The following is a 111,255-nucleotide window of genomic DNA, read 5'->3' on the forward strand; positions in this document are numbered from 1 at the left end:
GGCCCGCGAACGGCGCAGCGGCGCAGCGACGAAGACCAGCAGCAGCAGATAACCGGCCGTCCATCCGACCGGATACCAGAGCGCATCGACGCCATGGGCCAGGATGAGCCCGGCCACCCCGAGAAACGATGCAGCAGAGAGGTATTCCCCACTCACCGCCGAGGCGTTCAGTCCGGGGCCAACGGTGCGTGAAGCGACGTAGAAGTCACTCGTCGTGCGCGAGAGTCGAAATCCGAAAATGCCCACTGCGAGGGTCGACCCCACCACCAGCAGCACCGCCGTGATGGCGAGCACGACGAAGGTGCTCACGGATCACCCGCGCCCGCGCGTTCGCCGACCAGCTCGCTGAAGAGCGCCTCGTGCCGGTCCGCGCGCCAGGCGTAGGACATACCCAGGACCCACAGGAAGGGGTAGACCAACCCCCCGAGCAGGATCCACGGCAGCGGGACGCCGATGACCTCGGTCCGTCGAGCCACTGGGAACAGCGCGAAGATCAGCGGAAGCGAGCCGAGCGTCAGCACCAGGATCGCGACGGTGCGCACCGCCAGACGCAGCTGCGCGCGCATCAGCGACTGCACGTAGACCTCGCCGACCGAGGATCCGGCATCGATCTCGGACGCGACTGTGGTGCTGCGCGGACGACCGGTCAGCGGCCTGGTCACCCGCACCCGACGCGGCGGATCGGACGGGGTCGGCACACTCATCTGAGGCTGCTCACAGCGGCTCCGGCAACTGCATCCGCAGCGCCTCGCGCACCTGCGCCGTGTGTCGCCGGCTGACCGGCAGCAGCACTCCCCCGACCACGACGCTGGCCCGTCCGTCCTCGACCCGCACCTGCTCGATGTAGCGACGCGCGACCAGCACCGAGCGGTGGATGCGCAGGAATCCGTGGGCGGCCCACCGCTGCTCCAGTGAGGTCAGTGGCAGTCGCACCAGGTGGCTGTCGGACGCCGTGTGCAACCGGGCGTAGTCGCCGTGCGCCTCGACGTACCGCACCTGGGAGCGCTGCACAAAACGGGTGACCCCGCCGAGCTCGACCGGGATGGTCTCGTCGGTATCACCGCCGCCAAGTTGACCGGACACCGCGCCGCCACTCACATCACTGCCTGTATCGCCACCTGTATCGCGAGCTTCGAGGGCCCGGCGTACGGCCTCGCGCAGGCGCTCCTCACGCACCGGTTTGAGCAGGTAGTCCACGGCAGCCAGCTCGAATGCCTCCACGGCGTGCTCGGTGTGTGCGGTCACGAACACCACCCGCGGTGGCTCGCGGAACTGCTGCAGCACCGCCGCAAGCTCCAGTCCGTCCAGCCCCGGCATCGCGATATCGAGGAAGACCGTGTCGACCGGATCTTCGCGCAGGCCCCGCAGAGCCTGCGCGGCAGATCCTGCGACCGTGATCTCACCGACCCGCTCGTCCCGCCGCAACAGGTAGGCCAGTTCTGCACGAGCCGGCTGCTCGTCGTCGACGACCAGCGCCCGCAAGGTAGCGCTCACGGACGCACCCCCACCGCGAACTTCGGCACCCGCAAGGTGACTTTCGTGCCCGCACCCGGTGCCGTCTCGACGACCAGGCCGTAGTCGTCGCCGTACGCCGTACGTAGCCGCGCATCGACGTTACCGAGCCCGATGGAGTCCATCGAGGCATCACCGGCGAGCGCTCGGCGGACCCGTTCGGGATCTTCACCCACTCCGTCGTCCTCGATGTAGATGACGGCTTCGCGCGACTGGTCCTCGGCGTGGATGGTGATATGGCCACCGTCAACCTTGTCAGCGATGCCGTGGCGCACTGCATTCTCAACGAGCGGTTGTAGCGATAGGACTGGAACTGTCACGGTGAGCACCTCGGGGGCGATGAGCAGAGTGACCTTCAGACGGTCGCCGAAACGGGCCTGCTCCAGGATGAGATAGCGCTCGACGTGGCGCAACTCCTCCTGCAGCGTCGTGTACTCCCCCAGACGCTGCAGCGAATACCGGGAGAAGTCGGCGAAGTCCAGCAGCAGCTCGCGGGCACGGTCGGGATCGGTCCGCACGAACGAGGCAATTGCGTTGAGTGCGTTGTAGACGAAGTGCGGGGAGATCTGTGCGCGCATCGCCCGCACCTCGGCCTCCATCAGCCGGGTCCGTGAGGTGTCGCGCTCGGCGAGCTCCAGTTGGCTGGAGATCCATGCAGCGACCTCGGTGGCCGCGCGTACCAGGCTCGCCGAGGTGCTCTCGGCGAAAACCTGCAGCGTGCCGACCACGGTGTCCTGGACCACCAGCGGGCATACGACCGCCTTGCGTAACGGGCACCCGGCCGCCTCGCAGTTGAAGGACCGGTGATCGTGGACGCTCGTCCCACCATCGAGGATGACGCGACTCGCGAGTTCGGCGGCCCCCGCAGCATGAGCAGCCTCACCAGCGCCGTCCCAGGCCAGCAGGCCCTGCGTATCGGTCAGTGCAGCAGCTGTCGCGGGCAACAAGCTCCGCACGTGCCGGACCGACTCACCTGCCGACTCGGCACTGAGCCCACCCCGTAAGGCACCCGTCATCAACGTGGCGGTGTGCAGGGTCTGGAACGCCGCGCGATCGGCGGTGTTACCGAGCGGCGCGAGCCTACGACGCAAGCGCATGATGACCACCGATTCACTCTAGGGCGCGATCCCCGTGCTGCCGGGCTGACTACGCAACCCGGCAGCTGAAAGTGTCGGGCCTTTCGTCCCTGCCGGGACCAGTGCTCCTCCGACAAGCTGGAAGTCAACCCTCCGCCGGACCGGGTGGCAGGGAACCCACCGGAGGTACTGACCATGACGACAGAGTCGACCGACCGGATCGTGGTCGGCGTCGACGGCTCGCAGCCGAGTAAACACGCGCTGCAGTGGGCCGCATTCATCGCTGCTGCGACCGGCGCGAGCATCGAGGCCATCGCCGTGTGGCGGATGCCCGCGACTGCAGCGGGGCCGGGCTGGGCCGATGTGCCGGTCGAATGGGACAAGACCAAGGACACGGGCACCCAGCTGCACGCAGCTCTCGTCGAGGCCTTCGGGCAACACTTCCCGCCCACATTGACTGCGGTGGTGCGCGAGGGGAATGCGGCAAAGGTGTTGATCGACGCGAGTGCAGGCGCCCGGATGCTCGTCGTCGGCAGTCGCGGTCACGGCGGTTTCGTCGGTCTGCTGCTCGGATCAGTCAGCCACACGTGCACGGCACACGCATCCTGCCCGGTTCTGGTCGTACGCGGGGAGAGTCCGCCCACGCTTCCGGCTCCCTGAATTCTCAGCCACACCGAATCTCAACCGCACTGAATCTCAACCGCACTGAATCTCAACCGCACTGAATCTCAACCGCACCGAAGGAAGTGGGTCAGCATGTCAACGCGAACAGAACAGCCTCGTATCGGGTGGACTGTGGATCCCCGCACCAGCCACCGACTCGGCATGGCTCATGCGACCGACAGTCGCACACACGTGGCGTTGTGCGGCGCGAGCGCGCCATACCTGGGGCAGCCGTGGCCGGTGTCGGGCGATGCGTGGCCGTCGTCCTACTGCCGGTGCCCAGCGTGCGCCCGGCGGCTCTATGCTGGCCGTTTCTGATAGTTGTCTGAATATCTCCGGTATTCTGGCTGGCTGTCGCAACGACCTTCAGCAAAGGAATAGACATGGTCTCCCCAGAAGCTCCCACCAACACGCCCACCACCCCTTCCACCGGCCGCATTGTTGTGGGCGTCGATGGTTCAGAGCCGTCCAAGCAGGCCCTTCGATGGGCTGCGTTTGTGGCATCCACCACCGGTTCGAGCATTGACGCCGTTGCCACCTGGCGGCTGAACGGCTTCACCGCCGGGCCCCGGTTGATGGACAACCCGGCGTCCTTCGATCGCTCGGGCGAGGTCGCCAAGATGCTCGACGAAACGATCGCCGAGGTCTTCGCTGACACCCCACCGGCGGCATTGAACCGCGTCGTGCAAGAGGGCAACGCCGCAACGGTCCTCGTCGAGGCCAGTAGGGACGCCGGAATGCTGATCGTGGGCAGCCGTGGACGCGGTGGCTTCGTCGGTCTGATGCTGGGCTCGGTCAGCACCGCGTGCTCCGCACACTCCAAGTGCCCCGTCATGGTCATCCACGGTGACACCCCCGCGCCACCGGCCCACTGAGGCTCGACAACGCCGGGGTGCGCACCCGTCAGGGGGTTGATCCCGAGGCGGGCTACCTCGTCGACTGGTCCGAGTTGTGCGGACTGCCGGTGTGCTCGGAGGACACAGCCGCCGGCAGATCTGCCTTCAGCGAACTGGCGAGGATCAACAACGCCAGGATGGCCACCAGACCTGTGGTGACCATGCCGGTGTGCTGCAGCCCCCATGCTCGGTCGGCAAGTCCGACACCAACGATGGGCAGCGAGATGCCGACGTAGAGCACCGTGAACAGTGCCGAGGTGACTTCACCGCGTTGATCGGCGGGTGTCGGTCCCGTGATCAGCATCAGACCGGCCCGGAAACTGAGACCCTGGCCGATACCGGCGACCATTGCCGCCGCGACGATCAGGCTCATCGAGCGCAGTCCCAGCGCCGTGGCTAGGACCCCCATGCCTGCCGCGAGCAGGAGGCACCCGAGCGCCATCGCGCGGTTCAACGACAACCGCTCGACGCCGGCCTGACCGAGGACGGAGCCGAAGAAGATCAGGAAAACCGTCGCGCCGATGGCCGCGCGGTCGTGGATACCGATCAACTGTCCAAGGGCTGAGGGTATGACGGCTCCGAAGAGTCCGAGAACGACGAAGCCGGCAAATCCGATCACCGAGGCACGCACGAACTGGGCACGCACCTGGGTGGGCACGGCGACGCGAGTGACGTGCAGCCGGAAGCCTTTACGTTCTTTAACGGTTTCGGGTGCGGCCCACAGCAGGACGGCTGCAGGCACCAGTAGGACAAGGTCGACGACGAAGACCGTACGTAGCGGGTACCCGACGTACTGCGCCACCAGCCCGGCGAGCAGCGGTCCGAGACCGAGGCCGCCCATGTTGACGACGGTGGCCGCAAAAGTGGCCCGCGACCGGTCCGCGAAGTCGACCAGCTCGACCATTGCTGCGGTAGCGGTGCCGGTGAACAGACCTGCCGACAGGCCCGACAGCACCCGACCGATCAACAGCAGCGTCAGTCCGTCCTGCACCAGGAAGATCACCGCTGAAAGCGCTGACAACGCGACCCCGGCAAGTAGTACGGGTCGCCGTCCGATGCGGTCGGACAGCTCGCCGAGCAGGAGCAGGGCCACCAGCACTCCCGCGGCGTACACCGCGTAGATCACGGTGATCGTCAGATTGGAGATACTCAGCTGCTGGCGGTACAGCGGGTACAACGGGGTGGGCAACGTCGTTCCGACCATGGTCACCGCGAACGCGAAACCGATGCCTATGAGGCCCTTTCGAGATGCCGACATCGCTGCATTGTTCACCTATCCAGTCTGTCATGGCGACCACGGTCACCCGTGCGACGATCCCGTGATGACGATGTCTCTGCCGATCGGCGTTTTCCTCGATGATGAACCGCTGGATGCGCCATGGATCCGAGGGTGCCGGCGGGGTGCGGCTCCCGGCCCGGTGCTGCAGGTGCGCCGCGTCGATGACGCGACATTCATCCTTCGCGAATCGATGCGGGCGACCTGGGAGGCGCCATTCGTCTATCTGCTCCTCGGCGCGCGGCGCGCCTTGCTGCTGGACACCGGCGATGTCGCCGAGGCAGAGCGGATGCCGCTCGGAGCAACCGTCGGGTCGATCGTGGGCGACTGGGTCGCCGCGCATCGACTGAGCGACTATGAACTGGTGGTCGCGCACACCCACGGGCACAACGATCACACCCGCGGCGACGCGCAGTTCATCGGCGATTCGCCTGCCTACCCCTACCGCGCCACTGTCGTCGGCACAGCGGTCGAAAAGGTGCGGGAATTCTTCGGGTTCGACGCACCCGATTCCGCCACGCTCGATTCAGTGGTGCCGTTCGACCTGGGCGACCGTGAATTGTCGGTCACCCGCGTCCCGGGGCACGATGTTCGATCGATTGCAGTGATCGACCCGTCACGCGGCCTGATGTTCTCCGGTGACACCGCATACCCCGGGCGGCTCTACGTGCAGGACCTGACCGCGTTGCGGGACAGTCTGGACCGGATGCTGGCACTCGCCCACCGGCACCACCTGCGGTCGGTCCTGGGCGGGCACATCGAATACAGCGCCGATGGTGGTGAGCACCCGGTGGGCGTGCGGTTCCACGCTGACGAGCAGCCGTTGCCGCTCACCGTCGCGCAGCTGCAGCAGCTGCGCGATCTTGCACATCGGGGCTCCACCGTGACCGGTGTCGTGGCGGGCAGCCCGATGAGCCTGTGGATCGGCTCGTGCAACGGCGCGAAGGTGAAACTGGCGGGCGCAGCTGCGGTACGTCGATTACGCGGCATCGGCTGACCGAGCCACCGCCTGTACCTGGTCAGCTGGCTTGACCGACAAGTTATAGGACTACCGTGCGGGCATGTCGATTCCTTCCGCCGCACCGCGTGGTATGCCCAGCCTGCTGCGCGCCGCACGCAGCACCTACGCACGATCGGTGCGCCGGTCACTCACCAGCGACGGCTACGACGATGTCCCCCGCAACGGTGCCTTTGTGCTCGCGACCGGCCTCGATCGATCGTCGGCCACCGCCGTGCAGGACGCCCTCGGCATCACCAAACAGGCCGCCAGTCAGCTCATCGACACGCTCGTGGTCCGCGGGTACCTGGAGCGCCACCCCCACCCGAGCGATCGACGTCGCACCGAATTGGAGTTGACCGATCGCGGCCATGGCGCGGCAGCAGCCGTGCGCAGAGGTGTCGGCTCGGTCGAGCACGAACTGGCGCACCATCTCTCGGCCCAGGCCCGCGGTGAACTACGCGCGGCCCTCGGCCTACTGGCCGATCTCGGCGGCCCGGGTAGTGCGGCGCAAAGCGCGCCGCAGGAGCAGCCTGTGCGGCTGATGCGCGTTGCTCCGGTCTTTCCGGTGACCGATGTCGAACGCTCGCTGGAGCACTACGCAACACTGGGATTCCGTGTCGAGCCCTACCCCGACGGTGGATACGGATTCGGGCAGCGTGATGGTGTCGGCATCCATTTCAACGCGGTGCCCGACCTGGACCCGGCCACCAACAACAACGCCGTCTACCTCTATGTGTCCGACGCCGACGCCCTCGCCGCGCAATGGAGCTCCCCAGGGATCGGCGGTGAGACCATCCCACCCGTCGACACCGACTACGACATGCGCGAGGGCGCCCACCTCGACCCCGACCGCAACCTCATTCGGTTCGGCGCGCCACTGGTCCGCAGCTAGCGGTCCTCAGGCAGCGCCGCTCAGGCGCGTACGAGATGCGTTGTGCTCGTGCCGCTGTCACTGTTGCTGTCACTGTTGTTGTCGCCGAGATCTATCACCAGCGCACCGGTCGGCGCACCGTGCGGCGTCCAGCCTTCCCCGTCGTGCGCGATGCCGTAGAAAGTGGCCGGCCCGCCGTACAACCGCACGTCGCCGATCGAGTCCTCGAACGCTTCGTGCAGGTGACCGCTCAGCAGGATCAGCGGCTGCCCGTGCTCGCAGAGGCGTTGCTCCAGCTCATCGGCACCGGCAAGGGTGAACCACGGATGGGTGCTGCGTGAGCGGAGCGGGTGGTGCATGAGCATGACCGTCGGGCCGTCGCAAGCCTGCAGGACCCGCAGAATGTCGTCGGCACGCCCGGCGATCTCACCGGGCACGTTGGTCACGGCGCCGCGAATGCTCCACTTCCCCAGCGTTGCCGGAGCCGACCCGAATACGGTACGAACGATGTCGGTGTCGTCGTGGTTGCCCGGCACGGCGAGGAGAACCGGGGCGACCGGCTCGACCAGCTGCCGGACCCGGCGGACGGCCTCCAGCGATGCATCGTCCGCGATGTCACCGGTGAGGACGACGGCGTCATACGGCCCGTAGGATCTCGCGGCTTCCAACACCGCGACCAGCCTCGCCTCCGGGTCGATGCCCGGGTGCGGCGACACCGACCCAGGGCCTAGCAGGTGAGTGTCGGACAGCTGCAGCAGACGAGTCATATGCCGGCAGCCCGCTCAGACCGCGAAGAGCTGGGTGATGTCGCGGAACGCCTTGAACTCCATCGCGTTACCCGAGGGGTCCAGGAAGAACATCGTCCACTGCTCACCGGGTTCGCCTTCGAAACGCAGGTAGGGCTCGATGACGAACTCGGTGCCCGCCGCACGCAGCCGTGTCGCCATGGCGTGGAAGTCGTCGACATCGAGTACGAGGCCGAAATGCGGGACTGGCACCTCGTGCCCATCGACCGCGTTGGTCCCCGCCACGGCATTGCGCAGCCCGTCGACCTGATGGGTGACGAACTGGTGACCGGACATGTTCCAGTCCGTCCAACGCTCGGCCGAGCGACCACGCGCGAAGCCCAGTACCTCACCGTAGAAACGTCGGGCCGACTCGATGTCGTGCACGGGGATGGCGAGGTGGAAGGGCGGCAGGGTCGCAGACGTCATACGAGCACTATTGCCTCGCAAGCTGTGCCATGCCAGCCAATGCCGACGAGACCGGCTGCGTGCCGATCAGGAATCACTGATGGGCCCTCGTCCTGCGGTTTACAGTTCTCGGGTGCAGACTGCAACGCGCGGCGGGTTCGCGACGACCTACGCAAGAGGTTGGCATGCCCTCGTCGCAGCCGTGACGGGATCGGCTCTGGTCTTCCAACTCATCCTGGTGATCAACGGCGCAGCAGTGTTGGTCGCGACCGAGCCGCCGAGCACCGGCGAGCGACTGATCCGTTTCTTCAGCTACTTCACGATCCTGAGCAACCTGCTGGTCTTCTACACCAGCGCCACCTTGGCGACGGAGCCTTCTAAGAGCGGCCGTGTCTGGAATGTGTTGCGACTGAACGCAATGGCGGGAATCGTCGTCACCGGGATCGTGCACTGGTTCTTCCTTCGCCCGATCTTGCACCTGAGTGGCGGGCCGTACGTCGCGGATAAACTCGTGCACGTTGTCGTACCGCTGTTGGCAGTCATCGGCTGGGTCGCCTTCGGGCCGCGGCATCGGATCAGCTGGCGGATCTTCCTCCCATCGCTGATCTATCCCATTGCCTGGGTTGCCTTCACCCTGGTTCGGGGGGCGGCCTCGGGGTGGTACCCCTATCCGTTCGTAGATGTCGGGCTGCACGGCTACGGCGTCGTCACTTTGAACTGCCTGGGCATTGCAGTGCTGCTTCTGGGCGTTTCGGCTCTGCTGCTGTATGCCGACCGCTTGCTCGGTCGACGCACCACTACCCCTGAGCCCAGCCGGTAGGCGGATTACCCAGCTGCTGATGCGATACCAGTGCTGTAGTCATGCGACGGCTCTTGTCATGCGACGGCTCTGACAGACGGCATCAGGCCAGGAGTGAGATCCCAGGTGACACCGGTGGCCTCGACCCGCGCAGTGAGCAGGTCACGGTGCACGATCGTGTGATGTCGAGCGCAGAGCAGTGCTGCATTGGCGAGATTCGTGTCGCCGCCACACCACCACGGATTCACATGATGTGCATCGCACCAGTCCGGTGGCCGATCACAGTCGGGGAACGTGCATCCGCCGTCCCGGTGGATGATCGCCGCGCGTAGCCCGCCGGTGAAGAGGCGTCTGGCCCGCCCGACGTCCAGTGGTTCGGACCGCCCGCCAAGGACCATCGGGATGATGTCGGCGTCGCAGGCCAACCTGCGAAGCGTGCCGGGGTCGAGATGGTCGCCGTCGCTGGTGCGCCCGACACCCGGTAGGTAGGTGGGCGGTCTGCCCGCTTCCTGCAGGCCGGACAGCAACGTTTTGTAGTCGAGGGTGACGACCACTTTCGCCGTTCCGTTGACCTCACCGACAGCCCGCCCGGCGGCGCTGTCCAGGACATCGGCAGCAGTTTCCACCAGACGCACCAGAGCACCCGCACGGCGGTTGGCAGGGGTACGCAGATCGCGGTCGGGGGCGCTGCCCGCACCCTTGAGAGTCGCTTGACCTTCGGGGCAGGGCTGTGGCGCTGGCGCCGACAGGAACTGCAACGCGTGTTTGACCGTCGCGGCATGCCCGGCGGACAGATCTGCTTCGAACCGGGTCAACCCGCACTGCAGCTCGAACCAGCGCACCGACTCGCGCCGCTGCTGGACCTCTTCGTCACGCACCAGTTGCTCCGGAGCGAATTGACCGATGATCCGAGTGCTGAGTTCGGTCAATGCCCGTGACCCGAAACCGGTCAATGAGAGATACCGCAAGAGCATCTGGTCGCGGTCCGCACCCGGCAACTGCGCGCAGACCCGCGGCACCTCCCGTAACGCGACCAACGCAGCGGACACCGACGCAGACCCTGCGGCAAGGCTTTGCGCTACGACCAGATTGCGCGGTTGAGCACATTGCGTCGCAACCGCACCGACCCGGCGGATGACGACCGGGTCAACCCCACGAGCACGCTGCGCCACCCAGCCGGGTGCGCCTGTCGCCGTCGACCGGTCGACTGTCCCGCGCGTCAGGGCATCTGCGGCCACCAAGGCCGCCACATTCTCTGCGCGCCCCGCGACCCCCAACAGCGACCCCACTGCGCCCGCCAACTCGACTTCGTTCAGCTGATGAAGCGCACCGGGCCACTCCCTCAGCGACGCAACGAACGCTTCCAACACCGCGAGCAGTCGCGCACCCGTTCCAGGTCCAGCAGGAGCAATTTCCGGGGGTGGCGCCAGCGCGGTATCGATACTTGATGTACTCACTTTGTGCCCCTTTCCACGCCGCCGGAATGATTCGGACTGATGTACTTATCGTAACCATGTTCGATCATTTCAGCAAGGCATATCTAGACCGAATTCGTCTGCCGGACATTAGATTTCGCGGAAAAGTTATCCACATCCCCCACCAGAAATTGCCTGGTCAGGAAAGTTATCCACACATCAAGTTCTAATTATTGACAGTTTTTGTCGGCTCTTCGGATTTCAGCGTGGTTGGGGGTTTTTCGGTAGGGGTGGTTTCCTGATGCTGCGAGGAGGATCCTGAGGCGGTAGTGCTCGAAGGTGTGGAAGCCGTGGGCCAGGCGGCGGGTCTTTTCGATGATCAGGTTCACGGCTTCGGTTCCGCCGTTGCTGATGCGGTGGGTGTCGAATCGGGCCAGGACGTGCTCGCGCCACATTCTCAGCGTCCGGCCCAGGCGGGCGACTTCGGGGATCGGACAGGTCGGGAACGATTCGATGACCTTGACCGCAATCGCTCTGCCATCGGTGGGTTTCTCAGCTTGGTACATCGAGCGGACCTGCTGGTAGCAGTGCCACGCCAACGTCACTTCCCAGGTCGGGTCCCCGGCGAGCAGGCAGGCGTCGAGTGTGGCGAACTGCTTGACCGACAGGTGCTCGGACCCGCGGCGTAGCAGCCCGCGGATTTTGTACAGCGGATCGTCTTTGTGACCGCGCCGCCCCAGGGTGTCGTGTTGGACCCGGCGGCGGACCTCGTCCAGGACTTGGGTACCGAGTTTGACGACGTGGAACGCGTCCAGGACCGCGACGGCGTCGGGGAGTTCGTCGCGGATCGCGTAGGCGTACCCGCGGAATGGGTCCAGGGATGCTTGTTTCACCCCGGCAATAAACGCCGGGTCCTGTTGTTTGAGCCAGCTGGCGTAGGCGGTGCCGGTACGGCCGGGTACGACATCTAATAACCGGGAGTGCAGGCGGCCGTGTTCATCGCGGGTGAGGTCGACCATCCCGGTCACGGCCCGGTTCGCGTCCCCAATCTTGGAAGGGCGCCAAATGTGTTCATCGACGCCCAGGACACTGACCCCGTCCAGGCGGGACGGGTCGGCGAGCCTGCTGGTGGCTTCGATCTCGATGCGGTCCCACAGGGTGTGCCAGTCCACACCAAGGTGACGAGCCAACGCTGACACCGTCGTGTCGTCGTGTTCCAGCGCATCAGTGGCCCAACGGATAGCCCGGGTCGTCAGCTTCGCCCGCGGCGCGATGACCTCATGGTGTTCGCGGAACGTGCCCACCGGGCAGGACGGTTCGGCGCACCGCCAGATCCGTTTACGCCACGCCAGATCCGTTTACGCCACGCCAGGAGGGTGCTCGCCCCGAAAAACGGCGCGTCCGCAACGGTATGGACCCGCCGCCCGTGACCGACCGCGACCACCCCGCAGGACGGGCACCCGCCGATATCAGTATCGGTTTCGATGCTCACCACAACCCGGCCAGGATCCTCATGAACCACGGCAAGGACAGGGAAACCGGGCAGATTGAGCAGGGCATCGGCCCGAGCACACCAGCCCAGGCTCGAGCAACACGTACCGTCATTCGTGTCGAGGTCTTCAGTTCGTCGGGCAGCTTGGTCGCTCCCGATCCTGAAGGCCTCGACCCTCACCCCCGAACAGGCACGCCGAACACCTCAACCACGCTCAGATCCGAAGAGCTTATTTGTCTTTCATAGCTCTGGCCGGTTGTCCCGTCGAATTCACGCGCCCGAAACGACGGTGTGCCCGGACCTTGTCAGGTCCGGGCACACCGTCAAACACAAGCGATTTGCTCAGCGACCGGCGCGAGCTGCCTTCTTCGCGTTCGGCTCAGCGTCGTACCAGCCGGCCTTGGCCCCGGTGGTGACCCCTCGCAACCGGCGTTTGACGGCGCGACCGTATCGAGGCACCAACGCCTGACTCGGAGCTGGGCGCACCACAGCAGCAGGCGCCGGGGGTGCAGGTGGTGCAGCTGGAGCAGGTGCGGCCGCAGCAGGCGCGGCTACCGGCTCCGGCGCGACAATGCCCGGGTACCAGAACGGTGCCCACAGCTTTGACAGACCGGCCCGTTTGTCGTCCTTGACCTCGGCGGGCATGTCCCGCACGACGATTCCTGCCGACTCCAGATCGGCGACGATCTCTGGTGTGAACGGGCGCTTGCGCCAGGCATTGACCATGTACGTGCGGGTCTTGAGGTAGTCCAGGTAACGACGACCGTGCTTGTCATCGGCGCCGAGGTGGGCGAAGACCGCCATCCGCTCGGCGTGGGCGGGAGCGATCTCATCTGCGGGGAATTGATTCCACTCACGTGGTTCCGGGAAACGCGCGTCCGGGTCCTTCAGCAGGGTGCCCGCACCCGAGTGGGTCATTCTCATGCTCCACACCAACAGGTCGTTGGGGTTGTTCTTGCAGTAGATCGTCGGACCGGTCTCCAGGTCGCAGATGTCCTGGGAGCCGACCTTGAGGTTGAGACCCCCGGTGTGCTCGGTGTGGTCTTGCAGATAGATGCCGAAGCGAAGCTGCGTGTAGCGGTCGTCCCAGTCAGGTGCGGCCGGATCTTCACGATCGGTGTTGTCCTTGTGCCACGCACGGATCACGCCGTTGATGGTGGCCGAGCTGTCACCGCCGTACAGCACGCGATCGACGTTCAGCAGTTTCTTGGCAACAGATGCCATCCGCCCGTCGGCCAGCACGTGCCGCATCGGTGAGGTCGACAACTCTCCGCCCCCGCCGCCGCAGTGCTCCCGCACCTGCGACCGCATCCGCTCGACCTCTTCGTCGGTATAGGCGTCAGGGAGAATTGCGTACCCCTTGCGCCAAAACTCGTCAACGTCCAGTTCTGCCAGTGCCTGATCGAACAAGGCAGCCTCCCTCGTCATTGTCGGCCCGACCGAACCGTCGAGCACTCACGTTCAACCCGCCACCCCACCGACGCGTTCAGTGCTTGGACACTCACGTCACAGGATGAATGCAGGCATGTGATCTAGGAGGCTACCAATCATTTCTCGTGAGGACAGCGGCCCGCGCTGTTTAAATCATCAGATTCTTTCCTCGGGAGGGCTCTTCACGGGCGCGATGACCCGCCGATGAGCGACCCGCCTCTTGATTCGTTTGCGATACCGCGCCGGCACGACTCTTCCGGGCGACCACGCATCAGCGCTGGGCAGGATCCAGCCGCGCCAACGGGCGAGTAGGCACAGCCCCGCTCCGACGAGCGTCCCCGCGATCGAGCCCTGCGTCATGTAGCCCCGAGTGGACAGATAGGTCAGCACGCCGGCACCGGCAATCGCTGCAGTCGCGTACAACGTGCTGCCCCCGAGGATGCCCGGCACCCGCCGCAGAACGACGTCGCGGACCGCTCCACCACCCACTGCTGTAATAACGCCGAGGAGCACTGCCGGCAGCCAGCCGAGCCCGACGGCAAGGGACTTCGCGGCACCGGTGCTGGCCCAACACCCCAGCGCAACAGCGTCGACGACGGGCCAGATCCGCGACCACGTGATGCCCTCGACGTTGGCGAGATAGCTCACGCCGGCGCCCGCAAAGGCAGTGAGCAGGTATGCGTTGTCGGTCAGCGCCGCCGGTGGACCAGTTTGCAGCAGGACATCGCGCAATACCCCGCCACCCAGTCCCGAGAGCACCGCGAGCGTCGCGAAACCGATCGGGTCCAGCTTCTCCTGGCGGGCGATGAGCCCGCCCAGTACGGCGTTGGCGAAGACACCGCTGAGATCCAGCACCCGAAAGACCTCGGTCACACCGTCAACATGCACAACGTGCCTCTTTCATTCAGGGAATTACGCTGCCTGCGGCGGTTGGTCAAGTCTGCGAGCGCAGGTAGCGGCCGAAGTGGGGCACAGTGAAAGCGATACGACCGCGTTCGCCGGAGTAGATCAGCCCCTTCTTCAACAGCGCATCCCGCGCCGGTGAGAGCGACTGCGGTTTGCGGTCCAGCACGTCGGCCACTGCCGCTGTGGTCACCGACTCGACCGCGTCGGAATCGTCGGCGAGACCGGCTGCGTCGGCCATTCCGCGTAGATACTCCCGCTCCCCCGGCGTGGCCCGTTCGTAACGTGACCCGAAGAAGCCCACCGCCAGCTCGGCGTCCGCCTCCGGCGCCGCAACGCGCACGTCCGCCGCGGTGATCGGCGAGCACGGGGCCAGATCCCAGGCGACCTTGCCGTACGCCTGGATGAAGTACGGGTAGCCGCCGGTCACTTCGTACATCGCGTCGAGAGCATCCTGCTCGAACGCTGCGTCCTCTTCATGCGCGGGCGACTGCAACGCCCTGTCCGCAGCTGCGCGCGGCAGGCGGTCGATGCGCGCGTACCGGAACAGCCTCTCGGAGTAGGACTTCGACGCACTCAGCACTGACGGCAGGTGCGGTAACCCCGCACCCACCACGATCACCGGCAGCCCCGCCTGGCTGATCTCATGACACGCCGCGCACAACGCTGACACGTCGTCAGGGTGCAGGTCCTGCATCTCATCCACGAACAGCGCTATCCCGCGACCGACGTCCGCCGCGAGCCCGCCCACGTCGGTCAGCAACTCGACCAGATCGATCTCGATATCGCCGGAATCGGCTCGACCGGACAGTGCCGGCGCGTCGATGCCCGGGTTCCACTTCTCCCGCAGCTTCGCGCCCGGCGGGGTGTCACGCTGCGCGAACGCCTTGATGATGCCCAGCACCTGCTGCACGTCATCGCTCTGCGGATGTCCCAACTCGCGCACCGCCACATGCAGCGCCGCACTGATCGGACGTCGCAGCCGCTGGTCCGGGCGTGCTTCCCACTTTCCGGTGCCCCACTTCGCGCGAACTGCCGCCGAGCGCAACGCATTCAGTAACACCGTCTTGCCCACGCCGCGTAGCCCGGTCAGCACGATCGAGCGCTCCGGACGCCCCCGCGATACCCGTTCCAGCACGACCGAGAAGGTGTCGAGCTCGCCGTCCCTGCCGGCCAGTTCGGGTGGTCGCTGACCGGCGCCAGGCGCGTAGGGGTTACGTATCGGATCCACGATCGGACTGTATGCCGGTCTCTAGCATTTCCCTGATACATCCTTAGCGTGTCGCATCGATGCCTCCCCTCGCCAAGATTCAGCTCTGCCATCGCGGGCTACACCTGCAGTCGACCCCCCGTCGCACCCACGCTACGCGTCGACGTAGGCTCCAATTCAACTAAATTGGGCCGATCAATCAGCTGGGCCGCTCGCCGATGGCCAGTCTGCCCACACCTCATTGAGATCTCTGCGTTCGACGCCCTCACCTCGTGTTGCTCAGCGCGGATCGCGAAGCCTCCAGCAAGAAGGACTTCATGACCAGCGCCAGCAAGAACAGCGCCCAACGGGACGCCGACCACCAACACGACAACCGCTGGACGATTCTGGTGATTGTCGCGACGGCACAGCTGATGGTTGTGCTCGACTCCACGATCGTCAACATCGCCCTCCCGTCCGCACAGAAGGACCTCGGCTTCGCATCGAGCGACCGACAGTGGATCGTCACGGCGTACGCCCTTGCGTTCGGTAGCCTGCTGCTGCTCGGCGGCCGGATCAGCGACATCTTCGGCCGCAAATGGACCTTCGTCGGTGGCTTGATCGGTTTCGCGCTCGCCTCGGCTGTCGGTGGCGCGGCCGATTCATTTGCTGTGCTTGTCTCCTCGCGGGCGCTGCAGGGCGTGTTCGGTGCCATCCTCGCTCCGGCGGCGTTGTCGACCCTGACGAATGCCTTTCAGAACCCCGCCGAACGCGGTAAGGCGTTCGGCGTCTTCGGCGCGGTTGCCGGCGGTGGTGGTGCGGTCGGGCTGCTGCTCGGCGGGTTCCTTACCGAGCACCTGTCCTGGCGCTGGTGCTTCTACGTCAACCTGCTGTTCGCTGCGGTCGCCGTGACCGGCGCGCTGCTGCGCATCCGCAACGAGGTCCCGGAACATCGTCCGAAGATCGACGTCATGGGCTCGGCCACCGGCGCCCTCGCGCTGTTTCTCATCGTCTTCGGCTTCTCGCATGCCGACACCGACGGCTGGACCAACACCATTACGCTGGCCAGCCTGATCATCGGCGCGCTCCTCCTGGTGGCGTTCGTCCTGATCGAACAGCGCGTCGCCCACCCCCTGCTGCCACTGCATGTGGTGCTCGACCGCACCCGAGGTGGCGCGTACCTGGCCATCGGTATGTCGGCCATCGCGATTTTCGCGGTCTTCCTCTTCCTGACCTACTACCTGCAGCTGACCAGAGGCTTCAGTCCGGTGCAGACCGGTCTGGCCTTCCTTCCGATGGTGGTCTTCATCCTTCTCGGCTCGACGCTGTCCAACATCAAGCTGCTACCGCTCGTGGGTGCCCGGGCGCTGATCACCACCGGCATGGCGCTCGGGGCAGTCGGGATGTTCTACCTGAGCAGGATCGGCCCGTCCTCCGGTTATGCAGTTCACATTCTGCCGGCGCTGCCGGTGATGGGCCTGGGCTTCGGCCTCATCTTCGCCCCATCGATCAACACTGCGACCGTCGGAGTCGCTCGCAGTGAAGCGGGAATCGCCTCGGCCATGGTCAACACGATGCAGCAGGTGGGCGGGTCGATCGGCACCGCCCTGCTCAGCACCATCGCTGCCAACGCCACCACGTCCTACCTCGGGTCACGCACTGGTAGCTCCGCGGAGTCCAGCGCGGTGGTGCACGGCTACAGCGTCGCCTTCATGGTGTCCGCCTCGATCTTCGTCGCCGGGGCGATCGTCGTCTTTGCGCTCATGCGCCCGTTCGTCCGGCCTGCCAAACACCGAGCGGTCGAGGACGCACCAGAGCGGACAACGCCGTCGCGGTCGCGCCTTCACACCATTTCGGGTTGAGGTTCCGCAGCGGCGCGGGCCAGATTCCGGGCGTGCTCGATGAACCACACGTTCCAACCGCCGCACACCGCGAAGACAGCCAGTGCCAGCACGTTCGTGACTGCCACCGACTCATCCAGGCTGAGCAGCAGGACCAGCCAGATCTGCGCGACCCCGGACAGCACCAGCGCCACACCCCACACCAGCCCCATCAGGTAGAACCCCTGACGGAACGCCGGTGAGACCTCCCAGCCGCGCGTCAACTCCGCGCTGGCCTGCTCGTCCTCGACCGTCAGCCGCCGTGCGACAGCGAAGGTGAGCGGGCGGCGCAGTGCGACGGACCCCAGGAAGACCAACCCGGACAACACCGTCAGGGCCGCACTTTTGAGCAGCAGGTACCGCGGGTCGCCGGTAACCAGTGACAGCGCCAACCCGCCGGAGAACAAGAACAACAGGAAGCCCGCAAAAGCGTCCACCTTCCCTTGACGCAAGGCCAGCCACACCAGCCGAAGCATGGCTAGGACGGTCGAGGCCAGCAGCGAGGCGGTGACGCCGACGCCGATCGCGCGCGCCAGGTAGTAACCGCCGAATGGGATCACCAGGTCAGTGCCGAGGGTGCGCAGCAGCCCGCTCATCTGCAGCGACGGCGCGTACTGCCCACCCTGCGCCATCTGCTCATCGAACGGCGTTTTCACTAGTTCTTCCTTAGTCCTCAGCTCACGCTTCGGAAATTGCTGCCAACGGTGGTGTCCGCGCTGCACGTACACCTGGCCACAACGCCGCCAGCACCCCGACAATTCCGGCCACCACCAGGAAGGTCAACGCCTGCCCCCACGGCACCACCAGCACTTTCAATCCCTGGTCCTTCAACAGTCGGGTGAAGAGCACTCCGTAGACGATCCCGAGCACCAACCCCAGCAGCGCTCCGAACACCGCAATCAGGAACGACTCGAGGTAGATCGTCCGACGTACCTGTCGGCGCAACATCCCGACTGCGCGCATCATCCCGATCTCGCGGCGTCGCTCCACCACTGACAGCGCGAGGGTGTTGATGATGCCGAGGATCGCGATCACGATGGCGAGGGCGAGCAGCCCGTAGAGCAGCCCGAGCAGGTTGTTGACCTGGCTGGCGATCTGCCCCTTGAACTCGGCGCGGGTACTGACCGACACCACGTAATAGGACTTGGTGGCCGCCTGTACCCGCCCCTGTACGGCGCTCAGATCAGCGCCCGGATCGATGCGGATCAACCCGACGATGCCGCCCTGTTGTTTGGCCGGTGTCACCGCCCGGTAGGTCGCGCCGCTGACGATCCACGGACCGGCGAGTTGGCTGTCGGTGTAGATACCGGTCAACGTCAGCTTCACGCTGCCCTGCCCCGGGCGGGACAGCGTATGCGTGGAGCCGATCGCCCACCCCTGATTGCGGGCGAAGGTCTGGCTCGCGACGATGTTGCTGCCGGTCGGCGAGATGCTGCCCTGCACGGGTTTGATGTCGAGCACCGTCTGCAGCGGACCGTCGACGCCGCTGCCGGTCTCCAGGCCGCCGTCCAGCAGCCCCGCCGCCGGGTGGAACGTCGTCATCGACGCAACACCGGACACCTTCGCCGCCGCGTCGATCGCGCGTTGCGGCAGCAGCAACTGCTGTTGCGTCGTCAACACCAGGTCGGCCCGCACGTTGTTGTCGAAGAGCTGACCGACGCTGCCCTTGGCCGAAGCACCGATGACCGCGATACCGCTGACGATCAACAACCCGAGGGTGAGCGCGAAGGCCGTGGCCGCCGTGCGCCGCGGGTTACGGGTCGCATTGGCCGGGGCCAGCGTGCCGGGTCGCCCAAAGGGCCTGCCGACCAACCAGCCGATCGGCGGGATGATCACCTTCGCCAGCACCGGCGAGAGCATCAGCGCCGCGCCACCCACCCCGAGCAGGCCGATCCCCAGCAAAGAGGCACCGGTGCCGGTGTCGGTCGAGGCGGCGCCGAGGCCCGTGAGCACCACCCCGAGGAAGAGCAGCCCCAGCCCGATGATGGTGCGACGCGTCGAACTGGACGTCGAAGGCTGGCTGAACTCCTCACGCATCGCTTCTACCGGCGCGATCAACGATGCCCGCCGCGCCGGGATGTACGCCGACAGCAAGGTCACGCCGATACCGAGCACGAGCGCAACGATCAGTGTGCGGGCCTGCAGCACGAGGGCGCCCGTCGGCAGGCCGACACCGAACGTGTTGAGCAACGAGCGCAGCCCGATCGCCAACCCGATTCCGGCGACGATGCCGACCAGACTGCCGATGATGCCGGTCAGCAGCGCCTCTACCAGCACCGAGCGGCGTACCTGCTTACGGCTCGCGCCCACAGCCCGCAGCAGCGCCAACTCCCGCAGCCGCTGCGCGACGATCATCGAGAAGGTGTTGTAGATGATGAAGGTGCCGACGATCAGTGCGATGAATCCGAACGCGAGCAGGATGTAGTTGATGAACGACAGCGCAGTCTGGATGCCGTTGTTGGTGTCGTCACGCAGCTTCGTACCGGTCTCGACACTCACGTTGGAGGGCAGCGCCGCCCGCACCCTCGCGGTCAGCACCTCTTCTGTCACACCGGGTTTGGCAGAGATGTCGACCGCCCGGTAATGCGTGCCGTCCGACAGCAGCTGTACCGCCTGCGTCTTGTTCAGCAGCATCCCGATGTAACCGCCGGTCTCGGTTTTCGTCGCATAGATGCCGCTCACGGTCAGCGAGGTCACCGGCCCGTCCGACAGCACGATCCGCACTGTGTCACCGACCTTGATGCCGCCCTTCTTCGCTGCACCGGAGTTGAGGACCAGCTGACCGACCTGATTGGGGGCGGCGCCGGCGACGAACCTCGTGGGGTCGCCGATCTGATCTGGAGCGGGGGCGTAGAGGTCGGCGATGCTGGGCGCACCGCCCGTCTCGACCTTGGTGCCGTCAGGCCCGACCAGGACCGCAGAGCGCTCGACGCTCGGCGCGACCCGGTCGACTCCCTGCACGCTGCGGATCTTCGTGATATCGCTGAACGCAACGCCCGGGTCGTAACTGTTCGCCGCAGCAGCATGCGTTGCGATGCCCTTGTAGGCGTTGTCGAAGATGCCGGTGAAACTGGCCTTCAGGGTGTCGGTGAAGACGAATGATCCCGTCACGAATGCGGTGCCCAGCACAACCGACAACACGGTCAGGATCAACCGCACCTTGTGCGCGCGTAGGTTTCGGACCGATACCCGCCGCATCGGACGTTTGGCCACGTCTCAACGCTCCAGATTCTTCATCCGGTCCAGCACTTTGTCCTCGGACGGGTCGCGCATCTCATCCACGATCTTGCCGTCGCCGAGGAACAGCACCCGGTCGGAGTAGGCCGCGGCACGCGGATCGTGGGTCACGATCACCACGGTCTGGCCCAGGTCATCGACCGAGCGCCGCAGGATGCCGAGCACCTCCGCGGAGGAGTGCGAATCCAGGTTTCCGGTCGGTTCATCACCAAAGACGATGTCGGGTTTGGAGGCGAGTGCCCGCGCACACGCCACCCGCTGCTGCTGACCGCCCGACAACTCGCTGGGCCGGTGGCCGAGCCGGTCGCGGATACCGAGGGTGTCGATCACCGAATCCAGCCACTCCTGATCCGGTGCCCGGCCGGCCAGATCCATCGGCAGCGTGATGTTCTCGATCGAGGTGAGAGTTGGCACCAGGTTGAAGGACTGGAAGACAAAACCGATCCGGTCGCGACGCAGGGCGGTCATCTTGTTGTCCGACAGGCCGGACAGTTCGGCATCACCGATGCTGACTGTTCCTGAGGTGACGGAGTCCAGGCCGGCCATACAGTGCATCAGCGTCGACTTGCCCGATCCGGACGGCCCCATGATGGCGGTGAACTCACCGCGGGCCAGATCGACGCTCACGCAGTCAAGAGCCCGCACCTCGTTGGTGCCGCTGTTATAGGTCTTGACCAGGTCCACGGCACGCGCCGCGACCTGGGGTGGCTGTGCATGCCGTGCTGTCCGGGTGTCAGTGGCGGCCATGGCGTCAGTCTTTCAGTGGCAGGCGAGATCCGGTCATGCCGGTTGTCGGGAAGCTCCCAGGATGATTGTCACCTATGTCACCGACACGATCAGGTGCCACCGACACGATCAGCGACGGGCCTGCTGCGTCCAGCAGGCTCCTCGTCGGAGGGGTTAGGTTGCCTATATGCCGACCGGCCCGCGACCGCCCCGGGCGGTCACCACCGTCCACACCGAGCGCCTCACGCTCCGCCCGCTGACCGCACACGACGCCGACGACGAGCGAATCCTGGGTTGGCATACCGATCCGTCCGGGTACGAGCTGACGTACGAGCCGCCGTTCCCCGACCTCACGACCGCGTCCCAGCATCTGCACGCGTGGGTTCGCAGGTGGGAAATCCAGGGCATCGGCTACTGGATCGCCGAGCAGAACGGGCGCCCCGTCGGCATCGGAGGTGTCGACGAGCTGCAGCACGAGGGCACCCGGTATCTCAACCTGTCCTACCGCCTCGACCCAACAGTCAGAGGCAGCGGACTCGGTCGGGAGATGACCCGCGCTGCCACCTCGTTCGCCGCCGAATGGTGGCCCGACCTACCTGTGGTGGCTCGGATCGCCCCCCGCAACACGCCCTCGCTGCGCACCGCCTACCGCGCCGGGCTGACCGACGCGGGCACCTGGTGGCGCCCGCACGAGCCTGCCGGCAACGAAATGACCCGCCACCTGCAGACGCCGGTCGTACGGGTCGATGGGGTGCAGGTGGGGACATCGGAATACAACGAGCTGCTCGACCTGTGGTGCGCGGTCATCGAGACCGGTGGCTCCGTTGGCTTCGAACGGGGGGCACCGCGCGGCGCGGTCAAGCGAACTCTGGATCTCCACCTGGACGGTCCAACCACCACGCTGGTGCGGCTGCACGCTGCGACACCGGCCTCGCTCGAAAACCCCTCAGTAGCAGGTGAATTACTCGGATTCGGCTTCGTGGTCGGCCTGGGGTCCGTGGCGCGGCACCGATGCACCCTCAAGCGGGTGATGACCGACCCGCAGCACCGAGGCGCCAACCTCGGACGGCTACTGATGGGCGCGCTACACGCGACAGCCCGCGCGAACGACTACGAACTGGTGCAGATCTCCTACCGCGGTGGCACCGGACTGGAGAAGTTCTACGAGAAGTGCGGGTACGTCGAGACCGGCAGAGTGCCCGGCGGACTGCGGTTCAGTTTCGGTGACCGCGATGATGTCGACATGACCCGCCGCCTGGACGGGCAACCGCTGCGCTGATCACGACTCTGCCCGAGTCATGAACCTGCCCGCCGCTGCGCGATCCGGGTGATCAGGACGTCCAGCCCGGCGCCGAACTCCTCCTCGAACCGGTTCTCGGTCAGACCGACGCGCAATCGGTGAATGACCGGATAGGTGTTTTGATCCAGGTCGCCCAGCTCAGCGGGATCGTCGGCATCGGCCACCTCCTCGCGCTCCTGCGTCGTCCGGGTCGCGCTGATCGAACCGGGGACCGGGTCAGCGGGATCGACCGGGTCGTGGTCGCCACTGTCGTCGCCCGCCTGGAACGAACCGTCCCCGGGTAGGGGGTCGTCGATCACCATCTGGCTCGTCTCCAGCAGCAGGTAGCCGAGCAGGAAACTGTTGAATGTCCGGTAGGTGAAAAGCACGTCGTCGTCGGAGAATCCCGCGTCGCCGAGGTGTTCCAGCATCGTCTCGATCCAGCGCAATGACCGCAGCGGCGGGTTGACCCATGGCGCGCTGGGCGGACGGGTGGCTACCAGCGGAAAGGCATGCGGATGCGCCCGGGCATACCGCCGCACCCCCCAGGCGAGGCTGGTGAGGTAGGCCGCCCAGTCGTCGTTGCTTACCTCCTGCAGGATGTCGGCGTCATCGCCCAGCTCATCGACGATGTGGTCGACCACGGCATCGAACAACTGCTCGCGGTTGTCCACATACCGGTACAACGTCATGACCCGCACGCCGAGACGCCGGGCAACCGAGCGCATCGAGGCAGCCGCGATTCCCTGCTCATCGACCAAAGCGAGCGTCTCGGTCACGATCTGTTCGGTCGTCAGCCGGCGCCGCGAACTCCGGACCGGGTCCCCACCGTCTGTGCTCATCGCTCACCTCCACGCATGCATCAGTGCGGTCAGGTATCCGCGCACCTGACATTCCTGCGAAGTGTAGGAGCCCGGTAGATCGGGTACACCGAAGGCAGCTGTCCACCCTGCGTATGTACACCGTACGCAAATTTGCGTACGGTGTACATAACGCGGTCGACGCATCCATGATCGAGCCATGAGCAGGAGGCACCGATGAGCCACTCCGATGATGCACCCGCACCCGCAAAGCCCACCGACATTCCGAAGGCCGGGTGGTTCGCGATCTCGAAGCGAGCCGCCAGGCAGTTCAAGCAGGACAACGTCACCGACTTCGCAGCTGCGCTGACGTACTTCGGGATCCTGGCGATCTTCCCGACGATCCTGGCGCTCGTCTCGGTGCTGGGCCTGCTGGGCAAGAACCAGACCGACAACGTCGTCAAGAACATCTCGGCCGTCGCGCCGGGGGGCGTCACCAACGTCCTCACCTCGATCATCGACCAGGTGCAGGGCAAGGCGGGCGCGGCAGGAATCGCGCTGATCATCAGCCTCGCGCTGGCCTTGTGGTCCGCATCGGGATACGTCGCGGCGTTCATGCGCGCCTCGAATGTGATCTATGGCGTGCAGGAGGGTCGACCTATTTGGAAGACCGCCCCGGTGCGCTTCCTGGTGACGCTGGCCCTCGTCGTGATGCTCGCGGTGAGCGCGGTGATGGTGATCGCAACGGGCCCCGTCGCCTCGCAGCTCGGCACGGCGTTCGGCATCGGTGACACCGCGCTGCTGGTGTGGGAAATTGCCAAGTGGCCCGTTCTGCTGATCATCGTGAGCCTGATGTTCACGCTGCTCTACAAGGCGTGCCCCAATGTCAAGCAACCCGGTTTGCGCTGGGTCAGCCTCGGCGGGGTGATTGCCGTCGTCGGGTGGATCATCGCCTCAGCGCTATTCGCGGTCTACGTCTCCTTCTCCGGCTCCTACAACAAGACCTACGGAACGTTCGCAACCGTCATCATCTTTCTTGTCTGGCTGTGGATCTCGAATATCGCCCTGCTACTAGGTGCCGAGATCAATGCGGAGGCCCAGCGTGAACGCGCCATCCAGGCGGGCCTGGACGACGACGTGGAGCCGTTTGCGGAACTACGCGACACGCGCAAACTCGACGAGCCGCAGCAGCGGGAGGCCGCAGAGGCGGCCGACATCCGACGCCGCCAGATGGGCAGTTAGAAAATATTTGCGTACGGAGTACGCAACATGGGTAGGTCACCCATCAGGACCATTTCCCGACAATCGAAGGATCTCCCACATGAGCAACAATCAGACCGACGTCAAGGACAACAGCCCTCTGGTCACCCCTCAGGGGCGCACCTCCATTGCCGACACGGTGGTCGCCAAGATCGCCGGTATCTCCACCCGCGAGGTGGCCGGCGTGCATGACGTGGGCGGCGGTACAGCGCGCGCAGTCGGAGCGCTACGTGATCGGATCCCCGGATCACGCACCAACCACTCCCAGGGCGTCACCGTCGAGGTCGGCGAGCGACAGGCAGCAGTGGATATCGACCTCGTCGCCGAGTACGGCGTTGCCATCGCCGACCTGGCAGCAGGCGTCCGCCGCAATGTCATCAGCACTGTGGAGTCGATGACCGGGTTGGAAGTAACGGAGGTCAACATCACCGTGCACGACGTTTTCCTCGACGACGGAACGGGTGAGAACGACAACCGCGCGGAGTCCCGTGTCGAGTGAATCCGCCCCCGCCGCCACAGCCGATCGGGCAGAGATCATCGCGCACGCCGTGCTCGCCACCCCCGGCGTCCACGACCTGCACGCAGGCGCCGTCGGACAGGTGGCCACCTATCTGCCCGGGCGCCGGGTCAACGGCATCCGAGCCAGGCCGGACAAGCACGATGCAGATGGCGGATACGACATCCACATCGTGCTCGCCTGGGGAGCTGCGGCTCTCACTACAGCCGACGCGGTACGTGCATCCGTGCAGGCAGTAGCACCTGGTCGCGTCGACGTCACCATCGAGGACGTGGCGCCGAAGTCAACGCCACGACTGGAGACCTCGCTGTGAGCGAACGCTCGAAGGCGCACCGGGCGGTCGCTCGTCGGCTGCACCCGGACATGGGCGGTGACACACGGGAATACGTTGCGGCAATGGCTCGGGTAGATGCGCATTTCAAGCAAGCGACCGGCGCAGGCGACCTACACGTCGTGACCCGAAACCGGACCCTGTCGTCCCTCACACGACGAGCCGGGCGCGCTGCCAGCACCATCCGGACCCGGCTCCCCCGCGGCTGGCCGGGCGCCCGCCGGTACGGCCGGCTCTAGCCCACCTTTTTCCGCACCACTTCTTGCAAGGAGAACAGTCCATGAACCGTTCCGCTCTAGGCCTCCTGGCCGGCCTGCTGATGGCTGTCGCGATCATCGTCGGAGGTTTCTACGGCTTCCTGGTCGCCCTGGTCCTCGGTGTCATCGGCTACGTCGTCGGCGCACACCTGGACGGCGATCTGGACCTGTCCCGGATCATGCCGCAGCAGCGTGACCGACGTGGCTGAGGTGGCTGAGGTGACTGAGGCGGCCGGCGGAAAGCGGTCTGATCCTGCCGCACGCGGCGTACTGGACATCCGGACAGCCGCGATCGAACACCTCGTGGAGATCATCGCCGATGAGGTACCCGGCACCGTCCGGTTCGCCAACACGCTGGACAAGCTACGGAGCCGGGGTTACCCGAACGCGCAGGCCAGCGTCCGTGGATCCACCACCTGGATCAGCCTCGATATCGCCGTGCAGTGGCCCAGCCCGGTGGAGTCCATCGCCGCCCACGTCCGGTCCCAGGTGCTCACCGAAGCGACCCGCCTGTCCGGTAGCGAGGTTCGGCGAGTGGACGTGACCGTGCACGTACTGTCCGCCGGCCAGGTCGGCCCACCGCGAAGGAGGGTGCAATGACCCAGGATGCACTCACAGCCAAGAACCCACCCCGGGCGACGCCTGCGGCCGCTGTCACCGGCACGATCGTGGCGATCCTCTTCGTAGCGCTCGCGGTCGTCGGTATCCACGACCTCTTCGTCACGCAGGGTTGGGCTCCGGGAAATTCGTGGACGCGAGACGCCGTCGACGCCGTCGACGGCACGACCCGCGCAGACTGGGTGGTACCGCTCGCGGTGGCCGCGTTGCTGCTCGGCCTGCTGCTGCTCGTCGTCTCGCTGCGGCCGCGACGCACAACCCATCGCCCCGTGGCCGACCGCGAAGAAGCGGGTGACGTATGGGTCACCCCCGCTGTCCTCTGCGCACTGGCCAGGTCTGCAGCGGAGGACGCCCCCGGGGTCCTGCACGCCACACCGAAAGTTTCCGGGCGTCGGATCAAGGTTGCGTTGCACACCACACCCGGCGCTGACCGCGACCGGTCGGTCGCAGCTGCCGAGCAGCTCATCGCCACGCGTATCGGCTCCCTCAGCGACCTGCGCGTGCAGGTTTCCGCCACGGAGGTCGGGGCATGACCCGGGCACCGTTCAAGACCGACCGACTGGCCACGATCATTGTGGCGCTGCTGCTGCTCGTGCTGGGTCTGGCACTGATCGACTGGCGCTACCGGCTCGTCTTCTCGGGTTATCCGAAGCGCATCTCGCTCGGCTCGCTGCCGTCGTGGACCGCCAGCGGCTGGTGGCCCTGGGCGTTCGCGCTCGTGGCCCTCACCCTGGGACTGATCGGGCTGTGGTGGTTATTCGCACACACGCGCAGCACAACCTCCAAGGCCGTCAAGATGCCACAGAGCAGCGAACACGGCACCGTCACCCTCGACACGTCGTCGTTGTCCGGCGCCGTCGCGAAATCCTTCCAGGACCTCGGCCCGTTCACGTCCGTCACAGCGACGACCACCGAGTTGAACGGGGCCAGGGCCCTGCTGCTGACCGCGCAACTGGACGAGTGCGCCGACGGCACCAGCATCGATGAAGCCGTCCGCACCCTGCACTCGCAGTTGCGGTCCGCCTTCCCCGACCAGGGCGTCACCGCGCGCGTCCTGCTCACCGAGCCCCGGACGCGTCGCAGCGCCCGGCCCGACAGGTCATCCATCCGGGTGTCCTGACACACCAGAGGAAAGAGATCCCCACGGGAATCGCAGACAAGGCATCCAACGCAGCCGAAGACCTCAAGGGCAAGGGCAAAGAAGCCGCCGGCGACGCCACCGGTGACGACAGCACCAAGGCCGAAGGTCAGGCCGACCAGGGCAAGGCGTCGGTGAAAAAGGTCGGCGAGAACATCAAGGACGCCTTCAAGAGCTGAACTCGTCCGACCCGTTCCATCCGTTTCTCGAAAGGACCACGTTCGTGATCTCCGAAAACCAGATCCAGTCCATCTCCGGCGGCAACGCCATCGACTCCGAAGGAAAGAAGGTCGGCTCGGTAGGCCAGGTCTACCTGGACGACCAGTCCGGTAACGCCGCGTGGGTGACCGTCAAGACGGGGTTGTTCGGCAACTCTGAGACCTTCATCCCGCTACGCGACGCGGAGGTCGACGGCGACGACGTCAAGGTGCCTTACACCAAGGACAAGATCAAGGACGCGCCCCGCGTCGACGCCGACCAGCACCTGGACCACGACGAAGAGCGCAAGCTCTACGAGTACTACGGCGTTGACTACGGCACCCCTGCCGCTGGAGTTGCCGGCACCAACGATCACGACCACGCCGACCACGCCGACCACGCCGACCACGCCGACCACGCCGACCACGCCGATCACGCGGATCACGACCACGACGGTCATGACCACGTCGGCGACGACCGGCATGACCGGAGCGACGAAGCAGGCGTCGTAGGCCATGACACCTCAGGTCCGACCACCGACGAGGCGATGACCCGCTCGGAGGAGCAGGTCCGGGTCGGCACGGAATCGGTCGAGACCGGCCGGGCGCGACTGCGCAAGTACATCGTGACCGAGAACGTCACCACCACGGTGCCGGTCAGCCATGAAGAGGTCCGCGTCGTACGCGAGCCGATCACCGAGGAGAACCGCGGTGACGCGGTCCGAGGCAACGACCTCACCGAAGAAGAGCACGAGGTCACCCTGCACGCCGAGCAGCCCGTCGTGCAGAAGGAGACCGTTCCGGTGGAGCGGGTCCGGCTCGACACCGAGACAGTCACCGGTGAGCAGGAAGTGACCGAAGAGGTCCGCAAGGAGCGCATCGACACCGATGGTGCCGAGGGCGACGACCGCCGCTGACCCAGTAGGACGATCCGCGCCGCAATCTCCGATGGAGTTTGCGGCGCGTTTCGTTCATCGCTCTGGGTACCTCGCGCGTAGGACAGCCGCCGCAGCGTGGCCGCTACGGACTGCGCCCTCCATCGTCGCGGGCCACCCCGTATCGGTCCAGGCGCCGGCGAGGACCAGTCCGTCGACAGGGGTCCTCGCGGGGGGCCGCAGCGCGCCGCTGCCCGGGGCGGCGCGGAACGTCGCGTCCGGCTCGCGGGTAACGAAGAAGTCCAGCACGGTTGCGTCGCTCATACCGGGCAGCAGGGCACACAGGTGCGGCATCGCCCACTCGCGCAACTGCGCCACCGGGGTGTCGACCAGGTCCTCCGCCGCCGAGATGGAGACCGCGAGATACTGCCCGTGCGTCAACCCCGACACTTCGGTACGGTCGAAGACCCACTGCAGCGGGCTGTCGACGGCGGCAATGAACTCGCCGTCCAGCACCGTACGGTCCAGGATCACGTGCAGGTTGACGATCGGCGCCGAACCGAGCCGCTGCGCCAGATCCGGCGGCAGGCCGAGCTGCTGCAGATCGGTGATCTTTTCCAGCGCTGTCGGCGGAACCGCCAGGACGACCGCATCGAACGTCGTCTCGCCGTCGGCGGTACGGACGTTCCAGCCGGTGGGCGAGGGCGCGACCTGACTCACCTTCGCCCGTAACAGCACCGACACCCCGGCGCCGCCCAGAGCGGTCGCGGCAGCGTCGCCGTGCAACTGCTGCAGCGGCACCGTGGCCCAGCCGATATCGGCGGCCGCACGGTCGCTCAACATGCCGAGCTGGAATACCGTCGCCGCCATCGCAAGCGAGCTGTCGTCCGCGCCGGCGTTGATCGTCGCCTTGCCGATCAGCTCCCAGACGGCCTCGATGGACCGGTCGCTGCAGCCCCGCTCACGTAACCACGCACCGAAACTCTGCCCGTCGACGCCAGGATCACGCACGTCGAGTCGCCGCATCGCCAGCGCCACCGGGGCGACGCGGGCCCGCTGCGAGAGCGGGAGCCACCGGTACCGCGCGAGCGCAGCGCCCAACTGCAGCGGCGCCGGCAGCCCGTTGCGACGCAGTCGACTGACCCGCGGGTCCAGCTCACTCGCCACCCGCACGTCGAGCCGGTCCTGCAGCGCGGTCTGATCGCGCACGCCCAGCCGGTCCAGGAAGGACAGGTACTGCGTACAGCACCGCATGAAGACGTGTTGGCCGTTGTCGACCCACAGCTGCCCGCGTCGGAAGGAATGGGTCAGCCCGCCGAGTTTTGCGCGCGATTCCAGCAGTGTCACCTCAGCGCCGTCATCGGCGAGACGCAGTGCGGCAGCTATCCCGGCCAGACCACCGCCGACCACGGCCACCCTCACCGGGGCAGCACTGCCCGGCTGAGCGCCCCAATCGCAACGCGGCCCTTCTCCAACGCAGGCAGCGAGAGACGGGCGTCATACACCTGAGTGGGGTTCTCGCGAATACGCAGCAGCAGTCGGTGGTATATCTGCGCCATTGCCGAGCAGCAGGCGGCACTGCGGCGGTCCAGGTGCGGCAGCAGGCGCTCACCGAGCTGGTACCAGTGATCGGCGCGGCCTGCAGCGAAGGCGATGTACTCGGCCAGCCGGGCATCGGGATCGGCCAATGCGCCGTGCTCGTCCAGTCGCAGCTCGACACCGAAGCGCTCCAGCTCATGGGCGGGCAGGTAGATCCGACCGATCAGCAGGTCCTCCCGGATATCCCGCAGGATGTTGGTCTGCTGCAGTGCAATACCGAGCTGGTCGGCGTACAGCGATGCGCGGGGGTCGGCGTCGTTGCCGAAGATCGACAGGCACAGTCGGCCGATCGACCCGGCGACCCGGCGACAGTAGAGCGTCAGCTCATCGAAGGTGTCGTAGTGCACACCCTCCAGATCCGTCTCGACCCCGTCGATCAGTTCCCCGAATGCCTCCAGGGGCACCGGGAAGTGCTGCGCGCTGTCGCGGACCGCCACGAGGACCGGATCGGTGGCGTTGTCCAGATCGCCCAGCCGGGCACGCACGGCCTCCAGTTCGGCGGTCTTGACCGCGAGCGGAGCGTCCTCGTCACCGATGTCGTCGATCAACCGGGCCAACGCGTAGAGCGCGCAGAGCGACCGGCGCTGGGGTGGCGCGAGCAACCGGATTCCGTAGTGAAAATTGCGGGCCTCCTCGCGGGTGATCCGCTCGCACTCGTCGTACGCAGCCTCGATCGTCACGCAGGTTTCCTTTCGGTGATCAGCAGCCGCAGCGCATGCCGCAGGACATCCACGCGGCGCGGACTCGGTACGGCGTCCCACACCTCCCCGTGGCTGCGCTCGATGGCATCGGCCGTAGCGAGCGCGCCCGCGACGAATCCCGCAACCGCGATACGAGCCCATCCTCGCAGGTCCGCCACCAGTTCAGGGCCCGCTACCAGGAGATCGCGGCACCGGGTGACCTGCTCCAGGACGACGGCGCGGGCGGCACCCCGGTGCTCGGGCAGGGCCAGATCGGCGCCCGACAGACCCCGCCGGACCAGATCATCGACAGGTAGGTAGACCCGACCCTGCGCGTGATCTTCCGCGACGTCCTGGCAGTGCTCGAGGATCTGCAGTGCGGCGCACACCTTGTCCGAGCGTTGCTCCCGGATGGTGCCGTGCTGCTCGAAAGCAGCCAGAACCAGTCGCCCGATCGGATGCGCTGAGAGTGCGCAGTAGTCCAGCAGATCCGCGAAGGTCTGGTAGGTCGTGACCCGCTGGTCCATCAGGTTTGCCCGGATCAGTGCATCGAACTGATCCAGCGGTAGATCCAGCTTCAGGGCGAACGGCTGCAGTCGGCGTAGCCGGGGATCCTGCGGAAGCTGCCCGGAGCCGGCCGCGCAACGCCGCAGGTCCACGGCGTACGAGGTCAGCTGAGCAACCCGGTCACCCTGCACGACGTCACCGAGATCGTCGATATGACGCGCGACGTCGTAGATACGGCTCAAGGCCTCACGGTGGCGACGAGGCAACACCCGCAGCGCTACCGGAAAATTCTCCGAGCGGGCCCTCCCGTCGATGTCGCCGTCGGCGACGCGATGCTGGGGTGACATGAAGGGAACCTGACTGTCGGGCGGCTCGGTCTGCCCATCCTCGCTCAGTAGACGTAGACCCGCTCACTCATCTGCAGCGCGCCGCTGGAGATGAGGTAGTCCTGCGCACTGGTCGACACCCGGCAGCAGCCGTGCGAGTCGGGGTAGGGCGGGATACTCGGCGCGCCGTGCACTGCGATGCCGCCGTTGAAGTAGAAGGGCTTGTAGAGCCCCCCGAGCGCGCCGTACTCCCATCCAATGGTGTTCTTGCGGTAGATGCTGAAGGTGCCACTCGGAGTGTTCGCGACCATCCGGCGCCCGTAGTAGGTGAAGGCCCGACCTGACCCGGTCGAGGTGTTCAGCGTGACGAGGCCGCGGCCCCCGCGCGCCACGATCAGCAGCTGGCGCGCCTTGTCGACCTCGATGTGGTCGCCGGAGTAACGCGGCCACACGCGGTACCGCATAGCGATGGCGTCCCAGGTCGCCGGGCCCACGACGCCGTCGCGCGGCAACCCGCGGTTCTTCTGTACGGCCCACACCGCCTGCTGCATCAGCGGACCGAAGGAGCCGTCGACCGCTCCCAGCCAGTACCCCGAATCGGACATGAACTGCTGCGCTGAGCGGACCCAGTTGCCCTTGTAGCCCATCCGCAAGGTGGGGCGACCGGCGGTCGCCGCGTCGGCCGGGCCGGCGAGCGCAGTGGCCCCCAGAACGGCGAGGGCCGAGGTGCCGGCCACGCTGGCGAGGAGGGTTCGGCGATCGATAGCGGTCATGATTTCTTCCCCTGTGTGCGATGTCACCGGCGAAACCGGTCTGTCTATGGTAGGACGCCGCTACGACAGAGTTGGTTGATCACAGGATGGTCACGACGTGTTGAACCTGCAGACGGTCTCCACGTCGGGTAGGCGCTCCAGTTGCCGCACCATCAGATCGGGATCCCCGCGCAGGCGCGCACTCAGCTCAATCCGCACCCTTTCGTCTGCGGTGCTGAACACGAGGTGCTCCAGCGTGGCGCCGCGGTGGCGCAGCACCCGGCAGATCCGCTCGAGCAGTTCAGGAGTCGAACGGGCCACGACCTCCAGGTGGGCGATCGCCATCACGCCTGCCCCAGCATCACGCCTGCTCCATCATCTGGGTATTACTGGCGCCGGGCGGGACGAGCGGCCAGAGGTTCTCCTGCGCATCGATCGACACCTGCAGCAGGAATGCTCCCGGCGCGCCGAGCAGGTCGGCAATGCCCTCCGCGACCTCCTCCTTGGCTTCGATCCGTCGGCCGGGGATCCGGAACGCCGCGGCCAGCGCGACGAAGTCGGGGTTGTCCTCCAGCGTGGTTTCGCTGTAGCGGCCGTCGAAGAACAGCTCCTGCCACTGGCGGACCATCCCCAGCCGCTGGTTGTCCAGGAGCACGATCTTCACCGGCAGGTCGTAGCGCCCCAGGGTCGCCAGTTCCTGGATATTCATCATGATCGAACCGTCGCCGGTCACACACACGACCATGTCCTCGCGCCTGGCCTGCTGCGCTCCGACCGCTGCCGGCAGGCCGAATCCCATCGTGCCGAGGCCGCCGGAGGTGATGAAGTCACTGGGGTGCTCGACGCTGACGTGCTGGCAGGCCCACATCTGGTGCTGCCCGACATCTGTCGTGACGACCGTGCGCGCCGGCATCCGGTCGGACAGCTCCTTGAGCAGGGCCGGTGCGTAGATGCCGGGCCCCGCGTGGTCGTAGCGCCATCCGTGAACCGCCGCCATCTCACGCACCCGTTGCCGCCAGGGATCGATCGACGGGCGTACCGCAAGCTGCGGCAGCACCCACCGCAGGTCATCGAGGATGCTGACGTCGGCTGCGCGAATCTTGCCGACCTCGGCCGCGTCGATATCGAGGTGGATGACCTTGGCGAGCGGCGCGAAGCCGGGAACATGCCCGGTGACACGGTCATCGAAACGGGCGCCGACGGCGATCAGCAGGTCGCACTCCTGGACCAGCAGGTTCGCCGCCTTCGTGCCATGCATGCCGAGCATGCCCAGATGCAGAGGCCGGTCGCCTCCGACGGTGCCCAGGCCCTTGACGGTCGACGTCGACGGGATGTCGCTGAACTGTGCGAACGCGCGTAGTTCCTGGATCGCGCCGGCTGCCAGGACACCGCCACCCACATACAGCATCGGGCGTTGCGCCGCGAGGATCAGCTCGCGGGCCGCACTGATGGCCACGGCGTCGACGGCCGCCGGCTCGGATCGGCCGACGGTCGCTGCAGCTGCCGGAACAGGCATCGCCGCCAGCTGCACATCCTTGGTCACATCGATGAGCACGGGCCCAGGGCGCCCGCTGCGGGCAATGTCGAAAGCCTCGTCCAGCACTCGCGGCAGGTCGGCAATATCGCGTACGAGATAGCTGTGCTTCGTGCAGCTCAGCGACAGGCCGAGCACGTCGACCTCCTGGAAGGCGTCGGTGCCGATGAGTGGGGACGCGACCTGCCCGGTGATCGCGACGATCGGCACCGAGTCCAGCAGCGCATCGGCGAGGCCGGTGATGAGATTCGTGGCACCCGGTCCCGACGTGGCGATACAGACCCCGACCTGTCCGCTGGAGCGCGCGTGCCCGATGGCGGCGAGGGCGGCGGCCTGCTCATGCCGCGTCAGAACATGGGTCAGTCCACCGTCGTAGAGGGCGTCGTAGAGCGGCATGATCGCGCCGCCGGGGTACCCGTAGACCGTGCGGATGCCGAGCTCGCGCAGCCTGCGCGTGATCCAGCGCGCGCCGGTCGTGGTCGATGCCTCGGTCGTGGTCGATGCCTCGGTCGACGCCGCATCGGGAACTGGGCTGTCGAGCAGGTCCTGGATCATGGCTGGTCCTCTGTAACTCTGGTCTGGAGATTAAAAAAGCGCCCTATCACCGGTGGGTGATGGGCGCGCGGTGTCAACCGGCTGCGGATCAGATCCCCGCGCGCCGACCGATAATCAGACGTCTCTCGTTGCTCACGCCCTCATGTTAACCCCCTGGCCGCGCGACGGCCGCCATCACGATGGCGACTACGGCGCACAGCGTCATGATGACCCCGAGCAGTAGCGGACCGTTCGAAGCGCCGTGAGCAGCCACTGCCCCGACGGCCCCGCCGATGATGAACTGGGTGGCGCCGAGCAGGGCCGAGGCGGCTCCGGCGGCGTGCCGGTGTGCCTGCATCGCCTGGGCGGTCACGATGGGCTGGCAGAGCCCGATCGCCGTGCCGACGGCGAAGAATCCGGGCAGCAGCAGCGCGAGCCCGAGGCCGGTCGGTCCGCTCAGCAGGACGGCCACTGATCCGGTCAGCAACACAACGAGGCCGCGCGGCAGGCCCACTCGCTCGGCCACCCGCGTGCCGAGGACAAGCCCCACGGCGTTCGTTGCGAACGCCACGCTGAACAGCTGCTCGGAGAAGCCGTAGTGGTCCTGCAGCACGAACGGCGCCGCCGAGATGTAGGCGAAGAGAGCCGCGAAGGCAAATGCCCCGATCAACACCTGGGCGACGAACTGCCGGTCGCGCAGCAGCATTCGGTAGGCACCTGCAGCATGTGCGATCCCGCCCTGGTGGCGCTGCGCACTCGGTAGCGACTCCGGCACCACTCGCCCGACGAGCGCGAAGATCAGCACGCCGAGCACTGCGAGCGCCACGAAAGCGATCCGCCACGACGCCACGCGCATCAGTTGGCCGCCGAGCAGTGGCGCGAGCACGGGGGCCAGCCCGTTGACGGCGAACATCAACGAATACAGCCGAACCAACTCCGGTCCGGACCGTAGATCCCGCGCTACCGCCCGGGCCAGCACGATGCCCGCCGACCCGCCGAGCGCCTGCACGAATCGGGCGCCGACGAGCAACGGCAGGGTCTGCGCGAGGGCGCAGACCACGGAGAAGGCGGTGAAGAGCGCGACGCCGGCCAGCAGCGGCGCGCGGCGGCCCCACCGGTCCGATAGCGGACCGACGATCAACTGACCCGCACCCAACCCGACCGTGCACGCGGTCAATGTCAGCGCAACACCACCGGGTGAGACCTGCAGATCTTGGGCGACCTGCGGCAGACCGGGCAGATAGAGGTCGATCGACAACGGCCCGAACGCCGACAGCACACCGAGGGCGAGAATGAACAGGCCGCGCGGCGTTGTCTGCGTAGCGGACCTCGTCACAACGCGACTGCCTCGAACCTGCCGTTGGGCACGGCGATCGCATCCTGAGCAGCAATCAACTGCAATTCCTGCGATCCGGACCGATCGGTCGCTTCGATGACCGCGAAGACCGAGTCCGCAGTGCTGGCCAGCGCAGTTGCGAGACCGTCGGTCATCAGCCGGGCGAGGAAGATCGCCGTGGTCAGATCACCGCTACCGCTGACCTGTATCGGCAGCTTCGGCGTCGTGACGCAGTACGCGCCGTCCGGCCCGACCGCGACCATCTGCAGGGAGCCCGCCGGCGTCCGGTCGGTCTGCACCGAGGTGACCAGGACCGTGGCCGGGCCCTGCCGGCGCAATGCCTCGATTGCGGCAAGCAGGTCGGCCACTGAACCGATCACGGTGCCGGTCAGGTATTCCAACTCGAACTGATTGGGGGTCAGGATGTCGCAAGCGGGCACAATGGCGTCCCGCATGAACTCCGGGATGCCGGGCCGGACGTAGAAGCCACGGCCCACGTCGCCCAGCACCGGGTCGGCGCAGTAGATAGCGGCCGGGTTCGCGGCCTTGACCCGGGCCACGGCGTCCAGCACGACCTCCCCGACGGCCGGGTCGCCCTGGTATCCGGACAACACCGCGTCGCAGGTGCCCAGGACGCCGCGCTCCTCGATACCGGTGATCACGTCGGCAACGACCTGCGGGTCGAAGACGATTCCGCGCCAGTGGCCGTACCCGGTGTGGTTGGAGAAGTGAACGGTGTGCACCGGCCACACCTCGTGCCCGAGGCGTTGCAGCGGGAAGACCGCAGAGCTGTTGCCCGCGTGACCGTACGCGACGCTGGACTGGATCGAGAGCACGTTCACCCGCGTCAGCGTATGCGGGAGAATGGGAGACATGAGCGACGACATCACTCCTGCCCAGTTGTCCGACGACGCCGTGCTGCTGGACGTGCGCGAGCAGAACGAATGGGATGCAGGTCACGCGCCGGGTGCCGTGCATATTCCGCTGGGCGACCTGCCGACCCGGCTGAGCGACCTGCCGTCCGATGACAGCACCCTTGCGGTCGTCTGCCGATCCGGGGGCCGCTCCTCGCAGGCCGTGGCGTGGCTGACCCAGCAGGGCTTCGACGTCGTCAACGTCGATGGCGGGATGCGTGCGTGGGAGTCGGCGGGCAAGCCGATGACCGCTGCGAACACCGCCTTCAGCAACCCGCACGTGCTCTGAGCGGGCAACCGCACCTGGCGTACGACAACCGCACCGGACGCGGCCCCGGTCGTGTCGTACGCGCGATGCGCGCCGTGATTCCGGGGGTGGCCGACGTGTGGAGTCAGGCCGATCCGTACGCGGATGCGTGGCACGCCGGCAACATCGCGACACTGCAGACGGCGGGGCGGCGGTGGATCGTGCTCGGTGACTCGATGTCGCAGGGCATCGGCGCCAGCGCATACGACGCCGGATGGGTCGGCCAACTCGCTCGCCGACTGGCTGCGAGCGGCCACGACCTGCAGGTGCTCAATCTGTCGGCCAACGGCGCCTGCGTGTCCGACGTGCTGGACCAGCAACTCCCGGCGCTGGAGCAGATCGGGGTTCGCCCGGGCGACGTCGTGACCGTGATGGTCGGCTCGAACGACCTCTTCGGTGGGCGTGCGCGCCGTGCCGCCCTGTCGGGGGCCTACGCGCACCTGGTGGCCCGGGTACCCCGCGGCACCATCGTCGCGACTCTGCCCCAACCCACCAAGGCCGCCGGCCGCGCCAATGTGCATGTCGAAGCAGCCGCCGCGTCGGGAGCCATCGTGATGTGCGACCTGCGGGTCACCGGTCCGACGTCGTGGCGTGGCTTGCTCGCGGCCGACTACTTCCATCCCAACGACGCCGGATACGCCGGGATCGCAACAGCGTTCGAGCCGACCCTGCTGGATGTGCTCGCATGAGCAGTTGGTGTGCGCAGCGCACGTGGCCTGCCTGGCTCAGCGGCGGCGGTTCGACGTCACCTTGCTGATGATCGTGGCGATCAGGCAGACCACACCGATCAACCGCTCGCAGGGGAAGCACAGAGGCGTACTATTTATTGCATACTGCAAATATTGTCCTATGTAGCACCCGCATCGAGGAGAACCGTGACTCAGTCCGATCAGATCGTCACCGACCTGCACACCATGCTCGAACGTGAGGGCAATGACCTCACGAGGATGGTCGAACAATCCCTGAAACAAGCCAGTGATCGCGCCCACCAGGACCTGGACCCCAAGATCCTGGCCGCGCTGGACTGGCCCACGGACCTTGATGGATATGACGCGTACCTGCGCTCCTTCATCGCCTGGGTGCCGCAACAGAGCGACGACGCGGCCTGGAAGGACACCGCACCGGAAGAGCGGTACGCCAAAGAGGTCAGCATCAGGCTGGCGCACTTCTTCTGGCTGGTCGACCAGCAGGTCGGCGACGACAAGAGCTCCACGCTCCAGAACAACGACGCGTTCGGGGACTGGCTGACCCAGTTCGCCCGCCAGTGGGGCAGCTTCCTGGACAGCCCCCAGTCCTTCAACCAGGACATTCTGGAGTCCTTCATCAAGAACGCTCCGGAGTACACGATCGGGGAGTCCCTGGTCAACGGGCACCCGAACGCGCCCAGCGGGTGGCTCACCTTCAACCAGTTCTTCGCCCGCGAGTTGAATCCGGGCCTGCGCCCCATCACCAGCCCGGGCGACAACCACGTGGTCACCTCACCGGCGGACTGCCTCTTCAAACACATCTACGACATCGACGACGAGTCCAACATCCCCGCCACCACCATCAAGCAGACCCACACCTACGGCAACATCAAAGACCTCCTGAAAAGCAGCGAATATGCGGACGCGTTCGCGGGGGGCACCTTCGTGCACTACATGCTGCCGCCCTCGTCATACCACCGCTTCCACACCCCGGTCGCCGGCACCGTCAAGGAATCGTTCGTGATCTCCGGAACGGTCTACATGGAGGTCGACCTCGCCGATCACGAACTGCAGTCCATGGACAGCACCGAAACCGGCTACGAGTTCACCCAGGTACACGGCGCGCTCACCCTCGACACCACTGACTCCGAGTGCGGCGACGTCGGCATCGTGGCCGTGGTCCCCGTAGGGATGTCCCACGTCGCGTCCGTCACCATGACCGCCGGCAAGGACACGACCCTGACCAAAGGCGCCGAATTCGGCTACTTCCAGTTCGGTGGCTCGGACATCATCGTGCTCTTCCAGGCCGGTCGGAACCCGCAGATCGACACCGACAAGGCGCTACGGCATGTCGGCAGCGTCATCGCCCGCATCGAATGAGCAGCTACATCGGACACAACTCAGGACACCTGCGCACGCTCCGCGGCGATTCCAAAGGGTGACGAGTCAGCGCTCGACTTCTGAGGTGGTGCCTTCCGAGCTATTTCAGTAGCCGGGACATTCGGCGGTCGGCGAGCACCTTGCCGCCGGTCTGGCAGGTCGCGCAGTACTGCATCGACCGATCCGCGAATGAGACCTCGCGCACCACGTCACCGCACACCGGGCACCCCTCACCGGCGCGGCCGTGCACCGCCATCCCGGCCCGTTTGGCGTCCTTGAGGTCCTTCGCGGGCTTGCCGGATGCCGCCGCGACCGCACCGAGCAGGATCGCACGCAACGCGTCGTACAACCGAGCAACCTGGTCATCATCCAGTGCACCGGCGACGGCGTACGGCGACAGCTGTGCCGCATGCAGCACCTCGTCGGAGTAGGCGTTGCCGACCCCGGCGATGATCGACTGGTCACGCAGTAGACCCTTGATCTGGGTGCGGCGACCGTCCAGAATTCCCGCGAATTCATCGGCGGTGAAGCTCTCGTGCAGCGGGTCAGGGCCCAGTGAAGCAATACCCGGCACGTCGCTCGGCGAGCGGACGATGTAGGCCGCGAGGCGCTTCTGGGTGCCCGCCTCGGTCAGGTCGAAACCGGAGTCGTCGGAAAAGTGTGCCCGCAGCGCTATCGGCGACTTGCCCGGCCGCAACACGGTGGCGGGCGCCTTCTCATACCAACGCACCCATCCTGCGCGCGCCAGATGGAAGATCAGGTGGATGCCGTCGACGTCCAGGTCGATGAACTTGCCATGCCGCTGCACGCCTGTCACCAGCAGCCCCTGGAACGCCTGGGGCGGCGGGTCGAAGGTCTTCAGCACGCTGAACGAGCCCAGCTCGACCCCTGTGACGGCCAGGTCGAGGATCCGACCGCGCAGAAAATCGGTCAGCGCCTGTACCTCGGGTAGCTCCGGCATACGGCGAGCGTATCCAGCCGGGACTGAACAGGTGAACGATTTGCGCCCCCGCCCCTTGCAATAGCGAGGGACGGGGACGCAAAGTGACCACGTAGCCGGGGTAAGGGGCGGTTAGTGACGCGAAGTGGACTGCTCGCGCCGGTAGTCGTCCACTGCACCGGCTGCGCCGCCGAACTCATCGCCGACTTCGCCTGCCACCTGGGCATCGTCCTCGGCGTGCGTGTGCCCGTCCTCGTCCATCCCCTTGTCGGCGGCCTCGAGCGTCTTGTGCGCGGTCGACAGCAGCCCGGCGGCGACCAGCGCGGCGACGGCGGCGATAGCGAAGGGCACGTGCAGGTTGAAGTGCTCGACCAGCTTGCCGGCGGCGAACGGTGCAAGGCCGCCGCCGAAGAACCGTACGAAACCGTAGGCGGCCGAGGCCACCGGGCGCTCAACCGGCGAAATCACCATGACGGCCTGCGTGGTGAGGGTGTTGTTGATACCGATGAAGATGCCGGCGGCGATGACGGCACTGACCAGGACGGTGCGATTGGTCGGCCAGATCGCGATGATCGCCAGGTCGATGGCGAACAGGCCGAGCGCGCCGTACAGCGTCTTCGCGGTGCCGAACCGACGCTGCAGGTTGGGCGCTCCGAAGACCGCGAAGATCGCCACCAGGACGCCCCAGGCGAAGAACACGAAGCCGAGCTTGATCGCGGACAGTTCCATCGGGAACGGGGCGTACCCGAGCATCGTGAAGAACGCCCAGTTGTAGAACAACGCCGCCATTCCCATGATGAACAGTCCACGGTGGCGTAGCGCCTTGAGTGGGGCGAGAACCGAGGTGCGATGGGTCGGCTTCGGAGTATCGGGCAGGAAGAAGATCGTGGCGAGCAGCGAGATCGCCATCAGTACCGAGACCCCGAAGAACGGGCCGCGCCAGCTGACCGTACCCAGCAGCCCACCCAGGAGCGGACCGATCGCGATACCGACACCGAGAGCGGTCTCGTACAGGATGATCGCGCCGGCGAAACCACCCGTGGCCGACGACACGATCACGGCCAGCGACGTCGCGATGAACAATGCATTACCCAGGCCCCACCCGGCGCGGAATCCGACGATCTCGCCGATGGAACCAGAGGCTCCGGCGAGCGCCGCGAAGATCACGATGAGCACCAGGCCGACAATCAGCGTCTTCTTCGCGCCGATCGCGCTGGATACGGCGTTCGTCACGAGCATGGCGACGGCTGTCACGACCAGGTAGCTGGTGAACAGCAGCGTGGTCTGACTCGGGGTCGCGTCCAGTTGCTTGGAGATCGCCGGCAGGATCGGGTCGACCAGACCGATACCCATGAACGACACCACGCACGCGAAGGCGACTGCGTAGACGGCCTTGGGTTGGTTGAACATGTTGGGGGAGCTGGTCTGCTCAGGGTCCCGTTGCATCATCGTCCTCAGAAAGTTGATTAGCTTTTCTATATATTAGACCAGAACACACCTCGGACATCAAGAAAATCGGGTCAGCTTCCTTCTTCTTCGGAGCGCGCGATGATCCGCTCGATCACCAGCGTGGCTTCGCGGACCGAGGCCAACTCCGACTCGGTCAAGGCATCCACGATCGGTGCCAGGACCTGACGACGCGCCAGCCGCACCTCGTCGATGACCGCGCGACCGGCGTCGGTCACATCAATCAGCGCCACTCGCGCGTCGTTGGGATCGGAGGTACGACTCACCCAGCCTGCCGCTTCGATGCGCTGCACCTGGGTGGTCATCGTGGGTTGGCTGCAGTGATCTGCGACCGCGAGGTCTCCGATCCGTGCCGGGCCGATCTCGTGGATCAACGCAAGCAGCCGCGCCTGCGCAGGGGGGGTGTCGAATTGAGCGTGTCGGGTTGCCCACCGTGTCAGCCGCGTCACGGCCAGCAGCAGCCGGGCTGCGGTCTCGTCATCGATGCTCATCGCGACATCTTATAGAGCCGCTATCCGGACGTCAGTCGAACGGGTATCTGCACTGCCTCAGCGGGGTTGGGCAGGACTGAACTTGCTGGAGGTTCGGGTCCAGCCGAAGGACAGCAGCAGCAGCGCGCCGATCAACAGCTCAGAAGATCCCAGCACACCGACCAGGCCCACCAGTGCGACCAGGATCGTCGGGTGGGCAACCCACAGCAGACCGATGCCGCGCCCGGCGCCGTTACCCATCAGGGCCAACGGCGGCGGTCCTTTGTGCACGAAGAACAGCTGGCCCGCGCTCAGCAACAGCGCAATCGACACAGCGTGCACGATTGCCAAGGATGGGGCGACACCGCTCAGGGATGCCGCGGCGAAAGCGACGACCAACTGCAGCACGGCGACCGGAAGCAGGTGCAGCAGGGTCTCGACCTGCCACGGGATACCGAGGATCGAGGGCTCGCCTGCCGTTTCGGAGTGATGCTGCAGTCCGCGGGTCAACCCTGAGGTGGTCAGGTGCGCGAGTACAACCACAATCGGCAGCACCAGCGGGGAGCGACTACGCACCACCGGCTCGATACTCGCGAGGGTGACGGCCGCAATCTGCACGATCAACCAGCCCAGCGACACCCAACCCAGCCGTTGCAGACCGGCGAAGTCCGCGCCGATCGTCGTCCGCCAGGGACCAGCGGCGCGAATCCGCAGGGGGCGGTGTCCCAACTTCAGTTCGAAGGCCTGTGCGCGGGCGCGACGCGTGTCGCCCGCGACCAGCGCCGAGCTGATGCTGTCGCTCATCAGCGACTGGGTACGCAACACGTTCATCGGCAGCGAATTCAGCAGCTGCCCCACCTTGGCGCTGTGTGCGTGACCGGCGGCTTCGCCGCGCAGCCAGGCGTAGAGGACGGTCGGCGCCCCGAGCAGCGCGAGCACGACTCCGAAGAGGACCGCCAGGCTGGAGCCGCCGCTGATCGCCAATCCGCCGGGCACCGCGATGCCCACCCCGAGCATCCCGCTGGCGACCACGACGCAGGTCGCCCGCCAGGCATCCTGCAGCGTCAGGTGCCGCGGCAGGTCGGTGGCGGTCACGAATTCCAGGTGACCCGGCTCTGGTACGACCGGCCCACGCCTGCGACCGGCGCGGTAAGCCAGTAGAGCCACCAGCGCTACCAGCGCTACCGAACCCGCGGCGTACAACAGCGGTGCGTCGTTGACACGGTCGCGGATCTGGGGCCAGGTCTGGAAGACGTAGTGCGAAGCCAGGATGCCGTAGACGATCCCGAAGAGCCCCACGACGTACGCGGTGAACAGAGCGGCGCGCAACTGGTTGGCCTCGCCGCGGTACCGCAGGTGGTGCGCTTCGTCCAGGCGCGCCTTGTCGCTCTGCTGCAGGTCGGTGTTCACGATTGCGGGAAGTGCTCGACGCGGGTGGCGGTGCGTTCGGTGAGTGCCGGGTCGTGGCAGACCCACACGACGGAGGACTGGGCGTCGACGCGCTCGCGCAACACCTCCGAGAGCAGCTCGCGGCGCCCGGTGTCCAGGCGTTGCTCCGGCTCGTCCAGCACCAGCAGCGCACTCGGACGCAGCAGAACGATCGACAACTCCACGAGTTGCCGCTGGCCTGAGGACAGCTGGGACAGGTAACGGTCGCGGTAGTCGTAGATGTCGAGGCGCTCGAGCACCGCGATGATTCGCGTCGCGGCGCCCGCGCGGTCACCGCCCCAGGTCTGGTCGACCAGGATCAGGTGGTCCCCGACGGTCAGGTCGCGGTAACCGGCGATCGGGCCGATCAGCGGTGCGATCACCCGGCGGGTGGCGCGGTCGCGCTCATCGATGGCGCGGCCGTCGAGGGTGATCGTGCCGGTGGTCGGCAGCATGTTGCCGGTCAGGATTCGCAGGAAGGTCGTCTTACCGGCGCCGTTCGGGCCGGCGATCACGACGTTCTCCCCCGGACCCACCCGCAGCGTGGTCGGCGGCAACATCGTGACCTTGTCAGATGTAGCGCTGACACCGTCCGCGAGGAGTTCCTTGAAGGTGCCGTCCAAGCCCTGATCGGTCATCAGAGCCAGCCGAAATGATTGTGTAATAAGGAGTAACCCACGAACGAGACGATATCGAGGATGGCGTGGGTGATGATCAGCGGCAGCACCCGGCGGGTCCGCAGATAGACCGTGCCGAGGATCAGGCCCATCACGATATTGCCAGCGAATCCGCCAAATCCCTGGTAAAGGTGATAGCTCCCGCGGATCAACGCAGAGCCGACAACCACCATCCACAGGCGGGCGCCGGCCTGGGTCCAGCGGGTGAAGAGGTACCCGATCATCACGACTTCTTCGACGATCGCGTTCTGGAACGCGGCGCCGATCAGGATCGGGACCGTCCACCAGTGATCGTTCAACGCGGACGCGACAACCGTCGTATTGGCCCCCAACGCGCGCGCTGCGGCATACAGGGCCAGCCCGGGGATGCCGATGGCGGCGGCCAGCAATGCACCCAGCGCCAGATCGTTGGGCAGGCGGGCCCGATCCAGACCAAAGTATCTACGACCGTCCCTGATCTCACGGCTGATCAGCAGGAACGCCAACGCGGCAGGCACCACCCCGAGCCCGATACCGATGATCTGGTAGGTCAGATCGAGCCAGGACTGGCTTGCCTGCGAAACGTTGAGCGTCGAGGTCTGTTTGCCCAGTGCCACGCTGCTCTGCAGCCGCTTGATGATCGTCAGGATCGAGTAGATCGCGGACGCACCGAGGCTGAGCAGCAGCACCAGGACCGTCTCGGTGGCCAGAACGCGAGGTTTGTACGGCGTGCTCGGGACTGCCAATGGTCCGCGCCACACGCTGCGAATAGCCGTCATACCCGGCTACTTCAGTGGGTGCGGGTTGGCGTGTAGGGGCTGACGCCGGTGACCCACGCGGGGTCGATCGGGCCGTAGATGTGCGGGTAGAGGTCACCGTTGCCCGGATCCTCGTAGCGCACCTCGGTGCCGCTCGCCCGGATCTGTTCGTCGTCGAGATCGAGCACGAGCAGGTCCGCCAGAACGTCCGAGTAGAAGTTCTGGGCCACGCCGTCGACCTGCGCCGGCGTGGAGCAGTGGATGAAACCGACCTGCTGGAGCGTGGCATCCCGGGTGGACACGACGTACGTCCCCGCCTCTCGTGCTGTAACCCAGTCCGATTCGAGGGCGAGGTGCAGAATCCGCATGGTGGCGAGACTACGCGGCGCGCGCTCCTGCGCCCTTGCTCAGAGCGGGCCCGAACGCGGCGAACAGCAGCAGCACGAAACCCGCGAGGACCCCGGTCCAGCCGGCTGACGTGGCGCTGTCGTGCAGCAACGTCGCGATGCCGCCCACCACGGCGACCGCGATCAGGCTGATGGCGAGCAGCCGGAAGATCGGGAGGCCGAAAGCCCCCGCGAAGGGTAGGAAGTGTGCGCCGACTGCCAGGACCACCCAGGGCACCACGGCGTTCGGCCGGTCGATGAAGCCGAGGACGCGGGCGCCCACCACGATGGCGAGCACCATCGCCAGCACCGCAAGTCCATAGGTCCGGATCGCGGCTCGCGGGGGCGGCTGCTGCGTGACTATCGGCCCGTGCAGCACGGTGAACCAGATGACGCCCGCGAAACCGGCCACCGCCAATACCCACCAGACGGGCGTGAGCGGCACCGCCGACGCGTTCAACAGCACGAACAGCAACCCGCCGACCGCCCCGATGATCGAACCTACTGGTCGACTTTTCATATTGGCACCCTAGAGCCGGCCGGGGCCGGTGTCTCCCGGGCTGCGTTCGGGCACGATCAGCGCCAGGAACTCCCCCAGCGTCACGCGTGACTCCAGTGGGTGACGCAGGTGCGCGGACGGCACCACGACGTACTGGTTGCGACGCCCGACCTTTTCTTTCTCCAGATACCCCTGGTCGACCAGCTCACGCACGATCTGCTGCACTGCACGCTCGGTGATACCGACGCTGTCGGCCAGATCGCGCATCCGGGCCTGCGGGTCGTGGCCCAGGGCGGTCAGCACGTGCCCGTGATTGGACAGAAAGGTCCACTCCCGGGGGGTCATCCCCGAACGATACGCGGGCGGACCCACGAAGCCGGTGGCTTGATTTGCGATGTTCTTCAATTCACGTATTATTTTTCGTGTGATCTGGTTCGTTGGTTGTCGCATCCTGGCTGTCCTCGCTGTCCTGACCGGACTGGCTGCCTCCCCGGCAGCCATCGCCGGCAGCCCCTGGTCGTGGGTATGGGAACCGGGCGGCGTACCGCTCGGAATCCACCTGGACGTCGTCGGCGTGGTGCTGCTGACCTTCGTCGGGCTGCTGGGGTGGGTCGTGAGTCGCTACTCCCTGACCAACCTGCGCGGCCGGGACCAGTTCGCGCGCAGCGGCGCGATCCTCTTCTTCGCACTGCTCGGCCTCTGCGTCACCGTCAGCGGCGCCAGTCTGGTGACCGTCGCGATCGGCTGGACCTTCAGCGGGCAGGCCGTGGTGGCGCTGATCTCCCGCGCCGGGACCCCGGAAGCCCGTCAGGCGAGCAGCACCATGCGGGTCACTCTGCTGATCGGCGACGTCTTTCTGTGGGCCGGCGTCATACTCGCCGCCTGCACCCTGCCCTCCCTGGACCGGACCCGGATGCAGGAGGTGCAGCCCGGATGGACCACGACTGCGATCGTCGCGCTGCTGCTCGTTGCCTGCATCGCGCGCAGCTGTCAGGTTCCCGCCCACCGGTGGCTGCCCGAAACCGCGGAGGCGCCCTCTCCGATCTCCGCGCTGCTGCACGCGGGCGTGGTCAACGGTGCCGGCGTACTGGTCGTACTCTTCTGGCCGCTCTTCGCGGCTGCCCCGGCGATGATGGCGGTCCTGCTGGCGGTCGGCGCGACCACCGTCGCGATCGGCGCCTGGTCCAGCCGGATGCGCTCGGACGTGAAGGGTCGCCTGGCCTGCTCGACCACCAGCCAGATGGGGTACATGTGCGTCGAGCTGGGGCTGGGGCTGCCTGGCGCTGCCCTGCTGCACGTCGTCGGGCACGGCGCGTACAAGTCGTGGCTGTTCCTACGCGCCGGAGGAACCGCGGCCCGCACCCGCACCGGCCGCGCTCCGCTTGTTGTGCCCCCCTCGCGCGTTGCGTCGGCGGCCACCCTCGCCGGCGTCCTGACGCTGCTGATTTCACTACCCGCCGGATACGGGTTGGTGCACGACGGGGGGGTGACCGCGCTGGCACCGGTGGTCCTCGCCATCTTCGCCTCAGCGCTCGCCGGGTCGGCCGCTGCCGGGTTGCGCCGCGTCGGCTCACGGACCGGATGGGCGGTCTGCGCCGTCTCGGGCGTCGTGGCCGGTGCCTACGTCTGGATGCTGCTCGGTGTCGAGCAACTGCTGTCGGTGGTGGCGCCACCGCAGGCTCTCTGGGGTCCGGTGATCGGTAGCGTCCTACTCGTCGTCATCGTCGTCGTCGCAGTAGCGGTCAGCCGCGGTGTCACCTACCTCGAAACGAACCCCGACAGTGCGCTGGCCGTTCGCCTGCTCCGCACCGCGATGCCCCCGCAACTTCATCTCGCGCAGCTTCACCGGGAACAACCGCGACTGGACGTCTCCCAACTGGAGCAGCGGGCGCAGCAGCCGCAGGTCGATGAACTCACCGCGGTCGGAGCGGTCGTCAGCGCTTCCTCCGTCGTCGGCCCGGCATGGCCGTTGCGCGACTTCGTGGCGGCCAACCCGCTGGTCACGTTGGAATCAATGGCCTTCGAGGATGCGCTGCAGATCGCCGAACGCGCGCACGGCGTCACCGGGCGGGCCGGGTTGGACTACTTCCTCGACCTGTACGCGAGCGGCCGGATCACTGACGCGCACCTGCGTGCAGCACTCGACGCGGAAGCCTTGGGCGATCTGGCGTCATCCATGACAGGTTTTGTGGCGGAAAGCCGCCAGTTGGCTGGTCTCGCGCAGGATCCGTCCCGGCGTGAAACCATCCGGCTGAGGGAGCCACGGTTGTGGGAGTCATTGTGGGCTCAACGCGGCTGGCCGGGCACGCAGGACGCCGACGGCCCGTGGCTGTTGTGGCACCGCAGCGCCGCCCGACCGCAGTACGACCGGGTCGTCAAGGTCCCGGGTGCCAGCGCGTTCGCCCGGTCACTACCGACCGACCCGGCTGCCGCCATCGGCTACCTCCTGGCCTGCCTGGGAATCCCGACAGATCAGCTGGTGAGCTATTTCGTCGCTACTTTCGCCACAACTCCCGGCTGGACCGGACACGCGGCGTGGCGGTCGCGCCGCGCGCAGCACCCGGGGCCCCTCGTGGAGCTGATCGCGCTGCACCTTGCCCACGACGTGCTCTTCGCCCGCAATCCCCCTGTGCTGGCGCCCACAGCTGAGGTGCCGCGCCACTACGCGAAAGTCTGGCAACGTGCCCTGGAGATCGGGGTACAGGAGCGGCTACTGCCAACCCTGGTCCGCGATCTTCCGACGTCGAGCGACCGACCGGTCAGTCAGTCGATCTGGTGTATCGATGTGCGCTCTGAGCCGGTTCGCCGCCACCTCGAGGCACTCGGCGATCACGACACCTTCGGCTTCGCGGGATTCTTCGGAGCGGCCGTCCGCTACGAGGATGCCGACGGCGTCGGATACGACCTCTGCCCGGGCATCGTCGAGCCTGCGTTCAGCGCCGAGGAGGGCTCTCGCCCGCTCAGCGCGCGCGAGGTTCTGCACCGCACAGTCACCGCAGTCAGTCGCCATCCGCTCGGTGCCCTGGCCATCGCCGAAGGTGGCGGGCTCATCTCCGCCGGGGCATCCACCCTCTCGGTGCTGGATCCTCAGCGGATGCGCCGGATCACCCGGCCCTGGACCCAGGGGCCGCAGCGCGCGCCCCAGTTGAGTACCGACCTGGACCTGGCCGGGCGGGTCGGCCTCGCCGCGAGCGCGTTGCGCGCCATCGGGCTGACCGACAACTTCGCACCCGTCCTGGTCGTTTGCGGGCACGGCGCCAGCACGGAGAACAATGCCTTCGCGACGGCGTACGACTGCGGAGCCTGCGGCGGTAACGACGGAGTCGTCAACGCGACGCTGCTGGTGGAGGCGCTGAACGACAGGCGTGTGCGCGGTGCTCTCGCCGCCCAGGGTCTGCGTATCCCCGAGGACACCGTGGCGGTGGCCGCGCTGCACGACACCACGACCGACCGGGTCGAACTGTTGTCACACAGTGGTCTGCCGGATGCCGCTGAACCCGCCGTACAGCGGGTGGCCGCCGACCTGCGCACGGCCAGCGCGTGCGCCGGCCGTGACCGGGCGCCGAGCCTGCCCAGCAGAGGAGCCCGCGCAGACGCCGCGCCACTGGGCCGGCGGGCGGCCGACTGGTCCGAACCGACGCCGGAGTGGGGCCTGGCCGGTAACGCCGCCATCGTCATCGGCCCGCGCGCATTGACGGCAGGGATCGATCTGGAACAGCGGGCCTTCCTGCACTCCTACGACCGCGACCAGGATCCTGACGGCGCTGTCCTGGAGGCACTGCTGACCGCTCCCCTGGTGGTTGCTCAGTGGATCAATGCGCAGTACTACTTCTCAGCAGTCGCACCGGATGTCTTCGGGGCGGGCGACAAGACCACCCACAACACCATCACCGACCTCGGGGTCATCTGCGGTGCGCACGGGGACCTGCGCGGCGGCCTGCCGTGGCAGGCGCTCTTCCGCCAACAGCCGGGCACCACGCCCGACTCGGGCAGCTTGATGCACGAACCCGTCCGGCTGCTCGCCGTGGTGGCCGCCGACCCCGCGCTGATCGTGGATATCGTCGCCCGCCACCAGACGCTCAGCCAGCTGGTCTGCAACGAATGGATCCACCTGGTCTGCGTGGACGGCGCACGCACGCAAGCCTTGCGCAGTGACCTGACCTGGCGACCGTGGCGGGCGTCCCCGCAGGACGAGCCGAGGAGGGAATCGGTCAGCTGATCTTGCCGCGGACTTCGCCGAGGTGGATCCGGGTGCCGGCCGCGCCAGGGGCCGTGGCGCTGATGGCGACCTCGTCCCCGTCCTGCAGGAATCCGACGCCACGCTCCAGCAGCGAGCCTTCCTGACCCGGGCCCGGTCCGCTGACCGTGCCGGATGCGTAGAGGTCACCGGCACGGACCGATGCGCCATTGACCGTCAGGTGAGCGAGCATCTGCGCAGGCGTCCAGTACATGCCGGCGTACGGCGGCTCGCTGATCAGTTCTCCGTTGAGGCGTACCTGCAGCTGCAGGTCCAGCCCCCAGGGCGGCTCATCGGCATCGTCCAGGTATGGCAACAGCGGCACGTCCCGCACCGGTGGTGGGACGCGCGCGTGTTCCAAGGCCGAGAGCGGCACGACCCACGGCGAGATCGACGTGGCGAACGACTTGCCGAGAAACGGCCCGAGCGGTACGTACTCCCACGCCTGGATGTCGCGGGCCGACCAGTCGTTGACCAACACCACGCCGAAGACGTGCTCCGCGAAGTCACCCAGCCCGACCGGCTGGCCGAGCACGGACGGCGCCCCCACCACGAATCCCACCTCGGCCTCGAAGTCCAACCTCGTGGACGCCCCCAAGACCACCTCACCCTCGGGCGTACGCCGCTGGCCGGACGGGCGGGCTATCGGCGTTCCGGACGGCACGACCGTCCCTGCTCGACCGTGATAACCGACCGGCAGGTGTTTCCAGTTCGGCATCAGCGCATCACCATCGGGGCGGAACAGCCGACCGACAGCTGTCGCGTGCTGCTCAGATGCGTAGAAATCGACGTAGTCGGCCACGGCGAACGGCATCCGCATCGATACGCCGGCCAGCGGTACGAACGGCAGACCGGCCGGCGGATCGCGCACCCACGACTGGATTGCCGACCTGACCTCCGCCCAGGCCTCCGGGCCCGCTGCGAGTAGCAGGTCGAGCGTTCCATTGACGAACAGGGCTGCCCGAGAACGTAACAGCGACCTACAAGCGGCACCGAGATCCAAGACTTCAGTGCCGACGAGGACCCCGACCCGTGGGTGCAGATCACCTGCGGTGACAAACGAACCGTAGGGCAGCGCGCTCACTGGTCTGTGGACGACGCGGTCGGCCCGCGACCGGACCAGGTCCAGGCGTATTTCCCGTCGTCAGACGCCGTGCCCGCCTCGCCTAGTCCGAGCGGGCGGAACGTATCGACCATGACCGCGAGTTCGTCGAAGTATTCCGCGCCGAGGCTGCCCTCGATCGCGCTCGGCTGCGGGCCGTGGCTGTAACCGCCCGGATGCAGGCTGATCGAACCCTTGCCGATGCCGCTGCCCTTGCGCGCCTCGTAATCACCGGCGACGTAGAACATCACCTCGTCGCTGTCGACGTTGGAGTGGTAGTAAGGCACCGGAATCGACAGTGGGTGGTAATCCACCTTGCGCGGCACGAAGTTGCAGATCACGAAACCGGACCCTTCGAAAACCTGGTGTACCGGCGGCGGCTGGTGGACCCGCCCGGTGATCGGTTCGAAGTCGGCCACATTGAAGACCCACGGGTAGAGGCAGCCGTCCCAGCCGACCACGTCGAACGGGTGCTGCGGCACCACGTGCACCGTGCCGGCCAGCCCGCCCGGTCCGTCACCGCGGTGCTTGACGTAGATCTCGACATCGGTCTCGTCCACGACGACCGGCTCGCTCGGCGCCCGCAGGTCGCGCTCGCAGTACGGCGAGTGCTCCAGGAACTGCCCGAACTTCGACAGGTACCGCTTGGGCGGCCCGATGTGACCGCTGCCCTCTATGCAGTAGAGCCGCAGCGGCGACTCACCAGTGGGCACCCACCGGTGAGTCGTCGCGCGTGGGAGCAGCACGTAGTCGCCCGGGCCGACCTCCAAAGACCCGAAGACTGTCTCCACCACCGCAGTACCCGATTCGACGAAGACGCATTCGTCACCGACAGCGTTGCGGTACAGCGGCGACGTGGCCCCGACCACGGCGTAGCTGATCCGCACGTCGGCGTTGCCGAGCACCAGTCGACGTCCGGTCACTGCGTCCAGCGAGCGCCAGCTGTCGGCCGGGAACAGATCGTGCAGCTTCAGATGCCGAGGCAGCAGGGGTTGATTGGCCGTGGTGGCCTGATCCGGCAGTTCCCACGACCGCACATCGACCAGCGAGGACGGCACCCCGCGGTGGTAGAGCAACGACGAGTCGGAGCTGAAGCCCTCTTCGCCCATCAACTCCTCGCGGTACAAACTGCCGTCCGGCGCGCGGTGCTGGGTATGGCGCTTGGGCGGGATCGACCCCGCCGACCGGTAGTGCGCCATCAGGAGTTTCCGCGCAGTTCCTGCTCGCGCTCGATGGCCTCGAAAAGTGCCTTGAAGTTGCCCTTGCCGAAGCCGAGCGACCCATGCCGCTCGATCAGCTCGAAGAACACTGTGGGTCGGTCGCCGATCGGCTTGGCGAAGATCTGCAGCAGGTAGCCGTCCTCGTCGCGATCGACCAGGATGCCGCGCTTCTGTAGCTCCTCGATCGGCACCCGTACGTTACCGATCCGCTCCCGCAGCTCCGGGTCCTCGTAGTAGGTGCCGGGAGTAGCGAGGAATTGCACACCTCGGGCGGCGAGCACGTCGACGGTCTTCAGGATGTCGCCGGTGGCGAGGGCGATATGCTGGGCGCCGGCGCCGTCGTAGAAGTCCAGGAACTCATCGATCTGGCTCTTGCGTTTGCCCGGTGCCGGCTCGTTGAGCGGGAACTTCACCCGGTGGTTACCGCTCGCGACGACCTTCGACATCAGCGCGGAGTAGTCGGTGGCAATGTCCTCACCGACGAATTCGGCCATGTTCGTGAAGCCCATGACCTTGTTGTAGAACTCGACCCAGCCGTCCATCCTGCCCAGCTCAACATTGCCGACGACGTGGTCGACGGCCTGGAAGAGCCGCTTCGGGGCGCCCTCGGGCCGGACGACTGAGGAGGTGCGCTCCACGTACCCGGGCAGGTACACGCCGTCGTACTTGGACCGGTCCACGAGGGTATGCAGGGTGTCGCCGTAAGCGGCAATGCTCGCGATCCGCACGGTGCCGTGCTCATCGCTCAGGTCGTGCGGCTGCACCACGATGGTTGCGCCGACGCTGCGGGCGTGCTCGACGCAGCGGTCGACGTCGGTCACCTGCAAGGCGATGTCGCGGATGCCGTCGCCGTGCTTCGTGTGATGCTCAGCGAGCGGGCCACCGGAGCGGACGGCTCCCTCGATCACGAAACGGGCCGAACCGGAATCCAGTACGTAGGAGACCTTCGAGCGCTCGCCGGTGTCCGGGCCTGCATAGGCGACCAGTTGGAATCCGTAGACGGACTGGAAGAGGTGCGACAGGGCGGTCGCGTTGCCGACCACCCAGACGAGGGCATCCCAACCGACGATCGGGAACGGGTCGCTCGACGCGTCGTAGTCGACGAGACCGACGAGGCGCTGCAGTTCTTCGGCGCTGAGGCCCGCGAGTTGTTCCTGATCGGTGAGGGTGTCCTGCAGGGTCATGGTGGCGCCAACTTCCGTCGATATGTCTGCCGTCACAACCATTGGGCCCTATTGGGCCCAGCTACGCAACCAAGCCCATTTCCACTATCAAGATTGCGCACTTTGATGGGTTCGAACACACTTGGGCTATGCAGAATGTGCAGTCCCAGCACAACATGATCCTCGACGACCTCGACGTCACCCTGTTGGAACTTCTGCAGGCACACCCACGTATCGGCGTGTTGGAACTGTCGCGGATTTCCGGAGTCACCCGGGCGACGGTCAGCGCCCGAATGGACAAGCTGTCCGCGTCCGGGGTGGTGACCGGCTACGGCCCCCAGCTCGACGTGGTCCGCGCGGGGTATCCCGTGCAGGCGCTGGTGACGCTTGAAATTGCGCAGGGCCGCCTGGACATCGTGACCGAGTTGCTGCAGGTGACTCCCGGCGTGCTCGAGGCGTACTCGACCACCGGCGCGGGCGATGTCGTGGTCCGGTTGGCTGCCAGTTCCAACGATGATCTGCAGCGCACCCTGCTGATACTCGATCAGTCCGAGGCCATCAGTCGCTCGACGTCCGTGATCATCCTGTCGACAGTGGTGCGCCCTCGGGTGCTGCCGTTGCTCCGGCGGGACGTTCCTACTCTGTAGCGTCGATGTAGTGGTCGACATCCCGGTCGTGAGCGTCGATGCCACCGGCGTGCTCCGCCTCGTAGGCCGCGAATTTCACCGCAAGATCGTGGCGTAACTGCAAGCTCGCGTGGCGCCGGAAATCTGCCAGCGATTCGCGCTCTTCCTCGCCCATGTGGTCGCTGTTCTCCTCGCGGGCGCCGGCGACGGCCCCCCACCATCCGTCAGAGCCGACCTCGTGGTCGGCGACCTTGGCGATGGCGTCGCGGATCTCGTTGTGATCGTGAACGGCATCCCGGGTCTCGCCTTCGGCGCTGTCCTTGCTGCCCTCACCGACGCCGACCTGCATCAACTCGGGATAGAAGTGCTTTTCCTCCGCCGCCGCATGCACCTCGAGCAGAATCTGCAGACGTTTCCAGACCGCCGAGAGCGTCGCCGTGTCGGCCCGGTCGATGTCGTCGAGCGTCGCGAACATCCGACGCTGCTCGTGGTGGTCGCTCAGGATGAGTTCAGTGATGTCCATTGCGGAAACCTTTCTGTACGTAGAGAACCAGTAATACGAAGATGATCAGCGCGATACCGGTCACGGTGCCGTCGCCGTAGCCCAGGCCGGCCCCGAACGAGTGCGGTTTGCCGAACCAGTCGGCGAACGAGGCACCCAGCGGTCGGGTGATGATGTAAGCGAACCAGAACGCGATGATCGGGTTCAGCCCCAGTTTCCACCCGATCAGCGGGATGAGGATCACGGCGGCGAACAGCAGGCCCGAGGTGAAGAAGCCCAGCCCCATCGAGTCCGCCGTCAGATCACCGGCCGCCGTGCCGAGCGCGAAGGTCGTCAGGACGGTGCCCCAGTAGAAGAGTTCCCGACGACGGGTGTCGATGCTGTGGATCGACAGGGTGCCCTCACTGCGGTACCAGGCAACGAACACAGCCACCAGGACGATCGCGTAGAACGCTGTCGAGATCACGTAGGGGATTCCCAGGACGACGTGCAGTCCGTCGGCGACCATGGTGCCGAAGACTGCGACCATCGCGACGGCACACCAGTACGGCACCGGCCGGTATTCGACCGTGCGCAGCTGCCAGCGCAGCGTCAGTACAAAACCGCCGACCCCGACGACCCCGGCGAGGGCCAGGTTGAGGTTGCCCAGGTAGTCCGCGGCGGACTCCCCCAAACCCGTCGTGAGCACCTTGATCACCCAGAAGAGCGCGGTGATCTGCGGAACTTTGACTGCGAGTGGCGTGCCGCGTCGCCCCGCCTTCGACGCGGTCAGCGTCTCTTCGTCCACGGACACGCTCAGGCGTCCTTGCGCTGTAGCACGACCGCGGCCGCGATCAGCCCGGCGACCACCCAGGCGACCATCACCCCGAGGCCGACCCACGGGGAGAGCGCGTGCGGTTGTCGCAGGACGGTGGAGAAGCTGGTTCCGGCACCGGTGGGCAGATAGGCATTGATATACGGGCCCCAACCGGAGAAGACCAGTCGCAGCAGTACCGGCAGCACCAGAATGACGCCGAGGGTAGCCACGAGTGCTCCCGGAGTGCTGCGCACGATCCAACCGAAGATGCTGCCGATCAACCCGACCAGCATCAGGTAGATACCGGTGCCGATGACGACCCGCAAGGTGGTGCTATCGGACAGGGAGAACGTCGCCCGGTGCCCGGAGAACACTGCCTGCGCGAGGTAGAAGGCGACCACCGACGCCGCGATCATCGCAGCGCCGACCACTGCGGCGAAGACCGCCGTCTTGGCGAACAGCACCGGCAGCCGCTTGGGCACTGCGGCCAGGGTGGAACGGATCATGCCCGAGCTGTAGTCACTGCTGACGACCAGGACGCCGAGGGAACCGATCAGCAACTGGCCGAGGTAATAGCCCTGCAGTGGCGCGGAGGCCACCAGGTCCTCGGGATCCTTGGCAACGCCTTTCTGGGTGTGGAAGGCGATGATCGTCGCGATCAGCACCATCCCGAGCATCGCCACGACCAATACGAGCACCGTGGAGCGCAGGCTGCGGAACTTCAACCACTCGGCGGCGATCGTGCCGCGCTGGGTCACCGGCCCGTCGACGCGACCAGCTACAGCGCGTCGCGCGGGTGCCGACTCGCGGACGGTTTCATCGGTCGTAGCGGTCATCAGGCGACCTCTCCATCGTGGTAGTCCAACGAATCGCGGGTCAGCGCGAGGTAGGCGTCTTCGAGCGAGCCGGCCTGGGGAGCCAGCTCCCACAGCACAATGGCCGAGTTCGAAGCGACGGTGCCGATCTGTTGACTGCTCAGGTCGGTCACATAGAGCGGAACGCCCTCCGTGGCAGCCGTGCCTAGGGTGACGGTCGCCCCAGCAGCGCGCAGTTGCCCGGCGAGTCGGTCCTGGTCGGCGCTCAAGACGCGCACCGAGTCGGCTGCTGCATCGCGGATGAAGTCGCTCATCGACTGGTCCCGCAACAGGCGTCCCTTGCCGACGACGATGACGTGATCTGCGGTAACGGCCATCTCACTCATCAGGTGTGAGGACAGGAACACGGTGCGACCCTCACCGGCAAGCCGGCGCAGTAGCGCACGGATCCAGCGGATGCCGTCCAGGTCCAGGCCGTTGACCGGTTCGTCGAGGATCAACGTCTGCGGGTCACCCAGCAACGCGGCCGCAACTCCGAGGCGCTGGCCCATCCCGAGCGAGAAGCCGGACACCCGTTTGCCGGCGACCTCGGTCAGACCGACCATGTCGAGCACCTGGTCGACGCGCGCTTTCCCGATCCCGCTGGTCAGGGCCAGCGCGAGCAGATGATTGCGCGCCGACCGGCCGGGATGCACGGCGCGCGCTTCCAGAAGCGCACCGACCTCGTGCAGCGGCGCCGAATGGGCGGCATACGACGCACCGTTGACCAGCACTTCACCGGACGTCGGACGGTCCAACCCCACCATCATCCGCATCGTGGTGGACTTGCCTGCCCCGTTCGGTCCGAGGAAGCCGGTCACCTTGCCGGGTTCGACGGTGAAGGTCAGGTCGTCGGTGGCGATTTTCTCGCCATACTTCTTGGTCAGTCCGCGCGCTTCGATCACATAGGAGACCTTTGCTCAATCTCTTGTGAGGACCTTGAGAGAATGGTCTGTCGATATCCTCGACCCATGATTTTCATCGTCGTCAAGTGGACCGTCCGCCCCGAATCAGCGCCGCGATGGTTGGAGATCGTCGAAGACTTCACCCTGGCGACCCGCTCCGAAGAGGGCAACCTCTTCTTCGAGTGGAGCCGCAGCGTCGACGACGACAACGTCTTCACCCTGGTCGAGGCGTTCAAGGACTCCGATGCCGGGGCGCATCATGTCGGCAGCGACCACTTCAAGAAGGCAACTGCGATGCTGGGCGAGCACGTCGCCACGACTCCAGAGATCGTCAGCACCGAAGTGCAGCAGGTCGGGTGGGGCGAGATGGGTGAGGTCAGCCCGTCAAGTAATTGAGCTGAATCCGCTCGGTCAGGATGTTCAGGTCGATGCGTTTGCTCAGCGAGAATTCCAGAGCAGACCGACGCGCCCCCGGTAACGGTGGTGGAGCGCTGTCGTGCTTGCACCCGCTCGGAGTGATTGTCGTGATCCGACCCTCACGATCAGGTCGGGTACGCCAGTCAGGGTGTTCCTTTCGATAGTTGCAGGCCTCACACAGTCCTTGCGCGTTCTCGTAGGAGGTCGCGCCGCCGGACGCGTGGGGAGTGACGTGATCGATCTGCCGGATCGGAGCGTCGCAGTATGGCGTGCAACAGGCCTGGTCACGGATGGCAATCAACTGCCGCAACTGACCGGTGAAGCATCTGTTCGAGGACTCCATCCGCACCAGCTCGCTTTCGCTCGGCGCGGTGAACAGACGGCGGATGGCGACTTCGGCAACGCCGCGCTCGTTCGCAGTGGCGTCGACGCCGGCGAGGCGGCGAGCCAGGCCGGCTGGAATCGGCCCGTACCCCTCGAGGTGCGCAGGCGCGGTCGCCCCGGTGAAGAGGATGGACGTGTCCATCACCAGATTGATCTGCACATCGAAGCCGTCGCGCGGATCACGGCCGGTCAGTCGTTTCACGAACAGATCAGCCGTCGCCTGAGCGCGGGACCGGCCGGTGCCGTCGTCGAGCGACGTCTCAGCATCCCGTCGAAGCGCCGTCATCGCAGCCATGGCATCTGCACACGGCAGCACCGCGGTGAGGGCCGCCATGCCGTCGGGCGCGGGTCGCAGTGAAACACGGCGCGCACCGACCGCCCGGACCCGCCGGGCTGCCATGGCGGCGGCATCAAGTTCGGCCGTCACGCCGACGACGAGCGCGTGCGCTCGAGCATCCGATTCCGAGGCGAGCTCGCCCTCGATTCGGCAGTCGATCTGCCCGCGCACCTGCGCGCTCGTGCATGCCGTCTCGCGGGCGACCACTGCTGCGCGCCGTTCGCTGATCTCGCCCCGGCGCAATGCCGCAAAGGTGAGTGGCAGGTCATCGGTCAATGCCCGCGCGAGCGCGAGGTGGCGCGCTCCACGGCGGGGTGACTCCCGGCGCGCCAGCGCGATCTCGCCGCTCACCGATCGAGTCGTGTCTGCCTGCTTCAGTCCGCGATCACGATCAGCGCCGCGCTGCGCGTCGTCGAGGTCGACAGTGAGCGTTACCTGCGCTGCGCAGAGCGCTCCTTTTACAGCTTCCAAGGCAGCAACCTGCTCGATGCGCGCACCTGCGCCAAGGTCCCCACCGACCTCCAGCAAACGCAGGATCCAGCCCCGAATCTCAGCACCGGACAACGGCACATCAGCGTGCGATGTGCCGCCTCGCTGGATTTCGAACATACTTACATATTACCAGTTCAAGTGCCGTAAGTGAAGGTCCTACGGATATCATCGGGCTGCTTCAAGCAGTCGCTGCAGTCGTCCGGTCATGGCCCTCAGACGGCGACGAGCAGACCACGACTGGCCATGGCGACCGTGCGGGCCAGAGCACCGGTCAGCAGCTGGCTCGCGATCCGCAGGCCGCGGACGTCCCACAGGGCCAGGGCGTTGTCCCATGCGACATCGCGTGCGGCACAGATGCTCCAGTTGTCGATGATGTTGGCGACGGCGGCTACATGCTGATCTACCACGACGACATCAGGTGGTTCGAAGGATTGGCGCACCGACTGCTCGGCGGCGGCCAGCAGCTCGTTGACCCTCTGGTAGTCCTCGTGCAGGCTGCCTGATCGTGGCTCGGTGTTCAGCTCGGTGCACGTTTCGACAACGGCCAGGGGCAGATCGTGGTTGATGTGCGCGTTCATTCCCGCAAGGGCGAACTGAACGGGCTCCAGCCCGTTCGCAGTACGAGCGGCCAGTAATGGCTGCCACGCCGCCGGGTACGCGTCCGGCGTGCCAGACAGTGTGTCGACGGCTTCGAAATACAGGTTGGCGAACACGACGTCCAGCCGGGACACGAACGAAGGGTTGACGAAGAAACCGGCCTTGACCCGCTGGTCGACGTCCTGGGTGACGCCGAGATACATCCGGTTGAAGCAGGCGACGCCGTCGCCTTCAGGCAGGCAGTCGTCGATCGCCTGCAGACGCGCGATGACCTCGTCGATTGTCGTGGCGGGAGGGGCCGGGGCGGGGACGACGAGGTCCATGCCGGTAAGGATATGGCCGGACCTACCCGCTCGGAAAGAGCCTGAGCCGGCAAACTCGCGTGCTCAGTCCTGGATGCGGCGCCACGGATGCGCGGCCTCGACCTGCAGGGCAAGTCGCAGGAGCACCGCCTCCGCCCCGTGCGTCGCGGTCACCATTGCGCCGATCGGCATCCCATCGGTGCTCGTGCCCACCGGCAGCGAGATCGCCGGCGCGCCCGTCGCGTTGTGCCAGGGGGTGAATGCACACAGGTCGATCAGTCTGCGGAAGTGCACCGCCGGGTCGACGTCGGCGCCGAGGTAGCCCAATGGGGGAGTCGTGCCCGACAGCACCGGCGACACAACGACGTCGGGGCCACCGCGCATCTGCCGCCGGGCTACGACGCTGGAGGCCAGCAGTCGGGGGATGAAGATCGGCGCCTTCATGAGTCGCTTCTTGCCTTCTGCTGCAAGGAACTTTGTCAGCGGTTCCAGCTTGCCCGGGTCGTAACCAGGCCCGAACGTCTTGGCTGTGCCGGTCGAGGCGAGGTAGGCAAGCAGCATCCAGTAGGAGGAGAAATCCTCCTTCAAAGTCGCCGGGATCTTCCAGTCGTACGGCTCGACATGGTGCCCGAGCGCCTCCAGTTGAAGGCCAAAAGCATTGATCGCTGCACGCGTTTCGTCATCCGTTCGGACGTCCGATGCCGGTGAGTTGATCAGCAGACCTATTCGCAACGGTCGCTGCTGCGCCCGATCGACCACGCCCATCGGCTTCAGCATGCGGTTGCGGTGCACCTTCTCGGCCGCGGCGAAGAACCCGGCCACATCACGCACCGATCGAGCCAGCACCGAGTTGCTGGTGATGTGGACGGGCAGGATCCTGTCGCCCGAGTCGATCCGCAGCCGACCACGCGTCGGCTTCAACCCGACCAACCCGCAGGCATGCGCGGGGATCCGGATCGACCCGCCGCCATCGTTGCCGTGCGCGATCGGCACCACGCCTGCCGCGACGTACGCCGCCGAGCCACCCGAGCTGCCACCCGAGGAATAGGAGGTGTCCCAGGGGTTGTGGGTGCGGTGGTCGAGCGTCTCAGTCGTGCAGGTCCAGCCGAACTCCGGCATCGTCGACGTGCCGATCGGAATGATCCCGGTGGCCAGGTACTGCGCCGCGACAGCCCCGTCCGTCGGGCGCGGCGCGGTACCGAACGCCCGCGAACCCTGCGTCATCGCCATCCCGCCGACCATGATGTTGTCCTTGAACAGCGACGGCACCCCCGCGAACGGACCGTCGCAAGAGGACGAACGGGTCGCTCTCGCGCGGGCCCGATCGAAGTCCGACCGATGCAGTCCGCTCAGCTTCTCCTCGACAGATGCACTGCGAGCGATCGCGGCCTCGACCGCTTCGCCGGCGCTGATGTCGCGCGCCGCGATGCGGGCGGCGACTCCCGTCGCGTCCGACTCCCCCAGCGCGTCGTCGGTGAAGGCATGCACACGGGTCGTCTGTTCCATGCAGCCACGTTAGGACGTTGCTGAGAGCACGACATCCGAGCCGCTCGCCTGCACCGTCAAAGCGTTCGCAGTCGGCTCGATCGAGGTGACGCGCTGACCGAACGGAAACGGCGCCGTTGATATTGCAAACGTGAACCGCTTGTTCACCAGATCCCGACTCACCCCGTCCAGCGCCGTCCCGGTGTCCAACTGGGTCGGAGTGATCTGCAACTCGCCGGATCCGGGCCGAACGACGGCGTCGGCCGAGAGCGCGACGGACTGTCCGAACAGATTCAGCTGCCCGGTCACTTTCAGCTCACCGGGCGGACCCGCCGAAACAGTGACGTCCTTGCCCTGGGATTTCAGGTAGGCATTGAGGTCGGCGTAGGTCAGCGTCACCACTTCGGCAGATTGATCGACCGCGATCCTTGACACTCTGCCGCTCAATACAGACTTCAGCGGTACCTGTACTCCACGTAGGTGAGCGGTCACGGTGGACAGATGCAACGGGCCCTGGTGCAGACCGTGCAGCGTGACATCGACATCGTCGTAGCGACCGCGCACCGCCTGCGCCAGAAAGAACCAGCCGCGTACCGCGACCGTAGGTTTGTCCTTCAGCTGCTGTGACTGCTGGATGGTGCCCGCAACCACGGACTGCGCAGCCGCTCGGGCGCCGGTATCGATAGCCCAACCGAGCAGGAGCAGCACGATCACGGTCACGATCAGCCGTCGTACCCGTACAGCTGTCAGCGTCCATCACCCCCGCAGAGTCGAAGCGCCCCGTCGGCGAACTGCTCGACGGTTGCCAGAAGGTCCGCCTGCACTGCCCAGCGGACCCATTCCAGGACAACCGCCGGCGCGCGCCCGACGAAGGTGTCGAGTTGCTCCGGCGGAAGGGTCAGCACCCGCCGACATACCCGCGCGTTGGGCACGAAATCGTCGGCCATCACGATCGCGAGCACCTCATCGACATCTCGGACCGCAACGAGGTTCAGCACCGACTCCATCTGCGGGCTGGCCGCGAAGGCAGCGGCATCGACCAGATAGAGGTGATCGATCCACCGCGCTCCGGCCGCCGACAGGCACGCGTTCACGGCCCGCTCATGCGTGCCGGTCACCCGGATGTCGTCGAGCGCAACCACCAGTTCACCGCGCACGTCTGCGTCCGACTCGACGAACATGCAGTCGTCCCGCAACGCAATATCGCGATCGGCCGGGCTCATCGCGGCATAGTCGCCCGGCGTCCTGCCCGACCGGTGGATCCGCAACGGCCGCACGTCCACACCGGGTGCGAGGTCGCTCAGCGCAGCGACGAACGGGCCCACCAGCGCGGCCGCAGCAGGGGGCACCTGCGCGTAACCCGACCCGGTCACCCACAGTCGTTCGCCACCGCTCAGCTGGTGATGTTCGGCGTACTGCGTCGCCAACCTGCGGGCGAAATCTGCTGCTGCAGAACCACTTCCGTGTTTGAAGCGACTGTATGCCGTGGCTCCCACGGCTACTGTGCTGTCCGGGCCGCCCACTGGAAGCCCCACGTCACCCACGCGCAACCTGGCCAACGCATAGCGGAAGTCGCCCAGCTGCCCGCGCAGGGTAGCCATTCCGGGCGCGTAAGCGTCGGCGAACGACGCGCCCGTCGCAAGTGCACCGTCATACATCGCGAGTAGCACCGGCTGTGGGCATCGCGTCACGAACTCAGCGAGGTCCGTGCTGGCGAGCGCGAACTTGAGGAAGCGGATGGTGAGGCAGAAGCGGTCTGCCTCGATGGCTGGCAGCAGGTCCAGCGGCGAGGTGACGGCAACATGGTTGAGGACCCGCTCCACGTGCGGCGCGGCAGCCAGCTCGGGCGAGCACACCGCGACATATGCGGGCAGGATCACCTTCGGGTTTGCGGCCCGGAGCACGTGCACAATCGTCTGCTCCGCGGCGCCGGTGACGCGTACGTCATCGACCACCACCACTGCGCACCCGATGAGCGACTCGCCCACCTCGAAGCCGATGCCGGCGAGCTCGGCCTGCCGCTGCCCGGCAGTGGCAGTCGCGTAATCCGTGGTCGTGACCGAGTCCTTGCGGACATGCAACAACCGGCCGGGAGCCAGGCCTCTGGAGACACGCTCGAGGTTGACAACAGAGAGCGCGGCTGCACTGAGGTACCAACAGGCAGGCGGGACCGCGAGATACGCGACAGGAAAGACAGGCACCGCGTCGGTGAGCACCACCGAGGCGTGCTCTGCCAGCAGCATCCGCCCCAGCCGCGAGCCGAACAACTCGATCGAGGCGCCGTCCCCGTGCTTCATCAACGAATACGCGACCGCTTCGAAATGATCATGCGGCGCGACCGAACGGACCCTCTCCGGCGTGCCGGTCAGCGTCCAGAGCGCACTTATCTGCACAACACCCTCATCCGGCGATGATCTCGCGCAAGCGGGCGGCCAACGCCATACCGTCGGGCGCCACCAGCAATGTCTGCAGGCCCGCGTCGGCCCCACCTTGAACGTCGGCCACCGGGTTGTCCCCGACGTGCAGAACCTGTGCGGCCGGCACACCGACGGCTCGGACTGCGATGTCGAAGATTTCGCGCGCTGGTTTGGCGGCGCCTACCTCGTTGGAGAAGACCATGGCCAGATCATCTACGTCGAAACCGGCCAGCCGCAGCAGATCGCGCATCAGGACTCCCGGCAACATCCCAGTGTTGCTGGTGAGAACTATCGGCATCCGACGGGCAGCCGCCGCTACCAGGGTGGGCAACTCTGGGGCGAGCGGCCGCGGAGGGTGGGCCATGGCCAGCGTCGTCTGCCGCGCCATCAGCTGCGCCGACCGGTCCGGCACGGTGTCGGACCGGACCGCGAGCCGCTGCAGTGCGAGGCAGACGCGCGCGTCGAAGCCGACGTCCAGGCCGGTTGTCATACAGGTCTCGTCGGCAGCACGGTCCGCGCCCCGCAGTGCGGTATCGAACTGGGCAGGGGTGACCCCGGGCGCAAACTCGGCGCGCAACAACTCGTTGCGCGCCGGTTTGAACGCCGGATCACTGCCGATCAAGGTGCCCCAGACGTCGAGGCTCAGCGCGTGAGGTGACGGGCTCAGATCGCTCCGAGGGCCAGCGGCACGAGCTCCTGGGCAACACGGCCCTGCCCCGGTGTGCCGATTGCCGTGAAGCTCCACCCGGAACCGGAGCGCGCGAGCTTGGCCATCACCATGGCGGTGTGCGGGCCGGTACCGGCCAGCTCGTAGCGCACCAGTTCGGTGTCACCGGCAGCGGAGTCGACAGCACGTACGACGGCGTTGTCGATCTCGGTGAAGTTCTCGCCGCTGTAGGAGTTGACGACGAAGACGATCTGCTCTACCGAGGAAGCCACCGCGGGCAGGTCCACGATGATCGACTCGTCATCACCGTCGCCGGCGCCGGAGCGGTTGTCACCGGTGTGCTGAATCGAACCGTCGCTGGAGCGCAACTTGCCGAAGTACACGATGTCGAGCACCTTGCCCGCGCCGATCAGAATTGCGGAGGCATCCAGGTCGATATCGCGCTGGACCTGCTTGCTGCCCCCGAAGAAGCCCTTCTTGGTGACTGTCTTGGCATCCCAGCCAAGGCCCATGCGCACCTTGGTGAGCGATCCGCCGTCGGACTTGGCCAGGTTGATCGACTGGCCCTTGTTGAGGCTGATGGTCATAATTTCGATGCTCCGTTCCCGGCGGCCGGTGCCGCAGGTTGGTCGGGGTTTTCGATGGTCTGGTCGTGCGGGGGTTCGGCATTCTTTTTGTTCTGCACGATGGACGTGACCCATGCGGCAACGATGAAAGCGATGCCCGTGCCACCGATGACCACCTCGCCCAGCTTGAATTTGATGGTGAGCAGCAGCATCACGGACAGGGCGCCGATCGCCCAGTGCGCGCCGTTCTCCAGATACTGGTATTCGGCGAGTGTGCCGTTTCGCACCAGATAGACGGTCAGCGAACGAACTGCGAGCGCGCCCACACCCAGGCCGAGCGCGATAATGATCGGGTCCGGGGTGATCGCGAATGCGCCGATCACGCCGTCGAAGGAGAAGGTCGCGTCGAGCACTTCCAGGAACAGGAACAGTGAGAACGCGGCCTTACCGGCCAGCAAAACTGCGCCTCGGGAATTGACCTCCCGCTGGGCGAACTCCTCGTCCTTGTGCGCCTCCTGGTCCTCCATCACCGAGGAGAGTCCGTTGACCGCGAGATAGAGCACGATGCCCATAACACCCGAGAAGAGCACGGTTGCCTTCTCGCCGCCGGTCGCGAGGAACTCCGAGGCCAGCAGCAGGCTGATCCCGGCCACGATGACCGACAACATGTCCAGTGCACCGATGCGTTGCAGCGCGCGCTCGATCGGTCCCAGCCAGTGCACTTCCTTCTCACTGTCGAACATGAAGTCCAGGAACAGTAGGAACAGGAACATCCCACCAAACGCGGCAATGGCCGGATGGGCCTGATCCAGGATGTAGCCGTAGGTGCCAGGGGTGTTGTGATCCCCGCGCTCCAGGGCCAGCCGGACAGCTTCCGCTGGCGAGATCTGCCCGGACACGCAGACGATCACGAAGGGGAAAACCAGCCGCATGCCGAAGACGGCGATCAGTACGCCGACCGTCAGGAACATCTTCTGCCAGAACTCGTTCATCTTTTCGAGGTATTTGGCGTTGACCGCCGCATTGTCGAACGAGAACACGATTTCCAGCACGATCAGGATCGCGGTCAGTGATAACGCATCGATCCCGCCGTAGAAGAAGGCGATGACGAGCACGATCGCAGCAACAATGAAGTCAATGCGAAAGTGTTTGAGCGTGGCCATGAGGTCCCTTCAGGACATATTTCGAGGAAGTCAGCTACCGCTGATGCCGAAGTCGGCGATCACGCCTGCCAAACCCGAAGAGTATCCCTGGGCGACAGCCCGGAACTTCCACTCGGCGCCGCTCTTGTACAGCTCGCCGAAGATCAGCGCCGTTTCGGTGGAGGCATCCTCGCCGAGGTCGAAGCGTGCGCCCTTCTCGGCATTGTTTGCATCGTCGGCGTCGAAGAAGCGGATATAGGCATCAGAAACCTGGCCGAAGTTCTGCGACCGTGCAGTGGCCTGGTCGATCGAAGCGAGGAAGACGATCTTCGCAACGTCCGGTGAGACGGCCGCCAGGTTGATGACGATCTGTTCGTCATCGCCAGAACCCGCGCCGTCGCGGTTGTCGCCCTGGTGGTTGACCGAGCCGTTGTCACCGGTCAGGTTGTTGTAGAAGACGAAGTCGGCGTCGGTACGGACTTTGCCGTCCTGCCCGCAGATCAACGCCGACGCGTCCAGGTCGAACGGCGCACCGTCAGTGGTGCGTGGATCCCAGCCCAGGCCGATCACCACGGTGGTCATACCGGGTGCTGCCTTGGCCAACGAAACGTTGCCGCCCTTGCTCAAGCTGACTGCCATGATCGCTCCTTCGTGTTGAGAATCGGTGATCTAGATCAGGGGTGTGGACGGGTCACGCCAGGTCAGTTCGGTATAACCGTATGCCCCACACACCTGTTGCAACGTCCCGGAAAAGGGATCAAGTTCCGCACGGAGCACTAAACGTCCTTGCACGACGTACGCCGTCAGTAGCGCCTGCGCACCGAGCGTGCGTGTTGTCGGCAGTGCAATTTCCATCCGAGAGCCCCCATAGGTGGTGACGACCAGCGTGCCACCGGGTAGCCGCGGCGTGACGCCCACAATCAGGAACCGGACAAACGAATGGATACGTCGCAGGTCCACCTCGACGCCCTGCCCGCCGCAGCGCACCAGCGGTCGACGCGGGTCCGGACCCTGCCGGTTGAGGGTGCCCAACACGATCGACTCGCCGTGCTGCACCGTCTGCAGTACGCACGCGAGGTCGAGGTGCTCCCCAACGCCCAGTGCCGGCGTGACCGTCAGCTTGCCGGCGGCGGACTGCATCCGAGTCAGATGGATGACGCGATGGCTTTCGTCGAGCACCCGTCGGTTGTGCTCGGCGATCGTCGGCAGCGCCAGGTCGTAGTACTGCTGCCGGGCGCGCCGAGGACCTGTGGGACGGGCGTGTGCAGGCCGACCCGGTGGTGTCGCTCTCGGGGGCTCAGAATTTGAGTCGCTGCTGCTGCCCAGATCCAGTGAGCTGGACGTCACCGGACGAGGCTCCGGCGGCTCCGTGACCGGCGGCGGGCTGGTCCCGAGATCCAGCCCGCCTCCGGATGGCGCGATGACCGGCGGGGTGGATGGCGCGGTGGTCGGCGCCGGTGGCTGTCCTCGTCCCGGTCGCCTCGACCTCCCCGCGAGAAAGTCAGCGACCGCCGACCCTCCCGCCGGGGAAGCGGCGGCGGCTGCTTCTGGCGTGGACGCGACCGGACGACTGCGGCGACGCAGGTACGTCAGGTCGGTGCGTGTTCTCACCGGCGTACATCCGTCACAGTGCGACGCCGAAGTCCTTGGCCACTCCCGCGAGTCCGGTGGAGTAACCGCTGCCCAGGGCCTTGAACTTCCACTCCGCACCACGCCGGTAGACCTGCCCGAGCGAGACAGCAGTCTCGCTGTCGAGCCCTTGGGACAGGTCGACGGTCTGCACCAGCAGCCCGCCACCGTCCTGATTGAGCACCCGCAGCGTGCAGCGGCGCAACTGGCCCAGAGTTCGGCGTCCCGCCACGCCCTCGTTGATGTAGACGATGACCACGATGCGGTCCACTTCGGGCGGGACGGCGCTCAGGTCGATCTCCAGTTGTTCATCGTCCTGCCCCATCAGCTCCTGCAACTGGACAGTGGACAGGTCGGCCGAGACGAGCTGGTTGAAGTAGACGACGTGGTCGTCGGAGAGTGCTTTGCCCCGCTCATCGCACAGAATCGTCAACAACGTGAGGGCGTCCGCGAGCACGTGCTCGGCGCCCGGGTCCCAGTCGATACCGATGACGATGCCACGCAGGCCGGGGATCTCCCGGGTCAACGACGCATTGGCCCCCTTGGGCAGTTCATTCACCATGACTGTCCCACCCTCACAGGTCCAGTTCCGAACCGCCGAATTTATCCTGTAGGAAACGCCCCTGCACCTGCAACGCCTGCAGGTCCCGGGCGTTACTGGCGTCGGCGACATCGCTGACACTGCTACGAAGGGTGGTCAGCTGCTCGACGATCGCGTCGGTGGCGGTGTGTACAGCAGCCTCATCCGCAGCGCGTACCGCGCCTATATAACTGCGGATCGACCCCGGCAGGTAGTCGGTCAGCACCGAGTGCAGCGCCACCCGGACACCAATGTCCAGGTTGTCCACTTCCGGTGATTCCAGCACGTCCGAAACCGTATCGGTCACAGCGCGCGCCAGCACGACCGCGATCGGCGGCAGATCGCCGGCGCTGGCGTTGACTTCCAGCACCAGAGCCTGAACCTGCTCGCGCAACGCGGGCACGGCATCATCGTCCCTGGTGACGGTGGTCGGACCTGCCGACGCGGCGGCATGCTGCTGATCCGGCTCGAACAGCCGGGAGAGCAGACCCACGACTCAGGAGCCGATCTGGCCCTGCTGGGGCGCGCTGCCGAGCTGGGCCGCGGTGGAGGCGTCCATACCCTGACTGCGCATCGAGCGTTCGAGGTAGGGCTTGGCGCGCTCGACCTGTCCCTGCAGCGCCGTGATCGTGGTGGCCATGTTGGCACTGGCCTGGCTTCTGAAGGTGTCGATCGCGTCCATCGTCTGGAAGACATTGTCGAAGGCTGCCTGCAGCTTGTCGATCTCGATGCCGCTGGAGGCTGCCTGCTGATTGATCTCGGCACCCTGCTGTTTCAGCTGCAGCGACGTGGATTCGATGAGGTTGGACGTCGTGGAGTTGAGCGAAGTGATCTGGTCCAGCACCAGCTTCTGCTGGGCGAGCGCCTGGGACACGATGATCGCAGTGCGCAGCGCCGCGACGGTAGTGGTCTGCGCGCGATCGACTCCGCGGATCAGCTCCTGGTTGTTTTTACGAACGAGGTCCAGCGCGAGGTAACCCTGCACCGATACGGCCATCTGGGTCATGATGTCCTGCCGCCGCTGGCGGACCGCGAACAGCACATCGGACTTCATGATGTCGGCGTCCTCGGTGTTGCCCTGTACCTGCAATTCGGCGATCTTCTGCTCGATGGCGCCGTCCAGCGCGGTCGCGAGCTGGTTGTATTCGCCCAGCTTCTGCATCGCCTGCCACATGTTGCCGCGCTCCATCTCGATGGAGGCGTTGTCCTTGCGCAACTCGTCCTGACCCGAGGCCAGCGAGCGGATGATCGCATCGATGTGAGCCTGCGCCGTCTGGTACTTGGCGAAATAGTTCTCGATCTTGCCGCCACCCGGCAGCCACTTCAGGACCTTCTTCATGCCCTTGAGGTCTGCGCGGTTCGGGTCGAGATCGGTGACGGTCTTGCGCAAGTCGATCAGCGTGGTGCTGACCTTGCCCTGCGGGCTCTTGTCGCCTACCTGCGCTGCAGGCCTCTGCAGCATCCGGTTGGAGACTTCGGAAGACCGTTTGATGTCCGAATCGCCCATCAGCACGATCGAGTTGACCTTCTCGGTGAACGCCGGCGCCTTCATATCCATCGACGTCAGGTCGGTCACGAATGCCTGCGCCTTGCGCTCGATCTCGGTCTGCGCCTCCGGGGCGACCTTGACCGCCTGAACGGCCTGCTGCTCCTGCACGACGGGTGTCGGCGCCGGTGCTTCCAACACCAGCGCGCCGGGCGCGGGTTGGGGTGCAGCACCTGTGGTGCTACCGGACTTGGTCAGATCCAACTCGGACATCTCATTGCCTCCTCGGCGCGACGGGCTCAGCTCCGTGTACGTGGCTTGTGACCCACTCTAGGTAAAGACGACTGGGGCCACACGTCGGTTCCGCGACACGCGCCCACGTCGGGCGCCCACGTCAGGTGCCGAGTCGCTGCTGCAGACACTCGTGCAGCAGCACTGCACCTGCGGTGGCGGCGTTCAGCGAGCTGGCTTGCCCGATCATCGGAATACTGACGATCGCGTCGCACTCCTGCCGCCACGCCTTTGCCAGGCCTCGGCTTTCGTTACCGATCACCAATATGGTCGGAATGGCGAAATCGACATCGCGCACGCCGAGGCTGCCTCCCTCATCGGTGCCGAACAGTTGCACGGGGGTACCGCTCTCACGCAGTTCGAGCAGCCACTGCACCAGCGGAATGGGTCCCTCGACGCGCACCATCGGCACGCAGAAGAGAGAGCCGGTGCTCGCGCGCACCGACTTGGGGTCATACGGGTCGGCTGCATGGCCGGTGACGACCAGACCTGCGCCTCCGAAGGCGTCAATCGAACGCAACAACGTGCCGATGTTCCCGGGGCCGCTCGGGCGATCGAAGACGACCAGCGGAGCGTGCGGGGCGGGAGCAACCCGCGCCAGATCGTCCGCAGGTATGGATACAACGGCCAGCATTTCCGCCTGACCCTGCTCCTTGTCAGTCAGCTCGGAGAAGAGCTCGGGCTCGACCTCGTAACGGGCACCGGGAGAGCCACTCCAGGCCTCCTGCGCCCACTGTGAGGGCCGCAGTCCACTGGGCCGGATCAACGCACTTGTCGGCCAGTCGTACTGCAACGCCAGGGTGATCGGCCGGACGCCTTGGACCACGAACTCGCCGGCACGGTGCCGTTTCGTGCGATTTCGTAGCAGGGTCTGCCAATGCTGGAAGGTCGCATTGCGAGCGCCGACCCTGATCGTTCGTTGTTCAGGATCGGCGCGCATGCGGTCACGCTATCTGGCCGAGTGGATCACATAAAGCGCGAGATGGCGACGGCTCCGTGGCCATCGGCGTGCAACTCGTGGCGAACTGTGCGCCACGGGTTTCGGCGGCTTAGTCGCGAGCTGCGTACCTGCTGGTCAAAACCGGACCAGCCGTCATTGGGGGTGCTGTCGTTGCGGTAGTCGGTGGGACGGAAGCGGTTCATCATGTGCTGCATGTTTCAATTATTCGTTTTCGAACTACTTACCACAAGTCGATTCATCTGACTGGACGTTAACTTCTACTAATGTGTTTTGAATCACGCGGCAACTGAAGCGGATTAGCCAGTGTTGCAACACTATTCGGTCTTCGATGACGGATTCGATCGCTGGACGCGAAAAAACCGCCGCTGCAGTGAGATCAAGCTCACTGCAGCGGCGGTTTTGACAGGTGTTGGCTCGCCGTTCAGCGTGAGGCGCGCGCTGCTGCGCCGGCGCCACGGCCCTGGTAGGCCCACGGACGGTTCATCCGGTCCATCTCCACGCTCGCGTTCTGAACTTCACGGTATGCATTGCGGATCCGGTGGGTCGATGTGGCTTTCACGGCTCTTTCACCATACGCCCAGGGGCGGTTCATCCGGTCCATCTCCACGCTCGCGTTCTGCACCTCGCGGAACGCACGGCGCAACGGGCCGACGTGGGAGGCAACGTGCTGGGTGTTCAGGTCCTGGGTAGTGGTGTGAGTGCTCATGGTTTGAGTCTGCCTCCTTTGACTGTGCAGCACAAGTTATGAAAAGTGATTTTCCTCATAGCGCTGCTGTACTATTGCCAGATGATCGACGTGCACCGCCTTCGCACCTTCCGCGCCGTGGTGGCCAGCGGCTCCGTACAGGCTGCGGCGGCCAACCTCGGCTTCACCTCTTCGGCCGTCAGCCAGCAGATCGCAGCACTGCAACGCGATACCGGCCTGCAGCTCTTCGAGAAGTCCGGGCGCGGCATCTCCGCGACCCCGACAGGACGGAGCCTGGCCGCCGAGAGTGACGAACTGATGCGGGAGCTGGCCCGTCTGGACGGCGTGGTGGACGATCTACGCGAAGGACGATCCGGCACCCTGATCATCACCTGTTTCGCCTCTGCCGGCGAGCAGTGGATGCCGGCCATCGCGCGCACACTGCAGCGGGAGTACCCGGACGTCCAGCTGACCGTCGACCTCAACGAATACGCCATCCAGGCCGGCCCGGCCCGCCCGGATATCGAGATTCGTAACGAGGTGCCCGATGACCCGCCCACCCGGATCGCCGGACACACCCGGTACGAGCTGACGCAGGAGCCCTACGTCGCGGTATTCGCTGTCGACAGCGTGCTGGCTGAGCAGGACGTCGTGCCGATGGCGTCGTTGGAGACACAGCGCTGGGTCGTGGACAACACCAACGACGCCGTGGGCAGTCGGATCGTGCGCGATGCCACCAGGGCCGCTGGATTCACCCCCCGGTATGCCGCCCAGACAGACGATCACCACACCTCCATCGCGTTCGCCGCGGCCGGGATCGGCGTCGCGGTGATCCCGCGTCTGGCGATCGGCGTACTGCCACCCGGAGTGGTCGCGCGGCCGATCGGCGAGCCCACGCCGCGCCGACGCATCGTCGTCTTCGTACGCGACAGCGTCAGTGGGCACCCGTCCGTGGTGCGCACCCTGGAACTACTGCGCGACGTCGCCGCCACTGCCTGAGCCGTTGCCAGGTGGAAGACGCAGCGGAGCACCGACGTATGTTCACCTGGTGAACACCATCCAGGCGATCTACGGCCATCAGCAGGACGGCGGGCAGCTCAACGACCAGGAAGTGGCTCGGGGTTACCCATGGCCGCCGACGGGTCGATGGGTCCGAGCGATGATGGTCACCACGCTCGACGGCGCTGCTGCGGGCGCCGATGGACTCAGTGGTTCGGTGTCCTCCGAGGCCGATCAGCAGGTATTCAGTGCTGTCCGTAGCTTCTGTGACGTAGTCCTCGTGGGCAGCGGCACCCTGCGGGCCGAGGAGTACGGCCCCATGCGCGCCGAACCCGAGCACGCGCAGCAGCGCGCATCCGATGGTCAACTTCAAGCCCCAGTCGTGGCCGTCGTCAGTGGATCGTTGAAATTACCCTGGGCGTTGCCGATCTGGACGCAGTCCACCCAGCGACTGCTGGTGATCACCGCGTCCGGTGCCGACGAGGATCGACTCGCCGAGGCAAAAAAGCACGCGGACGTCATCGTGCTGCCCGAAGTAACGCCTCAGTCCATCGTGGACGCGCTGGTCGGGCGCGGCCTGCGCAGGATCGTCTGTGAGGGTGGGCCGCAGCTGCTGCGCAATCTGGTGGAGGCCGACATGGTCGATGAAGCCGACATCACGCTCTCCCCGCTCTTCGCCGGCACCGGGACCTCACCGTCGACGACCTCCCTGCCCGATGTCGCGCGTTTCCGCCTGGTCCAGGTGCTGCAGGGCGACAGCACGTTGATGATGCGCTACCTCGCGCCGGGCCGATGATCACCCTCGCGGGCCTGGCACGCCTGGCCGCTGACCATGCGGACGATCTCGCGCGCACCGTTGCGCCACTGCGTATCGGCACGAAGACCTTCGACACCGACCGCGAACCCGTCGTGATGAGTGTCGTCAACCTCTCGCAGGACTCTGCGTATCGGGAGAGCGTGGCCGTCAGCACCGCATCAGCCGTGCGCAAGGCACGCGTACACGTCGCCCAAGGAGCCCACCTCGTCGATATCGGCGCGGAATCCACCATTGCGACAGCCGCGGCCGTCGATGATCAGGCCCAGCAGCGGCTGCTGCTGCCGGTGATCGAGCAGCTCGCCGACGACGGCATCGCTGTATCGGTCGAGACGTATGAGGTGCCGGTCGCCGCGGCCGCGCTGCAGGCCGGGGCCTGCGTGCTCAACCTGACCGGTTCGGGGAACGACGACGAGATGTTCGCCCTCGCCGCTGAACACCGGGCGACCGTGGTGCTGTGCCACCTGCTCGGACCGAACGCCCGCGACATCACTGACGCCGACATCAGTACCGACCTGCTGCCCCAGATGATCGAGCGTTTCGATCAGCGGGTCCATCGCGCGCGCGAAATCGGCGTCACCGATCTGGTGATCGACCCCGGCGTCGGATTCGGATACCGCCTCAACGATGCGGCGGCCCGGTCCCGATACCAGGCTGCGGCCCTCCTGCAGACGTTCCGGCTGCGGCGCCTGGGTCTGCCGATCTGCCACGCGCTACCGCACGCCTTCGACACCTTCGAGGAGCAGTTCCGCAGTGCGGAGGGCTTCTTCGCCGTGCTGGCGCAACTGGGCCAGACCGGCGTCTACCGCACCCACGAAGTGCCCCTGGTCTGTGCTGTCCTGGATGCGATGAGCACCTTCGACACCGAGGCCTGAGCGAAGCGCGCCACCGGTGGTTGCATCTTTTGGTGAGGGTGCGGCTATTGCATGCCCCTCACCAAAAGGTGCGGCCCCTGGCGCAGCGGGGTTGGGTCAGCGGTCGTCCTGCTTGAGGGCGGTGTCAATGGTCAGGGCCGCCGCGACGCAGAGCGAGCGCAACGGGTCGGGCACGTCCTGGTGGATGTGCACCACGTAGTTGTCCGCAGTGGTGAACATCGTGGTCAGCAGGCCCTCCCACGTCTTGGTGACCCGCGCGACCTCGATCCCGGCGGTGTCCTTGAGCGCGAAGTTCCAGGCCCGCCAGTTCTCAGCGCTCAGTGAGCCGACCTCCATACCGTCGGCCTGCAACCCGAAGCGGATCTTGCCGAAGACATTCTGCTGCGCGAGCCGACCGATCTCCCGGCCGTCCGGGGCCTGCACGATGATGGTCGATTTCATCACCTTCGCCGGTCGGGTCAGGCGTAGCAGCACATTGCCGCCGTTGTCGCGCACCTCCAGGCGGTGGGTGAGGAACTGGTCGTAGCTGGTCAACAACCGGACGGCCTTCTTCATACCGCTCTGCCCGACCTCGACCACGGCGCCGAGCTGCGAACCATCCTGGGCGTAGACGGCGTATTCGTTGGTGACCTCGATGATCTTGCGCTTCTGGGAGACGATCAGTACCGGTTCGGTGAAGACATTGCGGCCGTGAGCAGCCTGTCGGCCATCGGTGGGGCCGCTGGTGTGACCGCCGTAGGTCTGGTCGCCGTATCCCTGTGCGATCGAGTCATTGAATCGCTGAACGCGACTCTCGCCGGGGTAGGAGTCCTGCTGCTGCGACTGTGCTTTCGCCGCGTACGGGTCGTGCTGCGCCTGTCGTGGTTGTTGCTGCTGGCGCTGAGCCTGCTGGGCGTACGGATCGTGCTGCGCTTGTTGTGGTTGCTGGCGCTGACCCTGCGGCTGAGGCAATTGCGCTGCCGGACGTGCCGGGGCTTGCCGCTGTTGCTGCGGCTGTTGCTGCGGCTGGCCGGGGTATCCACGCGGGGCGTCCGACACCGACGAGGCGGGCTGCTGCTTGGGCTGGGTCTGATCGGTCCAACCCGCACCGTCCCACCACCTCACCCGTGAGGGGTCGAGGTTGTCGGGGTACCAACCGGGCGGCGTCGCGTTCGTCATCGGGCCATCCTAGATTTGGACATGTTGAGCGGGGCGTATTTGCCCCGCTCAACATGTCCAAATCGTGAGAAAAGAGATTCGGGTCAGGCGGCGCGCTCGCTCTGCTCCATGGCGGTAATGCGCGACGGCAGTGCGGTCGGCGCGACCGGCTTGCGACGGCTTGGGAACTTCACCTTGGCAGCGATGTGGTTGGGCAGCGACAGACGGATGACCTTCATCCACGCCGAGCCGACCTGCTTGGGCAGCGGACCGCTCAGGTACTGCAGGCCGTAGCGCGCACAGATGTCGCGCACCGTTACCGAAATCTCGGCGTACCTGTTGCTCGGCAGGTCCGGGAAGAGGTGGTGTTCGATCTGGTAACTCAGGTTGCCGGTGGCGATGTGCATGGCCTTGGAGCCGCTGATGTTGGCCGAGCCGATCATCTGGCGCAGGTACCAGTCACCGCGGGTCTCGCCCTCGATAGAGGTCTTGGTGAAGGTCTCGACACCCTCGGGGAAGTGACCGCACATGATGACCGAGTGGGTCCAGATGTTGCGGCCCAGGTTGGACAATGCGTTCGCTGCCAGCGTCGAGCCCCAGGAGCCGAACGGCGCCGCGAGCAGCGGGTGGATGACGTAGTCACGGGTGACCTGGTTACGGACCTTGACACCCACCTTGTCCAGATCGCGCTTGAAGACGGCCTTGTCCTTACGGCCCTTCATGTACTTACCGAGCTCCAGGTCGTACGCCGCGATGCCGTACTCGAAGAAGCACGCGTTCAGCGCATTCCACAGCGGCTGACCGAGGTAGAACGGCATCCACCGCTGGTCTTCGTCCACGCGCATGATGCCGTAACCGAGATCGTTGTCGCGGCCGAGCACGTTGGTGTAGGTGTGGTGCAACTCGTTGTGCGAGTGCTTCCACAGGTCCGAAGGGCTCGCGTTGTCCCACTCCCAGGTCGTGGAGTGAATCTTCGGGTCGCGCAACCAGTCCCACTGACCGTGCATGACGTTGTGCCCGATCTCCATGTTCTCCAGGATCTTCGACACGGTCAGTCCGGCGGTGCCGAGCCAGAAGGCCGGCTTGTACTTACTGAAGAGCAGCACCCCGCGGGCGCCCATTTCCAGTTTGCGCTGCACGTCGATCGTGCGGCGGATGTAGGCCGCATCTGCTGCGCCGCGGGACTCGATGATCTGCGCGCGCAGGGCGTCCAGCTCTTCGCCCAGGCTCTCGATGTCAGAGCGGGTGAGGTGCTCGACGGGGTTGTGGTCCTTCTTCTGCAAGGCAGTCATCAGGTGGTCCTTCCGGTGGAAATGGTCTGGTTGAAGTCGTTTTAGAGAACGAGGTCGCAGCGCCCGGCTGCGGCCGAGATACAGGTCTGGATCAGGATTCCGTCGCCGGGGGTGGCGGTCGTGACTTCGCCGGTCCGCAGGTCCCGTACGGCGCCTTCACGCATCGGCAGCACGCAGCCGTAACAGATACCCATCCGGCAACCGGACGGCATCAGCACACCGGCTTCTTCGCCGATGTCCAGGATCGGGCGAGCGCCGTCGCAGTCGATCTCGCGGTCGGCGTTCGTGAAATAGACCGTGCCACCCTCACCAGGTTCGGCCAAGGCGGGGCGGAAGCGTTCGGTGTGCAACCGGTGCGCGTGACCGGCTGACTCCCAGTGCCCTTCGAGCATCTCGAGCATGCCGGCGGGGCCGCACGCCCAGGTCTCGCGCTCGCGCCAGTCGGGCACGAGGGCGTCGAGTTCGTCGGTGTCGAGCAGTCCGTGCTCGTCCGTGTGCCGCTCCAGCAAGCTGATCCGGCCGTCGTCGCCGAGGCTGCGTAGCTCGTCGGCGAAGATCACGTCTTCGGGGCGCGGGGCGGAGTGCAGCATCACCACGTCGTCGAGATCCTGCACTGCATGTCGCAGGATGCCCATCACGGGGGTGATGCCGCTACCACCGGTCAGCAGCAGGATCTTGGCGGGCAGCACCTCGGGCAGCACGAACGCGCCGTCGGCCTGTTCCATCTGGACGATCTGACCGACCTGCAACGAGCTGAGCAGATGCGTGCTGACCGCGCCGCCGGAGATGGCTTTGATGGTGATCGCGATGCGGCCGTCCGTGCGCGGGCCGGAGGTCACGGAGTACGCACGCCACATCCGGACGCCGTCGATGTCGACGCCGATGCGGATGTACTGACCGGGCACGTGGCCGCGCCAGGTGCGACCGGGCTGCAGCACCACAGTGGCCGCATCGTCGGTCTCGGAGATGATGTCCGTGACCCGCGCCCGCAACACCGTGGTCGTGCGCAGCGGGTCGAAGAGGTCCACGTAGTCCTCGGGCAGCAGCGGCGTCGTTGCCGCCCGAAGGAACCCGATGGCTCGCGAGCGCCAGAGGGACGGGGCGACAGTTTCGCGCCCATCGTCCATGGGCCGGTCGCCGGAGAGAAGTTCCATACTTACATGATGGACCGCCCAACCGGACAGTTTCTTGTCTGCACTATGTGAATACGCGTGGGTATATTGTTCGTAGCGAACAAACGAGCGGAGTGTCATGAGTGAGAGCCAGACTTTCCCCGAGCCCTCGTCGCACTATGCCCCGTTGCAGTTCGCGCCGGAAGTCTCCGCGTGGCTGCAGGCTCAACTACCCACGTTCGCCGAGAAATGTGTCGACCAGATCTTTGTGGAGGTGCCGGAGTACGCGCGCACCCCGAGCGGCGAGTTGCGCGGGGTCATCGAGGCTGCGGTGCAGGCCGCGCTGGGCGGCTTCCTGCGGATGGCGACCGCTCGGCAGAAGGGCGATCCGACCCCCCACGCATACGCGCTCGACGGTGCGTACCGGTTGGGCAGCGGTGAGGCACACAGCGGACGGCCGATGGACGCGTTGCTGTCGGCATACCGGATCGGGGCGCGCGTCGCCTGGCGGGAGATGTCGACCGCCGCGGTCGCAGCGGGCCTGGATGCGGCAACAACAGCGCAGTTCGCCGAGCTGGTCTTCACCTACATCGATGAACTGACCGCCTCCAGCGTCGAGGGCCACGCAACAGCGCTCGCGCAACAGGACCGCACCACCGAGCGACGACGGGAGCGGGTCGCTTCTGCACTGATCGCCGGTCGCAGTGAAGAAGTGGTGCGCGAGCTGGCGGCCCGTGCCGACTGGGCGCCGCCACGACGCCTGACGGCGGTGGTGCTGCCGTCCATCAGGCTCGGTCCGCTGCTGTCCGGTCTCGGGCCCAACACATTGCGAGCGGCTGAGGAACCCGGATACACCGAGGGATCCGAGCGCACCGTGCTGCTGGTGGCCGATCGCCGCCGGGCCCTGCGGCTGCTCGCCGACCGTGAGGCGTATGTCGGGCCCGCCAGGCCCTGGCTGGAGGTCGCAGCGTCGTACGAACGGGCAGTCCGGGCGATGAATGTCGGCCTGGGGATCGGCGGCGGACGGCTGATCGACACCGAGGATCACCTGGCCGACCTGGTGTTGGCATCGGCGCCGACCGAACTGGCCGACCTGCGCACCCAGGTCCTGGCGCCACTCGGCGACCCGGGCTCCTCGTCCTACGAACGGCACGTCGAGACGCTGCGTTCCTGGCTGCTGCACCAGGGTCGCCGTGACGAGGTGGCCGCCGAACTGCACGTACACGCGCAGACCGTCCGCTACCGCATGGGCCAGATCCGCGAGTTGTACGGCGAGCGCCTCACCGACCCCGATACGGTGATGGCCTTGCTCATCGCGCTGCACCCATCGCCATCCGTCTCTCCATCCGGTCTGCGTTCTGGCGCGAAGTAACGTGGCGGATGTGACTCTCACCAGCGACGACACGGCGTCCGCAGCCGACCAGGGCGGCGACAGCCTGAGGACCGTGCTGATCGCGTTCGCGGCCAATGTGGTCATCGCGATCGCGAAGACGGCTGCCGCGTTGATGACTGGTTCCGCCTCGATGGTGGCCGAAGCCGCGCACTCCTGGGCCGACTCCGGGAACGAGATATTCCTGCTGGTCGCGGAGAAACGGGGAGCGAAGAAAGCAGACGAGGCACACCCACTGGGTTACGGCAAGGAGGCCTACGTCTGGTCGATGTTCGCCGCCGTCGGGTTGCTGACAGCCGGCGCCGTCGTGAGTATCGGGCACGGGATCCAGCAGCTCGGCTCCAGTGAGAAGGCCGGGGACTATGTCATCAACTACATCGTCCTGGCCATTGCCTTCGTACTGGAAGGCAGCTCGTTCCTGCAGGCGTTGCGCCAGACGCGGGGGGTGGCCAGTAAAGCCGGGCTGCACCCGCTGCGGTACATCACCCGCACCTCCGACCCGACCCTGCGCGCCGTCTTCTTCGAGGACGCCGCCGCGCAGATCGGTCTGTTGATCGCGGCCACCGGTGTGGCGCTGCACCAGATCACCGGGAACGCCATGTGGGACGCGCTCGGATCGATCCTCGTCGGGGTGATGCTCGCCGTTGTCGCGGTATTCCTGGTCAACCGCAACCGTGAGTTCCTGGTCGGCGAAGCCATCACCGGGCCGGTGCGCGAGCGTGCGCTGCAGGCTCTGCTCGACAACGAGGCCATCGAACGGGTGACCTACCTGCACCTGGAATTTGTCGGTCCGCAGAAGCTCTTCGTAGTGGCCTCGGTCGACCTGGTGGGCGACGAGCGCGAGTCCGTACTCGCCGTACGTCTGCAGGAGGTCGAGGACAAGGTACGACGCCACGCCATGATCGAGCACGCCGTCCTGTCCCTGTCGCTACCGGACGAGGAATCCCTGATCCCCGGCGGCAACGCACGCGCTCGCGCGGATCACACGGACTGACAGCTGCACCACAGCAATTCCCTGCGACCTTTGCAGTAAACCGCCTCACTCTGTTCCAGTAGTCAGGCCCCCGCCCGACCGGACCCGAAAGGCGCAATCGTATGATTCGCAACATTTCCAGGAAAATGAAGTTCATCGGCGGCGGGGTTGTCGTTGCCGCCTCAGCCGCCGGTGTCGCCGTGCCCGCGTACGCCGCTTCGTCGGCACCGAGCGCCCCTTCCACCGCCGCCCCTTCGACCAGTGCCCCCAAGGCAGCCATCGGGCACCACCCGAAGGCCCGGAGGGAGCTGAGGACTCTCGGCCTGACGCCAGCGGTCATCGCCAAAGCAGCCGGAACAGATGTGGCTGGATTGAAGTCCGGCCGCGCCGCAAAGAAGTCGTTGACACAGATCGCTGCGAGTCACGGCGTTTCACGGGCCACGCTGCTCTCACGGCTGGACACGACCGCGGACAGCAGGGTGGCTACCCTCATCAACACCAAACTCACCATCCGACCCCCGGCTGGCAGGGACAAGAAGTGCAACGCGATGCCGCCGAAGGCGGGCACGCGCAAGCACGATGGTGGGCGCCATGCGAAGGGCCACGGAAGGAATCTGCGGGCCATCCCCGGCATCGGCGGTGACGTCAAGAGCTTGGCCGGCACCTTGAAGATCACTCCGAACGTGCTCCGGGCGGACCTGCGCAAGGGCCAGACCCTGCAGCAGATTGCGACGGCCAACAAGGTCAGCACGTCCACGTTGCTCGCAGCGCTGGACAAGGACGTGAACACCCAGCTCGCCAAAGTCGTCGACCGCGTGCCGGGAGCGAAACCGGCCGCCAAGACGCCCGCAGTCACCAGCTGAGGACGCGTCAGACGTGCAGGGTCACGACTTTGCGAGCAGCGCGACAAGCCGCTCGATCGCGAAGTCGTAGCCCTGCACCCCGCAGCCCACGATCACTCCGGACGCCAGGTCGCTGAGATACGACGTATGCCGGAAAGGTTCGCGCGCATGCACATTGGAGATGTGCACCTCCACGAACGGCACCGCTAGCAACGACACCGCATCGCGGATCGCCACCGACGTATGGGTGTAACCCGCGGCGTTGATGATCAGCCCGTCGACCACCCCGGTCAGCTCATGCAGATGGTCGACGAGCCCACCCTCGCTGTTGCTCTGGAAGAACCGGACCTCGGCGCCCAACCCGGCAGCCGTCTGTAGACAGCGCAGCTCCACGTCAGCCAGCGTCTCGACGCCGTAGATTGCCGGCTCCCGGGTGCCGAGGAAGTCCAGATTGGGACCGTTCACGACGGCGATGATCGACATGTCGGCAACCTATCCCGCCGGTACCGAATCGTCATGCGCGAACACCTCGACCTCGCCGACGTCGACCTCGGCGATCAGGGCACGTAGCGCTGCGCGATGACTGCGAAACGCGACCGATCCAGCTGCCGTGATGTTGTATCGGGTGACCCCGCCTCGACCCCGGCCCAGCTTGCTGACCGACACGTACCCGGCCCGCTGCAACGCGCCCATCTGCTTGGAGAGGTCGGACTCACTGACCTGGAGCCTTTCGCGTAGGGAGGTAAAGGTCGCGGCACTCGTATTCGCCAGGATCGCCATGGCTGCCAACCGTTTCGGCGCGTGTATGACCGGGTCCAGTCCGTCGATCACGCGGTACGCCCGAGCCGGGCCCTCGTGCGTATTGCCGCCGCTGCGTACGCACGTTCATACGCTGCGATGCCGCCCGTCGCCAAGACGGTTATTGCGATAGCGGTGACCCAGGGATTGGTGATGAACCAGAGTGCGACAGCCACCCCGAGGATTGTGCAGAAACCGAACGCATACCTCTGGAACAGCGGCCGGAACTCCGCCGGGGGGTTTCGCAGCGAGGGCAGGGCGCCGTGCAGGCGCTGGTACCAGCCCAGGAACGCACCCTCGAGAACCACCAGGCCCACGATGGCGAGAGCGCCGAGCCAGGTGCTGCGCTGCAACAGGGCGATGGCGAGCACCAGTGCACCGGCCCAGACGCCGACAGTGAGTGGGTACCAACCGGGCGTGCGTGGGTAATCAACGTACGGCGAGGCCTCACCGCGCTCCATCTCTGCAAGAGCTTCGCGTGCTTCCGGGTATTCCGAATAGCTTTCCATAATGGAAACTGTAGCGTCAACTTTCCATCATGGCAAGCGATTCACGGAGGTGCTCCCCAGCGCACCTCGGCGTTTCCGTGGTGAATTCACAGCCCCCATCGGCGATGCTGGGGCCATGCGCGCATGCTCGGGGTCCGGCTGCAACGGGTCGACCGGATGACCGGGAACGTCCTCGTCGTCGTTGTTTCCCTCTGTAGCGCCTTCGCGTTCGCTATGTCTGCGGTCCTCAAACACAGCACCGCGACGCGCGTTCCTCAGCTGTCCGCATTCACGGCTCGCGCGCTGTGGCGTTTCGGGGTGGCCACCGTGCTGCACCCGTTGTGGCTGCTCGGTCTCGTCGCTGATCTGGTCGGCCTCGGACTGCAGGTCGTCGCACTGCACCTCGGTGCGTTGTCCGTGGTCCAGCCGTTGCTGTCGGTCGGGTTGCTCTTCGCGCTCGCGCTGCGCCATGTCGGCGCCCGCACGATGCCCCGGGCAGAGATCCCGTGGGCCGCCATGTTGATCGTGTCGCTCGGCGGCTTCCTACTCGTCTCCGGTATCAGCTCGGTCGACGCGAAATACGAACGCGTCGACACCATTCCCGCATCGATTGCCGCGGTCGTCGGAATTGTCGTCATTGCCGCGTGCGTCGTCGCCGCCCGCCGCGCGGCGGGGATGCGGTGGCGCACCATGTCCCTCGGTATAGCGGTCGGCATCCTCTACGCGATCAATGCGGCACTGCTCAAGACGAGCACCCAGAAGTTCGGCGCCGGTTTCGAGACATTCGTGACCAGCTGGGCGCCGTACGCGGTCGTCGTGGTCGGGGTGTCGGGGATCCTGCTGTGCCAGCTGGCCTACCAGGCCGGGCCGCTGGTGGCCAGCCAACCCACCATCGCGGTCGTGGATCCGCTGGCCAGCGTCGTCATCGGTATCGTCGTCTACGACGAAATACTGCGGCACGGCTGGTGGGTGCCGGTCGCGATGATCGCGCTCCTGGGTCTGATGTCGGTGGCCATCGCAAAGCTGGCAGCCATCGAACCCGAGCAACCGACCGCGGCACCCGTCCCGAAATCGCAGTGACGACTACCCGGTCACGCCATCCAGGGGATCCAACCGCAACCGGTGGTCGGCACCTGTTGGCCGCTCAACGCCGACACGATCCAGGACTGCGCCGGCAGTGCATCTGCGAGGGCGGGTCCGATGTGATTCAGCGCGGTGCCGCCTGAGGGCAGCAACTGCGGCACGGGCACGTACTGCACCTTCGCGCCCTTACGGCACCAGTCCAGCGCCAATTGCCTGACCTGGGCGTGGTTGACGATGTCGTCCTGGGTGCCACTGGCGATACGCATCGGGACAGTCGGCGTGAGCTTGCCGATCTGCTGCGCGTCGATCACGGCCTGAGCAGCAGGGTTGGCCGCGACGATTGCACTGATCGACTGGCCGCTGTTGGTCCACGAGGATGTCTTGGCAAAACCGAAACTCAGGGCCGTGTCGACGGTGCACTGCGTTGCCACCTTCGCCAGCGCGGCCCTGCCGGTCGCGTTGACATTGGCGTCGATGACGGCCTTGAGGGCCGGGTAGTCCGCGGTGAAGCCGTTGATCGCGTAACCGATCGCGCCCGTCAGCGCTGTGCCGTCGATACCCGGCAGCACCTTCGTCAAATCGGCGGGTGGCGCACCGGCATACCCGGCGACGAGGTTGAGGTCGGGGGCATAGGTCGGTGCGAGTTCCGCCGCCGCAGCTGAGGCCTCCCCACCCTGGGAGTACCCGTAGGTCGCCACGCGCGACTGCGGGGTGACGCTGGCGCCGCTTACGTGGGTGGCGGCGCGCGCGGCATCGAGCACCGCGTGACCGGAGTCGAGCCGGTTGACGTAGGAGTGCACCCGATCGGTGGTGCCGAGGCCGACGAGGTCGCTCACGACAACGGCGACGCCCTTGTTGAGCAAGCCGTAGATGTTGGGGATCTCGTAGTTCACGTTCAACGTCGACGATGTGACCGTCAGTGCCCTGGTGAGCGAAATTGACGGCGCGCATTGATCGCCCTGACCCTGGGTACCTTCGGCGAAGGTAACGAGCGGGCGCGGGCCACCGCCGATCCACCGCGTGGACGGCTCGAGATAGGTGCCGGTCACGGCTACCGGCTTGCCCGCGAAGTCGGTCGACTTGTACATGATGCGCGTCGCCGTGGCAGGCAGCGGACCGACGATGCCGGGGATGTTGAGACCGACGCCGAGAGTAACCGACTCACTACGGATGATCGTGCCGTTGGCGGTCGGCAGGGTCGCTGGTGGGTTGTAGAACGCAGGGATCGTCACCCCGCCGCTGACCTCGGCCTGCGCACTGGGTGCCAGCGCCGTCATACCGAGGGCGCTCGTGCCGACGCACAACGCCGTGACTGTGCCGACACAGCGACGGGAAACGTTCATGGTGGTGCCTTTCGGGCGGTTATACCGGGCGTGACGTGGGGAGGGCGACATCACATTGGCCGATGTTACTGACGGGTTACCTCGTTGTCTACGGTTGAGTAACTTAGCTGGCGCTACCCTTTCGCGATGGTGCACCCGCAGATGTACGACGATCGCGATCCGCTGCTGCATCGACTCAGCACGATGGCGCTGAGCTTCCCCGAAGCGCAGCAGAAGGTTGCACACGGGCGCCCGACGTTCTTCACCGTGAAGGTTTTCGCCTACTACGGCGGGTCGATCAAGGGTGACCATACGTCGCAGTCGTTGTCTCGCGCGCTGCTCTTTCTCCCCGAGGAGGACGACCGCCAGGCGCTGCTCGAGGACGGTAGGTTCCTCGTACCGGCCTACCTGGGACCGACAGGCTGGCTGGGTCTGGACCTCGCTGCCGATACACCGGACTGGGACGAGGTGCGCGAGTTGCTGGACGCCTCCTATCGCCGCACCGCGCCGCAACATCTCGTTGCCCAACTCGCAGGCTGAACTTCTCGAGCCTGGCCCGTCGGGTAAGCCCTCGGTACCCTCGTCGGATGAGCGAGGGCCTGGACCAGTTCGACCTGGACCGTTTCGTCTGCGCGCAGGACGCTGACGGGATCTTCACCGTGGCGTTGGGAGAGTTACATGCCGGAGCAAAGCGCGGGCATTGGATGTGGTTCGTCTTTCCGCAGGTCGCGGGCCTGGGCAGCAGCCAGATGTCCCAGCGGTATGCGGTATCCGGTGTAGCGGAGGCCCGCGCCTACCTGGCTCATCCGCTCCTGCGGTCGCGGCTGCTGAAATCGGGTGAGGCGCTGCTGGGTCGGCACCGTAGATCCGCGACGGAGATCCTCGGCGAGGTCGACGCCGCGAAACTCCAGTCGTCGATGACACTCTTCGTGCGCGCCGACCCGGAACAGGTGCTCTTCACCCGGGTACTCGAGCGGTATTTCGAGGCCGAACTCGATCCACGCACGCAGGAGTTGCTGGGCAGTTAGTTCTGCAGCTGCGCCTGGATGCGGGACTGGATCTGCGCCAACCCACCCTGGGACATACCCGGCAACTGTTGCTGGATCGAGCGCACGATGTCGCCGTCATCCCTGATCTTCTCGCTGGACTGGATCAGAACGGTTCCCGTGCCGGTGAAGTCGAACTGCTGCTCCTCACCACTGTTCACGCCCATCATCGCGGCACCGGCGGCCATGAACCCGTCGATCCAGTTCTGGTCGTAGTGCAGGCTCGGTGACGGGCAGTCGGCCCAGCCGACCAGCGCTTCGGGGTCCACCCTCAGCGGTGGCTCGGCGAACATCACTTCGCCGTTGGAGGACGCGAGGAATTTACCGGTCCCGATCAGGGTGAGGAAGCCGGGCACAATCGACTGGTTGAGCTGGATTCCCGGCTCGAAGGCCAGCAGATTGGCCGCGCGGACCGTCAGGTTGCCGTCATCCAGATCGTAGGAGTTGATCGAATACCCGCGGTCGCCGATGATCAGCAACCCACGCCCGTCCGCGACCACGAAGTCCTGCAGGTACATCGGGGCGCTGAACGAGCCGGAGATCATCGATCGCAACTCGCCGCCGAGGCTCTGGGTGAGCGCTTGGAAACGCATCTCGCCGTAGTAGGCGATCATCGCGCCCTTAGACATGATCCAGGCTTTGCCGGGCCCATCGAGGTTGATGTAGTACGCGTATTCATTGCCGGGGATGTTGTCGTTACCCTGCAACGCAAGGGGATTGACCACGTCACTCACAGCTTCTCCTCCGATGCCTGCACGAGTACGACGCCCTGTCCGGTGCACTGCAACTGCATCGCCTCACCCGATCCACGCCCGACCGCATCGCGCCAACTCATCGCGGATGCGAGTTTTGTCTGCACACTTCCGATGGTGCCGACGAATGCCTGCGGATCCACCACCACAGGCTCCTGGCCGACCTGCAACTCCATCACCTCGCCGTGCGCGACCACGACGACGACGCCCTGGCCCTGCAGCTGGGTGGTGAAGAGCCCGTTTCCGGTCAACGCGCCGGTCGCTGCGCCCCGTAGGGCTCCGCGTAGCCCGCCGCCACCACTGCTCTGCGACTGGGTAGAGACGATCGAGGCCTGCATGGATGCTGTGTAGCCGAGCATCCGGGACGCGTCGACGGTAACGGTGCCGCCCTGGCGTAGGTCGATGACGTGTACCGCGAGCCCCTTGAAGCCGTAGTGCACCTCGCCTTTGCCCTGCGCGATCATCGTGCGTTCGTGCTCGCCGCGCACCATGCCGCCCGCCATACCGGCAAGACCGCCCATGCCCATCCCGCCGGCACCGGGGATCTGGTGGGGGGAGAAGGTGACGTGGCCGGTATAGAAGAGCATTGCCCCTCGCCGAGCGACGACCGGGCCGGTCAGACCGAGGTTGACCTTGACCACTTTGCTGTTGACTTTCTCAAACATCGCCGATCACCGCTCTGCGGGCTGGATCGAGACGACGCCGGTGCCGGACCAGCGCAACGAGAACGCCTCGCCACTGCCCTGACCGATCGCAGAACGCCAGGAGACATCCGTCACGAACGACTGCTGCAGCTGACCTTTGGCCGCCACGAACGCGTCCGGGTCGACGACGACCGGCAGGTTGGGATTGACCTCCAGGTGTATCAGCGGACCACCCGCGGAGAGCAACGCGACCTGGCCGGTTCCGCTCACCGTGGTGGTGAAAAGGCCCTGACCACTACTCATCCCGCCGAGGCCGGAGAACTGCACATTGGTCTGCAAAGCGCCGGCGAAGGCGAGAATCTGCTGCGATTCGACCCGCATCGACTCGTTGTTGAGGTCGAGCACGGTTACGTACTGGGCGTTGACCGCGAACTGGACGAGCCCGGTGCCGGTGCACTCCATCAGGGTGAGCGCCTCCCCGGTCGCTTTCTGCTTCAACCCGGCCATCACCCCCGCTCCGCCGCCGAACCCGGCGTTCTTGAACGCGACGCTGCCCTGGTAGGACACCATCGCCCCGGTGACCGCGCGGACCGACGAGTTGTCCAGCCGCGCTTCCAGGATCCTCTTGGACCGCTGCGTCAATTGAGCCATCGGTTACCTCCCTGCTCTCATGCAGGAGGTTACCGATAAGGCAGGTCAGGCGGAGCGCTCTTCTTCCAGCTCGTCCAGTGTCGGGTAGTCGGTGTAGCCCTCGGCGCCGCCGCCGTAGAACGTCGCCGGGTTCGGCTCGTTCAGCTCGGCGCCGGTCTTCCAGCGCTCGGCGAGGTCGGGGTTGGCGATGAATTCACGGCCTACAGCGACCGCGTCGGCGTAGTTGCGCTCGAGGATCTCGTTCACCTCATCCAGCGTGGTGACGCTGGAGAAGCCGGAGTTGGCAATGATCGGGCCGCCGAAACGGGTGCGCAGGTCCGCGACCAGCGGCAGAGCCGGGTCGGCCAGGATGCTGAGGTAGGCCATCCCGAGCGGCGCGATGCCGTCGACCAGGGCCTCGTACGTCGCGCGTGTGTCGGTCTCGTCCTGCTCCAGGACGCCCTGGATGTTGTGCGCGGGCGAGATGCGCATGCCGACGTGGTCGCCGCCGATTGCCTCGACGACGGCCTTCGCGACCTCAATCGTGAGGCGGGCGCGAGCAGCGGGCGAGCCGCCGTAAAGGTCGGTGCGCTCGTTGCTGGAGGGTGCGAGGAACTGGTGCAGGATGTAACCGTTCGCGGCGTGGATCTCGACGCCGTCCAGGCCCGCCTTGATGGCGTTGCGCGACGCGGAGACGAAGTCCTCGATGATCCCGGCGACCTCGGAGGTCTCCAGAGCGCGGGGGGTGGGGTGCGGCACGCTACCGGTCGCTGTGACCATCTGGCCGGGTGCGGCGAGTGCGCTGGGAGCCACTGACTCCAGGCCGTTCTTGTTGTCCGGGTGAGCAATTCGACCGGCGTGCATCAACTGGATGACGATCTTGCCGCCACGCTCGTGCACGGCGTCGGCGACCTTGCGCCACCCCTGCACCTGGGCCTCGCTGTGGATACCGGGTGTATTCAGGTAGCCCTGGCCTACGGCGCTGGGCTGGCTGCCCTCGGTGATGATCAGCCCGGCGGTCGCGCGCTGCGCGTAGTACTCGACGTTGAGGTCGGCGGGGGCCATGCCCTCAGCGGCGCGGTTGCGGGTCAGCGGGGCCATCACGAAGCGCTGGGGTAGATCCCAGGCACCGATACGGATGGGGTCGAAAGCAGTAGGCACGGGAGTTCCTCCGGAACGGATAGATAATCAAACCTTCTACGACCTGCCAACCTCAGAAGCACTCGCCGCATTCCCCGATCCCAGGATCCGGTCGGGGCAGGCCGAACATCCGCGTCGCTGCGCGCGACACTGCATCCGCCGTGTGGCCGCTGCTCCCGGACGGCTGCAGCATGTGACTGACGATCGCGCGCACGATCAGGTCCACCCCGTCGCGCAACTCCTCCTGCGCCAACTCCAGCCCGAAGCTGCTCAGCTGGGCGAGGACGACATCTTTGGCGCTCTGCAACAACAACCCGCTGTCGACCGTCAGCGGTGCCAACAGTTCATTTCCGGGGCCGCCGACCAACGCCGCACCCAGTAGCGGATTCCGCTCGGCGTACTGCAGCACCGTCAACACGGCGGCCCGCACTGCTGCCGCCGCGTCCCCCGGATGAGCTGAGAATGCCGGCTCCACACCGGCCAGCACCGAAGTCAGTTCGCGCATGACGATCGCTCGAGCGAGCGCGGGACGGGTGCCGAATTCGTTGTAGACCGTCTGCCGGGAGACGCCCGCACGAGCGGCGACCTTGGTCATTGTCATGCCGGACCACCCGTCATTCACGATCAGCTCGGCGGTCGCGGACAGGATCCGCTCGGGCATCGGGGTCACCTGATCCGGACGCTCCTGACTACGCACAGCGGCGACTCTAAGCGACGACGAGCGCCTGTACATCGGCTAGTTTCGTGCCCGCAAGGATCATCCGGCGCAGCTTCATGATGTGCCGCCTGCCCTCGATAGCGACCGCACCGACGACCCGGTCACCACGCAGGTACACAGCGATCAGGCCCTCAGCCGCGGGCCGGATCACCCGCACGTCATCGGCCAGGACACCGACGAACTGCAACCGCTCGCCGTACCAGTCGGTCCAGAAATACGGGATGCTCGTCAATTTCTGCGCCGCCACTGCTGCGGGGCGAACGGCGTTGCCCCCGGCGAGCGCACCCTGCTCCGCGGCGTTGATCCAGTGCTGGGTCCGCGACCACCCCGACGCCGCGAGCGAGCTTGGCACCCAGGCGACATCGCCCGCTGCATACACACCGGGAGCAGCGGACAGCGTCTCGTCGCAGACGATCCCGCCGTCCTGGTGAAGGGTGAGCCCGCTGTTGCGCAGCCAGTCGGTTGCGGGCACGGCCCCCACACCGAGGACTGCGAGATCAGCTGGCAGCAGCGACCCGTCATCGAGCTCGACCCCGGTCAATCGCCCGTCGATCGATGCGAAACCACCTACCCCGACTCCGCATCGCAACGTGACTCCCGCGCGCTCGTGTGCACCCGACCAGTGAGCGCCGATGGAGGCACCCAAGGCCCGCTCGAGCGGCACCTGCGCCAGCTCCACGATCGTCACGTCCAGCCCCCGGGCGCGAGCAGCGGTCGCCACTTCACCGCCGATGAACCCCGCGCCGACGATCACCACGCGGGCGCAGTCGTCCAGGGCGGCACGCACCGCGACGGCATCCTCCCAGGTGCGCAGCGCGTGTACCCCACCCAGTTCCGTGGCATCCGGCCACGGCATCGCCGGAGTCGACCCGGTCGCAATGACCAGCGCGTCGTACGGGACGTCGCTGCCGCCGACGGACACGTTGCGGGTGACCACGTCGAGCCCGGTCGCGGGCGCGCCGAACATCGGCTCGACGCCCAGCTTCCCGAACTCCGCAAAGACCGGCAACTCCATTGCGGTGTCCGCGACCAGCAATGTTTTGGAGAGCGGCAGCCGGTCGTACGGGGGGTGCTGCTCGGCCCCGATCATCGTCACCGACCCGTCGAATCCAGCAGCGCGCGCAGCCTGGGCCGCATGCAGCCCGGCGAGCGAGGCGCCCACGATGACCAGTCGTTGCACCGGATCAGCCCCTCAACGTCAGCGCGAGCACCGGGCAGGCATCGACCGCGGCCTTGACGAACGGGCGGTCACTCTCCGGCGGACGATCGTCCAACACCTCGACCAGGTCGTCGTCCCCCACTTCGAACAGATCGGGCGCCATCGCCTCGCACATACCGAGGCCTTGGCACTTGGCGAGATCGGCAACGATCCGCATCATGCACCGATCTTACGTATCGGGACGAAGTTGAGCTTCTCGCGCACTCCGCAGTCCGGGCAGGTCCATGAGTCAGGCACCTGCGCCCACGGGGTGCCGGGCCGGAAACCCTCACGCGGCGCGCCCATCGCTTCGTCGTAGATATATCCGCAGCCGGGGCACTGCTGATCGAGGATCTCGGCGGGATCCTCGATGACGTCGACCTGGGCGAGCAGAAGCGGGCGACGCGCTGCCGACTGCTCTACGACCACGGTCGCTGGTCCGGTGAGGGGGTAACCCTGTGCCAGAGCGACCTTGCAGAGCCAACGCTCGATGCTCTCCTTCTGGTGACACAACTCATGAGCGGTGTTGATGCCGATGCCGCCGATCGAGATGGCGATGGCGACCTTGTCGGCCACGTCGAGCGACAGCCCGCCCCCGCTGATCGCGTACCTGGCGAGCAGAACCCCACGTACTGGATGGGCAGGTAGGCATAGACGACCCTGCGGTAGTACCTGTCGTTCTCCAGCGCTTCGATCACGTTGTCCGGCGGGTTGCTTCGGTCCAGTCCGGTCAGTAGGTCGATGGCGGGCACGACGATCAGAATCACCATCGGCCCCAGCCAGAACCACACGCCCCACCCGGTCGCCAGGTAGCCGACAAAGGCCACGAACACCAGGGACGGCACTACGAAGCCGATCAGCCACAGATAGCGCTTGCGATCGCGCCAGATCTGAGTCGACCCCTGCGGCACCGTCCCCAATGCTTCGTATGTCGTCATGCTGGTGGCTCCCGTCACAGTGAACTTTACAAAAAATGCTCTTTTGTAAAGTTCACTGTCAAGGGCTATTCCTACTTACGGGCGCCGCGCACCAACTTCTTGTTGACGAACTCGTCCATGCCGTAGGACGCGAGCTCCCGGCCGTACCCGGAGCGCTTCACTCCACCGAACGGCAGATCGGGCGCCGTGGTGCCGTGCTCGTTGACGAATGCCATCCCGACGTCCAGCCGCTGCGCCACGGCGCGACCCTTGTCCACGTCGCTGGTCCAGACCGATCCGCTCAACCCGAACTGCGATGCGTTGGCCGCTTCGACGGCCTCGTCGGCAGAGTCGACCTTGTAGACCACGGCCACCGGGCCGAACAGTTCCTCGGTAAAAGCGCGCATCTGCGGAGTGACGTCGGTCAGCACCGTGGGTTCCATGAAATATCCGTCCCGGTCCAACCGCCCACCGCCGGTACGCACCGTCGCGCCCTTGTCGATGGCGTCCTTGACCTGCTCCTCCAGGCGGTCCAGCGCCTCCGAGGAGGACATCGGACCGACCAGCACCCCGTCCTCGAACGGGTCACCGACCCGCGTGCCCGCAAACTGCTGCGTCAAACCGTCGACGAACTCGTCGTAGAGATCGGCCATTACGAACATCCGCTTCGGGGAGTTGCAGGCCTGCCCACAGTTGGACAGCCGGGCCCGCGCCGCGACCTTCGTGGTCCGCGCCATGTCGGCCGAGTCCAGCACGATCATCGGATCGGAGCCGCCCAGCTCGAGCACGACCTTCTTCAGGTTGCGCCCAGCCGTCTCTGCGACTGCCGAACCGGCCCGCTCACTACCGGTCAGCGAGATGCCCTGCACCCGCGGGTCGGTCAACAGATCCGCGATCTGCTCGTTGCTGGCGAAAATGTTCTGGTACGCATCTGCCGGGACCCCGGCTTCGTGCAGGATCTGCTCCATCAACAGGGCCGATGCAGCGCATATCGGCGCGTGCTTGAGCAGGATCGTGTTGCCCAGCAGCAGGTTCGGCGCTGCGAAACGGGCCACCTGGTAGTACGGGAAATTCCAGGGCATGATCCCGATCAACACCCCGACCGGCTCCTTGAGCACCACGGAGCGCTCGTCGAGAGTGTCCTGCTCCAGGCCCTTGCGGCCCTGCTCGGCGTAGTAGCGGTAGATCGAGGCGGCGAGCGCGACCTCGCCGGCCGCCTCCTTGACCGGCTTGCCCATCTCGGTGGCGATGGCCGAAGCCAGCTCATCGGAGCGCTGCTCGTAGAGGTCCGCCGTCCGGCTCAACGCTGCCGCGCGGTCTGCCGCGTCGGTGCGGCGCCATGAAGCGAACCCGGTGTGTGCAGCATTCAACGCGGCCTGCACGCCTGCATCATCCAGTTCCTCGAAGGTGGCCAGGACCTTTCCGCTTGCAGGATTCTCAGTGCGGTAGTCAGTCATCGTGTACGCCTCTCGTCGGTCCGGGTGTCTCCTTCCTTTCTACCCCTCATCACCTGGCAGTCGTTGATCACCGTCACGACGACGTGGCCAAGGCTCGGACGCAGATCCGGAACACCGGCAGACCGAGACGTACGGCCTCATCGTCGCGGATCTTGGTGTGAATGTGCTGCCCGACCTGCTGGGAATGGACCACTCGCTGCCGGTGGCGGAGCATTCGATGGGAGGGTTGCGCCGTGACCTGCTGGGCCACAGTGATTCCACCGGGCACGCCCAGGCCGACGAGCGAGAATGATCTTCACGTATTCGACAGCAAACCGACCCGCGGTGAAAGTGGTGGCTTCTTGGTGCTCCCCCCAGTGAATGACCTGTCGTACTGGGCACGTAGCAACGGGCTACTCATCGTGCTGGTCGTTCTCGGTGTAGTCCTGCTCACCAGGTTCGTGGGCTGGCTCGGCGGGCGGATTACCGACCACGTCGACCAGACCAGTAGCGACCTGGACGAGGTCGTGCGCTCCGAGCGGGCCAAGCACCGCCACTCGATGACCCAGGTGCTTACCTGGATGGTGGTCGCGATGCTCTACTGCGTCGCGACTGTCATGGTGATCAAGTTGTTGCAGATCCCGATCAGCGGATTCGTAGCGCCAGCGACCGTAGTCGGTGTCGCATTGGGGTTCGGTGCGCAACAGATCGTGCAGGACCTACTGGCGGGATTCTTCTTGATCTCTGAGCACCAGTACGGGTACGGCGACGTGGTCCGGTTGAACGTTTTCGGGGTGAACACCCCGCCAATCAGTGGTTCTGTGGAGGAGGTGACATTGCGGGTCACCCGCGTACGCACCCTGGACGGTGAGATGGTCATCATCCGCAATGGGCTGATCCAACAGGTGGTCAACCTGTCACGAGACTGGGCCCGAGCCGTGGTCGATGTGCCCGTACCCACCTCCGTCGGGGTGCCCCTCGCGACGCAACTGCTGCACCAGGCCGGCCAAGCCACCTTCGCCGACCCGATACTGCACCCGCTGCTGTTCGACGAACCAACCGTCACCGGCATCGAATCCCTGGAAGTGGACCATTATTTGATCCGGGTCATTGCCCGCACCCAACCAGGTCGCCAGTTCGAAGTCAGCCGGGCCCTGCGCGCCCATATCACCGACGCCTTCGCCCAGGCCGGCGTGACCGTCTCAGCAGACGCCGGCCCAACCCCGGCCACGGAGGCAGGCTGATGCGCTTACCCCCAGGCCTGTCAGGGCCGGATCTGTCGTGGCCGCGCCGGTCCACCATGGTACTGCTGGTGGTATTTCTCGCCGTGTTCATGCTCTACCTGTGGGTGCGCCCGGCCCCACCGGCGACTCCAGGCCGCAGCCCAGCACAGCCCACCCACCAGTCAACCAGCCCCGGCACGCCACCACCCACAGTTCCCCGAACGCGCACGGGCGAACCGACACCATCATCGCAGTCGCCGACGAGTGGGCCATCGCTCACGACCTCGACACCGAGTGGCCCTGTCCTTGCGCCCTCTCCCAGCACTACGGGTTCGGTGGCCCCGACGACGCCAAACACAACAAGCCCACCCCTGCCAAAGACAACATCAGCAGGCCCCACCTCGCCCTGAATCAAGTCGCCCACCGGCTCCCCCCGAGCCAGGTCACCCCTCCCGGCCCAGTCCTGACGTTGCGGCGCGTCGTGACATGCTCACGGCCCGCGTGATGGTTCTTTGCCGCCTCGGATGGGGACCGAGTTTGTTGGAGACATCACTTGAACGCATACGTGGACCGGGTTCGTCCAGGTGGCCACGGTGATCGACTGTTACCCCAAGAAAGTGGTGGGGTGGTCGATCGCAGACCACATACGCACCGAGCTCGTTGCGGACGCGCTGGTGAACGCCGCCTTGACCACGAGGATCGAACCGTTGGCGATCTTCCATTCCGACAGAGGCAGCACTTACACCTCGGCTGATTACCGCGAGCTCATCAAGGATCTGGGGATGCGTTCTTCGACGGGTAGAGCCGGGCCTGCGCCATTTTGCGCTGGCTACAAACCGTCCCGACGACGTGCACTACGGTCACCTCCAGCCGGCAACGGCAACGTAGAGAAACCCATCAAATCCGCTGTCCTAAATCACCGCAGCAGGCCAATAGGTCAAAGCCGCTCACCGACCGCCGGGTGGGGGCAGTGGATGAGCGGCTGTGTGGCCGGGGTGGGGTTGGTCAGTTGGAATTGACCCCGCGCGGGTAGACGTAGTGGCTGTCCGCAACGAACCCGGTGTTCTTAACCTTCGTCGCAGCGCACCCCAGGACCCCGTTGCTGGAGACGTGGCAGGGAATCCCGTCGACATTCAACGACCAGTTCGCGGGAACGATCGGCGCATTCACACCCGGGTCGATCGGGAACTTGTAACGGGCAGCCCAAGCATTCGTTGCTGCGGTCGGCAGTACCTGCACATCGGTTGCGCAGTCCCACCTCCACGACGTAGCGCCCAGGACCACTCCCTCCAAGGCAGCGTTGCCGCAGATCCGCTTGGCCGCAGCCGCCGACACGTTGTACGGCTGCGCGGAATGGAACATGCAGATGAGGCCGGCGGCCTGCGCCTGACACACGACACCTTTTTGTGCGGTGCTGAACGTGTCCCCGCTCCTGAGGAGCGCGACGGTGCCCGCCGCGCCGGCCGGAGCCGAAGCCGTCGGGCTGGTCGCACCCCACATGTAGGTGCCTTCTGCGTAAACGGCTCGGTACTGCCGGGCGGCGGCCGTTTTGTCCGTGTAATGCGCGGCGCCGCCGGAGTCGGTGGTGAACCTCGCCAGGTCGGTCCAGGTGCTGGTGCCCGGTGCCCGGTACTGGATGACGCCTGTGGTGCCCGTCAAGGCGATGTTGCGGTTCAGGCTGGTCGCGTAGCGCACCGCGCGGGTGTCGATAGTGACCGTGCCACCCGACCGGTTGGCCTGCAGACCGGCCCACGAGCCAACCTTGACGGTTGTCTGGGGGGCGTTCTGCTGGTAGGCAACCTTGCCAGTCACATCGACTGCGGCCCATCCATGCCAGGTTCGAGTGCCGAGCGGGGTGTCAGCGTAGAGATTCCAGTCGCCGTGGGTTACTCCGTCGAAGATCACCCCGTCACGCGACGTGTTCAAACTCGAACCGACATACCACAGTGCTTTCGACCCCGGATTCGCCGCGCAACTGCCGGTCATCTGAACGGGGACGGCGCGGGTTTCGCTGACGACCCGCGCCGTGCTGGGCGCCATCAGGTTGCAGTTACCGCCTGCAGTGGTGGCAGCTGCCGGATGAATGAGCGCGGCGGCTCGTTGTAAATTCTGCTGGACCGGCGATGGGGCGGGCGCCGCATGGGCGGCCCCGGCAGTAGCGATCCCAGCGGTGGCGATCCCCGTAACGCCAAGAGCGGGTATGACAGCGAGCATGGCAAGCCTACGAATCATGATGCGTTCCTTCGAAGGAGACGGCTCCCCACACTGTCGGCCGTCGATAGATCGAAGAATAGCTACATTTGCTCACTATAAAAGAGGTGGATGGTCACCGTGGCCGAAACGTGACTGGACCCGTCATTCCGGGGAATATCGGCTGTCCGGACATCCACCAGAACAGGTGCCAACCCGACGCACGACGCGGTCACAGAAGCCAGCACCTGGGAACAAGGTCGGCCTCGAACCTGCTGGTCAAGAGTTGGGAACCCACACCTGACGGTCGCTACACCCTGCTTTGTGAACAGCCGCCTATGCCGCTGACGAGGCCGGCCCCTCAGCCGGTCAGCCGGGCTTTGCCGGCGTGAACGGACGCAGCTCCTCACGCCCTGCCCCGATGATCACGCAGCTGGACTGCGGAACCTCACGCCACTCTCCCTTGAGGTCACCCAGCGGCTCGGAGACCACGAGGCGGGCATCATCGGACAGATCATGCAGAGCCGGGTTATCCGGGTACTGATGCTTCAACGTCGAAATGTCGGCACTGTGGAACAGCGTCCGCTGCGGACCCTGAGTGGCGTAACGGAACGCCCACGTCGTCTGGCCGTCGGTGGTCGCGACAGTCATCTGCACCGGACTGGCCACGCCCCGGCGGCGCGCACAGTCCTCCACCAGGGCAACCATCCGGGCCACCGCCGCAGGCGGGTCGTCCACGAGACCGAGCGTGAGGGCGAGGTAAAACATGAGTTCGGAGTCGGTGCTGCCTTGAATCTTCGGAAACAGCGCCGGGTCGACGGCCAGCACCAGGTCGCGCTTCAGCTCAGCGAAGCCGTTGATGCCGCCGTTGTGCATCCACAACCATCGACCCTCACGGAACGGGTGGCAGTTGGTCAGCTGGACCGGCGAACCGCTCGAGGCCCGGACATGGGCAAAAATGCGTGTCGAGACGATATGCCCTGCCAGCTCACGTAGATTCATGTCGTTCCACGCCGGTTCCGTGCTACGAAAAATGCCCGGCATCTCGCGATCGTCGTACCAACCGAGCCCGAACCCGTCGCCATTGGTCGTCTCGGCTCCCAACTGGGAATGCAGGCTCTGCACGACCAGGGAATGCGGGGGTTTGTACAGCAGGTCCTCCACCAGGACCGGAGATCCGGAATATGCGAGCCACCGGCACATAAGTACCTCCGATCCCTTTTCCCGTCCCAACCAAGCCAGCCCCATTCTCAACGCGAAGTCGACCATCTGTCACCAGGGGTCGCCAGGCATCACCACAGAGCGACGAATTCCCAATCCATACACCTTCTTTACCGACCAGCCGCAGCTAGGCTTCCGAAGATGGCGAAGCATGGACAGCAGAAGACCGGGGCCGCAACCAAATTGAAGGGCTCGGTTTACAACTCGGAGTTACTGCGACTGCAGGCGGAGATGGTGAAGGTCCAGGAGTGGGCCAAGGCCGAGCACCGGCGCATCGTGATCATCTTCGAAGGTCGCGACGCGGCGGGCAAGGGGGGCACCATCAAACGAATCACGCAGTACCTCAACCCGCGGGTGGCCCGGATTGCAGCGTTACCGGTGCCCAGTGAGCGCGAGCGCACCCAGTGGTATTTCCAGCGCTACGTGGAGCACCTGCCCGGTGCGGGGGAGATCGTCTTCTTCGACAGGTCCTGGTACAACCGAGCGGGCGTGGAGAAGGTCATGGGCCTGTGTACGCCCGCTGAATACAAGCGATTCATGCACCAGTGCCCGACGTTCGAGCAGTTGCTTCAGGAGGATGGCATCCTGCTGCGGAAATACTGGTTCTCAGTCAGTGACGAGGAGCAGCAACGCCGCTTCCATTCTCGCCTGGAGGATCCGCTTCGACAGTGGAAACTCTCGCCGATGGACCTGGAGTCGATTGCCCGTTGGGAGGACTACTCCCGCGCGAAGGACGAGATGATGCTGTACACCGACCTGCCCGAGTCGCCGTGGTTCGTCGTTGAGAGCGACAACAAGAAGCGCGCTCGACTCAACATGATGGCCCACCTGCTCTCGACCATCCCGTACACCGACGTGCCGCCGCCAGCTTTCGAGTTGCCGCCGCGCCCTCAGTCGCGAGGTTACGAACGACCGCCTCGCGAGCAGACCACCTACGTGCCGGACCACTGCGCCGAGCTGCTCCACCGCTAGCGGCCCGCTCGGTGATCTCAGATTCAGCCCGCCCTCTGCCTTCCTGCACTGCAGCCCAGTAGCCTTCCGGTTCATGCGCACGATTCGACGATTCCCCCTACTCGTAGTCGCCACCGGCCTGGTCCTGACGGGAGGCGTCGCCGGGTGCGGTGCACCGAAGAAGGATGCGGCTGCAGCCACCTCGAGCAGCGCCAGCGGGTCCGGATCCTCCTCCGCCGCGTCCTGCTCGCCGGCTTCGATGGCCACGGCCAGCAAGGGCAAGCTGACGATCGGCACCGACAACCCGGCCTACGGACCGTGGTTCGACAACAACAAGCCCGAGGACGGGAAAGGGTATGAATCGGCCGTCGGGTTCGCGATCGCCAAGAACCTGGGTTACGCAGCATCTGCTGTGAGCTGGATCCGGGTGCCGTTCACCAACGCGATCACCCCCGGCCCGAAGAAGTTCGACTTCGACCTGAACCAGGTTTCGATCAGCCCGGCGCGCGCGAAGGCCGTCGATTTCTCCAGCGGCTACTACGACGTCACCCAGGCCGTCGTGACCTACAAGGGGAGCAAGATCGCCGGCGCCAAGACCATCGCGGAACTCAAGGGTGCCAAGCTCGGCGCCCAGGTCGGCACCACCTCCTACACGGCCATCACCGATCAGATCAAGCCGTCCAACAAACCGGCCGTCTACGACAGCAATGACCTCGCCGTCCAGGCGTTGAAGAGCAAGCAGATCGATGGTCTGGTCGTGGACCTACCGACCGCTTTCTATGTCACCAGCGCCCAGTTGGACAACGGCGTGATCGTCGGCCAGCTGCCATCAGCGACCGGAAAACCCGAGCAGTTCGGCGCGGTACTGGCGAAGGGTTCCAGCCTGACCCCGTGCATCAGCAAGGCCGTGGACGCGCTGCGAGCGGACGGCACGCTGACCAAGCTGTCCGAGCAGTGGCTGACCGGCCAGGGCGCCCCGAAATTGTCGTGACGGAGACCGCGGACTGGCAGCCCTCGAAGCTGCAGCAGGAACGGGATGCCTACCGCGAATCACGGCGACGGCGTTCCTACCTGATTGCCGGCGTTGCGACCATCGTCGTCCTCGCCGTCGTCATCCCCGCCATCACGACGAGCGCTGGTTGGCCAGCCTTCAGCCAGACCTACTTCTCGTGGTCGAAAGCCAAGTCTTCCTTCCGCCCCGTGCTGAGCGGCCTGGTCGTCAATATCGAGATCATGGTCGTCTGCGGAGTGATCATCGCGATCGCCTCCACGATTCTGGCCCTCCTGCGGACCTTGCGCGGACCGGTGTTCTTCCCGCTGCGGCTGGCCGCGACCTTCTACACAGACGTGCTGCGCGGACTACCCCAGATCCTGCTGATCCTGCTGCTGGGATTCGGGATGCCGTCGCTGCAGTTACAGGGCCTGCCCACCAGCGGACTCTTCTGGGGCGGCCTCGCGCTGGTCATGTCCTACTCCGCCTATGTCTCCGAAGTACTGCGCGCGGGCATCGAATCGGTGCATCCCTCCCAGCGTCTGGCAGCCCGCGCTCTCGGGCTCAGCCATGTCAAGACGATGCAGTCGGTCGTGTTGCCTCAAGGCATCCGCCGAGTTCTGCCGGCGTTGATGAACGACCTGATCTCCCTCCAGAAGGACACCTCGCTGCTGTTCGTGGTCGGTACCGTGCAGGACGCGCTGCTGAACGCCAAGATCCAGGAATCGATCGACTTCAACTTCACGCCCTACGTCATCGCGGGGGCGTTGTTCCTGCTGCTCACCATCCCGATGACCCGACTGACCGACTGGTACGCCAAAAAGCAGGGTTTCCAGGGAGTCGGTGGGCTGATATGACGCTGCTGTCGGTGCAGAATCTACGGAAGTCCTTCGCTGACAACCTGGTGCTGCACGACGTCTCTTTCGACGTGCAGCAGGGCCAGTGCGTCGTACTGATCGGCGCCTCCGGTTCGGGTAAGTCCACTCTGCTGCGGTGCGTGAGCCTGCTGGAGCAGGTCGACGACGGCGTGGTGCTGCTCGAGGGTCAGGACATCACCGACCCGCGGGTCAACGGCGACAAGATTCGCGCCCGGATGGGCGTGGTGTTCCAGTCCTACAACCTGTTCCCACACATGAGCGTGATCGACAACATCACCCTGGCACCGCGCCGGGTGCACGGCACTGGACGCGGCAAGGCACGTGAACGCGCGATGGACGCGCTACGCAAGGTCGGCCTGGAAGGCAAGGCGCAGGCTCGACCCGATGACCTGTCCGGCGGTCAGCAGCAGCGCGTAGCCATCGCGCGAGCGCTGGTGTCAGATCCGAAGCTGCTGCTGCTGGACGAGGTCACCTCGGCCCTGGACCCCGAACTCGTCGGCGAGGTGCTTGACCTCCTCGGAGAGTTGAAGAACGACGGCGTCACCATGATCCTCAACAACCACGAGATGGGCTTCGCCCGCTCGGTGGCCGATCACGTGTGCTTCCTGTCCGGTGGGACCATCCTCGAACGAGGCAGTGCCGAGGGGGTGCTCGATCACCCCACGCACGAGCGCACCCAGCGTTTCCTGTCGCGCATCCTGCACTGACCGCATCCTGCACTGAAGGGCGCAGCCCGACTCACTTCACTCGCGGACTCTTGTCCTGTAGCCGGTCGATGTGCTCGGAAGCCTGCGCCTTGGTGAGGTCGGCCGGTAGCTGCTCGCCCGATTCTTTGGCGAGGGTATCGAGGTAACTGCGCTGGGCAGCGGTCATGGGCTCGTCACCGGTAACCCAGTCGCTCGGATCGCGCTCCAGGCCCTCGGGCTGCTGGGGAGTGCTCGCACCGATCATGTCTTCGGAGGTGTTCTGCTCAGGTGCGGCCTTGTCAGATAGTTCGCTCATATGTCCACAGTAGGCGCTCGCGCTGACATTCGCCGAGGTCGTCGCGTGGCGACGATCCAGCGGATGGCACGATGGAGTGCAGAGTTGGTATTCGACAGCTCGTCCCTCGGAGCCGGATGTGCGCACAGCGCGTCACGCCCTCAAGAATCGGAGATACCTCGTGTCGGACACGACGCCCGCCTCGACCGAAGAGCCCTCCCTGCCGCCGGGACAGATCACCGTCAGCAACCAGTTCGCTGAGCGGATCGGTCCGGATGGCGTCCAGCGGTGGGCAGCGATCATCCAGAGTGTCGCGCACGATTCGCAGGGCTGGACCCCGGACAAGGTCGAAGAACTCCTCGTCGAGCGCCTGGACGCGGAAGGGCTGGCCGGGCCTCCCGTGGAGATGCGCAGCCTGGCTGAGATCCTGGCCGTCCACCCGAACAACGAGTTCGCCTTCGTCGACGGGATGAACAAGCCGCTCTTCGGACCCACACCAGAGCCGGGGTTTCCCGCGCATCTGGACCCCGAGGCGAAAGCACGACCCCGGTACTCCTGACCGCTCTAGTTCGCGCGTAGATATCCGGCGAAGCCGTCCGGGGTACGCCCCACCATGCGCGCGGAAGTCAGCACCGGTAGACCGGCGGTGGCAACCCACTGCAACCCTGCAGCCTTTACCCGGTCGGCCAGATCCACGTCCTCATGTACCGCAAGGGCTCGGAACCCGCCGGTCACCTCCAGTGCACGTCTGCTGAAGCCGAGATTTGCTCCATACACGTGTCCGTGCCCGTCCGCATTGCTGTGTGCCTGCTCCCAGCGGGTCAGCCGGCCCGGTGAGATCTCCTTTCCGTCCGGTATCACCGTGCCCAGGACGAGGTCGGCCCCATCGGACCCGATCTGGACCTGACGCTGTAGCCAGTCGCCCGGTACCGCAGAGTCCGCATCAGTGACTGCGAACCAGTCCGGGTCCAACGTGCGGGCCAAATGGTCCACCCCGACCTGCCGGGCCGCGCCGACGATGCCGACGGTCGTCGCGGTCGCCGCGACCCCCGGATGGCGGCGCACGATCTCGGCACTGTCATCGGTGCAGGAATCGAGCACCACCACGATCTGCAACTCGATGCCCGGACTCGCCGCGCGCAGGTGATCGCCGGCCACCGCCAACGCGGACAGGCAGCGCGGCAGCAGACGGGATTCGTCGCGGGCGGGTACGACCACGCCGACCCGGGTGATCACGGGCACGGTCCGAATACCTCAAGAAGCACATCCACGTCGGTATGCCGACCGTGCAGCGGCAGGTCCAGGCGTTCGGCAGCACGCGCATGCACCGCAGGTCCGTCCAACTCCCACCCGTCGATCGGGTGCGCCCAATGACACAGCAGCACATAGCCGCCCGCACTCAGGCTGGTCCGGGCACGATGCAGCACATCGTCCAATGCGCCGCTCGACAAGAAGTACCCGACCTCGGACAGCACGATCAGGTCGAAGTCCCCGTCCGGCCAGTCCTGCGGCATGCTCCCGTGCAGGGCCTGCACCTGCGGCCACTGCGCCAGGCGGACCCGGGCGGCCTGCACTGCGGTCTCACTCAGGTCCTGCACCACGAGCGCATCGCACCGTGGTGCCAGCGCCGCGCTCAGCTCGCCGATCGAGCAGCCGGGCTCATACGCGCGCCTAAAACGCGGCAGCGGCAACATGGCGAGCGTCAGGTCACGTTTACGACGCTCGTAAACGCTGCCCCGCACCCCCCAGGGGTCGACGTGCCCCGCATACAGCCGCTCGAAGACGTCCATCCGAGCGCGCTCGGCCGTGTCGAGGAAGGTCTCGAACGGGCGGTCGAAATGAGCGAGCATCCCAGCGTTCAGCAGCACCTCGTCACCGGGCGCATCCGACAGCGGCCGTACCTGGGTGACGTGGGTCGCGAGCGCAGCCTGCTTGGCAGCGTGCGCCGCCTCGCTCAGATCGAGCACCGTGAGTTGGCTCCACGGAGTGTCCTCCGGCGTCCCTGCGTGCCACCACCAGATCGGGTACTCCAGCAGGAGGGCACCGGTCTGCGCCGCGACGGTGGCAGCGAGCGCACCGAGCGCGTCATGGTCAGGATGCCCGTCGAGGCGCCACGGTGCGGCGAGGATCACCCCTACTCCCAGATCGGCGACCGCATGGCGAACGACCGTCGACAGCTGCTGCACGCAGGATGCGAGTTCGCCATCGGGCAGTCCCAGGTGGAGCTGCGTTGCATCGGGGGCGAGTGCTGCGACTGCAGCCGTCACCTCCGCTCGGCGCAGCTGCGCCAGATCGGCCCGGCTGTGGGTCGGCGAATGCGGATGGGACGCCTCACCATCGGAGGCGATGATCACCTCGACCGGGATGCCTGCGGCGGCACAGGTCTGCAGCAAACCCCCGGCCCCCAGGGTCTCGTCGTCGGGGTGCGCCGCCAACAGGACCAGTTTGCGCAGGCCCCGGCCCGCCTCGATACGCAGCCGCGGCAGTTGCGACCAGCGGTGATCGGCCGCCCACGACTGCTCGGGATACCCGTCGTCGAGGTGGTCGAAGGGCGCCGTCACGACCCCGGACCGGATGCCATGAGCGCGGCGCCGAGAGCCGCGAGGTCCCGCTCGCCATGGTCCTGGCGCACGTAGACCGACAGGTCCGCGACCCGACGGGAGTGCTCTTCTTCCAAGGTGAGCGGCGCCGGCCCACAGGCACGGGCAGTGATGGCGAGTACCTCGTCCACGGTGCTACGGGTCAGCGCGCGAGCTCGTCGCGCGAGCACCTCGCCGTGATCCTGCCCTGCGTCGTCAACACACGAAGCGGCCTCGCCGAGAGCCGCCCGCACGGCATACAGGAGGGTGTCCGCTTGGCCGAGCTGCAGGTGGGCGATCTGGTCCGGTGCGCGCCTACTGCCCGGCTTCGGCGCGAGGCGTCTCGCCACGCCGGCCACCCCGCCGTACCAGCAGGCCGCGACACCGATACCGCCCCACCAGAAACCGGGACGCACCAGATACCACCCCTCACCGCCGACCGGCGCCGCCCTCACACCTTTGAACTCGGCCGGAGCTGAGGGGATTTCGATCAGGCCGCGACTGGCCCAGGCATCAGTTCGAGGGACCACGTCGGGCCCGAGAGCGACCGCGAAGAGCTGGCGGGTCGTCTCCGACGTCCAGGCAGTCACGAGCGCGTGCGAGAGACGCCCCGCCAACGAGCACCACGGCTTGACCCCGTCCAGCACCCATTCGCCCGCAATTTCCCGGGCCGTCAGCCGCCCGTCCGGACCCTCAGCAGCGAATACTCCCCAGGTCGATCGCCCGTCAGCGCCGATCTCCGACAGGTCCAGCCCGGTCCGGGCCAGCCGCGCCTCAGACAGGATCGCCAGGGCGTCGACATGCGGTTCGAGGGTTCGCGCGACGGTCAGGTCGTACGCCGCGACCCTGGACAGCACGTCCCACAGCACCAGGGTCTGACCGCCGCCGGGCATCGGCAGCCTCCCGGAAAGGCTCGCCGCGAGTTCCAGCGCGAAGTCGACCCGCCGCTGCGGGACCTTTCGGGGCAGGCCCAGCGCAATCTGCTGCTGCGGGTCGCACAGCTGACCCGCACCGACCGTCTCGGTCCAGGACGTGTCGCTCATCAGACCCCGGTCTCGAACCGGTCCCAACTGCGGTGCCCGGCCAGCAGGGTGAGGACGTCCTGCCCGACCTGGGCAGCGTCGCCGACGCTCACTCCGAGCCCGTCGGCGGGCACACCGGCAGCCGCGAGCGCCTGATCGGCACCGATACCGCCGACCGCCTTGCTGTGCCGCCAGGCCTCCTGCAGCAGCTTGACGACCCTCGGGTCGGTGCTGTCGCTGTCGGCGGCACCGGCCTTCGCGTCAGCATGCACCTTCGCGTCCGGCCCGGGAGGTGTCGCACTCACGACGACAAGCGCGTCGAACTGGACCGATGCGGCTGCCGCGTAGACCTCCTGCACTGCGAAACCCGCGACCTTCCCGCCGTGTGGAGCAACGATCATTGCCACGACGCCCTGCCCGTCCAGCAATGCCTGCAAGGCCTTCACCTGCTTCACGTCGGGGTCTGCGCCGATGACGATGCCGACCTGACGCCCGGCGACCGGCCACGAACCGCCCACCTGTGTCAGGGCCGCACTCGGCTCGGCCTGTGCGACATCGACATCCGCCTTCGGCGCGGACTCGCCCAGGCCCTGCGCCACCTTTTCGCACAGACCGGAGTCGATGTTCGCGAGCGCCTGCAGCTGACGGGCGCGGACCTGCTGCTGCAGGCACTTGGACAACTCGAACGTGTAGGCAGCGATGATGTGGTCCTGCTCGACCGGGCTCATCGAACGGTAGAAGAGGCCGGCCTGGGAGAAGTGGTCGTCGAAGGTGGCCGGGTGCTCGCGTACTTTGCGAGACTGGTCGACGGTTACCGGTATGTCGACGTACGCCCCGTCACCGTCGCCCGCCATCACCGGGCAGCCACCTCCGAGCGAATTCCTGCGGTACGGCGCAATCCCGGTGTGTACGGCGCCCTGGTGGAAGCCGTCGCGCAGGTTGTCGTTGACCGGCGCATGGGTGCGGTTGATCGGGATCTGGTTCCAGTTCGGCCCACCGAGGCGGGTTATCTGGGTGTCCAGGTAGGAGAACAACCGGGCCTGCAGCAGCGGGTCGTTGGTGACGTCGATCCCGTCGACCAGGTTGGAGGGGTTGAAGGCCACCTGTTCGGTCTCAGCGAAATAATTGACCGGGTTCGCATTCAACGTCATGGTGCCGAGCAACTGGACCGGCGCCAACTCCTCCGGTACGAACTTGGTCGGGTCCAGCAAGTCGATGCCCTCAAACATCGAGTCGTTGTCATCGGGCATCACCTGCACGCCCAGATCCCACTGCGGGTGCGCACCGGCCTCGATCGCGTCGGAAAGGTCGCGCCGGTGGAAGTCCGGGTCGACACCGTTGGTGATGAGGGCCTCCTCCCATGTCACCGAGTGCACACCCTGGCGCGGCTTCCAGTGGAACTTGACCAGGTGGGTGGCGCCCTCGTCATCCATCAAGCGGAAGGTGTGAACCCCGAAACCTTCCATTGTCCGCAGCGAACGAGGCACTCCGCGGTCACTCATGTTCCACATGGTGTGGGCCTGGGCCTCGGTGTGCAGCGAGACGAAATCCCAGAAGGTGTCGTGCGCGCTCTGCGCCTGCGGGATCTCCCGGTCAGGATGCGGCTTGGCTGCGTGCACGATGTCGGGGAACTTGATGCCGTCCTGGATGAAGAAGACCGGCATGTTGTTGCCGACCAGGTCGTAGTTGCCCTGCTGCGTGTAGAACCTGGTGGCGAAGCCGCGGGTATCGCGTGCCAGGTCGGCCGAGCCGCGCGACCCCAAAACGGTCGAGAACCTCACGAAGACAGGGGTTTCGACATCCTTCTTCAAGAACTCCGCGCGGCAGATCGACCCTGCGGCACCGTTGGCGACGAAGCTGCCGTGTGCGGCTGCGCCTCTGGCGTGCACCACCCGCTCGGGGATGCGCTCGTGGTCGAAGTGGCTGATCTTCTCCCGCAGGTGGTGGTCCTGCAGCAGTGTCGGACCGCGCGTGCCCGCCCGCAGCGAATGGTCGGTATCGCGCAGCCGTGCGCCGTGTGCGGTGGTGAGGAACTCCCCCTGTTGGCCCATGACCGAGCCGTCGAGACCCGTCGCGGCGCCGGTCGGTGTGACCGTTTCCGGTCCTTGCTGGTTCGCCAAGTCATTGGCCTCAGAATTTGTCATGTTCGTTACCTCCGTAGTGTCCCGTCGTACTCAGCACATCTGTTCTCAGCGAATCACGTTCCGCTGACGCGCGCACCTGGCCGGTCCAGGGCAGGGCCGCTGTCCACAACGACACCACCACGATGCGGACCCGCTCCACGAGAGCGACATCGGCACCCACGAGTAGCAATGCGAGGTCGGCCAGCCCACGCAGTCCGACCAGTCCGCTCACGGTGTAACCGACCAGAAGCTGACGCAGCACACCCGTGACACCCCGATCAGTACCCACCCCATTGCCGGGCGGCTGTCCTGCCGGACGGAGAGGCCGCGCAGACCCCGCCGGCACAGCGCCGCCAACGCGATCAGCAGAACTCCGGCCACGGCGTCCGAGGCGCGGTACACGAGTGCGGCAAGTACCCCGACGACCCGTGGTGCCGGACGACGATCTCTCACCTGTCGGTCGCTCGACACCGGGTTGGTCACATCGTGGCTTTACCCACTCAGCCGGTCGATCACACATTGCATCGACCACAGGGGGGTTGGGAACCCCCCTCGCCGGGGTACTGGACAGGGAACAGAACCCATCACCGACAGGAGCGACCATGCCCGCCGCAGAACGTACGTTCACCGTGACACCGCCGCCCGAGACAGTGCTGAACTACCTCAAGGACTTCAGCAACGCGCAGGAGTGGGATCCGGGCACCGAAAAATGCCTTCAGAACGGTACCGGCCCGGTCGAGGTCGGCACGACCTGGCACAACGAGTCGAAGCTCGCGGGGAACACCACCGAGTTGACCTACACCCTCACCGAACTCACCTCGGACCGCATCGTGTTCGTCGGTAAGAACGACACGGTCACGATGACCGACACCATCGACGTCACCCCGGCCGGCACCGGCAGCCAGGTGCGTTACCACGCGGACATGGACCTGCAGGGTGCAGCGAAACTGGCCGCACCCGTCGCGAAGCTGGGCCTGGAGAAGCTGGGCAATGACACCGAGAAGATGCTCACCGACGCCCTGAACGCCCTGGCCAGTTGAGCTCAGAGCCGAAGGACTCGCACCAGTTCGGCGTGCCGCTGCAGACCCAGCGTGACCGCCTCGGGATGCTCGGCATACCAGCGCAGCTGCTCTTCGGCGATGTCCTGCTCGCTGACCTGCTCACCGCGCACCGACCACTGCGCGCGGGGCGTGCCCTCGATCCCCAGGGCTTGCAGAGTCTTGGGATACACCGGAGCTCGTAGGTCACCCAGCAGCACCCGCCCGGGGTCGACGACGACGCCGCGGAGGCCGAGAGCCGCCAGGATCGCCTGCGCCACTTCGCGCAGCACGTAGTTGTGCGGGTGGTTGATCACCCAGCCGGTGTCGGCGCCGGCCCTTTCCAGGATGGTCGCGGCGTCGACGGTGCCGTGCCGCTCCTGTCGGGCGCGCAGTTGGGCCGCCGAGTCGTCGCGTACCGCGCGCACCCCGTCGGGGTGGACAGGGTCGAACGAGGGACGCACACCGTTGGCTGCCGCCAGCAGCACCCTCAGATCGTGATGCGGCACGACCGGTGGATCTCCCACGCCCGGCACCCGCACGATGACCTGGGTCGGGAAGAGTGCCGCCCATCGGAGCGAGGGAAATCGGGCGATCACCGCTTTCTCAGGCAGCAGGTCAGCGATCTCGCGGGTGCCCAGTGGCAGGTCCCGATACTCGTCGACGACCGGTTGCGCGACCAGGTAGGTCGTGTCCGCAAGCACCGCGCGAAGGTAGGGCAGATCGGCGGCTTCGAGCTCATGCACCGGGGGCATCCGAACGGTGCGCCACCGCTGGTCTGCGGCACTGTCGAGCAGGATGCGGGTGGCTTCAGCCTGACAATTTCCGTAGACGATCAGCAACGGAAGATCGGGCTGCTCGGCGGCGTGCAGGCCGTAGAACTGCCCGTAGTGCTCACGTCGGCCCTGATCGACCGGTTGCGCTGCGGTGTCGTCCGTCGAGGTGTCATCCATCGCGTGCCGCCTTTCCCATCATCTGCTCGAGTCCTTCGTCCGGCAGCTCGTGCACCCAACCGGGGGCTGGAGTCGGCGCGGGTGCGGGTAGGCCGAGGGCCAGCTGCCGGGTGCTTCGTATCTGCAGTATCCCCGCCACGTGGATCTCACCCGCGGCGCAGGCGTCGATGAGCGGGCAGGACAGTTGCAGCGGCGCCCACACGTCGACCTGGTACCGCCCGCGCCCGCTCACCCGGCTCGGCGGCGACCCGACATGCACCCGTGGGTCGGCGGTCAACGCGGCCGGAACCGCGGCGTGATCGACCCACCATACCCCGACGTCGCTGCGGCGCAGCAGTGCGAGCGCCGTCGCGAACACCTGCGCATCGTTGTGCTGCCCGTGCACCCGCACGACGATGTCGGGCAGCTCCCAGATCAGTCCCCGGCCGCGCACACTCGGGAGGGTGATGCGCTCGGCGAGGGCGAGGGATTCGGCGTCCTTGACGGCGCGCGACGCGCTGCGGTCGCCGGTCCGGGCCACGGCCTCCGGCCCGTCGTGCCAGGCGAGCGCGGCCGGCACATATCGCATCCGGGCTCCGAGTAACCGGCACCGCCAGGCCAGCTCCCAGTCCTCACCGCCGTAGCCGGTCATACTCTCGTCGAAACCGCCGGAGCGGGCCAAGAGTTCGCGATCCAGGGCGAGCACGGCAGAGATCACCAGCCGGAAATCCTCATCGCCTGCCTCCCTCAGATCGTCGGTGCGTCGGTAACCGTCGGCGAGCCACCACGGCGCCGGCAGCACGCGGGCAGCGGGCGGCCCCTCGCGCACCCACGTCGACACCTGCGCGGCGCTGCATCCCTCGAAGTCCGCGTGCAGGCGCCTACCGACGCCGAGAAAGCCGGGTCCGACCTGCTCGTAGGCAGTCGCCATGGCCGTCAGGTAGTCGGGCGAGGGAATCGTGTCGCCGTCGAGAAACACGACGAGATCACCATCTACGTGCGCAGCACCTAGATTTCGTGCAGCGGCGGCGCGGAAGCCGAGGTCCTCCTGTCGCACCAGGTCGATGCGGTAGGGCAGCTCGGGCAGCGCCGGGGCATGGGCCGAGCCGTCATCCGCAACGACAACGTGCAGGTCGGCCATTACGCAGGTCTGCGTGGCAAGGGCAAGCAGCACCCACGACAGCCGCCGTTCGTCCTCGAAGTAAGGGACGACAACCCCGATAGCGCTCATGCCGGGCTCACTATCGGGCCGAGCGCGTCAATGGCGGCGAGCTGCAGGGCAGCAGCGCGTCGGGTGTCCGGCAAGGCTGCGTCATCCCACTGCGCCTCGGTGATCCAGGTCGAGGCCGGGTCACCCAGGGCTGCCGCGATAGCCGCCGGCAGATCCGGTGCCACCGTCACTGCCCAGGGTGCCCGCTGCGCCAACTCTGCGACGTACCGTCCCGGGGTCACGATCGGGCGGCGGCCACTACTGATCCAGCGGTTGATGGACCCGGACGCCGAGATATGGGTATGCGCGCATACCGGCACCACCGCCCGCCTGGCCCATTTTTCCAACTCCGCATCCGAGACGTACCCGGTGCACTCGAAGCGTCGCCCCTGACCGGCGGCGTCGCGCTCGAGCTGCGTCAGCAGATCATCGTGCCCACTGGATGCAGCACCGACTGCGATCAGCGGTATCGACGGCG

The 111,255-nt window shown here is 66.1% G+C and carries 125 protein-coding genes and 1 pseudogene (2 of these 126 running past the window's edge); 41 read left to right on the forward strand and 85 right to left on the reverse strand.

Annotated features, from left to right (window positions below; all coding sequences use genetic code 11):
* The 4 genes in view from V3G39_01400 to V3G39_01415 are tightly spaced (at most 10 nt apart) and all read right to left on the reverse strand, a layout consistent with a single transcriptional unit that may run on beyond the window.
* On the reverse strand, window positions 1-309 hold the start of the coding sequence (locus tag V3G39_01400; protein XAS76718.1) for a cation acetate symporter. It extends 1,188 nt beyond the left edge of the window; 309 of the gene's 1,497 nt are visible here — the first part of the coding sequence; the start codon lies at window positions 307-309; the stop codon falls past the left edge of the window.
* On the reverse strand, window positions 306-704 hold the full coding sequence (locus V3G39_01405) for a hypothetical protein (GenBank protein XAS76719.1): 399 nt from the start codon (window positions 702-704) through the stop codon (window positions 306-308). The genes V3G39_01400 and V3G39_01405 overlap by 4 nt, the downstream gene beginning before the upstream one ends.
* A gap of 10 nt (window positions 705-714) precedes the next feature.
* Window positions 715-1,494, reverse strand: coding sequence for a LytTR family DNA-binding domain-containing protein (locus V3G39_01410; GenBank protein ID XAS76720.1), 780 nt, complete (start codon window positions 1,492-1,494; stop codon window positions 715-717).
* Window positions 1,491-2,609: a histidine kinase gene (locus V3G39_01415; GenBank protein XAS78156.1), complete on the reverse strand. Its 1,119-nt coding sequence runs from the start codon at window positions 2,607-2,609 to the stop codon at window positions 1,491-1,493. Before V3G39_01415 ends, V3G39_01410 begins: the two co-directional genes overlap by 4 nt.
* Before the next feature lie 174 nt (window positions 2,610-2,783).
* Here V3G39_01415 and V3G39_01420 point away from each other — a divergent pair, with 174 nt between their 5' ends.
* Both V3G39_01420 and V3G39_01425 read left to right on the forward strand, forming a co-directional pair.
* Window positions 2,784-3,248: a universal stress protein gene (locus tag V3G39_01420; protein ID XAS76721.1), complete on the forward strand. Its 465-nt coding sequence runs from the start codon at window positions 2,784-2,786 to the stop codon at window positions 3,246-3,248.
* Window positions 3,249-3,634: 386 nt separating this feature from the next.
* Window positions 3,635-4,126, forward strand: a complete 492-nt coding sequence (locus tag V3G39_01425) for a universal stress protein (GenBank protein XAS76722.1) — start codon at window positions 3,635-3,637, stop codon at window positions 4,124-4,126.
* A 52-nt stretch (window positions 4,127-4,178) separates the two neighbouring features.
* On the opposite strand, the gene V3G39_01430 is transcribed toward V3G39_01425, so the two are convergent.
* A complete protein-coding gene (locus V3G39_01430; GenBank protein ID XAS76723.1) occupies window positions 4,179-5,405 on the reverse strand; it encodes an MFS transporter in 1,227 nt (408 codons plus the stop codon).
* A 64-nt stretch (window positions 5,406-5,469) separates the two neighbouring features.
* Here V3G39_01430 and V3G39_01435 point away from each other — a divergent pair, with 64 nt between their 5' ends.
* Window positions 5,470-6,420 carry an MBL fold metallo-hydrolase gene (locus tag V3G39_01435; GenBank protein XAS76724.1) on the forward strand — a complete coding sequence of 317 codons (951 nt, stop codon included), beginning with the start codon at window positions 5,470-5,472 and terminating at the stop codon, window positions 6,418-6,420.
* 64 nt (window positions 6,421-6,484) lie between these two features.
* Window positions 6,485-7,315: a MarR family transcriptional regulator gene (locus V3G39_01440; protein XAS76725.1), complete on the forward strand. Its 831-nt coding sequence runs from the start codon at window positions 6,485-6,487 to the stop codon at window positions 7,313-7,315.
* A 20-nt stretch (window positions 7,316-7,335) separates the two neighbouring features.
* Here the strand turns inward: V3G39_01440 and V3G39_01445 are convergent, their stop codons facing one another.
* Both V3G39_01445 and V3G39_01450 read right to left on the reverse strand, forming a co-directional pair.
* Window positions 7,336-8,061, reverse strand: coding sequence for a metallophosphoesterase (locus V3G39_01445; protein ID XAS76726.1), 726 nt, complete (start codon window positions 8,059-8,061; stop codon window positions 7,336-7,338).
* 15 nt (window positions 8,062-8,076) lie between these two features.
* Window positions 8,077-8,508, reverse strand: coding sequence for a VOC family protein (locus V3G39_01450; GenBank protein XAS76727.1), 432 nt, complete (start codon window positions 8,506-8,508; stop codon window positions 8,077-8,079).
* 112 nt (window positions 8,509-8,620) lie between these two features.
* Here V3G39_01450 and V3G39_01455 point away from each other — a divergent pair, with 112 nt between their 5' ends.
* Window positions 8,621-9,307, forward strand: coding sequence for a Pr6Pr family membrane protein (locus tag V3G39_01455; GenBank protein XAS76728.1), 687 nt, complete (start codon window positions 8,621-8,623; stop codon window positions 9,305-9,307).
* A 56-nt stretch (window positions 9,308-9,363) separates the two neighbouring features.
* On the opposite strand, the gene V3G39_01460 is transcribed toward V3G39_01455, so the two are convergent.
* The 3 genes from V3G39_01460 to V3G39_01470 all read right to left on the reverse strand — a co-directional run bounded on the left by V3G39_01460 (window position 9,364) and on the right by V3G39_01470 (window position 12,223).
* Complete coding sequence (locus V3G39_01460; GenBank protein ID XAS76729.1) at window positions 9,364-10,743, reverse strand: DUF222 domain-containing protein; 1,380 nt, start codon at window positions 10,741-10,743, stop codon at window positions 9,364-9,366.
* A gap of 188 nt (window positions 10,744-10,931) precedes the next feature.
* Complete coding sequence (locus V3G39_01465; GenBank protein ID XAS76730.1) at window positions 10,932-12,005, reverse strand: ISL3 family transposase; 1,074 nt, start codon at window positions 12,003-12,005, stop codon at window positions 10,932-10,934.
* Window positions 11,954-12,223: a transposase family protein gene (locus tag V3G39_01470; GenBank protein ID XAS76731.1), complete on the reverse strand. Its 270-nt coding sequence runs from the start codon at window positions 12,221-12,223 to the stop codon at window positions 11,954-11,956. Before V3G39_01470 ends, V3G39_01465 begins: the two co-directional genes overlap by 52 nt.
* On the opposite strand from V3G39_01470, the gene V3G39_01475 reads away from it, so the two are divergent.
* Complete coding sequence (locus tag V3G39_01475; protein XAS78273.1) at window positions 12,128-12,439, forward strand: hypothetical protein; 312 nt, start codon at window positions 12,128-12,130, stop codon at window positions 12,437-12,439. The two genes, V3G39_01470 and V3G39_01475, sit on opposite strands and share 96 nt — an antisense overlap.
* Window positions 12,440-12,535: 96 nt before the next feature.
* Here the strand turns inward: V3G39_01475 and V3G39_01480 are convergent, their stop codons facing one another.
* The 3 genes from V3G39_01480 to V3G39_01490 all read right to left on the reverse strand — a co-directional run bounded on the left by V3G39_01480 (window position 12,536) and on the right by V3G39_01490 (window position 15,758).
* Window positions 12,536-13,603: a hypothetical protein gene (locus tag V3G39_01480; GenBank protein XAS76732.1), complete on the reverse strand. Its 1,068-nt coding sequence runs from the start codon at window positions 13,601-13,603 to the stop codon at window positions 12,536-12,538.
* 177 nt (window positions 13,604-13,780) lie between these two features.
* Entirely contained in the window at window positions 13,781-14,497 is a 717-nt protein-coding gene (locus V3G39_01485) for a trimeric intracellular cation channel family protein (GenBank protein ID XAS76733.1), read from the reverse strand.
* A 61-nt stretch (window positions 14,498-14,558) separates the two neighbouring features.
* Entirely contained in the window at window positions 14,559-15,758 is a 1,200-nt protein-coding gene (locus tag V3G39_01490; GenBank protein XAS76734.1) for an ATP-binding protein, read from the reverse strand.
* A 296-nt stretch (window positions 15,759-16,054) separates the two neighbouring features.
* Between V3G39_01490 and V3G39_01495 the strand changes: the two genes are divergently transcribed.
* Window positions 16,055-17,578, forward strand: coding sequence for an MFS transporter (locus tag V3G39_01495; protein ID XAS76735.1), 1,524 nt, complete (start codon window positions 16,055-16,057; stop codon window positions 17,576-17,578).
* On the opposite strand, the gene V3G39_01500 is transcribed toward V3G39_01495, so the two are convergent.
* Genes V3G39_01500 through V3G39_01510 form a run of 3 tightly spaced genes read right to left on the reverse strand, consistent with a single transcriptional unit; the run spans window position 17,560 to window position 21,580 of the window.
* A complete protein-coding gene (locus V3G39_01500) occupies window positions 17,560-18,252 on the reverse strand; it encodes a VC0807 family protein (GenBank protein ID XAS76736.1) in 693 nt (230 codons plus the stop codon). The genes V3G39_01495 and V3G39_01500 overlap by 19 nt on opposite strands.
* A gap of 22 nt (window positions 18,253-18,274) precedes the next feature.
* Window positions 18,275-20,809 carry an FtsX-like permease family protein gene (locus tag V3G39_01505; protein ID XAS76737.1) on the reverse strand — a complete coding sequence of 845 codons (2,535 nt, stop codon included), beginning with the start codon at window positions 20,807-20,809 and terminating at the stop codon, window positions 18,275-18,277.
* A gap of 3 nt (window positions 20,810-20,812) precedes the next feature.
* Window positions 20,813-21,580, reverse strand: a complete 768-nt coding sequence (locus tag V3G39_01510; protein ID XAS76738.1) for an ABC transporter ATP-binding protein — start codon at window positions 21,578-21,580, stop codon at window positions 20,813-20,815.
* Between the two features lie 166 nt (window positions 21,581-21,746).
* On the opposite strand from V3G39_01510, the gene V3G39_01515 reads away from it, so the two are divergent.
* Window positions 21,747-22,838 (forward strand): GNAT family N-acetyltransferase, encoded by a 1,092-nt coding sequence (locus V3G39_01515; GenBank protein ID XAS76739.1) that lies wholly within the window; start codon window positions 21,747-21,749, stop codon window positions 22,836-22,838.
* Window positions 22,839-22,855: 17 nt separating this feature from the next.
* Here the strand turns inward: V3G39_01515 and V3G39_01520 are convergent, their stop codons facing one another.
* The gene (locus tag V3G39_01520; protein ID XAS76740.1) at window positions 22,856-23,680 is read right to left on the reverse strand and encodes a TetR/AcrR family transcriptional regulator; all 825 of its coding nucleotides are present in this window, start codon (window positions 23,678-23,680) and stop codon (window positions 22,856-22,858) included.
* A gap of 195 nt (window positions 23,681-23,875) precedes the next feature.
* Between V3G39_01520 and V3G39_01525 the strand changes: the two genes are divergently transcribed.
* From V3G39_01525 to V3G39_01565, 9 genes are all read left to right on the forward strand, one after another.
* Complete coding sequence (locus V3G39_01525; GenBank protein ID XAS76741.1) at window positions 23,876-24,880, forward strand: YihY/virulence factor BrkB family protein; 1,005 nt, start codon at window positions 23,876-23,878, stop codon at window positions 24,878-24,880.
* 79 nt (window positions 24,881-24,959) lie between these two features.
* Window positions 24,960-25,397 (forward strand): Asp23/Gls24 family envelope stress response protein, encoded by a 438-nt coding sequence (locus V3G39_01530; GenBank protein XAS76742.1) that lies wholly within the window; start codon window positions 24,960-24,962, stop codon window positions 25,395-25,397.
* A complete protein-coding gene (locus V3G39_01535; GenBank protein ID XAS76743.1) occupies window positions 25,387-25,728 on the forward strand; it encodes a hypothetical protein in 342 nt (113 codons plus the stop codon). Before V3G39_01530 ends, V3G39_01535 begins: the two co-directional genes overlap by 11 nt.
* Before the next feature lie 298 nt (window positions 25,729-26,026).
* Window positions 26,027-26,212: a DUF2273 domain-containing protein gene (locus tag V3G39_01540; GenBank protein ID XAS76744.1), complete on the forward strand. Its 186-nt coding sequence runs from the start codon at window positions 26,027-26,029 to the stop codon at window positions 26,210-26,212.
* The gene (locus tag V3G39_01545; protein ID XAS76745.1) at window positions 26,205-26,603 is read left to right on the forward strand and encodes an Asp23/Gls24 family envelope stress response protein; all 399 of its coding nucleotides are present in this window, start codon (window positions 26,205-26,207) and stop codon (window positions 26,601-26,603) included. Before V3G39_01540 ends, V3G39_01545 begins: the two co-directional genes overlap by 8 nt.
* A complete protein-coding gene (locus V3G39_01550) occupies window positions 26,600-27,154 on the forward strand; it encodes a DUF6286 domain-containing protein (GenBank protein XAS76746.1) in 555 nt (184 codons plus the stop codon). Before V3G39_01545 ends, V3G39_01550 begins: the two co-directional genes overlap by 4 nt.
* Window positions 27,151-27,741, forward strand: a complete 591-nt coding sequence (locus V3G39_01555; GenBank protein ID XAS76747.1) for a hypothetical protein — start codon at window positions 27,151-27,153, stop codon at window positions 27,739-27,741. The genes V3G39_01550 and V3G39_01555 overlap by 4 nt, the downstream gene beginning before the upstream one ends.
* Before the next feature lie 17 nt (window positions 27,742-27,758).
* Window positions 27,759-27,938: a CsbD family protein gene (locus V3G39_01560; protein ID XAS78157.1), complete on the forward strand. Its 180-nt coding sequence runs from the start codon at window positions 27,759-27,761 to the stop codon at window positions 27,936-27,938.
* Window positions 27,939-27,982: 44 nt separating this feature from the next.
* Window positions 27,983-28,873, forward strand: a complete 891-nt coding sequence (locus V3G39_01565; protein ID XAS76748.1) for a PRC and DUF2382 domain-containing protein — start codon at window positions 27,983-27,985, stop codon at window positions 28,871-28,873.
* A gap of 54 nt (window positions 28,874-28,927) precedes the next feature.
* Here the strand turns inward: V3G39_01565 and hpnE are convergent, their stop codons facing one another.
* The 8 genes from hpnE to pdxY all read right to left on the reverse strand — a co-directional run bounded on the left by hpnE (window position 28,928) and on the right by pdxY (window position 36,941).
* Window positions 28,928-30,253, reverse strand: a complete 1,326-nt coding sequence (gene hpnE, locus V3G39_01570; GenBank protein XAS76749.1) for a hydroxysqualene dehydroxylase HpnE — start codon at window positions 30,251-30,253, stop codon at window positions 28,928-28,930.
* Entirely contained in the window at window positions 30,250-31,110 is an 861-nt protein-coding gene (gene hpnD / locus V3G39_01575; GenBank protein ID XAS76750.1) for a presqualene diphosphate synthase HpnD, read from the reverse strand. Before hpnD ends, hpnE begins: the two co-directional genes overlap by 4 nt.
* The gene (locus tag V3G39_01580) at window positions 31,107-31,964 is read right to left on the reverse strand and encodes a squalene/phytoene synthase family protein (protein ID XAS76751.1); all 858 of its coding nucleotides are present in this window, start codon (window positions 31,962-31,964) and stop codon (window positions 31,107-31,109) included. Before V3G39_01580 ends, hpnD begins: the two co-directional genes overlap by 4 nt.
* A 44-nt stretch (window positions 31,965-32,008) precedes the next feature.
* The gene (locus tag V3G39_01585; GenBank protein XAS76752.1) at window positions 32,009-32,716 is read right to left on the reverse strand and encodes a L,D-transpeptidase family protein; all 708 of its coding nucleotides are present in this window, start codon (window positions 32,714-32,716) and stop codon (window positions 32,009-32,011) included.
* Window positions 32,717-32,806: 90 nt separating this feature from the next.
* Window positions 32,807-33,040 (reverse strand): ACT domain-containing protein, encoded by a 234-nt coding sequence (locus V3G39_01590; protein XAS76753.1) that lies wholly within the window; start codon window positions 33,038-33,040, stop codon window positions 32,807-32,809.
* Between the two features lie 16 nt (window positions 33,041-33,056).
* A complete protein-coding gene (gene ilvG / locus V3G39_01595; protein ID XAS76754.1) occupies window positions 33,057-34,784 on the reverse strand; it encodes an acetolactate synthase 2 catalytic subunit in 1,728 nt (575 codons plus the stop codon).
* A 145-nt stretch (window positions 34,785-34,929) separates the two neighbouring features.
* Window positions 34,930-36,099, reverse strand: a complete 1,170-nt coding sequence (locus V3G39_01600) for a multidrug effflux MFS transporter (protein ID XAS76755.1) — start codon at window positions 36,097-36,099, stop codon at window positions 34,930-34,932.
* Window positions 36,096-36,941: a pyridoxal kinase PdxY gene (gene pdxY, locus V3G39_01605; GenBank protein XAS76756.1), complete on the reverse strand. Its 846-nt coding sequence runs from the start codon at window positions 36,939-36,941 to the stop codon at window positions 36,096-36,098. The genes V3G39_01600 and pdxY overlap by 4 nt, the downstream gene beginning before the upstream one ends.
* Window positions 36,942-36,963: 22 nt before the next feature.
* Here pdxY and V3G39_01610 point away from each other — a divergent pair, with 22 nt between their 5' ends.
* The 3 genes from V3G39_01610 (at window position 36,964) to V3G39_01620 (ending at window position 39,386) form a co-directional block, all read left to right on the forward strand.
* Complete coding sequence (locus V3G39_01610) at window positions 36,964-37,302, forward strand: rhodanese-like domain-containing protein (GenBank protein XAS76757.1); 339 nt, start codon at window positions 36,964-36,966, stop codon at window positions 37,300-37,302.
* A gap of 65 nt (window positions 37,303-37,367) precedes the next feature.
* Window positions 37,368-38,009, forward strand: coding sequence for an SGNH/GDSL hydrolase family protein (locus V3G39_01615; protein ID XAS76758.1), 642 nt, complete (start codon window positions 37,368-37,370; stop codon window positions 38,007-38,009).
* Between the two features lie 186 nt (window positions 38,010-38,195).
* Window positions 38,196-39,386, forward strand: coding sequence for a phosphatidylserine decarboxylase (locus V3G39_01620; protein XAS76759.1), 1,191 nt, complete (start codon window positions 38,196-38,198; stop codon window positions 39,384-39,386).
* A 100-nt stretch (window positions 39,387-39,486) separates the two neighbouring features.
* Here V3G39_01620 and V3G39_01625 read toward each other — a convergent pair whose 3' ends face one another.
* The 9 genes from V3G39_01625 to V3G39_01665 all read right to left on the reverse strand — a co-directional run bounded on the left by V3G39_01625 (window position 39,487) and on the right by V3G39_01665 (window position 46,335).
* Window positions 39,487-40,347: a DNA-formamidopyrimidine glycosylase family protein gene (locus V3G39_01625; GenBank protein ID XAS76760.1), complete on the reverse strand. Its 861-nt coding sequence runs from the start codon at window positions 40,345-40,347 to the stop codon at window positions 39,487-39,489.
* 111 nt (window positions 40,348-40,458) lie between these two features.
* Entirely contained in the window at window positions 40,459-41,772 is a 1,314-nt protein-coding gene (locus V3G39_01630) for an MFS transporter (protein XAS76761.1), read from the reverse strand.
* A 74-nt stretch (window positions 41,773-41,846) separates the two neighbouring features.
* Window positions 41,847-42,284, reverse strand: coding sequence for a MarR family transcriptional regulator (locus V3G39_01635; GenBank protein XAS76762.1), 438 nt, complete (start codon window positions 42,282-42,284; stop codon window positions 41,847-41,849).
* Window positions 42,285-42,341: 57 nt separating this feature from the next.
* Complete coding sequence (locus V3G39_01640) at window positions 42,342-43,673, reverse strand: hypothetical protein (GenBank protein ID XAS76763.1); 1,332 nt, start codon at window positions 43,671-43,673, stop codon at window positions 42,342-42,344.
* Window positions 43,670-44,329: an ATP-binding cassette domain-containing protein gene (locus tag V3G39_01645; GenBank protein ID XAS76764.1), complete on the reverse strand. Its 660-nt coding sequence runs from the start codon at window positions 44,327-44,329 to the stop codon at window positions 43,670-43,672. Before V3G39_01645 ends, V3G39_01640 begins: the two co-directional genes overlap by 4 nt.
* On the reverse strand, window positions 44,329-45,126 hold the full coding sequence (locus V3G39_01650; protein XAS76765.1) for a CPBP family intramembrane glutamic endopeptidase: 798 nt from the start codon (window positions 45,124-45,126) through the stop codon (window positions 44,329-44,331). Before V3G39_01650 ends, V3G39_01645 begins: the two co-directional genes overlap by 1 nt.
* Before the next feature lie 11 nt (window positions 45,127-45,137).
* The gene (locus V3G39_01655) at window positions 45,138-45,473 is read right to left on the reverse strand and encodes a DUF952 domain-containing protein (GenBank protein ID XAS76766.1); all 336 of its coding nucleotides are present in this window, start codon (window positions 45,471-45,473) and stop codon (window positions 45,138-45,140) included.
* Between the two features lie 10 nt (window positions 45,474-45,483).
* Window positions 45,484-46,011, reverse strand: a complete 528-nt coding sequence (locus V3G39_01660) for a hypothetical protein (GenBank protein XAS76767.1) — start codon at window positions 46,009-46,011, stop codon at window positions 45,484-45,486.
* Window positions 46,012-46,020: 9 nt separating this feature from the next.
* Window positions 46,021-46,335, reverse strand: coding sequence for a helix-turn-helix domain-containing protein (locus tag V3G39_01665; GenBank protein ID XAS76768.1), 315 nt, complete (start codon window positions 46,333-46,335; stop codon window positions 46,021-46,023).
* Window positions 46,336-46,414: 79 nt separating this feature from the next.
* Here V3G39_01665 and V3G39_01670 point away from each other — a divergent pair, with 79 nt between their 5' ends.
* Window positions 46,415-50,209, forward strand: a complete 3,795-nt coding sequence (locus tag V3G39_01670) for a putative inorganic carbon transporter subunit DabA (GenBank protein XAS76769.1) — start codon at window positions 46,415-46,417, stop codon at window positions 50,207-50,209.
* Here the strand turns inward: V3G39_01670 and V3G39_01675 are convergent.
* The 3 genes from V3G39_01675 to hppD are packed head-to-tail and all read right to left on the reverse strand — an operon-like array spanning window position 50,202 to window position 53,733.
* On the reverse strand, window positions 50,202-51,311 hold the full coding sequence (locus V3G39_01675; protein ID XAS76770.1) for a fumarylacetoacetate hydrolase family protein: 1,110 nt from the start codon (window positions 51,309-51,311) through the stop codon (window positions 50,202-50,204). The two genes, V3G39_01670 and V3G39_01675, sit on opposite strands and share 8 nt — an antisense overlap.
* A complete protein-coding gene (locus tag V3G39_01680; protein XAS76771.1) occupies window positions 51,308-52,528 on the reverse strand; it encodes a cupin domain-containing protein in 1,221 nt (406 codons plus the stop codon). The genes V3G39_01675 and V3G39_01680 overlap by 4 nt, the downstream gene beginning before the upstream one ends.
* Window positions 52,528-53,733: a 4-hydroxyphenylpyruvate dioxygenase gene (gene hppD, locus V3G39_01685; protein ID XAS76772.1), complete on the reverse strand. Its 1,206-nt coding sequence runs from the start codon at window positions 53,731-53,733 to the stop codon at window positions 52,528-52,530. Before hppD ends, V3G39_01680 begins: the two co-directional genes overlap by 1 nt.
* Before the next feature lie 128 nt (window positions 53,734-53,861).
* Between hppD and V3G39_01690 the strand changes: the two genes are divergently transcribed.
* Window positions 53,862-54,359, forward strand: coding sequence for an Lrp/AsnC family transcriptional regulator (locus V3G39_01690; protein XAS76773.1), 498 nt, complete (start codon window positions 53,862-53,864; stop codon window positions 54,357-54,359).
* Here V3G39_01690 and V3G39_01695 read toward each other — a convergent pair.
* Genes V3G39_01695 through V3G39_01710 form a run of 4 tightly spaced genes read right to left on the reverse strand, consistent with a single transcriptional unit; the run spans window position 54,349 to window position 57,395 of the window.
* On the reverse strand, window positions 54,349-54,861 hold the full coding sequence (locus V3G39_01695; GenBank protein XAS76774.1) for a hemerythrin domain-containing protein: 513 nt from the start codon (window positions 54,859-54,861) through the stop codon (window positions 54,349-54,351). The two genes, V3G39_01690 and V3G39_01695, sit on opposite strands and share 11 nt — an antisense overlap.
* A complete protein-coding gene (locus V3G39_01700) occupies window positions 54,848-55,633 on the reverse strand; it encodes a hypothetical protein (protein XAS76775.1) in 786 nt (261 codons plus the stop codon). Before V3G39_01700 ends, V3G39_01695 begins: the two co-directional genes overlap by 14 nt.
* Before the next feature lie 2 nt (window positions 55,634-55,635).
* Complete coding sequence (locus V3G39_01705; protein ID XAS76776.1) at window positions 55,636-56,472, reverse strand: hypothetical protein; 837 nt, start codon at window positions 56,470-56,472, stop codon at window positions 55,636-55,638.
* Entirely contained in the window at window positions 56,472-57,395 is a 924-nt protein-coding gene (locus V3G39_01710; GenBank protein XAS76777.1) for an ABC transporter ATP-binding protein, read from the reverse strand. The genes V3G39_01705 and V3G39_01710 overlap by 1 nt, the downstream gene beginning before the upstream one ends.
* 66 nt (window positions 57,396-57,461) lie before the next feature.
* On the opposite strand from V3G39_01710, the gene V3G39_01715 reads away from it, so the two are divergent.
* The gene (locus V3G39_01715; GenBank protein ID XAS76778.1) at window positions 57,462-57,791 is read left to right on the forward strand and encodes a putative quinol monooxygenase; all 330 of its coding nucleotides are present in this window, start codon (window positions 57,462-57,464) and stop codon (window positions 57,789-57,791) included.
* On the opposite strand, the gene V3G39_01720 is transcribed toward V3G39_01715, so the two are convergent.
* The 16 genes from V3G39_01720 to V3G39_01795 form a co-directional block, all read right to left on the reverse strand.
* On the reverse strand, window positions 57,772-59,142 hold the full coding sequence (locus tag V3G39_01720; GenBank protein XAS76779.1) for a DUF222 domain-containing protein: 1,371 nt from the start codon (window positions 59,140-59,142) through the stop codon (window positions 57,772-57,774). The genes V3G39_01715 and V3G39_01720 overlap by 20 nt on opposite strands.
* Window positions 59,143-59,237: 95 nt before the next feature.
* The gene (locus V3G39_01725) at window positions 59,238-59,945 is read right to left on the reverse strand and encodes a DUF5995 family protein (protein ID XAS76780.1); all 708 of its coding nucleotides are present in this window, start codon (window positions 59,943-59,945) and stop codon (window positions 59,238-59,240) included.
* Window positions 59,946-60,008: 63 nt separating this feature from the next.
* The gene (locus V3G39_01730; GenBank protein XAS76781.1) at window positions 60,009-61,430 is read right to left on the reverse strand and encodes an amidase; all 1,422 of its coding nucleotides are present in this window, start codon (window positions 61,428-61,430) and stop codon (window positions 60,009-60,011) included.
* Window positions 61,431-61,439: 9 nt separating this feature from the next.
* Window positions 61,440-62,129 (reverse strand): DUF2993 domain-containing protein, encoded by a 690-nt coding sequence (locus V3G39_01735; GenBank protein ID XAS76782.1) that lies wholly within the window; start codon window positions 62,127-62,129, stop codon window positions 61,440-61,442.
* 26 nt (window positions 62,130-62,155) lie between these two features.
* Entirely contained in the window at window positions 62,156-63,802 is a 1,647-nt protein-coding gene (locus V3G39_01740; protein ID XAS76783.1) for a phosphoribosyltransferase family protein, read from the reverse strand.
* 7 nt (window positions 63,803-63,809) lie between these two features.
* Window positions 63,810-64,571, reverse strand: a complete 762-nt coding sequence (locus tag V3G39_01745) for an HAD family hydrolase (protein XAS76784.1) — start codon at window positions 64,569-64,571, stop codon at window positions 63,810-63,812.
* Window positions 64,490-65,080 carry a TerD family protein gene (locus V3G39_01750; GenBank protein XAS76785.1) on the reverse strand — a complete coding sequence of 197 codons (591 nt, stop codon included), beginning with the start codon at window positions 65,078-65,080 and terminating at the stop codon, window positions 64,490-64,492. The genes V3G39_01745 and V3G39_01750 overlap by 82 nt, the downstream gene beginning before the upstream one ends.
* A complete protein-coding gene (locus V3G39_01755) occupies window positions 65,077-66,222 on the reverse strand; it encodes a DUF475 domain-containing protein (GenBank protein ID XAS76786.1) in 1,146 nt (381 codons plus the stop codon). The genes V3G39_01750 and V3G39_01755 overlap by 4 nt, the downstream gene beginning before the upstream one ends.
* Window positions 66,223-66,252: 30 nt before the next feature.
* The gene (locus V3G39_01760) at window positions 66,253-66,840 is read right to left on the reverse strand and encodes a TerD family protein (protein ID XAS76787.1); all 588 of its coding nucleotides are present in this window, start codon (window positions 66,838-66,840) and stop codon (window positions 66,253-66,255) included.
* Window positions 66,841-66,870: 30 nt separating this feature from the next.
* Entirely contained in the window at window positions 66,871-67,548 is a 678-nt protein-coding gene (locus tag V3G39_01765) for a hypothetical protein (protein XAS76788.1), read from the reverse strand.
* A 277-nt stretch (window positions 67,549-67,825) separates the two neighbouring features.
* Window positions 67,826-68,392 (reverse strand): TerD family protein, encoded by a 567-nt coding sequence (locus V3G39_01770; GenBank protein XAS76789.1) that lies wholly within the window; start codon window positions 68,390-68,392, stop codon window positions 67,826-67,828.
* A gap of 13 nt (window positions 68,393-68,405) precedes the next feature.
* A complete protein-coding gene (locus V3G39_01775; GenBank protein XAS76790.1) occupies window positions 68,406-68,903 on the reverse strand; it encodes a hypothetical protein in 498 nt (165 codons plus the stop codon).
* Window positions 68,904-68,906: 3 nt separating this feature from the next.
* Window positions 68,907-70,169: a toxic anion resistance protein gene (locus V3G39_01780; GenBank protein ID XAS76791.1), complete on the reverse strand. Its 1,263-nt coding sequence runs from the start codon at window positions 70,167-70,169 to the stop codon at window positions 68,907-68,909.
* A 121-nt stretch (window positions 70,170-70,290) separates the two neighbouring features.
* On the reverse strand, window positions 70,291-71,127 hold the full coding sequence (locus V3G39_01785; GenBank protein XAS76792.1) for a TrmH family RNA methyltransferase: 837 nt from the start codon (window positions 71,125-71,127) through the stop codon (window positions 70,291-70,293).
* Window positions 71,128-71,153: 26 nt separating this feature from the next.
* Window positions 71,154-71,342 (reverse strand): hypothetical protein, encoded by a 189-nt coding sequence (locus tag V3G39_01790; protein ID XAS76793.1) that lies wholly within the window; start codon window positions 71,340-71,342, stop codon window positions 71,154-71,156.
* A 227-nt stretch (window positions 71,343-71,569) separates the two neighbouring features.
* Window positions 71,570-71,854 (reverse strand): hypothetical protein, encoded by a 285-nt coding sequence (locus V3G39_01795; GenBank protein ID XAS76794.1) that lies wholly within the window; start codon window positions 71,852-71,854, stop codon window positions 71,570-71,572.
* Between the two features lie 81 nt (window positions 71,855-71,935).
* Here V3G39_01795 and V3G39_01800 point away from each other — a divergent pair, with 81 nt between their 5' ends.
* The 3 genes from V3G39_01800 to V3G39_01810 are packed head-to-tail and all read left to right on the forward strand — an operon-like array spanning window position 71,936 to window position 74,521.
* Window positions 71,936-72,832, forward strand: coding sequence for a LysR family transcriptional regulator (locus V3G39_01800; GenBank protein ID XAS76795.1), 897 nt, complete (start codon window positions 71,936-71,938; stop codon window positions 72,830-72,832).
* Window positions 72,833-72,881: 49 nt separating this feature from the next.
* Window positions 72,882-73,628, forward strand: a complete 747-nt coding sequence (locus tag V3G39_01805; protein XAS76796.1) for a dihydrofolate reductase family protein — start codon at window positions 72,882-72,884, stop codon at window positions 73,626-73,628.
* Window positions 73,625-74,521 carry a dihydropteroate synthase gene (locus V3G39_01810; GenBank protein ID XAS76797.1) on the forward strand — a complete coding sequence of 299 codons (897 nt, stop codon included), beginning with the start codon at window positions 73,625-73,627 and terminating at the stop codon, window positions 74,519-74,521. The genes V3G39_01805 and V3G39_01810 overlap by 4 nt, the downstream gene beginning before the upstream one ends.
* Window positions 74,522-74,617: 96 nt before the next feature.
* Here V3G39_01810 and V3G39_01815 read toward each other — a convergent pair whose 3' ends face one another.
* From V3G39_01815 to V3G39_01825, 3 genes are all read right to left on the reverse strand, one after another.
* The gene (locus tag V3G39_01815; GenBank protein XAS76798.1) at window positions 74,618-75,679 is read right to left on the reverse strand and encodes a phospholipid scramblase-related protein; all 1,062 of its coding nucleotides are present in this window, start codon (window positions 75,677-75,679) and stop codon (window positions 74,618-74,620) included.
* A gap of 83 nt (window positions 75,680-75,762) precedes the next feature.
* The gene (locus V3G39_01820; GenBank protein XAS76799.1) at window positions 75,763-76,950 is read right to left on the reverse strand and encodes an acyl-CoA desaturase; all 1,188 of its coding nucleotides are present in this window, start codon (window positions 76,948-76,950) and stop codon (window positions 75,763-75,765) included.
* Between the two features lie 41 nt (window positions 76,951-76,991).
* On the reverse strand, window positions 76,992-78,104 hold the full coding sequence (locus V3G39_01825) for a ferredoxin reductase (GenBank protein XAS76800.1): 1,113 nt from the start codon (window positions 78,102-78,104) through the stop codon (window positions 76,992-76,994).
* A 97-nt stretch (window positions 78,105-78,201) separates the two neighbouring features.
* On the opposite strand from V3G39_01825, the gene V3G39_01830 reads away from it, so the two are divergent.
* The 3 genes from V3G39_01830 (at window position 78,202) to V3G39_01840 (ending at window position 81,288) form a co-directional block, all read left to right on the forward strand.
* Window positions 78,202-79,434, forward strand: a complete 1,233-nt coding sequence (locus V3G39_01830; protein ID XAS76801.1) for a helix-turn-helix domain-containing protein — start codon at window positions 78,202-78,204, stop codon at window positions 79,432-79,434.
* Window positions 79,435-79,444: 10 nt separating this feature from the next.
* Window positions 79,445-80,446 carry a cation transporter gene (locus tag V3G39_01835; GenBank protein XAS76802.1) on the forward strand — a complete coding sequence of 334 codons (1,002 nt, stop codon included), beginning with the start codon at window positions 79,445-79,447 and terminating at the stop codon, window positions 80,444-80,446.
* 101 nt (window positions 80,447-80,547) lie between these two features.
* Window positions 80,548-81,288 carry a hypothetical protein gene (locus V3G39_01840; GenBank protein ID XAS76803.1) on the forward strand — a complete coding sequence of 247 codons (741 nt, stop codon included), beginning with the start codon at window positions 80,548-80,550 and terminating at the stop codon, window positions 81,286-81,288.
* Between the two features lie 21 nt (window positions 81,289-81,309).
* On the opposite strand, the gene aroQ is transcribed toward V3G39_01840, so the two are convergent.
* Genes aroQ through V3G39_01855 form a run of 3 tightly spaced genes read right to left on the reverse strand, consistent with a single transcriptional unit; the run spans window position 81,310 to window position 82,574 of the window.
* Complete coding sequence (aroQ, locus tag V3G39_01845) at window positions 81,310-81,750, reverse strand: type II 3-dehydroquinate dehydratase (GenBank protein XAS76804.1); 441 nt, start codon at window positions 81,748-81,750, stop codon at window positions 81,310-81,312.
* Window positions 81,751-81,759: 9 nt separating this feature from the next.
* Window positions 81,760-82,098 carry a transcriptional regulator gene (locus tag V3G39_01850; protein ID XAS76805.1) on the reverse strand — a complete coding sequence of 113 codons (339 nt, stop codon included), beginning with the start codon at window positions 82,096-82,098 and terminating at the stop codon, window positions 81,760-81,762.
* The gene (locus V3G39_01855; GenBank protein ID XAS76806.1) at window positions 82,095-82,574 is read right to left on the reverse strand and encodes a hypothetical protein; all 480 of its coding nucleotides are present in this window, start codon (window positions 82,572-82,574) and stop codon (window positions 82,095-82,097) included. The genes V3G39_01850 and V3G39_01855 overlap by 4 nt, the downstream gene beginning before the upstream one ends.
* Before the next feature lie 123 nt (window positions 82,575-82,697).
* Here V3G39_01855 and V3G39_01860 point away from each other — a divergent pair, with 123 nt between their 5' ends.
* Window positions 82,698-83,633, forward strand: a complete 936-nt coding sequence (locus tag V3G39_01860) for a DMT family transporter (protein XAS76807.1) — start codon at window positions 82,698-82,700, stop codon at window positions 83,631-83,633.
* 11 nt (window positions 83,634-83,644) lie between these two features.
* Here the strand turns inward: V3G39_01860 and V3G39_01865 are convergent, their stop codons facing one another.
* A complete protein-coding gene (locus tag V3G39_01865) occupies window positions 83,645-84,979 on the reverse strand; it encodes a lipase family protein (GenBank protein XAS76808.1) in 1,335 nt (444 codons plus the stop codon).
* A gap of 126 nt (window positions 84,980-85,105) precedes the next feature.
* Here V3G39_01865 and V3G39_01870 point away from each other — a divergent pair, with 126 nt between their 5' ends.
* Complete coding sequence (locus tag V3G39_01870; GenBank protein XAS76809.1) at window positions 85,106-85,498, forward strand: MmcQ/YjbR family DNA-binding protein; 393 nt, start codon at window positions 85,106-85,108, stop codon at window positions 85,496-85,498.
* Between the two features lie 47 nt (window positions 85,499-85,545).
* Window positions 85,546-85,986, forward strand: coding sequence for a DUF1810 domain-containing protein (locus V3G39_01875; GenBank protein ID XAS76810.1), 441 nt, complete (start codon window positions 85,546-85,548; stop codon window positions 85,984-85,986).
* Here the strand turns inward: V3G39_01875 and V3G39_01880 are convergent.
* From V3G39_01880 to V3G39_01920, 9 genes are all read right to left on the reverse strand, one after another.
* A complete protein-coding gene (locus V3G39_01880; protein XAS76811.1) occupies window positions 85,983-86,738 on the reverse strand; it encodes an AIM24 family protein in 756 nt (251 codons plus the stop codon). The genes V3G39_01875 and V3G39_01880 overlap by 4 nt on opposite strands.
* Window positions 86,735-87,421, reverse strand: coding sequence for an AIM24 family protein (locus V3G39_01885; protein XAS76812.1), 687 nt, complete (start codon window positions 87,419-87,421; stop codon window positions 86,735-86,737). The genes V3G39_01880 and V3G39_01885 overlap by 4 nt, the downstream gene beginning before the upstream one ends.
* Window positions 87,422-87,427: 6 nt before the next feature.
* Window positions 87,428-88,051, reverse strand: coding sequence for an AIM24 family protein (locus V3G39_01890; GenBank protein ID XAS76813.1), 624 nt, complete (start codon window positions 88,049-88,051; stop codon window positions 87,428-87,430).
* Between the two features lie 45 nt (window positions 88,052-88,096).
* Window positions 88,097-89,191, reverse strand: coding sequence for an alkene reductase (locus V3G39_01895; GenBank protein XAS76814.1), 1,095 nt, complete (start codon window positions 89,189-89,191; stop codon window positions 88,097-88,099).
* Between the two features lie 52 nt (window positions 89,192-89,243).
* A complete protein-coding gene (locus V3G39_01900) occupies window positions 89,244-89,867 on the reverse strand; it encodes a TetR family transcriptional regulator (GenBank protein XAS76815.1) in 624 nt (207 codons plus the stop codon).
* 10 nt (window positions 89,868-89,877) lie between these two features.
* Complete coding sequence (locus tag V3G39_01905; GenBank protein ID XAS76816.1) at window positions 89,878-91,068, reverse strand: FAD-dependent oxidoreductase; 1,191 nt, start codon at window positions 91,066-91,068, stop codon at window positions 89,878-89,880.
* Between the two features lie 4 nt (window positions 91,069-91,072).
* Window positions 91,073-91,267: a ferredoxin gene (locus V3G39_01910; GenBank protein ID XAS76817.1), complete on the reverse strand. Its 195-nt coding sequence runs from the start codon at window positions 91,265-91,267 to the stop codon at window positions 91,073-91,075.
* Window positions 91,264-91,662, reverse strand: coding sequence for a rubredoxin (locus V3G39_01915; GenBank protein XAS76818.1), 399 nt, complete (start codon window positions 91,660-91,662; stop codon window positions 91,264-91,266). Before V3G39_01915 ends, V3G39_01910 begins: the two co-directional genes overlap by 4 nt.
* 433 nt (window positions 91,663-92,095) lie before the next feature.
* On the reverse strand, window positions 92,096-93,460 hold the full coding sequence (locus V3G39_01920) for an NAD-dependent succinate-semialdehyde dehydrogenase (protein ID XAS76819.1): 1,365 nt from the start codon (window positions 93,458-93,460) through the stop codon (window positions 92,096-92,098).
* Between the two features lie 157 nt (window positions 93,461-93,617).
* Here V3G39_01920 and V3G39_01925 point away from each other — a divergent pair, with 157 nt between their 5' ends.
* From V3G39_01925 to V3G39_01935, 3 genes and pseudogenes are all read left to right on the forward strand, one after another.
* Window positions 93,618-93,752, forward strand: coding sequence for a hypothetical protein (locus V3G39_01925; protein ID XAS76820.1), 135 nt, complete (start codon window positions 93,618-93,620; stop codon window positions 93,750-93,752).
* A 64-nt stretch (window positions 93,753-93,816) separates the two neighbouring features.
* The gene (locus tag V3G39_01930) at window positions 93,817-94,683 is read left to right on the forward strand and encodes a mechanosensitive ion channel family protein (GenBank protein XAS76821.1); all 867 of its coding nucleotides are present in this window, start codon (window positions 93,817-93,819) and stop codon (window positions 94,681-94,683) included.
* A gap of 500 nt (window positions 94,684-95,183) precedes the next feature.
* Window positions 95,184-95,550 (forward strand): annotated as a pseudogene (locus V3G39_01935) (DDE-type integrase/transposase/recombinase).
* 117 nt (window positions 95,551-95,667) lie between these two features.
* Here V3G39_01935 and V3G39_01940 read toward each other — a convergent pair.
* Window positions 95,668-96,894, reverse strand: a complete 1,227-nt coding sequence (locus tag V3G39_01940; protein XAS76822.1) for a hypothetical protein — start codon at window positions 96,892-96,894, stop codon at window positions 95,668-95,670.
* 327 nt (window positions 96,895-97,221) lie between these two features.
* Window positions 97,222-98,055 (reverse strand): class II glutamine amidotransferase, encoded by an 834-nt coding sequence (locus tag V3G39_01945; GenBank protein ID XAS76823.1) that lies wholly within the window; start codon window positions 98,053-98,055, stop codon window positions 97,222-97,224.
* A 159-nt stretch (window positions 98,056-98,214) separates the two neighbouring features.
* Between V3G39_01945 and ppk2 the strand changes: the two genes are divergently transcribed.
* The 4 genes from ppk2 to V3G39_01965 all read left to right on the forward strand — a co-directional run bounded on the left by ppk2 (window position 98,215) and on the right by V3G39_01965 (window position 101,600).
* Window positions 98,215-99,045 (forward strand): polyphosphate kinase 2, encoded by an 831-nt coding sequence (ppk2, locus tag V3G39_01950; GenBank protein ID XAS76824.1) that lies wholly within the window; start codon window positions 98,215-98,217, stop codon window positions 99,043-99,045.
* Window positions 99,046-99,118: 73 nt separating this feature from the next.
* Window positions 99,119-100,015 (forward strand): ABC transporter substrate-binding protein, encoded by an 897-nt coding sequence (locus V3G39_01955; GenBank protein XAS76825.1) that lies wholly within the window; start codon window positions 99,119-99,121, stop codon window positions 100,013-100,015.
* Complete coding sequence (locus V3G39_01960) at window positions 99,979-100,872, forward strand: amino acid ABC transporter permease (GenBank protein ID XAS76826.1); 894 nt, start codon at window positions 99,979-99,981, stop codon at window positions 100,870-100,872. Before V3G39_01955 ends, V3G39_01960 begins: the two co-directional genes overlap by 37 nt.
* Entirely contained in the window at window positions 100,869-101,600 is a 732-nt protein-coding gene (locus V3G39_01965) for an amino acid ABC transporter ATP-binding protein (GenBank protein XAS76827.1), read from the forward strand. The genes V3G39_01960 and V3G39_01965 overlap by 4 nt, the downstream gene beginning before the upstream one ends.
* A 31-nt stretch (window positions 101,601-101,631) precedes the next feature.
* Here the strand turns inward: V3G39_01965 and V3G39_01970 are convergent, their stop codons facing one another.
* Entirely contained in the window at window positions 101,632-101,844 is a 213-nt protein-coding gene (locus tag V3G39_01970) for a DUF3072 domain-containing protein (GenBank protein ID XAS78158.1), read from the reverse strand.
* A gap of 211 nt (window positions 101,845-102,055) precedes the next feature.
* Between V3G39_01970 and V3G39_01975 the strand changes: the two genes are divergently transcribed.
* Window positions 102,056-102,433: a hypothetical protein gene (locus tag V3G39_01975; protein XAS76828.1), complete on the forward strand. Its 378-nt coding sequence runs from the start codon at window positions 102,056-102,058 to the stop codon at window positions 102,431-102,433.
* A 5-nt stretch (window positions 102,434-102,438) separates the two neighbouring features.
* Here the strand turns inward: V3G39_01975 and V3G39_01980 are convergent, their stop codons facing one another.
* From V3G39_01980 to V3G39_02005, 6 genes are read right to left on the reverse strand one after another with little or no spacing between them, the layout of a single operon-like run.
* The gene (locus tag V3G39_01980; GenBank protein XAS76829.1) at window positions 102,439-103,116 is read right to left on the reverse strand and encodes a glycosyltransferase; all 678 of its coding nucleotides are present in this window, start codon (window positions 103,114-103,116) and stop codon (window positions 102,439-102,441) included.
* Window positions 103,107-104,435 carry a bifunctional PIG-L family deacetylase/class I SAM-dependent methyltransferase gene (locus V3G39_01985; GenBank protein ID XAS76830.1) on the reverse strand — a complete coding sequence of 443 codons (1,329 nt, stop codon included), beginning with the start codon at window positions 104,433-104,435 and terminating at the stop codon, window positions 103,107-103,109. Before V3G39_01985 ends, V3G39_01980 begins: the two co-directional genes overlap by 10 nt.
* Entirely contained in the window at window positions 104,432-105,496 is a 1,065-nt protein-coding gene (locus V3G39_01990) for an acyl-CoA dehydrogenase (protein ID XAS76831.1), read from the reverse strand. The genes V3G39_01985 and V3G39_01990 overlap by 4 nt, the downstream gene beginning before the upstream one ends.
* Window positions 105,496-107,619, reverse strand: a complete 2,124-nt coding sequence (locus V3G39_01995; protein ID XAS76832.1) for a catalase — start codon at window positions 107,617-107,619, stop codon at window positions 105,496-105,498. Before V3G39_01995 ends, V3G39_01990 begins: the two co-directional genes overlap by 1 nt.
* Window positions 107,606-107,860 carry a hypothetical protein gene (locus tag V3G39_02000; GenBank protein XAS76833.1) on the reverse strand — a complete coding sequence of 85 codons (255 nt, stop codon included), beginning with the start codon at window positions 107,858-107,860 and terminating at the stop codon, window positions 107,606-107,608. Before V3G39_02000 ends, V3G39_01995 begins: the two co-directional genes overlap by 14 nt.
* Window positions 107,827-108,051 (reverse strand): hypothetical protein, encoded by a 225-nt coding sequence (locus tag V3G39_02005; GenBank protein ID XAS76834.1) that lies wholly within the window; start codon window positions 108,049-108,051, stop codon window positions 107,827-107,829. The genes V3G39_02000 and V3G39_02005 overlap by 34 nt, the downstream gene beginning before the upstream one ends.
* A 149-nt stretch (window positions 108,052-108,200) precedes the next feature.
* Here V3G39_02005 and V3G39_02010 point away from each other — a divergent pair, with 149 nt between their 5' ends.
* Window positions 108,201-108,638 (forward strand): SRPBCC family protein, encoded by a 438-nt coding sequence (locus tag V3G39_02010; GenBank protein XAS76835.1) that lies wholly within the window; start codon window positions 108,201-108,203, stop codon window positions 108,636-108,638.
* A 2-nt stretch (window positions 108,639-108,640) separates the two neighbouring features.
* Here the strand turns inward: V3G39_02010 and V3G39_02015 are convergent, their stop codons facing one another.
* The 3 genes in view from V3G39_02015 to V3G39_02025 are tightly spaced (each overlapping or abutting the next) and all read right to left on the reverse strand, a layout consistent with a single transcriptional unit that may run on beyond the window.
* A complete protein-coding gene (locus V3G39_02015) occupies window positions 108,641-109,588 on the reverse strand; it encodes a WcbI family polysaccharide biosynthesis putative acetyltransferase (protein XAS76836.1) in 948 nt (315 codons plus the stop codon).
* Window positions 109,581-110,798 (reverse strand): glycosyltransferase, encoded by a 1,218-nt coding sequence (locus V3G39_02020; protein XAS76837.1) that lies wholly within the window; start codon window positions 110,796-110,798, stop codon window positions 109,581-109,583. The genes V3G39_02015 and V3G39_02020 overlap by 8 nt, the downstream gene beginning before the upstream one ends.
* Window positions 110,795-111,255 carry the 3' end of a hypothetical protein gene (locus V3G39_02025; GenBank protein XAS76838.1) on the reverse strand. It continues 568 nt past the right edge of the window, so only the last 461 of its 1,029 coding nucleotides appear in the window; its start codon lies off the right edge, out of view; it ends in the stop codon at window positions 110,795-110,797. Before V3G39_02025 ends, V3G39_02020 begins: the two co-directional genes overlap by 4 nt.

This window comes from Dermatophilaceae bacterium Sec6.4 (assembly GCA_039636865.1).
Taxonomy (GTDB): Bacteria; Actinomycetota; Actinomycetes; order Actinomycetales; family Dermatophilaceae; genus Allobranchiibius.

What these genes read in the sequence shown, in the direction of transcription:
- V3G39_01405 (XAS76719.1), bottom strand. Translation starts at nt 704, where the DNA reads ATGAGTGTGCCGACCCCGTCCGATCCGCCGCGTCGGGTGCGGGTGACC.
- V3G39_01415 (XAS78156.1), bottom strand. Translation starts at nt 2,609, where the DNA reads ATGCGCTTGCGTCGTAGGCTCGCGCCGCTCGGTAACACCGCCGATCGC.
- V3G39_01420 (XAS76721.1), top strand. Translation starts at nt 2,784, where the DNA reads ATGACGACAGAGTCGACCGACCGGATCGTGGTCGGCGTCGACGGCTCG.
- V3G39_01425 (XAS76722.1), top strand. Translation starts at nt 3,635, where the DNA reads ATGGTCTCCCCAGAAGCTCCCACCAACACGCCCACCACCCCTTCCACC.
- V3G39_01430 (XAS76723.1), bottom strand. Translation starts at nt 5,405, where the DNA reads ATGTCGGCATCTCGAAAGGGCCTCATAGGCATCGGTTTCGCGTTCGCG.
- V3G39_01435 (XAS76724.1), top strand. Translation starts at nt 5,470, where the DNA reads ATGACGATGTCTCTGCCGATCGGCGTTTTCCTCGATGATGAACCGCTG.
- V3G39_01440 (XAS76725.1), top strand. Translation starts at nt 6,485, where the DNA reads ATGTCGATTCCTTCCGCCGCACCGCGTGGTATGCCCAGCCTGCTGCGC.
- V3G39_01445 (XAS76726.1), bottom strand. Translation starts at nt 8,061, where the DNA reads ATGACTCGTCTGCTGCAGCTGTCCGACACTCACCTGCTAGGCCCTGGG.
- V3G39_01450 (XAS76727.1), bottom strand. Translation starts at nt 8,508, where the DNA reads ATGACGTCTGCGACCCTGCCGCCCTTCCACCTCGCCATCCCCGTGCAC.
- V3G39_01495 (XAS76735.1), top strand. Translation starts at nt 16,055, where the DNA reads ATGACCAGCGCCAGCAAGAACAGCGCCCAACGGGACGCCGACCACCAA.
- V3G39_01510 (XAS76738.1), bottom strand. Translation starts at nt 21,580, where the DNA reads ATGGCCGCCACTGACACCCGGACAGCACGGCATGCACAGCCACCCCAG.
- V3G39_01515 (XAS76739.1), top strand. Translation starts at nt 21,747, where the DNA reads ATGCCGACCGGCCCGCGACCGCCCCGGGCGGTCACCACCGTCCACACC.
- V3G39_01520 (XAS76740.1), bottom strand. Translation starts at nt 23,680, where the DNA reads ATGAGCACAGACGGTGGGGACCCGGTCCGGAGTTCGCGGCGCCGGCTG.
- V3G39_01525 (XAS76741.1), top strand. Translation starts at nt 23,876, where the DNA reads ATGAGCCACTCCGATGATGCACCCGCACCCGCAAAGCCCACCGACATT.
- V3G39_01530 (XAS76742.1), top strand. Translation starts at nt 24,960, where the DNA reads ATGAGCAACAATCAGACCGACGTCAAGGACAACAGCCCTCTGGTCACC.
- V3G39_01540 (XAS76744.1), top strand. Translation starts at nt 26,027, where the DNA reads ATGAACCGTTCCGCTCTAGGCCTCCTGGCCGGCCTGCTGATGGCTGTC.
- V3G39_01550 (XAS76746.1), top strand. Translation starts at nt 26,600, where the DNA reads ATGACCCAGGATGCACTCACAGCCAAGAACCCACCCCGGGCGACGCCT.
- V3G39_01555 (XAS76747.1), top strand. Translation starts at nt 27,151, where the DNA reads ATGACCCGGGCACCGTTCAAGACCGACCGACTGGCCACGATCATTGTG.
- V3G39_01580 (XAS76751.1), bottom strand. Translation starts at nt 31,964, where the DNA reads ATGTCACCCCAGCATCGCGTCGCCGACGGCGACATCGACGGGAGGGCC.
- V3G39_01585 (XAS76752.1), bottom strand. Translation starts at nt 32,716, where the DNA reads ATGACCGCTATCGATCGCCGAACCCTCCTCGCCAGCGTGGCCGGCACC.
- V3G39_01590 (XAS76753.1), bottom strand. Translation starts at nt 33,040, where the DNA reads ATGGCGATCGCCCACCTGGAGGTCGTGGCCCGTTCGACTCCTGAACTG.
- ilvG (XAS76754.1), bottom strand. Translation starts at nt 34,784, where the DNA reads ATGATCCAGGACCTGCTCGACAGCCCAGTTCCCGATGCGGCGTCGACC.
- V3G39_01610 (XAS76757.1), top strand. Translation starts at nt 36,964, where the DNA reads ATGGGAGACATGAGCGACGACATCACTCCTGCCCAGTTGTCCGACGAC.
- V3G39_01615 (XAS76758.1), top strand. Translation starts at nt 37,368, where the DNA reads ATGCGCGCCGTGATTCCGGGGGTGGCCGACGTGTGGAGTCAGGCCGAT.
- V3G39_01625 (XAS76760.1), bottom strand. Translation starts at nt 40,347, where the DNA reads ATGCCGGAGCTACCCGAGGTACAGGCGCTGACCGATTTTCTGCGCGGT.
- V3G39_01630 (XAS76761.1), bottom strand. Translation starts at nt 41,772, where the DNA reads ATGCAACGGGACCCTGAGCAGACCAGCTCCCCCAACATGTTCAACCAA.
- V3G39_01635 (XAS76762.1), bottom strand. Translation starts at nt 42,284, where the DNA reads ATGAGCATCGATGACGAGACCGCAGCCCGGCTGCTGCTGGCCGTGACG.
- V3G39_01645 (XAS76764.1), bottom strand. Translation starts at nt 44,329, where the DNA reads ATGACCGATCAGGGCTTGGACGGCACCTTCAAGGAACTCCTCGCGGAC.
- V3G39_01650 (XAS76765.1), bottom strand. Translation starts at nt 45,126, where the DNA reads ATGACGGCTATTCGCAGCGTGTGGCGCGGACCATTGGCAGTCCCGAGC.
- V3G39_01655 (XAS76766.1), bottom strand. Translation starts at nt 45,473, where the DNA reads ATGCGGATTCTGCACCTCGCCCTCGAATCGGACTGGGTTACAGCACGA.
- V3G39_01660 (XAS76767.1), bottom strand. Translation starts at nt 46,011, where the DNA reads ATGAAAAGTCGACCAGTAGGTTCGATCATCGGGGCGGTCGGCGGGTTG.
- V3G39_01665 (XAS76768.1), bottom strand. Translation starts at nt 46,335, where the DNA reads ATGACCCCCCGGGAGTGGACCTTTCTGTCCAATCACGGGCACGTGCTG.
- V3G39_01680 (XAS76771.1), bottom strand. Translation starts at nt 52,528, where the DNA reads ATGGCGCACTACCGGTCGGCGGGGTCGATCCCGCCCAAGCGCCATACC.
- hppD (XAS76772.1), bottom strand. Translation starts at nt 53,733, where the DNA reads ATGACCCTGCAGGACACCCTCACCGATCAGGAACAACTCGCGGGCCTC.
- V3G39_01690 (XAS76773.1), top strand. Translation starts at nt 53,862, where the DNA reads ATGCAGAATGTGCAGTCCCAGCACAACATGATCCTCGACGACCTCGAC.
- V3G39_01695 (XAS76774.1), bottom strand. Translation starts at nt 54,861, where the DNA reads ATGGACATCACTGAACTCATCCTGAGCGACCACCACGAGCAGCGTCGG.
- V3G39_01705 (XAS76776.1), bottom strand. Translation starts at nt 56,472, where the DNA reads ATGACCGCTACGACCGATGAAACCGTCCGCGAGTCGGCACCCGCGCGA.
- V3G39_01715 (XAS76778.1), top strand. Translation starts at nt 57,462, where the DNA reads ATGATTTTCATCGTCGTCAAGTGGACCGTCCGCCCCGAATCAGCGCCG.
- V3G39_01720 (XAS76779.1), bottom strand. Translation starts at nt 59,142, where the DNA reads ATGTTCGAAATCCAGCGAGGCGGCACATCGCACGCTGATGTGCCGTTG.
- V3G39_01725 (XAS76780.1), bottom strand. Translation starts at nt 59,945, where the DNA reads ATGGACCTCGTCGTCCCCGCCCCGGCCCCTCCCGCCACGACAATCGAC.
- V3G39_01730 (XAS76781.1), bottom strand. Translation starts at nt 61,430, where the DNA reads ATGGAACAGACGACCCGTGTGCATGCCTTCACCGACGACGCGCTGGGG.
- V3G39_01750 (XAS76785.1), bottom strand. Translation starts at nt 65,080, where the DNA reads ATGACCATCAGCCTCAACAAGGGCCAGTCGATCAACCTGGCCAAGTCC.
- V3G39_01755 (XAS76786.1), bottom strand. Translation starts at nt 66,222, where the DNA reads ATGGCCACGCTCAAACACTTTCGCATTGACTTCATTGTTGCTGCGATC.
- V3G39_01760 (XAS76787.1), bottom strand. Translation starts at nt 66,840, where the DNA reads ATGGCAGTCAGCTTGAGCAAGGGCGGCAACGTTTCGTTGGCCAAGGCA.
- V3G39_01770 (XAS76789.1), bottom strand. Translation starts at nt 68,392, where the DNA reads ATGGTGAATGAACTGCCCAAGGGGGCCAATGCGTCGTTGACCCGGGAG.
- V3G39_01780 (XAS76791.1), bottom strand. Translation starts at nt 70,169, where the DNA reads ATGTCCGAGTTGGATCTGACCAAGTCCGGTAGCACCACAGGTGCTGCA.
- V3G39_01785 (XAS76792.1), bottom strand. Translation starts at nt 71,127, where the DNA reads ATGCGCGCCGATCCTGAACAACGAACGATCAGGGTCGGCGCTCGCAAT.
- V3G39_01790 (XAS76793.1), bottom strand. Translation starts at nt 71,342, where the DNA reads ATGCAGCACATGATGAACCGCTTCCGTCCCACCGACTACCGCAACGAC.
- V3G39_01795 (XAS76794.1), bottom strand. Translation starts at nt 71,854, where the DNA reads ATGAGCACTCACACCACTACCCAGGACCTGAACACCCAGCACGTTGCC.
- V3G39_01800 (XAS76795.1), top strand. Translation starts at nt 71,936, where the DNA reads ATGATCGACGTGCACCGCCTTCGCACCTTCCGCGCCGTGGTGGCCAGC.
- V3G39_01810 (XAS76797.1), top strand. Translation starts at nt 73,625, where the DNA reads ATGATCACCCTCGCGGGCCTGGCACGCCTGGCCGCTGACCATGCGGAC.
- V3G39_01815 (XAS76798.1), bottom strand. Translation starts at nt 75,679, where the DNA reads ATGACGAACGCGACGCCGCCCGGTTGGTACCCCGACAACCTCGACCCC.
- V3G39_01820 (XAS76799.1), bottom strand. Translation starts at nt 76,950, where the DNA reads ATGACTGCCTTGCAGAAGAAGGACCACAACCCCGTCGAGCACCTCACC.
- V3G39_01825 (XAS76800.1), bottom strand. Translation starts at nt 78,104, where the DNA reads ATGGAACTTCTCTCCGGCGACCGGCCCATGGACGATGGGCGCGAAACT.
- V3G39_01830 (XAS76801.1), top strand. Translation starts at nt 78,202, where the DNA reads ATGAGTGAGAGCCAGACTTTCCCCGAGCCCTCGTCGCACTATGCCCCG.
- V3G39_01840 (XAS76803.1), top strand. Translation starts at nt 80,548, where the DNA reads ATGATTCGCAACATTTCCAGGAAAATGAAGTTCATCGGCGGCGGGGTT.
- aroQ (XAS76804.1), bottom strand. Translation starts at nt 81,750, where the DNA reads ATGTCGATCATCGCCGTCGTGAACGGTCCCAATCTGGACTTCCTCGGC.
- V3G39_01855 (XAS76806.1), bottom strand. Translation starts at nt 82,574, where the DNA reads ATGGAAAGCTATTCGGAATACCCGGAAGCACGCGAAGCTCTTGCAGAG.
- V3G39_01860 (XAS76807.1), top strand. Translation starts at nt 82,698, where the DNA reads ATGCTCGGGGTCCGGCTGCAACGGGTCGACCGGATGACCGGGAACGTC.
- V3G39_01865 (XAS76808.1), bottom strand. Translation starts at nt 84,979, where the DNA reads ATGAACGTTTCCCGTCGCTGTGTCGGCACAGTCACGGCGTTGTGCGTC.
- V3G39_01870 (XAS76809.1), top strand. Translation starts at nt 85,106, where the DNA reads ATGGTGCACCCGCAGATGTACGACGATCGCGATCCGCTGCTGCATCGA.
- V3G39_01875 (XAS76810.1), top strand. Translation starts at nt 85,546, where the DNA reads ATGAGCGAGGGCCTGGACCAGTTCGACCTGGACCGTTTCGTCTGCGCG.
- V3G39_01885 (XAS76812.1), bottom strand. Translation starts at nt 87,421, where the DNA reads ATGTTTGAGAAAGTCAACAGCAAAGTGGTCAAGGTCAACCTCGGTCTG.
- V3G39_01890 (XAS76813.1), bottom strand. Translation starts at nt 88,051, where the DNA reads ATGGCTCAATTGACGCAGCGGTCCAAGAGGATCCTGGAAGCGCGGCTG.
- V3G39_01910 (XAS76817.1), bottom strand. Translation starts at nt 91,267, where the DNA reads ATGATGCGGATCGTTGCCGATCTCGCCAAGTGCCAAGGCCTCGGTATG.
- V3G39_01920 (XAS76819.1), bottom strand. Translation starts at nt 93,460, where the DNA reads ATGACTGACTACCGCACTGAGAATCCTGCAAGCGGAAAGGTCCTGGCC.
- V3G39_01940 (XAS76822.1), bottom strand. Translation starts at nt 96,894, where the DNA reads ATGATTCGTAGGCTTGCCATGCTCGCTGTCATACCCGCTCTTGGCGTT.
- V3G39_01945 (XAS76823.1), bottom strand. Translation starts at nt 98,055, where the DNA reads ATGTGCCGGTGGCTCGCATATTCCGGATCTCCGGTCCTGGTGGAGGAC.
- ppk2 (XAS76824.1), top strand. Translation starts at nt 98,215, where the DNA reads ATGGCGAAGCATGGACAGCAGAAGACCGGGGCCGCAACCAAATTGAAG.
- V3G39_01955 (XAS76825.1), top strand. Translation starts at nt 99,119, where the DNA reads ATGCGCACGATTCGACGATTCCCCCTACTCGTAGTCGCCACCGGCCTG.
- V3G39_01965 (XAS76827.1), top strand. Translation starts at nt 100,869, where the DNA reads ATGACGCTGCTGTCGGTGCAGAATCTACGGAAGTCCTTCGCTGACAAC.
- V3G39_01970 (XAS78158.1), bottom strand. Translation starts at nt 101,844, where the DNA reads ATGATCGGTGCGAGCACTCCCCAGCAGCCCGAGGGCCTGGAGCGCGAT.
- V3G39_01990 (XAS76831.1), bottom strand. Translation starts at nt 105,496, where the DNA reads ATGAGCGACACGTCCTGGACCGAGACGGTCGGTGCGGGTCAGCTGTGC.
- V3G39_01995 (XAS76832.1), bottom strand. Translation starts at nt 107,619, where the DNA reads ATGACAAATTCTGAGGCCAATGACTTGGCGAACCAGCAAGGACCGGAA.
- V3G39_02010 (XAS76835.1), top strand. Translation starts at nt 108,201, where the DNA reads ATGCCCGCCGCAGAACGTACGTTCACCGTGACACCGCCGCCCGAGACA.
- V3G39_02015 (XAS76836.1), bottom strand. Translation starts at nt 109,588, where the DNA reads ATGGATGACACCTCGACGGACGACACCGCAGCGCAACCGGTCGATCAG.
- V3G39_02020 (XAS76837.1), bottom strand. Translation starts at nt 110,798, where the DNA reads ATGAGCGCTATCGGGGTTGTCGTCCCTTACTTCGAGGACGAACGGCGG.